The organism is Acinetobacter lactucae (assembly GCF_001605885.1).
GTDB lineage: Bacteria > Pseudomonadota > Gammaproteobacteria > Pseudomonadales > Moraxellaceae > Acinetobacter > Acinetobacter lactucae.
The window spans coordinates 57,672-173,014 of sequence record NZ_LRPE01000004.1; the positions used below are offsets into that span (position 1 = coordinate 57,672).

Annotated in this window: 116 protein-coding genes and 1 pseudogene (2 of these 117 cut by a window edge); 44 read left to right on the plus strand and 73 right to left on the minus strand. The window is 37.2% G+C overall.

Annotation, left to right across the window (positions count from 1 at the left end; all coding sequences use genetic code 11):
• The 5 genes from AWW73_RS01455 to AWW73_RS01475 all read right to left on the minus strand — a co-directional run.
• Positions 1 to 1,101, minus strand: partial view of a ribonuclease D gene (locus tag AWW73_RS01455; RefSeq protein WP_062848540.1) — the 5' portion only. It extends 24 nt beyond the left edge of the window; only the first 1,101 of its 1,125 coding nucleotides appear in the window; the start codon lies at positions 1,099 to 1,101; the stop codon falls past the left edge of the window.
• A 327-nt stretch (positions 1,102 to 1,428) separates the two neighbouring features.
• Positions 1,429 to 2,025: a recombination mediator RecR gene (gene recR / locus AWW73_RS01460; protein ID WP_016145172.1), complete on the minus strand. Its 597-nt coding sequence runs from the start codon at positions 2,023 to 2,025 to the stop codon at positions 1,429 to 1,431.
• Positions 2,026 to 2,034: 9 nt separating this feature from the next.
• Positions 2,035 to 2,364 carry a YbaB/EbfC family nucleoid-associated protein gene (locus AWW73_RS01465; RefSeq protein WP_016141121.1) on the minus strand — a complete coding sequence of 110 codons (330 nt, stop codon included), beginning with the start codon at positions 2,362 to 2,364 and terminating at the stop codon, positions 2,035 to 2,037.
• Positions 2,365 to 2,622: 258 nt separating this feature from the next.
• Positions 2,623 to 2,859: a hypothetical protein gene (locus tag AWW73_RS01470; RefSeq protein WP_062848541.1), complete on the minus strand. Its 237-nt coding sequence runs from the start codon at positions 2,857 to 2,859 to the stop codon at positions 2,623 to 2,625.
• Between the two features lie 170 nt (positions 2,860 to 3,029).
• Positions 3,030 to 4,217: an O-succinylhomoserine sulfhydrylase gene (locus AWW73_RS01475; protein ID WP_062848542.1), complete on the minus strand. Its 1,188-nt coding sequence runs from the start codon at positions 4,215 to 4,217 to the stop codon at positions 3,030 to 3,032.
• A 136-nt stretch (positions 4,218 to 4,353) separates the two neighbouring features.
• On the opposite strand from AWW73_RS01475, the gene AWW73_RS01480 reads away from it, so the two are divergent.
• From AWW73_RS01480 to AWW73_RS01495, 4 genes are all read left to right on the plus strand, one after another.
• Positions 4,354 to 5,439, plus strand: coding sequence for an alpha/beta fold hydrolase (locus AWW73_RS01480; protein WP_062848543.1), 1,086 nt, complete (start codon positions 4,354 to 4,356; stop codon positions 5,437 to 5,439).
• A gap of 674 nt (positions 5,440 to 6,113) precedes the next feature.
• Positions 6,114 to 6,383, plus strand: a complete 270-nt coding sequence (locus tag AWW73_RS01485; protein WP_016145167.1) for a YARHG domain-containing protein — start codon at positions 6,114 to 6,116, stop codon at positions 6,381 to 6,383.
• A gap of 17 nt (positions 6,384 to 6,400) precedes the next feature.
• Positions 6,401 to 6,814 (plus strand): HIT family protein, encoded by a 414-nt coding sequence (locus AWW73_RS01490; RefSeq protein WP_062848544.1) that lies wholly within the window; start codon positions 6,401 to 6,403, stop codon positions 6,812 to 6,814.
• A gap of 256 nt (positions 6,815 to 7,070) precedes the next feature.
• Positions 7,071 to 8,177 carry a porin gene (locus tag AWW73_RS01495; RefSeq protein WP_062848545.1) on the plus strand — a complete coding sequence of 369 codons (1,107 nt, stop codon included), beginning with the start codon at positions 7,071 to 7,073 and terminating at the stop codon, positions 8,175 to 8,177.
• Positions 8,178 to 8,287: 110 nt separating this feature from the next.
• Here the strand turns inward: AWW73_RS01495 and AWW73_RS01500 are convergent, their stop codons facing one another.
• Positions 8,288 to 8,881: a YidB family protein gene (locus tag AWW73_RS01500; protein WP_062848546.1), complete on the minus strand. Its 594-nt coding sequence runs from the start codon at positions 8,879 to 8,881 to the stop codon at positions 8,288 to 8,290.
• A 99-nt stretch (positions 8,882 to 8,980) separates the two neighbouring features.
• On the minus strand, positions 8,981 to 9,442 hold the full coding sequence (locus AWW73_RS01505; RefSeq protein WP_062848547.1) for a DUF6231 family protein: 462 nt from the start codon (positions 9,440 to 9,442) through the stop codon (positions 8,981 to 8,983).
• Between the two features lie 39 nt (positions 9,443 to 9,481).
• Between AWW73_RS01505 and AWW73_RS01510 the strand changes: the two genes are divergently transcribed.
• Positions 9,482 to 10,351 carry a DUF2797 domain-containing protein gene (locus tag AWW73_RS01510; RefSeq protein ID WP_004708933.1) on the plus strand — a complete coding sequence of 290 codons (870 nt, stop codon included), beginning with the start codon at positions 9,482 to 9,484 and terminating at the stop codon, positions 10,349 to 10,351.
• Positions 10,352 to 10,382: 31 nt separating this feature from the next.
• Here the strand turns inward: AWW73_RS01510 and lpxB are convergent, their stop codons facing one another.
• The gene (gene lpxB, locus AWW73_RS01515; RefSeq protein WP_062848548.1) at positions 10,383 to 11,558 is read right to left on the minus strand and encodes a lipid-A-disaccharide synthase; all 1,176 of its coding nucleotides are present in this window, start codon (positions 11,556 to 11,558) and stop codon (positions 10,383 to 10,385) included.
• A gap of 221 nt (positions 11,559 to 11,779) precedes the next feature.
• Between lpxB and AWW73_RS01520 the strand changes: the two genes are divergently transcribed.
• The 4 genes from AWW73_RS01520 to AWW73_RS01535 all read left to right on the plus strand — a co-directional run bounded on the left by AWW73_RS01520 (position 11,780) and on the right by AWW73_RS01535 (position 16,108).
• Positions 11,780 to 13,915 carry a TonB-dependent siderophore receptor gene (locus AWW73_RS01520; RefSeq protein WP_057104929.1) on the plus strand — a complete coding sequence of 712 codons (2,136 nt, stop codon included), beginning with the start codon at positions 11,780 to 11,782 and terminating at the stop codon, positions 13,913 to 13,915.
• Positions 13,916 to 13,981: 66 nt separating this feature from the next.
• A complete protein-coding gene (locus AWW73_RS01525) occupies positions 13,982 to 14,281 on the plus strand; it encodes a hypothetical protein (RefSeq protein WP_016145159.1) in 300 nt (99 codons plus the stop codon).
• The gene (locus AWW73_RS01530) at positions 14,274 to 15,830 is read left to right on the plus strand and encodes a PepSY-associated TM helix domain-containing protein (RefSeq protein WP_062848549.1); all 1,557 of its coding nucleotides are present in this window, start codon (positions 14,274 to 14,276) and stop codon (positions 15,828 to 15,830) included. Before AWW73_RS01525 ends, AWW73_RS01530 begins: the two co-directional genes overlap by 8 nt.
• Positions 15,827 to 16,108 carry a hypothetical protein gene (locus AWW73_RS01535; protein WP_062848550.1) on the plus strand — a complete coding sequence of 94 codons (282 nt, stop codon included), beginning with the start codon at positions 15,827 to 15,829 and terminating at the stop codon, positions 16,106 to 16,108. The genes AWW73_RS01530 and AWW73_RS01535 overlap by 4 nt, the downstream gene beginning before the upstream one ends.
• On the opposite strand, the gene AWW73_RS18320 is transcribed toward AWW73_RS01535, so the two are convergent.
• Entirely contained in the window at positions 16,083 to 16,199 is a 117-nt protein-coding gene (locus AWW73_RS18320) for a hypothetical protein (protein ID WP_081409442.1), read from the minus strand. The two genes, AWW73_RS01535 and AWW73_RS18320, sit on opposite strands and share 26 nt — an antisense overlap.
• Positions 16,200 to 16,260: 61 nt before the next feature.
• On the opposite strand from AWW73_RS18320, the gene AWW73_RS01540 reads away from it, so the two are divergent.
• Positions 16,261 to 17,145, plus strand: a complete 885-nt coding sequence (locus tag AWW73_RS01540) for a sulfite exporter TauE/SafE family protein (protein ID WP_062848551.1) — start codon at positions 16,261 to 16,263, stop codon at positions 17,143 to 17,145.
• Between the two features lie 96 nt (positions 17,146 to 17,241).
• Entirely contained in the window at positions 17,242 to 18,351 is a 1,110-nt protein-coding gene (locus tag AWW73_RS01545) for a 3-deoxy-7-phosphoheptulonate synthase (protein WP_079748383.1), read from the plus strand.
• A 71-nt stretch (positions 18,352 to 18,422) separates the two neighbouring features.
• Here the strand turns inward: AWW73_RS01545 and AWW73_RS01550 are convergent, their stop codons facing one another.
• The 8 genes from AWW73_RS01550 to ybaK form a co-directional block, all read right to left on the minus strand.
• The gene (locus AWW73_RS01550; RefSeq protein ID WP_062848552.1) at positions 18,423 to 19,166 is read right to left on the minus strand and encodes an adenosylcobinamide-GDP ribazoletransferase; all 744 of its coding nucleotides are present in this window, start codon (positions 19,164 to 19,166) and stop codon (positions 18,423 to 18,425) included.
• Between the two features lie 106 nt (positions 19,167 to 19,272).
• A complete protein-coding gene (locus tag AWW73_RS01555) occupies positions 19,273 to 20,841 on the minus strand; it encodes a histidine-type phosphatase (protein WP_062848553.1) in 1,569 nt (522 codons plus the stop codon).
• A gap of 124 nt (positions 20,842 to 20,965) precedes the next feature.
• Positions 20,966 to 21,565 (minus strand): histidine phosphatase family protein, encoded by a 600-nt coding sequence (locus AWW73_RS01560; RefSeq protein WP_062848554.1) that lies wholly within the window; start codon positions 21,563 to 21,565, stop codon positions 20,966 to 20,968.
• Positions 21,558 to 22,613 (minus strand): nicotinate-nucleotide--dimethylbenzimidazole phosphoribosyltransferase, encoded by a 1,056-nt coding sequence (gene cobT, locus AWW73_RS01565; RefSeq protein ID WP_062848555.1) that lies wholly within the window; start codon positions 22,611 to 22,613, stop codon positions 21,558 to 21,560. Before cobT ends, AWW73_RS01560 begins: the two co-directional genes overlap by 8 nt.
• Before the next feature lies 1 nt (position 22,614).
• On the minus strand, positions 22,615 to 23,133 hold the full coding sequence (cobU, locus tag AWW73_RS01570; RefSeq protein ID WP_062848556.1) for a bifunctional adenosylcobinamide kinase/adenosylcobinamide-phosphate guanylyltransferase: 519 nt from the start codon (positions 23,131 to 23,133) through the stop codon (positions 22,615 to 22,617).
• Positions 23,121 to 23,747, minus strand: a complete 627-nt coding sequence (locus AWW73_RS01575; RefSeq protein WP_062848557.1) for a 2'-5' RNA ligase family protein — start codon at positions 23,745 to 23,747, stop codon at positions 23,121 to 23,123. The genes cobU and AWW73_RS01575 overlap by 13 nt, the downstream gene beginning before the upstream one ends.
• Positions 23,748 to 23,847: 100 nt before the next feature.
• Positions 23,848 to 25,995, minus strand: coding sequence for a bifunctional mannitol-1-phosphate dehydrogenase/phosphatase (mtlD, locus tag AWW73_RS01580; RefSeq protein WP_062848613.1), 2,148 nt, complete (start codon positions 25,993 to 25,995; stop codon positions 23,848 to 23,850).
• A 584-nt stretch (positions 25,996 to 26,579) separates the two neighbouring features.
• Complete coding sequence (ybaK, locus tag AWW73_RS01585) at positions 26,580 to 27,047, minus strand: Cys-tRNA(Pro) deacylase (RefSeq protein WP_062848558.1); 468 nt, start codon at positions 27,045 to 27,047, stop codon at positions 26,580 to 26,582.
• Positions 27,048 to 27,237: 190 nt separating this feature from the next.
• On the opposite strand from ybaK, the gene AWW73_RS01590 reads away from it, so the two are divergent.
• From AWW73_RS01590 to AWW73_RS01605, 4 genes are all read left to right on the plus strand, one after another.
• The gene (locus AWW73_RS01590) at positions 27,238 to 27,540 is read left to right on the plus strand and encodes a hypothetical protein (protein WP_062848559.1); all 303 of its coding nucleotides are present in this window, start codon (positions 27,238 to 27,240) and stop codon (positions 27,538 to 27,540) included.
• Between the two features lie 232 nt (positions 27,541 to 27,772).
• Positions 27,773 to 29,146, plus strand: coding sequence for an ABC1 kinase family protein (locus AWW73_RS01595; protein WP_057106930.1), 1,374 nt, complete (start codon positions 27,773 to 27,775; stop codon positions 29,144 to 29,146).
• A 229-nt stretch (positions 29,147 to 29,375) separates the two neighbouring features.
• Positions 29,376 to 30,659 (plus strand): acyl-CoA dehydrogenase family protein, encoded by a 1,284-nt coding sequence (locus tag AWW73_RS01600; RefSeq protein ID WP_171254628.1) that lies wholly within the window; start codon positions 29,376 to 29,378, stop codon positions 30,657 to 30,659.
• A 23-nt stretch (positions 30,660 to 30,682) separates the two neighbouring features.
• A complete protein-coding gene (locus tag AWW73_RS01605; RefSeq protein WP_062848561.1) occupies positions 30,683 to 31,888 on the plus strand; it encodes an acyl-CoA dehydrogenase family protein in 1,206 nt (401 codons plus the stop codon).
• Positions 31,889 to 32,000: 112 nt separating this feature from the next.
• Here the strand turns inward: AWW73_RS01605 and AWW73_RS01610 are convergent, their stop codons facing one another.
• Entirely contained in the window at positions 32,001 to 33,224 is a 1,224-nt protein-coding gene (locus AWW73_RS01610; RefSeq protein WP_061874004.1) for an alkane 1-monooxygenase, read from the minus strand.
• 189 nt (positions 33,225 to 33,413) lie between these two features.
• Between AWW73_RS01610 and AWW73_RS01615 the strand changes: the two genes are divergently transcribed.
• Positions 33,414 to 34,358, plus strand: a complete 945-nt coding sequence (locus AWW73_RS01615) for an AraC family transcriptional regulator (RefSeq protein WP_025470602.1) — start codon at positions 33,414 to 33,416, stop codon at positions 34,356 to 34,358.
• A 50-nt stretch (positions 34,359 to 34,408) separates the two neighbouring features.
• Here AWW73_RS01615 and AWW73_RS01620 read toward each other — a convergent pair whose 3' ends face one another.
• The 3 genes from AWW73_RS01620 to AWW73_RS01630 form a co-directional block, all read right to left on the minus strand.
• Positions 34,409 to 36,274: a SurA N-terminal domain-containing protein gene (locus tag AWW73_RS01620; protein WP_061874003.1), complete on the minus strand. Its 1,866-nt coding sequence runs from the start codon at positions 36,272 to 36,274 to the stop codon at positions 34,409 to 34,411.
• Positions 36,275 to 36,405: 131 nt separating this feature from the next.
• A complete protein-coding gene (locus AWW73_RS01625) occupies positions 36,406 to 36,678 on the minus strand; it encodes an HU family DNA-binding protein (RefSeq protein ID WP_001043034.1) in 273 nt (90 codons plus the stop codon).
• 169 nt (positions 36,679 to 36,847) lie between these two features.
• Positions 36,848 to 37,303, minus strand: coding sequence for a phasin family protein (locus AWW73_RS01630; protein WP_062848563.1), 456 nt, complete (start codon positions 37,301 to 37,303; stop codon positions 36,848 to 36,850).
• Positions 37,304 to 37,511: 208 nt separating this feature from the next.
• Here AWW73_RS01630 and AWW73_RS01635 point away from each other — a divergent pair, with 208 nt between their 5' ends.
• The 8 genes from AWW73_RS01635 to fdx all read left to right on the plus strand — a co-directional run bounded on the left by AWW73_RS01635 (position 37,512) and on the right by fdx (position 43,626).
• The gene (locus tag AWW73_RS01635) at positions 37,512 to 38,159 is read left to right on the plus strand and encodes a hypothetical protein (protein WP_062848564.1); all 648 of its coding nucleotides are present in this window, start codon (positions 37,512 to 37,514) and stop codon (positions 38,157 to 38,159) included.
• A 109-nt stretch (positions 38,160 to 38,268) separates the two neighbouring features.
• Positions 38,269 to 38,742, plus strand: a complete 474-nt coding sequence (locus AWW73_RS01640) for an Rrf2 family transcriptional regulator (RefSeq protein WP_003651563.1) — start codon at positions 38,269 to 38,271, stop codon at positions 38,740 to 38,742.
• Between the two features lies 1 nt (position 38,743).
• Positions 38,744 to 39,961, plus strand: coding sequence for an IscS subfamily cysteine desulfurase (locus tag AWW73_RS01645; RefSeq protein WP_016141155.1), 1,218 nt, complete (start codon positions 38,744 to 38,746; stop codon positions 39,959 to 39,961).
• 67 nt (positions 39,962 to 40,028) lie between these two features.
• Positions 40,029 to 40,415 (plus strand): Fe-S cluster assembly scaffold IscU, encoded by a 387-nt coding sequence (gene iscU, locus AWW73_RS01650; protein WP_002117907.1) that lies wholly within the window; start codon positions 40,029 to 40,031, stop codon positions 40,413 to 40,415.
• A 30-nt stretch (positions 40,416 to 40,445) separates the two neighbouring features.
• On the plus strand, positions 40,446 to 40,766 hold the full coding sequence (gene iscA, locus AWW73_RS01655) for an iron-sulfur cluster assembly protein IscA (protein WP_016141156.1): 321 nt from the start codon (positions 40,446 to 40,448) through the stop codon (positions 40,764 to 40,766).
• 88 nt (positions 40,767 to 40,854) lie between these two features.
• Positions 40,855 to 41,373, plus strand: a complete 519-nt coding sequence (gene hscB / locus AWW73_RS01660; RefSeq protein ID WP_057106924.1) for a Fe-S protein assembly co-chaperone HscB — start codon at positions 40,855 to 40,857, stop codon at positions 41,371 to 41,373.
• A gap of 37 nt (positions 41,374 to 41,410) precedes the next feature.
• A complete protein-coding gene (hscA, locus tag AWW73_RS01665; protein WP_016145136.1) occupies positions 41,411 to 43,270 on the plus strand; it encodes a Fe-S protein assembly chaperone HscA in 1,860 nt (619 codons plus the stop codon).
• A 17-nt stretch (positions 43,271 to 43,287) separates the two neighbouring features.
• On the plus strand, positions 43,288 to 43,626 hold the full coding sequence (fdx, locus tag AWW73_RS01670; RefSeq protein WP_062848565.1) for an ISC system 2Fe-2S type ferredoxin: 339 nt from the start codon (positions 43,288 to 43,290) through the stop codon (positions 43,624 to 43,626).
• Positions 43,627 to 43,679: 53 nt separating this feature from the next.
• Here fdx and AWW73_RS01675 read toward each other — a convergent pair whose 3' ends face one another.
• The 8 genes from AWW73_RS01675 to AWW73_RS01710 all read right to left on the minus strand — a co-directional run bounded on the left by AWW73_RS01675 (position 43,680) and on the right by AWW73_RS01710 (position 52,937).
• A complete protein-coding gene (locus tag AWW73_RS01675) occupies positions 43,680 to 45,146 on the minus strand; it encodes an adenylate/guanylate cyclase domain-containing protein (RefSeq protein WP_062848566.1) in 1,467 nt (488 codons plus the stop codon).
• Positions 45,147 to 45,202: 56 nt separating this feature from the next.
• Entirely contained in the window at positions 45,203 to 45,637 is a 435-nt protein-coding gene (locus AWW73_RS01680; RefSeq protein ID WP_002117900.1) for an HIT domain-containing protein, read from the minus strand.
• 201 nt (positions 45,638 to 45,838) lie between these two features.
• The gene (mfd, locus tag AWW73_RS01685) at positions 45,839 to 49,300 is read right to left on the minus strand and encodes a transcription-repair coupling factor (RefSeq protein WP_062848567.1); all 3,462 of its coding nucleotides are present in this window, start codon (positions 49,298 to 49,300) and stop codon (positions 45,839 to 45,841) included.
• A 134-nt stretch (positions 49,301 to 49,434) separates the two neighbouring features.
• A complete protein-coding gene (locus tag AWW73_RS01690; RefSeq protein WP_057106921.1) occupies positions 49,435 to 49,791 on the minus strand; it encodes a hypothetical protein in 357 nt (118 codons plus the stop codon).
• A gap of 81 nt (positions 49,792 to 49,872) precedes the next feature.
• Positions 49,873 to 50,805: a Dyp-type peroxidase gene (locus tag AWW73_RS01695; protein WP_081409455.1), complete on the minus strand. Its 933-nt coding sequence runs from the start codon at positions 50,803 to 50,805 to the stop codon at positions 49,873 to 49,875.
• Between the two features lie 143 nt (positions 50,806 to 50,948).
• Entirely contained in the window at positions 50,949 to 51,731 is a 783-nt protein-coding gene (locus AWW73_RS01700) for a glutathione S-transferase N-terminal domain-containing protein (protein ID WP_081033883.1), read from the minus strand.
• 21 nt (positions 51,732 to 51,752) lie between these two features.
• Positions 51,753 to 52,259, minus strand: a complete 507-nt coding sequence (rraA, locus tag AWW73_RS01705; protein ID WP_016145130.1) for a ribonuclease E activity regulator RraA — start codon at positions 52,257 to 52,259, stop codon at positions 51,753 to 51,755.
• 12 nt (positions 52,260 to 52,271) lie between these two features.
• Positions 52,272 to 52,937: an NAD(P)H-binding protein gene (locus AWW73_RS01710; RefSeq protein ID WP_062848569.1), complete on the minus strand. Its 666-nt coding sequence runs from the start codon at positions 52,935 to 52,937 to the stop codon at positions 52,272 to 52,274.
• A gap of 212 nt (positions 52,938 to 53,149) precedes the next feature.
• On the opposite strand from AWW73_RS01710, the gene rpsT reads away from it, so the two are divergent.
• Positions 53,150 to 53,416 (plus strand): 30S ribosomal protein S20, encoded by a 267-nt coding sequence (gene rpsT / locus AWW73_RS01715; protein WP_002117906.1) that lies wholly within the window; start codon positions 53,150 to 53,152, stop codon positions 53,414 to 53,416.
• A 58-nt stretch (positions 53,417 to 53,474) separates the two neighbouring features.
• On the opposite strand, the gene AWW73_RS01720 is transcribed toward rpsT, so the two are convergent.
• Complete coding sequence (locus AWW73_RS01720) at positions 53,475 to 54,209, minus strand: histidine phosphatase family protein (RefSeq protein WP_016145128.1); 735 nt, start codon at positions 54,207 to 54,209, stop codon at positions 53,475 to 53,477.
• Positions 54,210 to 54,266: 57 nt separating this feature from the next.
• Positions 54,267 to 55,124: a 3'(2'),5'-bisphosphate nucleotidase CysQ family protein gene (locus tag AWW73_RS01725; protein WP_062848570.1), complete on the minus strand. Its 858-nt coding sequence runs from the start codon at positions 55,122 to 55,124 to the stop codon at positions 54,267 to 54,269.
• A 295-nt stretch (positions 55,125 to 55,419) separates the two neighbouring features.
• On the opposite strand from AWW73_RS01725, the gene AWW73_RS01730 reads away from it, so the two are divergent.
• Positions 55,420 to 55,788 carry a hypothetical protein gene (locus AWW73_RS01730; protein ID WP_061873993.1) on the plus strand — a complete coding sequence of 123 codons (369 nt, stop codon included), beginning with the start codon at positions 55,420 to 55,422 and terminating at the stop codon, positions 55,786 to 55,788.
• Between the two features lie 59 nt (positions 55,789 to 55,847).
• On the opposite strand, the gene AWW73_RS01735 is transcribed toward AWW73_RS01730, so the two are convergent.
• From AWW73_RS01735 to AWW73_RS01765, 7 genes are all read right to left on the minus strand, one after another.
• A complete protein-coding gene (locus tag AWW73_RS01735; RefSeq protein ID WP_062848571.1) occupies positions 55,848 to 56,507 on the minus strand; it encodes an SOS response-associated peptidase family protein in 660 nt (219 codons plus the stop codon).
• A 107-nt stretch (positions 56,508 to 56,614) separates the two neighbouring features.
• Complete coding sequence (locus AWW73_RS01740; RefSeq protein WP_062848572.1) at positions 56,615 to 58,348, minus strand: ABC transporter ATP-binding protein; 1,734 nt, start codon at positions 58,346 to 58,348, stop codon at positions 56,615 to 56,617.
• 13 nt (positions 58,349 to 58,361) lie between these two features.
• Positions 58,362 to 59,504 carry an ABC transporter permease gene (locus AWW73_RS01745; RefSeq protein ID WP_062848573.1) on the minus strand — a complete coding sequence of 381 codons (1,143 nt, stop codon included), beginning with the start codon at positions 59,502 to 59,504 and terminating at the stop codon, positions 58,362 to 58,364.
• 7 nt (positions 59,505 to 59,511) lie between these two features.
• Entirely contained in the window at positions 59,512 to 60,450 is a 939-nt protein-coding gene (locus AWW73_RS01750) for an ABC transporter permease (RefSeq protein ID WP_061873989.1), read from the minus strand.
• 12 nt (positions 60,451 to 60,462) lie between these two features.
• Complete coding sequence (locus tag AWW73_RS01755; protein WP_081409446.1) at positions 60,463 to 62,496, minus strand: M3 family metallopeptidase; 2,034 nt, start codon at positions 62,494 to 62,496, stop codon at positions 60,463 to 60,465.
• Complete coding sequence (locus AWW73_RS01760; RefSeq protein WP_081409447.1) at positions 62,497 to 64,320, minus strand: ABC transporter substrate-binding protein; 1,824 nt, start codon at positions 64,318 to 64,320, stop codon at positions 62,497 to 62,499.
• A 15-nt stretch (positions 64,321 to 64,335) separates the two neighbouring features.
• The gene (locus tag AWW73_RS01765; RefSeq protein ID WP_081409448.1) at positions 64,336 to 66,126 is read right to left on the minus strand and encodes an ABC transporter substrate-binding protein; all 1,791 of its coding nucleotides are present in this window, start codon (positions 66,124 to 66,126) and stop codon (positions 64,336 to 64,338) included.
• A gap of 131 nt (positions 66,127 to 66,257) precedes the next feature.
• On the opposite strand from AWW73_RS01765, the pseudogene AWW73_RS18885 reads away from it, so the two are divergent.
• The 6 genes and pseudogenes from AWW73_RS18885 to AWW73_RS01790 all read left to right on the plus strand — a co-directional run bounded on the left by AWW73_RS18885 (position 66,258) and on the right by AWW73_RS01790 (position 72,229).
• Positions 66,258 to 66,378, plus strand: a pseudogene (locus tag AWW73_RS18885) (hypothetical protein).
• A gap of 520 nt (positions 66,379 to 66,898) precedes the next feature.
• Positions 66,899 to 69,613 (plus strand): TonB-dependent receptor, encoded by a 2,715-nt coding sequence (locus AWW73_RS01770; protein WP_062848575.1) that lies wholly within the window; start codon positions 66,899 to 66,901, stop codon positions 69,611 to 69,613.
• A 109-nt stretch (positions 69,614 to 69,722) separates the two neighbouring features.
• The gene (locus AWW73_RS01775; protein ID WP_062848576.1) at positions 69,723 to 70,436 is read left to right on the plus strand and encodes an energy transducer TonB; all 714 of its coding nucleotides are present in this window, start codon (positions 69,723 to 69,725) and stop codon (positions 70,434 to 70,436) included.
• Positions 70,437 to 70,476: 40 nt separating this feature from the next.
• A complete protein-coding gene (locus tag AWW73_RS01780; RefSeq protein ID WP_081409449.1) occupies positions 70,477 to 71,358 on the plus strand; it encodes a MotA/TolQ/ExbB proton channel family protein in 882 nt (293 codons plus the stop codon).
• A gap of 15 nt (positions 71,359 to 71,373) precedes the next feature.
• A complete protein-coding gene (locus AWW73_RS01785) occupies positions 71,374 to 71,796 on the plus strand; it encodes an ExbD/TolR family protein (protein ID WP_031948194.1) in 423 nt (140 codons plus the stop codon).
• A 19-nt stretch (positions 71,797 to 71,815) separates the two neighbouring features.
• Positions 71,816 to 72,229: an ExbD/TolR family protein gene (locus AWW73_RS01790; RefSeq protein ID WP_061875526.1), complete on the plus strand. Its 414-nt coding sequence runs from the start codon at positions 71,816 to 71,818 to the stop codon at positions 72,227 to 72,229.
• A 56-nt stretch (positions 72,230 to 72,285) separates the two neighbouring features.
• On the opposite strand, the gene AWW73_RS01795 is transcribed toward AWW73_RS01790, so the two are convergent.
• From AWW73_RS01795 to AWW73_RS01810, 4 genes are all read right to left on the minus strand, one after another.
• On the minus strand, positions 72,286 to 72,747 hold the full coding sequence (locus AWW73_RS01795) for a GNAT family N-acetyltransferase (protein ID WP_061875525.1): 462 nt from the start codon (positions 72,745 to 72,747) through the stop codon (positions 72,286 to 72,288).
• Positions 72,748 to 72,845: 98 nt separating this feature from the next.
• The gene (locus AWW73_RS01800; RefSeq protein ID WP_062848578.1) at positions 72,846 to 75,011 is read right to left on the minus strand and encodes a malate synthase G; all 2,166 of its coding nucleotides are present in this window, start codon (positions 75,009 to 75,011) and stop codon (positions 72,846 to 72,848) included.
• Positions 75,012 to 75,380: 369 nt separating this feature from the next.
• Positions 75,381 to 76,523 carry a cell division protein ZapE gene (zapE, locus tag AWW73_RS01805; protein WP_002117902.1) on the minus strand — a complete coding sequence of 381 codons (1,143 nt, stop codon included), beginning with the start codon at positions 76,521 to 76,523 and terminating at the stop codon, positions 75,381 to 75,383.
• Between the two features lie 77 nt (positions 76,524 to 76,600).
• Entirely contained in the window at positions 76,601 to 77,623 is a 1,023-nt protein-coding gene (locus tag AWW73_RS01810) for a helix-turn-helix transcriptional regulator (RefSeq protein WP_057106329.1), read from the minus strand.
• 121 nt (positions 77,624 to 77,744) lie between these two features.
• On the opposite strand from AWW73_RS01810, the gene AWW73_RS01815 reads away from it, so the two are divergent.
• Both AWW73_RS01815 and AWW73_RS01820 read left to right on the plus strand, forming a co-directional pair.
• Positions 77,745 to 79,292: a flavin-containing monooxygenase gene (locus AWW73_RS01815; RefSeq protein WP_081409450.1), complete on the plus strand. Its 1,548-nt coding sequence runs from the start codon at positions 77,745 to 77,747 to the stop codon at positions 79,290 to 79,292.
• Between the two features lie 46 nt (positions 79,293 to 79,338).
• Entirely contained in the window at positions 79,339 to 80,250 is a 912-nt protein-coding gene (locus AWW73_RS01820; RefSeq protein ID WP_062848580.1) for a LysO family transporter, read from the plus strand.
• Here the strand turns inward: AWW73_RS01820 and pyrF are convergent.
• The 28 genes from pyrF to AWW73_RS01960 all read right to left on the minus strand — a co-directional run bounded on the left by pyrF (position 80,247) and on the right by AWW73_RS01960 (position 102,302).
• The gene (gene pyrF / locus AWW73_RS01825) at positions 80,247 to 80,945 is read right to left on the minus strand and encodes an orotidine-5'-phosphate decarboxylase (protein ID WP_062848581.1); all 699 of its coding nucleotides are present in this window, start codon (positions 80,943 to 80,945) and stop codon (positions 80,247 to 80,249) included. The genes AWW73_RS01820 and pyrF overlap by 4 nt on opposite strands.
• 178 nt (positions 80,946 to 81,123) lie before the next feature.
• Positions 81,124 to 81,489 (minus strand): lipopolysaccharide assembly protein LapA domain-containing protein, encoded by a 366-nt coding sequence (locus AWW73_RS01830; protein ID WP_016141186.1) that lies wholly within the window; start codon positions 81,487 to 81,489, stop codon positions 81,124 to 81,126.
• A gap of 25 nt (positions 81,490 to 81,514) precedes the next feature.
• Positions 81,515 to 81,817, minus strand: a complete 303-nt coding sequence (locus AWW73_RS01835; protein WP_002121337.1) for an integration host factor subunit beta — start codon at positions 81,815 to 81,817, stop codon at positions 81,515 to 81,517.
• A gap of 156 nt (positions 81,818 to 81,973) precedes the next feature.
• Complete coding sequence (gene rpsA, locus AWW73_RS01840) at positions 81,974 to 83,647, minus strand: 30S ribosomal protein S1 (protein WP_002121348.1); 1,674 nt, start codon at positions 83,645 to 83,647, stop codon at positions 81,974 to 81,976.
• Between the two features lie 111 nt (positions 83,648 to 83,758).
• Positions 83,759 to 84,439 carry a (d)CMP kinase gene (gene cmk, locus AWW73_RS01845; protein ID WP_062848582.1) on the minus strand — a complete coding sequence of 227 codons (681 nt, stop codon included), beginning with the start codon at positions 84,437 to 84,439 and terminating at the stop codon, positions 83,759 to 83,761.
• Positions 84,440 to 84,449: 10 nt separating this feature from the next.
• The gene (locus AWW73_RS01850) at positions 84,450 to 84,890 is read right to left on the minus strand and encodes an SRPBCC family protein (protein WP_062848583.1); all 441 of its coding nucleotides are present in this window, start codon (positions 84,888 to 84,890) and stop codon (positions 84,450 to 84,452) included.
• A 70-nt stretch (positions 84,891 to 84,960) separates the two neighbouring features.
• Positions 84,961 to 85,464 (minus strand): tRNA adenosine(34) deaminase TadA, encoded by a 504-nt coding sequence (gene tadA, locus AWW73_RS01855; protein ID WP_057106324.1) that lies wholly within the window; start codon positions 85,462 to 85,464, stop codon positions 84,961 to 84,963.
• Between the two features lie 6 nt (positions 85,465 to 85,470).
• Positions 85,471 to 86,595, minus strand: a complete 1,125-nt coding sequence (locus tag AWW73_RS01860) for an enoyl-CoA hydratase/isomerase family protein (RefSeq protein ID WP_079748353.1) — start codon at positions 86,593 to 86,595, stop codon at positions 85,471 to 85,473.
• On the minus strand, positions 86,592 to 87,305 hold the full coding sequence (gene ung, locus AWW73_RS01865) for a uracil-DNA glycosylase (protein WP_016145102.1): 714 nt from the start codon (positions 87,303 to 87,305) through the stop codon (positions 86,592 to 86,594). Before ung ends, AWW73_RS01860 begins: the two co-directional genes overlap by 4 nt.
• A gap of 53 nt (positions 87,306 to 87,358) precedes the next feature.
• A complete protein-coding gene (locus AWW73_RS01870; protein ID WP_016145101.1) occupies positions 87,359 to 87,955 on the minus strand; it encodes a 6-pyruvoyl trahydropterin synthase family protein in 597 nt (198 codons plus the stop codon).
• A 228-nt stretch (positions 87,956 to 88,183) separates the two neighbouring features.
• A complete protein-coding gene (gene gspK, locus AWW73_RS01875; RefSeq protein ID WP_062848584.1) occupies positions 88,184 to 89,143 on the minus strand; it encodes a type II secretion system minor pseudopilin GspK in 960 nt (319 codons plus the stop codon).
• A complete protein-coding gene (gene gspJ, locus AWW73_RS01880; RefSeq protein WP_062848585.1) occupies positions 89,143 to 89,841 on the minus strand; it encodes a type II secretion system minor pseudopilin GspJ in 699 nt (232 codons plus the stop codon). Before gspJ ends, gspK begins: the two co-directional genes overlap by 1 nt.
• Positions 89,841 to 90,221: a type II secretion system minor pseudopilin GspI gene (gspI, locus tag AWW73_RS01885; RefSeq protein WP_062848586.1), complete on the minus strand. Its 381-nt coding sequence runs from the start codon at positions 90,219 to 90,221 to the stop codon at positions 89,841 to 89,843. Before gspI ends, gspJ begins: the two co-directional genes overlap by 1 nt.
• Positions 90,211 to 90,765 (minus strand): type II secretion system protein, encoded by a 555-nt coding sequence (locus tag AWW73_RS01890; protein WP_016145097.1) that lies wholly within the window; start codon positions 90,763 to 90,765, stop codon positions 90,211 to 90,213. Before AWW73_RS01890 ends, gspI begins: the two co-directional genes overlap by 11 nt.
• Positions 90,766 to 90,771: 6 nt before the next feature.
• The gene (locus AWW73_RS01895; RefSeq protein WP_014206595.1) at positions 90,772 to 91,380 is read right to left on the minus strand and encodes a TetR/AcrR family transcriptional regulator; all 609 of its coding nucleotides are present in this window, start codon (positions 91,378 to 91,380) and stop codon (positions 90,772 to 90,774) included.
• 36 nt (positions 91,381 to 91,416) lie between these two features.
• Positions 91,417 to 92,190, minus strand: coding sequence for a TatD family hydrolase (locus AWW73_RS01900; RefSeq protein WP_016145096.1), 774 nt, complete (start codon positions 92,188 to 92,190; stop codon positions 91,417 to 91,419).
• A 17-nt stretch (positions 92,191 to 92,207) separates the two neighbouring features.
• A complete protein-coding gene (locus AWW73_RS01905) occupies positions 92,208 to 92,549 on the minus strand; it encodes a PilZ domain-containing protein (protein WP_002121335.1) in 342 nt (113 codons plus the stop codon).
• Between the two features lie 10 nt (positions 92,550 to 92,559).
• Positions 92,560 to 93,540, minus strand: a complete 981-nt coding sequence (locus AWW73_RS01910; protein ID WP_062848587.1) for a hypothetical protein — start codon at positions 93,538 to 93,540, stop codon at positions 92,560 to 92,562.
• A 13-nt stretch (positions 93,541 to 93,553) separates the two neighbouring features.
• Complete coding sequence (gene kdsB, locus AWW73_RS01915) at positions 93,554 to 94,315, minus strand: 3-deoxy-manno-octulosonate cytidylyltransferase (protein WP_062848588.1); 762 nt, start codon at positions 94,313 to 94,315, stop codon at positions 93,554 to 93,556.
• 9 nt (positions 94,316 to 94,324) lie between these two features.
• Positions 94,325 to 95,335 (minus strand): tetraacyldisaccharide 4'-kinase, encoded by a 1,011-nt coding sequence (lpxK, locus tag AWW73_RS01920; protein WP_062848589.1) that lies wholly within the window; start codon positions 95,333 to 95,335, stop codon positions 94,325 to 94,327.
• 2 nt (positions 95,336 to 95,337) lie between these two features.
• Entirely contained in the window at positions 95,338 to 97,065 is a 1,728-nt protein-coding gene (gene msbA / locus AWW73_RS01925) for a lipid A export permease/ATP-binding protein MsbA (protein WP_062848590.1), read from the minus strand.
• Complete coding sequence (locus tag AWW73_RS01930; RefSeq protein ID WP_016145091.1) at positions 97,062 to 97,490, minus strand: ExbD/TolR family protein; 429 nt, start codon at positions 97,488 to 97,490, stop codon at positions 97,062 to 97,064. The genes msbA and AWW73_RS01930 overlap by 4 nt, the downstream gene beginning before the upstream one ends.
• Positions 97,491 to 97,505: 15 nt before the next feature.
• Positions 97,506 to 98,141, minus strand: coding sequence for a MotA/TolQ/ExbB proton channel family protein (locus tag AWW73_RS01935; RefSeq protein ID WP_016145090.1), 636 nt, complete (start codon positions 98,139 to 98,141; stop codon positions 97,506 to 97,508).
• A gap of 50 nt (positions 98,142 to 98,191) precedes the next feature.
• Positions 98,192 to 99,079 (minus strand): ParB/RepB/Spo0J family partition protein, encoded by an 888-nt coding sequence (locus AWW73_RS01940; RefSeq protein WP_016145089.1) that lies wholly within the window; start codon positions 99,077 to 99,079, stop codon positions 98,192 to 98,194.
• The gene (locus AWW73_RS01945; protein ID WP_002121458.1) at positions 99,076 to 99,858 is read right to left on the minus strand and encodes a ParA family protein; all 783 of its coding nucleotides are present in this window, start codon (positions 99,856 to 99,858) and stop codon (positions 99,076 to 99,078) included. The genes AWW73_RS01940 and AWW73_RS01945 overlap by 4 nt, the downstream gene beginning before the upstream one ends.
• A 21-nt stretch (positions 99,859 to 99,879) precedes the next feature.
• The gene (gene rsmG, locus AWW73_RS01950; protein WP_062848591.1) at positions 99,880 to 100,512 is read right to left on the minus strand and encodes a 16S rRNA (guanine(527)-N(7))-methyltransferase RsmG; all 633 of its coding nucleotides are present in this window, start codon (positions 100,510 to 100,512) and stop codon (positions 99,880 to 99,882) included.
• 87 nt (positions 100,513 to 100,599) lie between these two features.
• On the minus strand, positions 100,600 to 101,289 hold the full coding sequence (gene murU, locus AWW73_RS01955; protein WP_016145087.1) for an N-acetylmuramate alpha-1-phosphate uridylyltransferase MurU: 690 nt from the start codon (positions 101,287 to 101,289) through the stop codon (positions 100,600 to 100,602).
• Complete coding sequence (locus AWW73_RS01960) at positions 101,289 to 102,302, minus strand: aminoglycoside phosphotransferase family protein (RefSeq protein WP_062848592.1); 1,014 nt, start codon at positions 102,300 to 102,302, stop codon at positions 101,289 to 101,291. The genes murU and AWW73_RS01960 overlap by 1 nt, the downstream gene beginning before the upstream one ends.
• A gap of 120 nt (positions 102,303 to 102,422) precedes the next feature.
• Here AWW73_RS01960 and AWW73_RS01965 point away from each other — a divergent pair, with 120 nt between their 5' ends.
• Together AWW73_RS01965 and AWW73_RS01970 are read left to right on the plus strand one after the other, a co-directional pair.
• Positions 102,423 to 104,861, plus strand: coding sequence for an LPS-assembly protein LptD (locus tag AWW73_RS01965; protein ID WP_016145085.1), 2,439 nt, complete (start codon positions 102,423 to 102,425; stop codon positions 104,859 to 104,861).
• Entirely contained in the window at positions 104,861 to 106,171 is a 1,311-nt protein-coding gene (locus AWW73_RS01970; protein ID WP_062848593.1) for a peptidylprolyl isomerase, read from the plus strand. Before AWW73_RS01965 ends, AWW73_RS01970 begins: the two co-directional genes overlap by 1 nt.
• A 117-nt stretch (positions 106,172 to 106,288) precedes the next feature.
• On the opposite strand, the gene fba is transcribed toward AWW73_RS01970, so the two are convergent.
• The 3 genes from fba to AWW73_RS01985 form a co-directional block, all read right to left on the minus strand.
• Positions 106,289 to 107,326, minus strand: a complete 1,038-nt coding sequence (fba, locus tag AWW73_RS01975; RefSeq protein ID WP_016145083.1) for a class II fructose-bisphosphate aldolase — start codon at positions 107,324 to 107,326, stop codon at positions 106,289 to 106,291.
• Between the two features lie 121 nt (positions 107,327 to 107,447).
• Positions 107,448 to 107,693: a hypothetical protein gene (locus AWW73_RS01980; protein WP_002121463.1), complete on the minus strand. Its 246-nt coding sequence runs from the start codon at positions 107,691 to 107,693 to the stop codon at positions 107,448 to 107,450.
• A gap of 123 nt (positions 107,694 to 107,816) precedes the next feature.
• Positions 107,817 to 109,004, minus strand: coding sequence for a phosphoglycerate kinase (locus AWW73_RS01985; RefSeq protein ID WP_062848594.1), 1,188 nt, complete (start codon positions 109,002 to 109,004; stop codon positions 107,817 to 107,819).
• A 138-nt stretch (positions 109,005 to 109,142) separates the two neighbouring features.
• On the opposite strand from AWW73_RS01985, the gene AWW73_RS01990 reads away from it, so the two are divergent.
• The 8 genes from AWW73_RS01990 to AWW73_RS02025 all read left to right on the plus strand — a co-directional run.
• Positions 109,143 to 109,526 (plus strand): DUF2237 family protein, encoded by a 384-nt coding sequence (locus AWW73_RS01990; protein ID WP_031948157.1) that lies wholly within the window; start codon positions 109,143 to 109,145, stop codon positions 109,524 to 109,526.
• Positions 109,526 to 110,119, plus strand: a complete 594-nt coding sequence (locus tag AWW73_RS01995; protein WP_016145081.1) for a Maf family protein — start codon at positions 109,526 to 109,528, stop codon at positions 110,117 to 110,119. Before AWW73_RS01990 ends, AWW73_RS01995 begins: the two co-directional genes overlap by 1 nt.
• A 30-nt stretch (positions 110,120 to 110,149) precedes the next feature.
• Positions 110,150 to 111,313 (plus strand): ribosomal protein uL16 3-hydroxylase, encoded by a 1,164-nt coding sequence (locus tag AWW73_RS02000; RefSeq protein ID WP_062848595.1) that lies wholly within the window; start codon positions 110,150 to 110,152, stop codon positions 111,311 to 111,313.
• Between the two features lie 367 nt (positions 111,314 to 111,680).
• Positions 111,681 to 112,244 carry a TetR/AcrR family transcriptional regulator gene (locus tag AWW73_RS02005; protein WP_016145079.1) on the plus strand — a complete coding sequence of 188 codons (564 nt, stop codon included), beginning with the start codon at positions 111,681 to 111,683 and terminating at the stop codon, positions 112,242 to 112,244.
• A 468-nt stretch (positions 112,245 to 112,712) separates the two neighbouring features.
• Positions 112,713 to 113,024, plus strand: coding sequence for an ArsR/SmtB family transcription factor (locus AWW73_RS02010; RefSeq protein WP_002121379.1), 312 nt, complete (start codon positions 112,713 to 112,715; stop codon positions 113,022 to 113,024).
• A gap of 407 nt (positions 113,025 to 113,431) precedes the next feature.
• Positions 113,432 to 114,634, plus strand: a complete 1,203-nt coding sequence (gene sstT / locus AWW73_RS02015; RefSeq protein ID WP_062848596.1) for a serine/threonine transporter SstT — start codon at positions 113,432 to 113,434, stop codon at positions 114,632 to 114,634.
• A gap of 5 nt (positions 114,635 to 114,639) precedes the next feature.
• A complete protein-coding gene (locus AWW73_RS02020; protein WP_062848597.1) occupies positions 114,640 to 115,320 on the plus strand; it encodes a YoaK family protein in 681 nt (226 codons plus the stop codon).
• A 3-nt stretch (positions 115,321 to 115,323) separates the two neighbouring features.
• Positions 115,324 to 115,343 carry the 5' end (the start) of a DUF2058 domain-containing protein gene (locus AWW73_RS02025; RefSeq protein WP_062848598.1) on the plus strand. 517 nt of this gene lie beyond the right edge of the window, so 20 of the gene's 537 nt are visible here — the first part of the coding sequence; the start codon lies at positions 115,324 to 115,326; the stop codon falls past the right edge of the window.

A 115,343-nucleotide genomic window follows, 5' to 3' on the forward strand; every position in this document is an offset into this window, starting at 1 on the left:
TTCTTGAAATAACTCGATTAATGGTTGTGTTAACAACTCATAACGCCAGCCTAATAGATAATCAGGTAGATCTTGCTCATCCCCTCGATAAAGAACATGTTGATGAATGGCATTTAACCATTTTTTTCTTAGCAACACTTCTTTAGGAATAGAAGTCTCATTTATTGCATGAGCAAGCACCATATCCATTTTATGTAAAGTCTCTTTAGAAGTGACCTTAAATGGTTTTGCAATCTTTGATGGCCATTTGCTTTCGACTGGTAAATCTTTAAGTAATTCTAAAATAGTTTTGCCATATTCACGAACTACATTTGGACGAATATCTTTCACTTGCGAAAGTTGAAAGCTATTACGTGGATTCTTTTCAACCATATCAATCATTGTTGAGTTTCTAAGAATGAAACTGCGTGGCTGATTTGTTGCTTTTACAATGTATTCACGCCATTCAGTTAAGTTTTGTAGTTGCATTAATTGACGACGTGAATGACGATAATTACCAACATCGGTATATAGTAATTCTGTCGGGGTTTCACTAATAATTTCTTTGGTTAGGCTGCTACAGTCTTCAAGAACATAGTCATAAAGCCCTTTCTGCTTAAGCTGTTCTTGAATATGACTCGCTAACTTCATTAGATATAAAACATCGTTGGCTGCATAACAAAGTTGTTGAGGCGATAGAGGCCTAGCTAACCAATCAGATCTGGTTTGATCTTTTTCGATATCAATATCGAGACAAAGTTTTAAAGCACCTTGGTAGCTGACTTGTAAACCGTGACCTAAGAAAGAAAGGCCCACCTGAGTATCAAAGACCTTAAGCAAATCTTCTTGTTCTGCATAATGGTAGATTAAATCGATGTCTTCTCCACAGGCATGGAAAATATTTTGCTGTGCGAGAAAGATCTTTTTCCAAAACTGACTTAGATCTAATGAAACACCATCCAACAGATAGACATTGCCATTTACATTGACTTGGCAAACTCCAAGTTTAGGCCAAAGTGTGTCAACCTTAATAAATTCTGTATCAAGTCCATATATTGAACATTGATCCATTTTTTGAAGAACATCAACCAATTCGGTTTGCTGTTGGATAAACTGAAACATGCTTTCTCAAGTAATGCAAAGAGTGCTTTAAACTCTGGTATATATAACATAGAAGCAGAAAAATGCCACTTAAACCTTTATGAATATTCTATTTTTGAACAATTTTTCGAAAATAGATAATTTTTTGATCTTTTATTTATATTTTTAAATTTATCTCCAAATAACCCTTATAAAATTTATAAGATCTTTTTCATGCTTATATTCATATTCTATTTAAACTTTCTACTATTATAAAACCAAAATAATATGTATGTTTAATAGTTGAATTCAATTCACAAGTTTTTCAATTAAATTGATATTGTATTAATGAAATAAGCATCGGAATGCTTATTTCATTCTCATGCGGTTATGCACTGCCTGGCTTAAGGTATGGCTATCTACGTACTCGAGTTCACCCCCCTGAGGTACACCTTGAGCGATACGTGTCATGTGTATTGGTAAATGCTTAGTCGCCTCTACCAAATAATGAGCTGTTGCCTGTCCTTCAACAGTCGCATTCGTTGCCAAAATCACTTCTTCGATCGTGCCTTGGCTTAAACGCTGTATCAGATAAGGAATACCAATTTCTTCAGGTCCAATACCATCTAAAGGAGAAAGATGACCACCTAAAACATGATATTTGCCTCGAAAACTACCACTTTGCTCAATCGCCATCACATCTGCTGGTGATTCAACTACACATAATAGCTGATCATCTCTGTCAGTTGAGGCACAAATATCACAAATTTCATGTTCAGTCAGAGAATGGCAGACACTACATTCATGTATATAACTTGAAGCTTCATGTAAGGCGTGAGCTAATGCAAACGCACCTTCTCGATTTTTCATTAATAGGTGTAAAGCCATACGTTGAGCCGACTTCGGACCAACGCTAGGCAATATACGTAAAGCTTGAACGAGTTGTTCAAATCTATCACTAAACACTGAATTTCCTTAGAACATGCCCGCTAAGCCAGGTGGCAAGCCCATACCAGAATTTGCTTTTTGCATTTTTTCTTCAGAAATCACTTCTGCTTGACGCACAGCATCATTAACCGCAGCAGCGATTAAATCTTCAATCATGTCTGGCTCATCTTGAAGTAATTCTGGATTAATTTCGATACGTTTTACGATGTAACGGCCAGTCATTGTGACTTTCACCAAACCACCGCCAGCTTCTGCTTGAACTTCAGTTTGAGCAAGCTCTTCTTTAGCCTTTTTTATATTTGTTTCCATATCTTTTTGCATGCGCTGCGCTTGCTGCATGAGCATATTGATATTCATAACCTTACTCCGTATCTCTATCAAATCTTTAAAGTATTATTCATTATCTGCCAATACTTTATAAAAACTTAATCTCGTTGAGCTAGCTGTATTGATTAAAATCCATGCAAGCTAGTACATTGAACTCAAATTAATCCGTAATTCTGACACAATAAAGTAATGTTTTCTATCAGTATCTCTAGCTCTATTTTAGGTACAACACGCATGCCTAAATTAAAATTAGCTGTCATTTCTTTAGGATCTAATTGCTTTAGATTATTATTGTGAGGCCTGTAAACTTGTATTGACTGTTTTATATTCGCTTAAAGGAACTTTTTTGAAAGAAGTATTGGCTTTTTCTATTGAAAGATCAGCATCTTGAACAGATTTGTTTGCATCATTAATTAATAATACAGTTTCACTCATTTGTGTTGGTTCATCTTTTTGGGCAAATACTTTGTAGCCCACCAGTCCAATTGCCCCTATCGCAACTAAAATAATTATAGGTTTAAGCATAATTAAAAACTCTCTTTGTTATTTTTATTAAATTTAGAACTTTTATACGTTGAAATTTTAAACTGATTTATAACAAAACGTAGACTTTTTATTTCTATTGTTGCTTATAAGTAACACAAAAAAGCCACATTCATTTTAATGTGGCTTTTTCCAGAACTACCATAATTTAATTAGATGAGGTCTAACCCACGTGAGATATCATCAATAATGTCATTAATATCTTCTAGGCCTACAGAAACACGAATTAAACCTTCTTGAATACCTGCGGCTTCTTTTGCTTCAACAGAAAGTTTGCCATGTGTCGTAGTTGCTGGATGTGTAATTGTCGATTTCACATCACCTAAGTTACCGGTAATCGAAATAAACTTGGTATTATCAATAACCTTCCAAGCACCTTCACGCTCGCCTTTAACGACAAAGGATACAATACCGCCAAAGCCACTTTGCTGCTTAGCAGCAAGTTCACGTCCTTCATGAGTTGGTAAACCAGCGTAGTAGACCTTCTCTACTTTTTCATGATTAGATAACCATTCTGCAAGAATTTGAGCACCCTCACAGTGTGCTTTCATACGCAAGCGTAAAGTTTCAAGACCTTTTAAGAACACCCATGCATTAAATGGACTCATTGATGGTCCAAGCGTACGAACAACACCAAAAACTTCTTCTAATAACTGATGATTACCGACAACAGCACCCCCTAAAGCGCGCCCTTGCCCATCTAAGTATTTAGTTGCCGAGTAAATTACAAGGTCTGCCCCAAATTTTAATGGTTGTTGCAAAACGGGCGTACAGAAACTGTTATCAACCGCAAGTATTGCACCATTCGCATGGGCAATATCTGCAAGCGCTTGAATATCTGCGATCTCCGCTAGAGGGTTAGACGGCGACTCAACAAAAAAAAGTTTAGTTTCGGGACGTACAGCATTTTTCCATGCGTCCAAATCACATAAATCAACAAATGTAATATCTACACCAAACTTGGCAATATATTTTTCAAATAAGGCAACAACTGAGCCAAAAACTGCTCTTGAGCAAATAACATGATCACCAGCTTTTAAATATGCCATAGCAACTGACAAAATCGCGCCCATTCCCGAGCTTGTTGCAACAGCTCGTTCAGCGCCGTCTAAAGCTGCTAAACGTTTTTCGAACATCGATACAGTCGGATTGGTAAAACGAGAATAGATATTTCCTTGAACCTGACCGGAAAATTTTGCTGCAGCTTCTGCTGCGTTTTCATATACAAATGATGAAGTCAAAAAAATCGGTTCACCATGCTCACCTTCAAAACTACGAGTATGTCCGGTACGAATGGCTAAGGTATCAAGTTGGTATTCTAAATCATCAGACTGGTTCATTAAATGTTCGCCTTTACTGGTCATGTACTAAAAAACTATCATCATTTTGAGTGTCTAGGGTATTTAAGGTCAAGGTAAACATTAAAATTATCGCTTAGACTTTATTCAATCTTTATTAAATAGTTGGTAACGCAAGATGAAACGCTTAAAGTCCCTTGTCTCTGAACAAAGTCAAATCAAGCACCTTTCTACCCGACTATTTCGCCCTCAAACATTAGTATTGTCACAAAGCACTCCGTTTGAAGTGATTGGTGAATTCAATCAAACCCGTATCCGCTATTACGCAGCTACTCAAAAACGATTCAAAGAACCTTTAGTATTTATTGCCCCACTAGCTATTAATATGGCGATATATGATTTGTATCCATATCGCTCTCTTATTAAATATTTTCAAAATGCAGGTTTTGACGTATATCTTGTCGATTGGGGCCGTTTAAATTTTAAAGATAGACATCTTAATTTTTTAACATTTATTGAAGATTTTATTCCTAAAGCAATACAACTTGTGCGTACACATTCAGGAAGTGAACAAATCTCGCTTCATGGCTGGAGTATGGCTGGTATATTTGTCACTTTATATACAGCTTTAAATCAACCCAACTATGTTAAAAACCTTATCGTGCTTGGAAGTCCAATAGACAGTTATGCCTCTGGCTATATTGGAAAACTCTACAGAACCATAAACAACGTGATTGCTCGTAATAAAAAAATTCAGGACCGTATTTATTCTGGATTGCCAAAACGTCTGATTCATAGCCCAGGAATTTTAAATTCTTTGGGTTTCAAAATTCTTGATCCTAAAGGATGGTTTGATGGACATGTTCAACTCCTAAAAAATCTTGATGACCTACAATTTGTACAAGAGCATGCCACTCTAAGTAGCTTTTTAAATAATATGATTGATTACCCAGGTGGAATTAATCAGGACATGTTGTTCAATGTTTGGTTGCAAAATCCATTGAAGCTCGGCTTTATTCAATTAAAAGATAAAAAAATTGAATTAAAAAATATCGACTGCTCTCTCTTAGTAGGCGCGGGTCGTAGCGATCAGTTAGTGACTGCCGATGCGGCTTATCCATTAAGTGAACTGACAAACAGCCAAGATGTCACATTTACACTAATTCCCGGTGGTCATTTAGGCCTAATGTCGAGTCAAGCAAGTTCTCTTGAGTTTTGGCCACAGTTGGCAACATGGCTAACCGAACGCTCAACACAATTATAAAGTACTAAATTTTCCTAATTCAAAATAACTTTAATAAAAAAAAGCCTATTTCATTTTAGAAATAGGCCATCAAAACAAAAACTATCAAACGCAGCAATTAATGGTCATATAATAAAAGCTATAATATGTAAAATCAATACATCTTTCAGTTGAATGATAAATTAAAATAGAGACTGGAATTAATTTTAACTTTTCATATTTTATTCAATAAAAGAAAGCCCATTTCCGTCTAAAATAAAAATGAGCCTAGTGAACTCCACTTAATCCTAAAATACAAAATGTGATAATTATCACGTTTGCTTTTTTGATAATGTCATCGATATTTTGCTTTTTCATTGACCAGATTCCAGACTAAGACTGTCTATTTAGCAAATAAAAAGTCATCAGCTTAATCTTTTTAGTTCACTAAAAACTTAGCACAAGCATTCTTTTTCGCTCATTACTAACCGCTATATGAGGTTTTAACAAAAATTAAATTATGGAAAAATATATAAATTTCAAGTTAAGTTTATGTTTTTACTTGATATTTTTAAGACATTGATATCTAATAACTTTATCTATTCTTTGAACAATTTATAAACCAAAATGACACTTGAGTAATTAATAGTCATTGAAATATTGGTAATAAACCTTATATTGAGTACAGGTTCATACCTTTAACTGAGGAAAAGCTCATGAATAAATTTATGGTTGCAGTCTTTACTGGCGTGGTAAGCATTGCTAGCGTAGGCATACAAGCTGCAACACCTGAGCAAGAATGTCAAAAATTGCAAGATGACTACAATTTGATTTATGCATCAAAAGGCTTTTGTTTTAAAGATCCTGATGCAAAAGAAAAATATGGTAATGAAAACTGTCATACGACAAAACCAAAGTTTTCTGACAAAGAACAGCAACGTCTTGACGCTATTAAAGAACGTCAGAAAGAATTGAAATGTAAATAATTTTAAAGGAATAATACATGGCATATGATGATCAAAATATCTTCGCAAAAATTTTACGTGGTGAACTTCCAGCGATAAAAGTCTATGAAGATGATCAAGTTCTAGCTTTCATGGATATTATGCCTCAAGCCGATGGTCATACATTAGTTATTCCAAAAACACCTGCTATAACACTGCTAGATCTACCACCTGAAGCAGCAGCATATACCATACAAATTGTTCAAAAGATTGCTAAGGCAATGGAAAAAGCGCTTAATTTGGAAGGTATTGTATTGATGCAGCTTTCTGGAGCAGCCGCAGGACAAACTGTTCCCCATGTTCATTTTCACCTAATTCCAACAAATGTGCATCATCTTGGACGCCATGCTGTTGAGTTAGGAGATCAAGAAAAAATTAAAGAATTAGCGGAAAAAATTAAAGCAGCTCTTTGATTTTTCAATTATTAAAGCGGAGTTTAGACTCCGCTTTTTTTCGTCTAAAAACTATCAAAAAATGAAAGCAACTAATTTATTTCTAAATTTTAAACGTCATAAAACTGTCATTTATTCTTCACTTCTCTGTCACAAAATTTGCCGATACTGCTTAGCAAGTTGGTGAGCTTTTGTAACTTTTTGTACATAAGTCAACTACAAAATAAATAGTTAGCTAGGCATACGCCATTTTTAAATACCTTTTGGAGAAATCTCAATGAAGAAATTGCTACTCGCTGCCGCAGTTGCAACTTTGAGCATAAACGCGGTGCAAGCAGCGCCAACTTTGTATGGCAAACTAAATGTTTCTATTAACCAAGTTGATAATAAAAATTTCGATGGTAAAAGTGACGTTACCGAAGTTAACTCAAACTCTTCACGTATTGGGGTAAAAGGCGAAGAGAAATTAACTGACAAGTTATCTGCTGTTTATTTAGCTGAATGGGCAATTGCAACTGATGGTTCAGGTTCTGATACTGACCTTAGCGCTCGTAACCGTTTTATCGGTTTAAAAACTGATGGTGTTGGTACATTAAAAGTTGGTAAGTATGATTCTTACTTCAAAACTGCTGCTGGTGGTAACCAAGACATCTTTAATGACGATACGCGTTTAGATATTACAAATATCATGTACGGTGAAAACCGTTTAGATAACGTGATTGGTTTTGAATTAGACCCTAAACTATTAGCTGGTTTAACCTTCAATATCATGGCTCAAACTGGTGAAAGCACCTCTGATAGTAAACCAGGTGAAACTGGTAAAGACAGCAAAAATGATAGCTTTGATTCTGTGTCAACTGCGCTTGGCTATGAAAACAAAGATATTGGTTTAGCAATTGCTGCTGCTGGTGACTTTGGTATTAAAGGTAAATACGCAGCTTACGGCCTAAAAGACGTATATACAGATGCTTACCGTGTAACTGGTTCTTATGACATTGCTAAATCTGGTTTTGTTGTAGGTGCTTTATGGCAACATGCTGAACCTACTGATGATCTAACTGCATATGGTCAAACATATAAATCAGATGGTTCAATCGATAAAGCTGGTAAAGCTTACCGTGGTTTAGAGGAAGAAGCATATGCAGTAACTGCTGCTTATAAAATTCCAAACACGAAACTTAAAGTGAAAGCAGAATACGCTTCTGCTGAAACACAAGTAAGTGGTCAATCAGATCGTAAAATCGACTTATATGGTTTAGGTCTTGATTACCAAATCAACAAACAAGCTCGCTTCTACGGTATCGTTGCTCAACAAAAACGTGACTGGTTAAATGACGACGATACACAAACAGTTGTAGGTACTGGTATCGAATATAACTTCTAATTAGCTATATTTAATTCAGATCTAAAATAAAAGGGCTTATGCCCTTTTATTTTTTTGCGCTGATTAAAAAAGCCGATATAAAAGTTATCGGCTTTTTTAGGATTAATATCTTATTTTAAGAAACCACTTACAAGATTCATCACGTTTTGAATGTCTTGGTTTGCTTCTTGAGGATTGGTACTTTCACCCTGAGGTGTTAATGAATCAATGACCTGAGGTAAGACAGAAGCAATTGCACCGTAAACTTGCTCTTTTGGCGCTTGGGCTTGCTCGGCAACTTGTTCAATGTCAGCAGGATTAAATAGACTCTGTAATTGCTGAGTCGGAACTTCGCTATTACTTTGATTTGGATCAACCCAACTTTGAACTTGACTTCCTAAACCAGCCCCTTTTAACTTTTCTAATGCAGCTTGTAAACCACCTTGTTGCTGCACCCAACCTAAAATTAAAGGCACAACGGCAATTAATAAACTTTGTACACCACCACCTGTTTGAGATGCATTATTATTGCCGGTCACTTGTCCTAATACAGAACCTAATACTCCACCAAGACCACCTTGGGCACCAGATGAAGTATTATTACCACCCATTTGTCCTAATACAGAACCTAAAATTCCACCTAAACCGCCTTGACTTGATGCTTGCTGGTTGCCACCTAAAGCCTGCTTAGCCAAAGCTTCTACAATGTTGCTTAAATTTGTCATGTGTAACTCTTATGTATGGTTTATACATGAGCATACGCGGATTCATGTTAAGACAGCAAAAGCCAAATTGTTAAATTTTGAAAGAGATTTAAGGCCTTTTTACCAACGGAATTTATTCCAGTTTTCCGGGTTCGCCCAGAACTTTGAGTTAAACCAGTCTGGCACATGTTTATAAGTCAATATATTAAATTGCCATAAAGCAAAATCACTATCATGTGAAGTTTTATCAATAAGTTGAGTAAACCCTAAAGAACGTAATAACTGCTCATCACTGCGCTTGCTCACTACAACAATGCGTTTTGCTAATAAATCTCTTAGCTTCACTAATAGTTGTGATTTTTGCGCATCGCTGATGTTTTGCATTTCTTCAGTATCGAACAATACAAAACCCAAGTCATAACGCTGAGTAAAAGGCAGACTTAAAAGCTCAGTTACGGTAAAATAGTGCCATTGAATTGCGTTATTCTGGTCAATTTTCTGGCCAATACAAAGTGCAGTATGAATGGGCTGTTCGTTTGATAAATCGTCTAGCATAGAAGTGATGACATTTTGTTCAGCCATAACTGCAACCCTTAATTGAAAGATGTGAGTTTAAACTTTATGGAACTACAAGGCATTTGCCATAAAATGCATGCAGGCCTAAAAGATGCTAGTGTAACTGATCAACAGACAACCAAGGCAAATGTTGAATACAAATTTGTATTAGACCGTTCAGAAATTGATCTTCCTTTTAATTTAGGACAAGAACTAGAAATCGAATGGACAGGTAATATTTATTGCACGTCATGTGGCACTAAAACACCAAAATCTTATTCTCAAGGCCACTGCTTTAAATGTTTTAAAACCAAAGCAGAATGTGACCTTTGCATTATGAAACCTGAAACATGTCACTATCATTTAGGTACATGTCGTGAAGATGATTTTGCCCATAGCGTTTGTTTCCAACCTCATATTGTATATTTGGCAAACTCTAGTGCTTTAAAAGTGGGTATTACCCGTGTTAGCCATATGCCAGGTCGTTGGTTAGATCAAGGTGCAACTCAAGCCTTACCTATTTTAAAGGTTGGATCACGCCGTTTATCTGGTCAGCTTGAAACCATGTTTGGTTCTTTAATTGCTGATAAGACAGATTGGCGTAAACTTCTTAAAGGTGAAGCTGAACCCTTAAATATGGTTGAACAACGTGATCAATTAATTGAAGAGTTCGCCCCTAAAATTCAAACTATTCGTGAAGAATTTAGTCAAAACCTTGAATTTAACGAAACGGTTGAACTACTAGAAAATGAATTGCCACGTGAGTTTGTTTACCCAGTTGAACAATATCCTGAAAAAATTAAGTCTTTAAACCTAGATAAAACACCAAAAATTCGTGGTGTCTTACAAGGGATTAAAGGCCAATATTTAATTTTTGATATCGGTGTTATCAACATTCGTAAATATACAGGGTACGAGCTGATTGTACGTGCATAAATAGAAAAGGCATTCATAAGAATGCCTTTTTTTACTTCTCTAGTACATTTAGGATGACTTGAACCGGATCTTCTGTATTTCCAGAAATAAGCTGTTTATGCATGGTTAAGTGCTGCATCACCTGAATTTGAGCGGTTTCAACATTCATTAGTTTTTCTATTTCAGCTGCTAAATTTTCAGGTGTTGCATCGGCTTGAATCAGCTCTTCAATGACTTTCTTACCCGCAATGATATTAGGCAACGAGTAATAAGGTATTTTCACCAAGAATTTAGCAATTAGATAAGTCAACCAATGTAATTTATAGAAAGTGACCATTGGTCTATGCATTAACATGGCTTCTAATGTCGCCGTTCCAGATGCTAAAGCAATAATGTCACTTGCATTCATGACCATACGACCGATTTTCGATTCGCTATCCGTATTTTCTAAAATATGAATTTTTGCTTTTAATTGAGGTGCTAATTGTTCAACACCCTGCTCAATCTGTTGTTTACGAGCATCATTAATCGCCGGAATTAAAAATTGAATGTCAGGATGTTTGGTATGCAAAATATTGGCAGCACCTAATAGCATAGGTAGTAATCGTTCTACCTCACCTTTTCGACTTCCTGGTAACAAAGCAATATGCTTCTGATTTTCATCAATACCCAATTGTTGTTTAGCAATTTGAATTGGGTTCTCAAGTGGTAATTGTTTTGCTAGCGGATGTCCTACAAATGCTGCTGGAACTTCATATCGTTCATAGAAGACTTTTTCAAAAGGAAATAAGCAAAGTACTAAATCTATACTCTGTTTAATGCCATGAACACGTCCTTGGCGCCATGCCCAAACTGATGGGCTCACATATTGAACTGTTTTTATGAGAAGATTTTTTTCTTTAATACTTTTTGAAAGCCTGAGGTTAAAGTCTGGTGCATCAATTCCAATAAAAATATCAACTGGATTTTGAGTCCATTGATTGATTAACCCATCTCTCACGGCAAATAATTTTTTTAAGTCTTTTAATACCTCAACAATCCCCATTACAGACAGGGTTTCCATCGGGTAATAACTATTAAAACCTTCAGCAATCATTTGAGGACCGCCGATTCCTTCAAATTCAGCATCGATTCCCTGTTCACGGAAACTACGCATAAGTTTAACGCCAAGCGTATCTCCTGAAACTTCCCCAACTACAATGCCTATTTTAAGTTTTCGGTTTGCCAAGGTGATTTACCCAAGAATTTGAAATAATGCATTCTAGCATAGAGGTTTATCAATCTTGAACTCGATAAAAACGTCCTCGATAAAACTAAGCATGGTCTATCACTATCTAAAATTACATTCACCCAAGATATTTTAATCTAAATTAACAATGTCATTTGAATTGTAGCTTACATTTACAAACAATAAAATAAATGAGAATTATTTACATTATCTCTAATCTTATGAATATCCCACCCCGACCATTTAAGCTTACCGTAATTGCTTGCGCGATTTGTTATGCGAACCTCTCTTATGCTCAAGACTCAGAGGTACAAGCTTTACAAACGATCCAAGTTAAAGCATCAAATACTGAGCAGTCTTCTGAACAAACCAAAGCATATAATGTTAAAAATTCGAGTAGCGCAACCAAGCTGAATATCGAAGCTAAAGAAACTCCTCAAACCATTAATGTCGTTACTCGACAGCAAATTGAAGATTTCGGGCTTACTAGTACCCGAGATGTTTTAAGAAACACGCCTGGGGTAACCGTATCTAATCAAGAGACGGAACGAACCACTTATATGGCTCGTGGCTTTGAAATTTCAAATATTTTAACTGATGGCGTAGGTTTCCCCCTATCTGGTTATAACTATAGCAATACGAATCCTGATACTTACTTTTATGATCGTGTAGAGGTAGTTAAAGGTGCTGATTCTTTAACCAATGCCTTTGGTGATCCAAGCGCAACAATTAACAATATTAGAAAACGCCCGACTCAAGAATTCCAAGCAAGTGGCGGCATAAGTTATGGTTCTTGGGATACGCAGCGTTATGAAGCTGATGTATCTGGCTCAATTCTACCGAGTGGAAAAGTACGTGGCCGTATTATGGGCTATGAGCAAACTGGTGATTCTTATCTTGACCGATATTCTTCAGAGAAAAATGGTTTCGCAGGTATTATTGAAGCTGATTTGACAGATAGCACTTTACTTACCGCAGGTTATAGCCAAGAACAAAATAAGCCCAATGCAAACAACTGGGGTTCTCTGCCTTTGTTAGATGCCAATGGTAAACAAATTTCATATGATCGCTCATATAACCCAAACCCTGACTGGGCGCACTGGGATAATGAGACACAAAATGCTTTTGTTGAATTAAAACAAAAAATTAATGACCTATGGACTGCTAAGCTGACTTATAACTATCTTGATACCAAGCATAATAGCCGTCTTCTTTATTATTATGGTTATCCAAAAGCTGATGGATCAGGTGTTTCTCTGATTCCTTGGGGTGGTCAAGAGCACCAAGAAAAACATGCTGTCGATTTTAATCTCGAAGGGTCCTATAAACTTTTTAACCGAGAACATGAGGCCACCCTCGGCTATAGCTATGTACGTAATCATCAGCAGGATAAACAATCTACAGGAACAATTAACGATAGTAATGTTATAAATTCAACAACTACAGATTGGGCAAGCTGGACACCGCAATCTGTAACGTGGTCAGATTTTACGGAAGCGGCGAACTATAAACAGAATATTAATTCAATCTATGCGGCGACACGTTTACATCTCAATGAAGATTTAAAACTTTTACTTGGCGCAAACTATGTTCAAGCTGAAAGTAAAGGCGAAAGTTATAGTTCTCCAATGTCATATCGTGAAAGTAAAGTCTCGCCATATGTTGGACTAACCTATAATTTTACACCTGAATATACAGGTTATATGAGTTACACCTCAATTTTCCGTCCTCAAACTGGTATTGATAAAGATACCAATCAAGCTTTAAAACCTATTGAGGGTAAAAGCTATGAAATGGGCGTAAAAAGTTCTTGGCTAGATGACCGTTTAACAGGAACACTTTCAGTATTTAAAACGGAACAAAATAATTACCCTCTACGCAGCTCGGATGGAAATCCACTTAACCGCAAAGTACCTACGAGTGATTTAGAGTCACAAGGTGTGGAGGTTGGCCTATCAGGTCAAATTACTGATAACGTAAATCTTTCTTTCGGCTATGCTCAATTTAGTATTAAAGATACTAAAAATGGTGGCGAGGCAAGAACCTACAATCCAAACCAGACACTTAACTTGCTAACCACCTACACTCCGCCAGTTTTACCGAAGCTGAAAGTTGGTGCAGGTTTACAATGGCAAGATGGGATAAAGTTATATGATTCAAATGTAAACAGTACGATCAAACAAGATGCATATGCTTTAGTCAATTTAATGGCGAGCTATGAAGTCAATGATCATATTACGCTTCAAGCAAATGGTAATAATATTTTTGACAAGAAATATTTAAATAGTTTTCCAGATGGGCAAGCTTTTTATGGCGCTCCAGCCAACTATACAGTTGCTGTAAAGTTTAAATATTAATACCGTAGCCAATCCCAATTTAGGGATTGGCTTTACTTATTACTCTTTGTTTATGTGTCAGTAACAATGTCCAAAACTGTAAATCTTCCCGTGTCATATCGTATAAAAGTTTTATATCGATTCTTGCTCATTTTCGGTATGGGCTTTGCTTGTATGACATATTTAAGTCTTGGACTCACTGGAATTTTTCTTTTGAACCTCGACAAAGCAGAGGCTATATTTCTTGCAGCATTTATAGCAATTCTATTTTATGTAGTCTTTGTAATTGTTGGTTTCTGCATCCAATCACTTTTGAAACTCACTGGGCTATCAATCATTTTGTGTGCCCTTTTCTTTTTTGCAACGCGTATGGTGGGTTATGCATAAAGGTATACGTCAATCTATGGCATGGCTACATTCATGGACTGGCTTAATTTTTGGATGGCTCGTGTTTGCCATATTCTTAATGGGTAGCCTATCTTATTACCGCCATGAAATTAATTTATGGATGCAACCTGCACTTGCGCAATATGAAGTAAAACAAGATGCTGCTATTAAAACAGCATATCAATATTTACAAGAAAACGCTCCAGACGCCAAATCTTGGTATTTAACTGTTGCAACACCAGAAAGTCCCGTCAACACGATGTACTGGGAAAAAGCTGACGGCGGTTATGGCAATGCCACACTTGATGCTAACACGGGAAAAGAACTTCAACTTTCGGCAACTCTAGGCGGCGACTTTTTTTACCGTTTCCATTACCAACTTTTTGGTATTCCAATAATCGTTGGACGATTAGTCGTGTGTCTTGCAGCATTTATTATGCTGATTGCTTTGGTTTCAGGCATTATTACCCATAAAAAAATATTCACCGACTTTTTTACTTTACGTACATTTAAGTCTCAGCGTTCATGGCTAGACTTTCATAATATTTCATCAGTCGTTGCTCTACCCTTCTTTTTAACTATTACATTTACAGGCTTAGCTATTTTCTTTTATTTATATCTGCCTTGGGGAATGCAAAAGATTTATCCCGAAAATCCTTATCAATATTTTAATGAAATTCGCACAAAAACTGTCATTGAGAATCAATCGATTCAACCTGCTCAAAACTTAGCTATTGATAAGTTATTAAGCCAAGTTCAACAAAGTTGGGGCAATCAACCTTTATCAACAATGAGTGTAAAGAATCCGAATACCAATCAAGCTCAAATTACTTTTGTTCAAAAAGAAGATCACTCTATCACTCGTAATCAGGCTCAAATTACCTTAAATGCTTCAACGGGCAAAGTCTTGGCGGATACACGCAATAATAGTGCTATTGCAACGTTAAATGCGGGCGTCTATGGCCTACATATGGCGACATTTGCTCAACCTTTACTTCGCTTAGGATTCTTTTTCTCAGGCATTTTAGGTTGTGTAATGATTGCCTCTGGTTTGTTACTTTGGAGTCTTAAACGCCAAATTCAAAATAAGAATAGTAAATTTCATTTCGGGCACTATTTAGTTGACCGTTTAAATGTTGCAGCGTTTGTTGGATTGCCTTGTGCCACTGTTGCCTATTTAAGCGCAAATCGATTGTTTACAGTTACTTCAACCACAATCAATTATGAAGTTTATAGCTTTTTCTTGGTCTGGCTAATTAGCTTCCTCACTGCTTTAATTACTCAAAAACAGCATTTGTGGAGAACTCAACTTAGTGTTTTTATTATGCTATGTATTGCACTTCCAATCTTAAATCTAAGTTATTTGCTCAAACATGATTATGTACAAAACTTCAGTGATTATTGGACCTTTGCACGTGTAGATGTGTTTTTGTGGATATTTGCAGCGTTAGCTATTTTTATATTCTGCAAAATTCAGCCTATCCAACATAAAGCTGTCGCAAAAATTCAAAAAAAACTGAATAAATTAAATACTGAGGTGAACTCATGATTGTTATAGCTTTCATCTTGATTTTATTAGGTATGTATTTGTTATTTATGGCGAGCGAAAAATATCGATCACCGAAATCCGCAGGTCATTTCAAATCGATAGCTCAAAAATATTACCGATACTTTAAAATAGCCGCATTCATTTTATTTGGATTATGCGCAGTTATTCTTATTCAACACTATAAATTTTCAATTGGTTTTGTCAGTTGGTGGATCTTTGCAACACCTTTAACTTTTACTCTTATACTTTTACTTAATCCTCTAAGATCATCAAAATAATCGTTTTCTTCAAGAAATGATGAAAAATAGTACAAGCTAAGCAAAATTTTCGTTGCTTAGCTTTTTTTTGCATAAGTAAATCATTATTCATGACAACTGTTTATCTCTAAAAGGAATAAGATATCTGCGTTTCGTGATAAGTGGCGATAAAGATGTTTGGTCCTTTTGAATTTATCTTAGCGGGTATGTTAGTTGGTTTCTGTGTCGGGATTACAGGAGTTGGGGGTGGGTCATTAATGACACCAATCTTAATTAGTCTTTTTAGAATTGAACCTCATATCGCGATTGGTACCGATTTACTTTATGCTGCAATCTCAAAATTTTGTGGGTCAATGGTTCACGCTAGAAAGCTCAATATTGTCTGGCCAATTGTTTTATGGTTAGGAGTAGGCAGTATTCCTGCATCTTTCATTACTTCATGGGTACTTGAGCATTATTTAAGTCAGTCAACACACTATAAAGCTGTGTTAACAATGGTATTAGGCTTTATGCTGACTTTAACTGGTGTGTCTATCATTTTCCGTTCTCGTATTGAGAAGTTTTTTAATAAATTCCGTAATAAAGAAACCATTCAAACTGAAAATGAGCAATTAGCAATCCATAAAAAACGTAGCTTTATCGTCATTATGGGCATCATTTTAGGTGTATTCGTCACACTTTCATCAGTTGGCGCTGGCGCATTTGGAATCATGGCACTGGTGATTATGTTTCCGAACTTACCAATGATTCGAATTATTGGGTCAGATGTTGTACATGCGGTATTGCTTACCTTAGTGGCTGGCCTTGGACATATGAGTGCTGGTAACGTCGACTTTACCCTTCTGATGTGGTTATTGGTGGGTTCAATTCCTGCAATTATTATTGGGACTTTAATCAGCTCTCGTATGCCGGAACGTTTAATCCGAAAAATTTTAGGGATTACTCTATTTGCTCTTGGTGTGAATTTTATGGTTCATCCAGTCAAAGCAAAACCAAAAGCACCTGTGGTACAACAAGCAGTAGTTGCTGAAAAAACAAGCAACTCGACTGAAAGATAGTAAAATCAATAGGATTTTTCCAAACTGAAATACCATGAGATGTAAGATTTTCATAATTATTTCATGGTATATTCAGTACACAAAACAACCTTTAGTATGATCGAACCAGTGACAGCAATGACTACACATTCAAATTCCGTTTCAAAGCCAGATATCGACGACGTTAATATTAAAAGCATTCAAACTCTTGTAACACCAAATGAGCTTAAGTCAGAACTTCCTTTATCTGATGTTGCTTCACAAACTGTTCTAAAAGGCCGCGAAACTATTCGTAATATTTTAGATGGTTCAGATAAGCGTCTGTTTGTCGTTATTGGTCCTTGCTCTATTCATGATCCAAAAGCTGCTCACGAATATGCTGATCGCTTAAAAGCGCTTAGCGAAAAGGTTAAAGATACTCTATATCTAGTTATGCGTGTTTATTTTGAAAAACCACGTACAACAATTGGTTGGAAAGGTCTAATCAATGACCCGGATATGAATGACTCATTTAACATCGAAAAAGGTTTACGTATTGGTCGTAAGCTCTTGCTTGAATTAAATGAAAAAGGTTTACCATGTGCAACTGAAGCACTTGACCCGAACTCTCCGCAATACTACCAAGACTTAATTTCGTGGTCTGCAATTGGTGCACGTACAACCGAAAGTCAAACTCACCGTGAAATGTCTTCTGGTCTATCATCACCAGTAGGTTTTAAAAATGGTACAGATGGTGGTTTAACTGTTGCGACCAATGCAATGCAGTCTGTTAAATATGGCCATAGTTTCTTAGGCTTGAACGAAGATGGCCAAGTTTCAATTATCAATACCAGTGGTAACCCTTATGCACACGTTGTATTACGTGGTGGAAATGGCAAACCTAACTATGACGCTGGCTCTGTTGCAGAAGCAGAAAATGCTTTAGCAAAAGCTAAAGTTAGCAACAAAATCATGATTGATGCGAGTCACGCCAACTCAAATAAAGACCCGTACTTACAGCCGCTTGTTCTTAAAAATATTACTGAACAAATTTTAGATGGTAATAAGTCAATCGTCGGTATCATGGTTGAAAGTCACTTAAAAGGCGGCCGCCAAGATATTCCTGAAAATCTTTGTGATTTAGAATATGGCAAATCAGTAACTGATGGCTGTATCGATTGGGAAACTACTGAAAAGACATTACTTGAAATGCATGAAGCTTTAAAAGATGTTTTACCAAATCGCTAATTCATCTTTTTAAGATTGAAAATTAAGCCCTCATTCTTGAGGGCTTTTTTATTTTTGGATGAAATTCAAAATCAAACTAAATAAAAATAACTCACGACAAAAGCAAAAAGCAGTACCGTTTCACTTAGCTCAATCGCCGCCCCTACTGTATCACCCGTAATACCGCCAATTCTTTTAATAAACAGATGTCTTAAATAAACAAGACCAATTAAAAAACTAATTATGGCAATAAGTCCTTGCCATTTCCAATATAAAGGTAGCAGCAAAACAAATACAGTTATTATCCATGAAGCAGTTTTGGGTAAATGGTCTGTCAAAGAACGGCCTAAACCTTTTTCACGAACATATGGCGTAGTTAAAAACAAAATAGATGGCACCACACGCCCAAGGATGGGAACAAAGACTAAAAATAACGTTTGATGCTGTTCAATCAACGCATAAATCAGTGCAAATTTGAGTAAACAAATAATGACTAAACTGAGTACTCCAATTGGGCCACAACTTGGATCCTTCATGATTTGTAAAGTACGCAGTTTGTCACCAAAACCACCTACCCACGCATCTGCAGTATCCGCTAGCCCATCTAAATGCAATCCACCTGTCAGCCAAATCCATAAAGTGAGAATGATTGCAGCAACTAAAAGAATAGGTAATTTGGCAAAAAGACAGGCCGCAATAAAAAGTATGCCACCAATAATCAGCCCAACCAGCGGATAGAATAAAATAGCCCGACCATTTTGTTGCGCCGTCGGTATTGTCTTTAGCTCAATAGGCAGAACAGTTAAAAATTGCAATGCAATCCAAAAAGGTGTCATATCCAACTCTCTAACTGATCTATATTTAAAAACAAATTTAATTATGAAGAAATAAAAATGGGAATAGCAATCCCTATTCCCATTAAAGACTTCAAAAACTGAAAATCTATTGCATCTGATAGCACTGTTTCAATTTGATGTAGTCATAGTAAAAACTGGTTGGTGTGTAACGTGCATAGTTACAAGCAGATTTAAATAAAGTCTCTTTTTCGTTATAAAGCATTTTGACCAAAGTATTGCCTTGGCTATTTTGATAAATATCCCACTGTACATTTGCCGCCATAGGCGAAACTACTTCACCACGCCATGTGCTTGTTGAATAATTATAAGTCTGGCGAAGAGGTAAAGGTTGCATCATATTATGCAAATCTAAGTTGGTCGCCAAAGGAATAATAATTTCAGCATGGGCAAAACGTAAAACTGCTTTATAAGGTTGGGCTTTATTTACAACCGCATCAACTTGTTGGAATAAATCTTGTTTTAAACCTTGTGCGATTTCACTTGTCACCTGATTTGATTCAGTGAAACTTGGTCCTTTTTCATAAAAATCATTGGTATCATTAAATTCAGCATAAAATTTTGCAGCATCTAACGGCATATATTTATCAAAATCAATACCTTTCAACTCATCTTTCATACCGCCAGAAATTGAATAAAGTTCATAAATATAAGCTGCTGCATCAACTGCGCTAGCAATTGTATTTTTCCCCTTACCTTTTTCTGTAACTTGCTCACCTTTAGGCGAAGTGACTGTAAAAGATCCGGTGTTGCTAAAACTATAACCTGTAGTACCAAGTTTTTTAATAAAGTCTGCTTTAAATAGAGGCTTGAGCACTGTTTGAGCTGTTTTTTCAGCCTCAATATTTTTTGATAACTCATCTAACTTTTGTGCTAAATCTTTATTATTTTCTTCAAAATCTTGATAAGCCTGACTAGCATCATAAATTTTTTGTTGGCTAACACTCAGTGGTTGAACTAAGTCTTCGTCTGCATTCAAACTATGAAAATAAAGTTTAAAACGATCAACGCCACCATCTTCAACACTTGGCACGCTTTCACTTGATAAATTGGTATAAGAAGCTGGAACAATTTTATCTTTAAGTTGCGGTTGTTGTTTAATCAGCTCAGCTGTAAAAAATTTAGCACTATCTACCGCACGGTCTACCCCAGAACTTTGTACCAATATAGAGGCTTGTGAATTTAAAAGAGTTGGTAAACGTTGCAATAATCGGTCTGCAATACCCCGATGTTCTAAAATACCAGTCATGGTTTCATTTCCATAACCGTACTGGCGGATTCCTTCTACACCATAACCTAACAAAATATTCGCTTTCATCATGGCTTCTAAATCAGCACCTAATTGCTCACCTAGTGGCGTTAAGGCATTTTCTGCTTTTGCCTGTTTCCATAAATTATAAAGTGCCAAATCATATTTCAGACTTGAGAGACCTCTTGAACCGTGACGTGCCACTAACTCTGTAAAAACTGGCTGGAATCCATTCGGTGCTTGTTCATAATTTTTTATTTCTTGTTGCGGTTGGTAAGGTGTTTTTGTTTGATAGTATTTTGATTGGTTCGTAAGTGGTTCAGTTTGAGCTTCTTGATCATCATTATCGTTACACGCTGCGAGCAATAATGATGCTGCAAGCACAGTTGTTTTAAATAAAATATTCATAAGTCAGATGAGTGTTTAATAATAAATGCCAATAGCTTAGTTTTGAGCAATGACAGTTCTATTACACAGACCAAAATATCTATATAAAAATAATAACTTACATGTGTATAAAAATATAAAACTATTATCTTAACTTAAAAGTTAATTGACCACCTGTTTCAGAAAAATCGAGTGAATATAACTTTCCAAGATCTGCCGACATTTTCAGTAAATCATCTAAAGGTTGTTGTCTGGCTAAACATGCCAATAGTTTAATCACACCGCCATGAGTAACAACCAATGCATGTTGCATGTTTTGGCTTTGCATATATACAAGTAGATCCTTAAAGCCTTTAACAACTCTTGTTTGAAATTGCATTAAAGTTTCAGCACGAGGTGGACAATATTGACTCGGTTTTTGCCAAAAATTTGATAGCAATTCGGGTGAGGTTTCATAAATTTGCTGAGTTGAGACGCCTTCCCAATCACCAAAATACATTTCCTTTAAGTCATGATTTAGAAGTAAAGGGAGTTCATTCGTCTTCGCAAGTTGCTCAGCAAAACAAGCACAACGTTTTAATGATGAACTTACAATGACCTCCCATGGATGATTTTCCACTTGCTCAATGGTTGACTGCATTTGCTGCCAACCTTTGGCTGTTAACTCATCATCTAAATGACCACGTAAAGTATGGCTATATTGGCTTTCGCCATGTCTCAGCAAATCAATGCTAAATTTACTCAATTTTATTCCCGCTTACAGCAGCTTGCTCAAAGGTAGCCATTTGGTTGTGTAATACACATGCCATTTTAACTAATGACAAGGCAGTGCCAGCACCACTACCCTCACCTAACCGTAAATTCATTTTTAAAATCGGTTCAGCATTAAGTTCTTGTAAAATACGTTGGTGGCCATATTCTGCCGATTGATGACCAAAAAGCATCCAGTCACGCACTTTAGGATTCATTCGTACTGCGCATAAAGCAGCGACCGAACTAATAAAACCATCGACAATGATAGGTAGACCGACCTGAGCACAGCGAATATAAGCTCCCACAATTGCTGCAATTTCTAAACCGCCTACGGCGCATAATGTTTTGAAGACATCACCAACAACATATTTATGATGAAGTTCGATTGCCTTTTCAATTACTTCAATTTTATGTCTTAACTGATCGGCACCAATACCAGTGCCAACACCAGTGAGTTGCTCGGCAGTATCATTTAATAAAAGACATGCTAAGGCAGAAGCGGAACAGGTATTTCCAATTCCCATTTCACCCGCAATATAAATATCTGCGTCTTCAGCTTTGGCTGTATCTACACTCTTTTTACCTAACTCTAGAGCAGCACGGCATTCGTCAGCATTCATCGCAGCTTGTTTAGCAAAATTTGCTGTGCCAGCACGGATAAAATGACGCTCAACCCCTGCATATTCGTATGCTTCGCCTACTGTACCGCAATCAATCACTTGCAAATGAGCTTGATGATATTTGGCAATGACACTAATTGCTGCACCGCCAGTCGTGAAGTTTTGTAGCATTTGACGGGTAACGGCTTGAGGATATGCAGAGATATTTTCTTCAACCACGCCATGATCACCAGCAAAAACTGTAATCCATGGATGGCTAACTTGTGGATAGGCAGTTGACTGCAAACTAGCAAGTTTAACTGCTATCAGCTCTAGATCACCTAAAGCTCCTGTAGGTTTAGTGAGTTGGAGCTGGTGTTGCTCAGCTTGTTGTTTTGCGTCCAAATCAGGTTGCTGTACAGATTCTAACCACCAGTTCATTCTATTTCTCACCTTTTAAAATCATTGGAAAACCAGCCACACAAAACATAACCTTATCTGCAATTTGCCCTAAACGCTGATGTAGTCTGCCTGCTTCATCGACAAAGCGACGGCTAATCTCACCGAGTGGCACAACGCCTAAACCCGTTTCATTACTTACTAAAATAATTTCTGACTGAAGCGTGGGTAAAACTTTTAATAGTTGCTCACACTCAAGTTGTTGAACATTTTGATCTTCTAAAAGTAATAAATTGGTTAGCCAAAGTGTTAAACAATCCACAAGAATAATTTGATTAGGTCGATCAATTTTTTGCAGAATCTTTGCTAAATATAAAGGTTCTTCAACCAAAGACCAGTGAGAAGGACGCTGATTTTGATGATGTGTTATTCTGCTTTGCATTTCAAAATCTAGCGCTTGTGCCGTTGCAACATAGGTTACAGGCAATTGCATTGATATTGCCGTTTGTTCAGCCAGTCGGCTTTTGCCGGAACGGGCTCCACCCAAAATCAGTTGCAACATGGATCACCTAAAAACAAATGCTGATATGGATATAACTTACCTTGTAAAGTTTGAGCTTGATAATAACCAAATGTTAAATGCTCAACTTTAAGATCAAATTCAGCCTGTTTATATTGTACAGGTAATTGAGAAATTTTTTGTAAAATCAAATCACTATTATAGTCTGTTTTATACAATCCCAAGGTGATGTGTGGGCAATAATCTAAAGCCGCAATTTCATTAGAAACTAAACCTAACTTTTGGCGTATCTGAAATAAGATATTTTCGGTGTCTCGTATTTCTATAAATAAAGCACTACTAAAGCTATCGATTGAACCAATTTTTAGTTGGAATGAGGAAAAATTCTCTTTACTAAAAATTTGCCTATGTTGCTCAAATTCATTAAAACTAAAGTCATCACTGTAAATTTTAGTTTTGTGAGTTAAGAATCCACATATAAATAATGTGACATGATATTGACGATTATTAGGTTCTACTAAAAATTCTGAAAAATGTGCACGCAAGGAATCTAAATAATCAACTATTTTTTGATCATTAATTTCTAAATACCATAACGCATAATTTTGGCGCCCAAGATGCCACTCAGGATAATCCCGTATAGATGTTGGCATCATGAACGTCGAGGGTTTTAGCAACACAGCTTTAATTCAAAATCATTCAATTTTTGTATTAAAGCATGTTTGCCTTTCAGTTGTAGAGCATAATTAAAAGGATTTAGGCATATTGAGTACGCGCTTTTTCTGAGTTGACAATATGCATGTTTAAAGGCTGTTTGCCTTGTTCAGAAAATAAATATTGAACTGATTGCGTTAACTCAACTTCAAGTTGTGCTTTTTGAGCAGCACTCATATCCAGTTTTTGAACTTGGTCATGTAAATGTTTAATTGCATCAATCTCTTCAATTTCTAAAAATTGAATCGCATAGGCATAACCTAAAGCAGCGCCTTTTAATAGGTTTTTATAAGGTAAATCATGTGCGATATTCACCTCAATTGATGCAATTACTCTTTCATTATGAGTTAATTTTCGTAGTGGATCTCTCGCCACTCGTTGACAAGGATCTTTAAATGCATATTCGCATGAGTCTAAAAAGCTTTGTGCTATTCGATCTAGATCTTTTGCATAATTAGGTAAGACAATTGCAAGACCCTGTTTTACTTCTCTAATTAGGTTCTCTGCAAATGCTTTAACCGAATGATTCCCCATAGCAACACCAATAGACTCATAACCTAGTAAAGATGCGTACCAAGCAAGCATGGCATGCACGCCATTCCATAGTCGGTTTTTGATTAATTGAATGTCTGTAATCTGACTAACCAAGACAACTTGACGCAGCTTTTCGAGTAAAGGACTGTCTTTCTCTACATAAATTGGCATATCCGTTTCACTATGAAATAGAATTAGGTCCATACTTTGTAAGATATGCCCCGGCTGGAAATTACGGCGCATGTTATCAACATATAAAGAGGCCTGATTTTGTTGATCTTGGGTCAGTTTATTACACTCTTCAATTTCAACTTGTTCTTCATGCTCTACATCAGATAAATGCTGTTCAAGAAAATGGTGCTTAATACGAAGTTGACGATATAAATTCTGATTAGATAGTTTTGAAACCATACGGTTTACAACGGTGTCGCAAAAATAATGTTCTTTTAAAATATGCTCAGTTACATCTTCATCATTTGTTAACTCTAGCAGAGCTTCTTTAAGATGCTTTATAACCAAATATTTCGCACCGACTTTATTTAAAATAATTAGAAAAGTTAGCGGTTCAATACATGTTTCAAGTGATGAGTTAAAACGTGCATATAGTCCTTTTGCAATTATTTTTGATTCAGCTTCAATAGCTTGCTCAGGTAAACAAAGTGCAATCAAACTGGAATGAGTATACATCTCTAACATTTGTTGTTCATTGTGAGAATCAACAATGGTCATATTCTCAATACGTTCATCATAAGAAAATTGCCCATAGCGAATACTATAGTTTCTAAATGCATTTACAGCTTCGCGAAAAAGACTATTTCGTGTAGAAGCAATAATTCTCTTCGGTTTTGTATATCCATCCCAATGTGACAAGACTTGCGCTATATAACCACCGCCAATAGCACCGAAACCATGTATCCCAACAGTAAGCTGATTTAGGCTTTGCGGAAAAGGTTCCTGTATTTCTGGCATGTCCATAACGGGGATAAATTGGTCGAGATCAGTTAAGAAGTCATACATCTGGTCATAATAAAAATGTGCTTTTTCTAGCATTTCATCATTTGGTTCTTTAATATCTTTTAATAAAATCGTTAAACCTTTTGAAGTGTGAGCTGAAGTTAAACCATTTTCAGAATCTTCAAACATAAGACACTGGTTAGCTTCCAAGTGAAGTTGACTAGCAGCTTTTAAAAAGATTTCTGGATGCGGCTTTCCTTGTTCTACTTCGTCACCACAAGTAATCACATCAAAAAATTTATAAACATTGGCGTTAATTAAATATTCTTCGGCAATTGCTCTACGGCTTGACGTGGCAACAGCCATTCTTAAACCAGATTTTCTTAAACGTTCTAAAACTTGAACTAAACCCTTTTTGATAGGCACGCCGTGTTTTCGAATATGTTCGAGTTCCATCTCATCAGCTTTTTTTCGAATTTCTTTATATGGAACATTAACGCCATATAGACGTTGAGCCAATTGCTCGGCGGTAGTTGCACTTAAACCTAAACATTGCATTAAATATTCGTGAGAAAACTCCTGCCCAATGAGTTCTTGAGATGCCTGTTGCAATGTTTGAAACCGTAATCGCTCAGTGTCAAACATTGTCCCATCCATATCGAAGATAGCTCCGTGAACAGGTTTTCCATGAAAAATAAGCACGTTTTTACCTCTTTTTTTGATCATGTTTTATTCAGGGTATACAAAAAAATGGCTAAAAAGATAGGATGTTAATAAATGAAACATTAGTGATTATTTTTTCATCAAAAATATAATCAATCTGTTAATGCGGAGACTTAAAAGTCTAAAACAGTTGAAATATATGAATAACTATGAAATTAACTTTAAATACAAAAGCAGCAGGCCTTCCTCGCCTACTGCTTTTGATTAGTTCTTTTTATTGCGCTGATAATGTTTATTTTTCTTTGTTCCATTTACCGCTAGTTGAACCTGCCTATTTTTATAATGTCTTGCAGGTGCCCAAATACCAGAAATGAACTCATCTTTCACCGTTATCATTATTGGAGTCTCTGGTATAACTTTAAAATTACCTAAAAACTTAACATTACAGTAGCACGCACTATAACTAATTTTTTAGAACACTCCTTAACTTTCAATATAGATAATGATAATCATTATCAAATAATAATTCAAGCTTTTTCACACCTATTTTTTGAAGAAAATTTGCAACAAGCAATACCTTTCTCAATAAAATTTTTTCTTAATGTACATCTCTAGACCTTTACTTACTCATCAATTACATCAACAAATTGAGCATTTAAGAGTTGTGCTAAATCTTTAGGGTTTAAGCCAATATCTAGTCCCCGTTTCCCTCCACTTACATAAATTTTGCTGAACTCTTGTGCAGATGCATCAATAACGGTTTTTAAACGTTTCTTTTGGCCTAAAGGGCTAATCCCTCCAACTAAATATCCAGTTAAACGTTCAGCATCTTTAGGATTAGCCATTTGTAATTTTTTACAGCCAAACGCCGTAGCCACTTTTTTCAAATTTAATTGATGATTAACTGGCAATACAGCGACAAAATAATTTTTATCATCGCTTACCATCAAGGTTTTGAATACTTCCCTTACATCTAAATTTAGTTTTTCTGCAGCTTCTAATCCAAAACTTTTAGCATTTGAATCATGTTCATATTCATGGACTGAAAATTCAATTTTATTACTTTTTAACAATTTACATGCAGGAGTCATAGTAAGTGATGTTATAGATGAAATTGTTTCGATTATAGATTTTTTAAAAAAATTTTTAAATTTGCTTAGGCTATTTACAAGAATTACATAAAAAATCAAACAGCAACTGAATAAAAAATAATCTCGACTTGATATTCAAGGCTCGACTCCATATATTTTATTTAAAGTTGAAGTCTGAGCTGACAATTTTATGAGTTATAAACACAACAATCTGATGGCTATGCGTCACCGTTTTTGGGATGAATCTTCAGATTATGTACGAAATGAAAAGCAGTTTTTGCAGCAGACGTTAGTTGAACAAGGCATCTTTAACGATGCCACACTCGACGATGTTAAGTATTTTTTCTATACCCTACCTAGCATCATTATTGTAAAAGCTTATGCACTTGGTTTTATGCATGATTCAGTCAAACAAATGTTATTACAGCATATTCAGACTAATCGTCTTCACTTGATGCAAAAGTCTGAATTTAAGATTCAATTTAAAATGTAATCTAAGTTGTTATAAAAGATCCGTTTACCCTATTTTTACTCATCTGAACGCTGTAAGTTTCTTCAATTTTAAATTTGCTTAGGCTATTTTAAAATTATTGAAATAAAGATAGCCATTTCGACTGATCATTCAGTCTGAGAGAACTATTTTAATACGCTCAAAACATGTAATATTCGTTACAATTTTAGATCACCAGCGTTTGGCTGCATGATGCGCATAGGATTCTATTTTCATGTCAAATCAGAAAGATAAGCTCAAGAGTTTAAAAACTTCTTCCATGGATCGACGCTTATCAATCGCGAAAGCTTCTTTACTTGCAGGAACACGTTGGGCAACTGCAAGTGCCTCTTCTATATTTTCTAATGAGGAAGAAAAAGAAAAGAAACGTAAAAAAGCGATGAGCGAACAAGCTAATTATCTGGTTTCTGAAATAGGTAAACTTAAGGGTTCTATTGTTAAAATTGGCCAAATGATGGCCCTTTATGGTGAGCATTTCTTACCTGAAGAAATTACACAAGCATTAAATACCTTAAATAACCAGACAGTTGCTTTAGATTGGCCTGCAATTAAGCCACACCTTCAAGAGCAACTAGGCGCTAAATTAAATGATTTAACGATTGATCATGAACCAATCGGTACCGCCTCTCTCGCGCAAGTACATCGTGCAACCCGTAAATCAGATGGCTTAGAGTTAGTTTTAAAAATTCAATATCCTGGCGTTGCAAATGCAATTGATTCAGATATGAGTCTATTTAAAAACATGCTTAAATTGACACGTATGGTGCCACAAACCCGTGAATTTGATCAGTGGTTTGATGAAGTACGTGAAATGATGCATCGTGAAGTTGACTATGGTGTTGAAGCTGCCACTACTCGTCGCTTTGGTGAACGTTTAAAAGATGATGAGCGATATATTGTTCCAACAATTGTAGATGAATATTGTACCAATCAAGTACTCTGCATGACTTTTGAACGTGGTGTGCCAATTAACAGCCCGGTTATGCTGTCTTTACCTCAAGAACGTCGCAATCAACTTGGTGAAGCTTCGCTAGAAATTGCGGTTCGTGAAATTTTTGAATGGGGTGAAATGCAAACTGACCCTAACTTTGGTAATTACCTAGTACGTTTAGGTAATGGACAAGATGTTCAGGACAAAATTGTATTATTAGATTTTGGTGCTATTCGTCAGTTTGATGAACACTTGCTAACAGTTGCACGTCAACTCATTCAAGCAGGTTATCAGCATAATAAAGACGCAATGGTGAAAGCCATGACTGGTTACGAGTTTTTTGATGCAATGCCTGAAAGTATTAAACCAGGTATGGCTGATGTATTCTTACTCGCCACAGAGGCATTTAGTACTCCTGCAAATAATCCAGATATGCCTGTTGGTCTTATGGATGAACACGAACGTTATGACTGGAAGAAAAGCCAGCTCCATAGCCGTGTTATGCAACAAGCTAGTAAATCAATGGCTTCACGTTATTTTTCAGTGCCGCCAAAAGAGTTTATGTTCATTAGCCGTAAATTCATTGGAGCCTATACATTTATGACGGTTATTGATGCAAAAACCAATGTGCGACGTATGATTCGTAACTTTGCTTGATTTAGTGAAAGACTAGAATGATTCTATGTCATTCTAGTCAATACATCTCACCTCATCCGATATTAAAGTTAATTTAAACAAATAAAATCAATATATTACAACTTAATTAATTTTTATTTACCTTTTATCTACTCATTTTTCGAATGTCACTAACGACATAGTTTTTTAATATAAGGCGTGTCAGCATAAAACAATAACAATGTGTTAGGACACCATAATCATGACAAGTATGATCAATAAAGCTCAAGGTTTGGGTTTATCGCTGATCACTAGATTGGCTGGAAGCGATGTACTTGATCAACTCAAGTTGCGTAAATTTGTTGAAAAATCTCTTTATCAAGGTTCAAAAGCTGGCTTTAGAACATTAAGCCAGACACAAAAAGCATTTAAACCCAAGCAAATATCTCAACAACGTCTACCTCAACAGAACAAAAATCTATTTGATTTAAGTCTAACCGAAGAACAGCAAATGACTTCAGAGGCAATGTCTCAATTTGCTCAAGAGGTTTTATTGGGCTTGGCTCATGATGCTGATCAGGCAGCTCAGTTTCCTGAGAGTCTTTGGCAATATGTTGAAGATTTAGGACTCAATTACTATGCACTTCCAGAAGCATTAGGAGGAGTAGCGGCCGAACAAAATATTGTTAGTAACTTATTAATTGCTGAAAAACTAGCTGAGGGTGATTTTAGCCTTACAGCAGGATTACTCACTACCTTTAGCGTTATTAATGCAATCACACGTTGGGGTTCTGCCGAAGTTCAATCGATGTATTTGCCATGTTTCGCAGAAGATGCAGATATAACCGCAACCTTTGCAGTACAAGAGGCTACTCCAGCATTTAATCCTTATGCTTTAAAAACAAAAGCTTCTCTTGAAAATGATCAATATTTTATAGATGGTGAAAAAACATTAGTGATTTTAGGTGATTTAGCTGATGTGTTTTTAGTAAGTGCAGACTTTAACGGTAAACCCGATATGTTTGTCGTACAGAGCAACGAAACTATTTCTATTAAAAACACTCCGGCTATGGGTCTTAAAGCGACAGAAACAGCAACTCTTCGCTTTAATCACACACCAGCTCTTAGACTAGGAGCAACAGACTTTGATTACACAGCCTTTTTAGATTTGGGCAACTTAATGTGGTGTGCAATGGCTGTAGGTACATGTGAAGCTGTTAAAGCTTACTGTATTAAATATGCCAATGAACGAACAGCATTCGGCGAGCCAATTTCTCATCGACAAAGTGTCGCTTTCATGATTGCTGATATGGCTATTGAAATTGATGCAATGCGTATGTTGATTCTAAATGCTGCAAGCCTTGCAGAGTCTGGCAAACCATTTCACCGCGAAGCTTACTTAGCTCATCTACTTTGTGCTGAGAAATCCATGAAAATAGGTACAGATGGAGTGCAAATTCTTGGTGGACATGGTTTCACAAAAGAACATCCAGTTGAACGTTGGTATCGTGATTTACGAGCTACTGCAATTTTACAATCTGGCTTACATGCTTAAATGATCAATCAGAGGATACTTTAATGAATTTACAAAATCCTAAAAAATTCAAAATGATGATTGATCAAGCACATGATGTTGCGATCAATGTTTTACGTCCCATATCTCGTAAATATGACAAAGCTGAGCATGCATACCCAAAAGAACTTGATATGCTCGCTTCTCTCATTGATGGTATGAATGAAGGTGGCGAAGGGATTAATGCTGGAGCTGCCGGTGCAGGAAAGCGCGGTGATACAGATAATGAAGGTATTCGTAATGGTACCAACATGTCGACCGCTCTTGGCATTATTGAGATGTGTTATGGCGATACGGGTTTATTGCTCAGCATGCCACGCCAAGGTCTTGGAAACTCAGCAATTGCCGCTGTCGCCAATGATGAACAATTAGAACGATTCAAAGGAACATGGGCAGCAATGGCCATAACCGAACCTGGTTGCGGGTCCGACTCTGCGGCTATCCGTACCACGGCAACTAAAGATGGCGATGACTACATTCTAAATGGTGAAAAGATTTTTGTAACTTCAGGCGAACGTGCAGATTCTGTCGTTGTTTGGGCTACGCTCGATCGTAAACTTGGCCGTGCAGCAATTAAATCATTTGTGGTACCTAAAGGTACGCCCGGAATGAAGGTTGAGCGTCTCGAACATAAATTGGGAATTAAAGCTTCAGATACAGCCGTGATTAGCTTTATTGACTGCCGCGTACCAGCCGAAAATCTTTTGGGCAATGCCGAAGTTGACGTTGCTAAAGGTTTTGCTGGAGTAATGGAAACTTTTGACAATACTCGCCCTTTAGTTGCAGCAATGGCAATTGGGTGCGCAAAAGCATCTTTAGAACGTATTAAAGAGATTTTTAAAGATCAACTCGATCCTGACTATTCTACCCCTTACCTACATGCTTCTAATCTGGCAGCACAGATCTACCGCATGGAAGCTGAATGGGAGGCTGCTCGTCTGCTCATGTTAAAAGCCACATGGATGGCAGACAACAAAAAACCAAACTCAAAAGAAGCTTCTATTGCAAAAGCAAAAGCGGGTCGTGTTGGTAATGAAATCACTTTAAAATGTGTCGAACTGGCTGCAAGCGTTGGCTATAACGAAGATGAATTACTTGAAAAATGGGCACGTGACTCAAAAATTCTCGATATCTTTGAAGGTACTCAGCAAATCCAGCAATTAATCATTGCTCGCCGAGAACTGGGTAAATCCTCTAGCGAACTAAAATAATAGAGTGAAGGGAATTTCAATATTCCCTTACCCATTTACAAAGTTCGGAAACTAAAAACCCTCTTATTAAAAATAATAAGAGGGTTTCGTATTTCAGGTCTTAAGTTTTTAATTATTTAGCAGTTGTTGATTCTAATGATTGGTCTACTACTCCAAATTTTTTGAAGATTTTTGCACGTCTTTTTGGCGAAATATTGGCTTTATTTAAATCACCTTTATAGTGATTAAAAACTCGTTTATCCATTATTTTAAACCACAAAGAAGGAATTAAAGCTGGTAATAACATACTTGCATAACCGCTTGGTAATTCTGGCGCCTCATCAAAATGACGTAATGCTTGGAATGGACGAGTCGGATAAGCATGGTGATCTGAATGACGCTGCAACTGGTACAAGAATAAGTTTGTTACGACGTTATTGTTGTTCCAACTATGCTCTGGCATTGTACGCTCATACTGACCATTTCCTTTTTTCTGGCGCAATAAGCCATAATGCTCAATATAGTTAATAATTTCAAAAAGACTAATGCCATAAAATGCTTGTGTCGCTAAATATGGAATTGTGCTTTTACCAAAAATTCCAACCATAGAAGCATGGAAAGCAGCACTCATACCCCAGCCTTGTAATAATTCATTATCAGCTGACCAGAATTCTTTTCCTTTACGTTTTAAGCGATTTTTCTCAATTTCAATTGCAGATTTAAAAGAACCTACAACTGTACGTGGCCAGAATTCATAAAATGTTTCACCCATACGTGAAGAAGCTGGATCTTCAGGTGTTGCTGCACGTTTATGGTGGCCATAAGGATGTTCAATACGGAAATGGTTATAACCTGTAGGAACCAAAGCAAGATGAGATAAAATATGATCAATACGATCATGCTTATGACTTAATTCATGGGCTGTATTAATTGCAATACCATTAATGGCACCCATCGAAATACCAAGCAAAATTTTATCAATAAATGAAGTTGTTTTACGGCTTGTCAAATAACATGCATAAACATTTGCAGCATATTGCAGCGGAATAAAACTTTTCACAAGACGTGAGTAATATGGATCTTTTTCAAGTAGTTTAATCTCTTCATCTGTTGGATTTCGTGCATCCTTACCGATAATCGTATCAATTGCAGGAATTACAACATGTAATAAAAGTGGGCCACCTAATGCGAAAACTTTTTTTAATGGGCGTGGACCAAAATGGTAACCAGCTAAAATACCTAAACCAATTACAGGTAGAGCTGGGCTAATCATCCATAAATAGCGTTTGCGATCTATTTCACGCATAGACGCAGGCACTGGCATAAGTTCTTGCTGAACATTAACTGGTGCATTCATAGTCATATTTCCTTTTTCTATATATCTATATAGTTAAAGAAATAGTGCTTACTTAACAGTAGTAACCGTCCAAAAAACCTATGTTAAAGTCTTTGGCATTTTCTTCCACTTTTTTGTCCTAAAAACACATGTTGATCTATTCTTATAGCTCACTATAATTTTATTAAAATAATGATTGATCATTTAACGATGGATGCACTAAGTAAATTTTTTGATGATATTCACCTTAATAAGTCTGAATACATCTATTTAAAAGCGCAAGGAGAATGGGCTTTTAAAACACAAGATCAATCTGCCTTGCTTGCCTATATTGTGTTAACTGGTTCAGTATATATTCAACTTAATTCTTCAGAAAAAATAACTGCAACCGCTGGTGATATTATTCTAATTCCTTCAGGAAAAGCACATAGTGCCACTGACTCAAAATCAACAGCGAGTAAATTAGTAGATTCTCTAGATATTACTTCATTTTTTAACGGTCATAGACAAGACGCAATTGAATTTGGTACCTCCTCTCCGGATAAAACCTTATTGCTGTGTCTGCGCTGTCAGATTGATACTCATATGGCAGGCCCTTTGATTAATGCATTACCTTCGATCATGCATATTCGGCACGAAAATCAAACCAACCCACCCGAATGGCTACAAATTGGGCTTTATTTTTTAGCAATTGAAACTCAAAAAATCAGGCCGGGTCATGACAAAATTATTGATCATTTAGTCAGTATTCTTCTCATTGAGTGCATTCGTGATCATGTTCAACAAATGACAGATCAACAAAACTGGCTAAGTGCGTTAACCCATCCTGAATTGAGTAATGCCCTCTCTGCTATCCACAGCCAGCCAGAAGCCGCTTGGACCGTTGAATCTTTAGCAGAACAATGTTGTATGTCACGTTCAAAATTCGCAAATCTGTTTAATAGTATTATTGGGGAACCACCTCTAACATATTTGCAACATTACCGTTTTCGTTTAGCAAGTCAGTACTTACGCACAAGTAATTTTTCAATTCAACAAATATCAAATAAAGTCGGCTACTCATCCGAGACTGCTTTTAGTCAGGCCTTTAAACGTATTTTTGATTTATCACCTAAACAATATCGCCAACAATATATCGAGCATCATTTAGATTAATAGAAAATAAAAAAAAGCGCCGAAGCGCTTTTTTTTATTTGATCAAATCATCATTTTATTTTTGCATGTGATTTTAAATATTGACTGTAATCTTCCAATATTTGTTGACCACGAGATTGACGATAAAGTTGTTTTAGCTGTTGTAATTGATCAGCAGGAATAGCATTTACAGCTGATGAATTTACATTTGAAACTGCAACGACTACAAGCTCATTTGGTAAGTTCGCTGTTGTAACAGACCACATACCTGGTTTAGGTGTAGCTAAGCTAAATGCAGCACGTTCAATTTCGCGTTTTAAACCTTGTGATCGAGTAAATACACCGGCTGACTCAAATACGACTTTATTTTTAGCAACCACTTGATCTGCAGGTTGAGTTTTAAACTCAGTCAACATAGTAGCAATTTTTGCTTGAGCAGTTTTACGTGCTTTTTCATCGATAACTTTTGCTTTCGCTTGGTTCATCGCTTGTGCTAATGGTTTTACACCAGCTGCATGATAATCACGCACTTTAACCCATACCGTATCACCATTCGCTAACTGAATATTAGATGATGTATTACGGTCACCATTTTTCACATCATCATTAAATAATTTAATTTTGACGCTTGGATCACTTAAATATGGATTTTGAGTAGCTAAAGTTACACCATTTAATGATTCAACTTTTGTACCTTTTACTTCTTGTACAACAGCTTCTAAAGAATCATTGCCAACAATCGTTTCATTCAAACTATTTACGGTATCTGAATAAACAGTCGCAACTTTATTCTTTTCAACCTCAGCAGTTAAACGTGCCTTCTCAGCTTCAAATGAAGGGATTTGGTTCGCTTGCGTTTCTGCTTCAATAATATGGTAACCATATTGTGTTTTTACTGGTTGTGAAACTTGCCCATTTTTCAAACTTAAGACAGTTTTATCAAATGCGTCTGAGAAAACTCCTGGTGCATATGCTTCTACTAAACCACCTTTTGCTTTAGAACTAGGATCTTCAGAAAACTGAGATGCAGCCTGAGCAAATGAAAGTCCGCCCTGAATTTTTGCATATACTTCTTTTGCGAGCTTTTGAGCTGCTGCATCATCGCGAGCATCAGTAGTAATTAAAATATGCTTCACCGTTCGCTTAGCATCTTTTTTCTGAGTTTCAACAAACTTTGCATAAGCCTGCTGAAGTTCAGCTTCAGTTGCAGGAGCTGGTTTAGCCACCATCGAAGGCGATAACACAACATAATCCACATCAACCGAAGCTTGTTGCTTAAATTCATTTTGATGCTTGTTGTAATAATCTGTAGCTTCTTGATTAGAGGCAGTTAAACCTATTCTGTAACTATCTAATTTAATACTGGCTAAATGTAAGGTACGTTGTTCAGTTTGCAAATTCGCAATCTGCATGAGGTCAACTTTGCTTACTAAAGAATAATCGGTAAACGTCGAGGTCAACATTTTCAAAGCATGATCTTGACGTAGGCTTGAAATTAAACCTTGGCTTGTCATGCCAATAGAACGTAAATAATTTTCATAGAGTTTTTGTGAGAATTGACCATTCTCTTGCAAACTAGGCTGTTGAGCTAACATTTGCTCAATTTGAGTATCACTCAAAGAAATACCTAATTTTTCCGCTTGCTGAATTAATAAATTACGTGACACTAAAATATCAAGTGCCTTAGCTTGAATGACAGGCAAATTAAGTAAACTTTCATCCCCTTTAACAGCAGCTAAATATTGTTCTTTGTAAGACTGAGTTAAAGTTTCAAGGTCTTTTTTAGATATTTCTTGGCCGTTTACTGTCTTTGCAACATCAGCCTTGTTTCCCCTATTAAAATATCCTTCAATACCTACAAGTGCTAAAGGGGTCAAAAACAAAATTAGAAGGACTTTGCCGAGCCAACCCTTAATGACTGTACGAAACGATTCCATAAGTATTCCAATATTTTATTTCGAGGAGAATTTTAACTGAAAAACCACAATCAATGAATGAGCAATATTGGTCAATTCAGATTTTTAATAAAAAACGCGCCTATATTGGCGCGTTTATTCATCTTAAAAGATTAAGCTACTGAATCTTTAAGACCTTTACCAGCTTTGAAACTAGGTACTTTTGTTGCTTTAATTTGAAGCTCTTCACCAGTTTTAGGATTACGACCAGTACGTGCAGCACGCTCTTTAACACTGAAAGTACCAAAACCAACTAAAGTTACTGTGTCACCTTTTTTAAGTGCTTCAGTAATTGACGCAATTGTCGCATCGAGTGCCTTGCCTGCATCAGTCTTAGATACTCCCCCTTTTTCAGCAATTGCATCGATTAATTCTGATTTATTCATGAATAAAACATCCTCTTAATATCGTTTGTTTAAGGTCCAAGGCTATAGTTTAAAAGGCCATGACGCCTTTATAGCAATGCTTTAGGGGAAAACGCAATACTAGAGCAGGGCTTTTAGCAAAAATAAATGCTAAAAAACTGTTATATATTTGCTAAATCCCAACATTTTTTTACTTTTTATTCAATTTTGCTTTCAACTGCTGGTTTTCTTCTATTAAAGCATCCACCTTAATATGCAGTTGTACAAGTAGCTGTTCGATGTGTTGTAAATCCTTCGGAGTGACTAGTCCTATTCGATTTAAAGAATGATTAACACTCGTATCAAGAATCTTCTCTACTTTATCTTTTGTTTCAGATACAGATTCTTTAGCTTTTTCTGTGACTTTGCCTACAGTGTTATCTGCTAAGTCCCCAGTTTTTGATTCTAACTCTTCACCGACCTTGACTAGGGAATCAAAGAGTTTATTACCCTCTTCTTCCGCACGTGAAAATGCCCCTAGTCCTGCTAACCAAATTTGCTTCGTATACTTTCTAAAATCTAAAGCCGATTTTCTTGAACTTCTTGATTTTAATTTATTTTTTTCTTCTGACTCTTCTGTCTGGTTATCTATATTTGCATTATCCATTTATCTAAACTCCTAATCAGATGAGAGAAATGATGACTGATTTGACCACAAAATATTTCTATAATATCAAAGTAAAGACTTGATCCATTTACAAAACTGTTCTACAAAGCAATTAAGTCATGTAAATATATTTAACACGACATTGTGTTCAGTTTGGGATAGGATGTCCCATTCTTCGGTTAATTGCTATTTCTAAGGATAAACTTTTATGAGTGAAACGCAACAAAGACAAAAACATCCGCGTCTGTTGCTGAACATTGTTCTAATTATTTTAGAAACTTTTTTTTCATTTATTCTCACCCATGATGGTGCTCTTCGCTTGCAAGCGAAAAAGTTTATCTTAAACAAAACTACAATTCGCATTAACAGCTATCTGCCTTTTTTTGACTTCTATGTACAATTTACAGAGAAAGGTTTGTTATTCGACATTCACTCTTTTGACAGACGTATTGATCTTGAAATCAATAGTACTCTCGTTGACCTCATTAAAATTTTCGGTTTTTCCAATCAGCGTAGCCTTAACAATATGCGTATTGATGGAGATGAGGAAACCAAAAACGAACTTCTAGATTTAATTTCTCACCTAACGCTACCTAAATTACTAGCGGACTGGAAAGAATGGTTTAACTCACCTGATGATGAAGCTGAAACGCTTGCTTCACGTAAAAAAATTGCGCCATTACTTGAAAAAATTGATCATCAACGATCAGAAATAAATTCACTTCATGTACAAATTAAACAATATCAAAATCGAATTTCCCGCTTGCAGCGACGCCAGCGAAACATTAACTTCTCCTTTGGTATAATTAGCCTAATATTTATTGCTTATTTCATATATAATTTATGGGTAGCTTAATTTATTTTCCTATTTTGTTCCTGCACTTGAATTAAAAATAAAAAAACTTGACTATTTTAGTCGGGATTCATAAAATCCTATTATCTAGTCTTAACATGTGTATCGAATCATGCGCCTTACAACTCGCGGTCGCTACGCAGTGACTGCTCTACTTGATTTAGCTTTGCAGCCAACTGAACAAACGATCACGCTCGCCGAAATTGCCGCACGCCAATCCATTTCAGTTGCTTATTTAGAACAGTTATTCGCAAAACTTAAGCGTCATGGGTTAGTTTCTAGTGTTCGTGGTGCAAATGGTGGTTATCATTTGGCTCGAAATGCTGATGAAATTACTGTGTTAGAAATTATTGAAGCCGTAAATGAAACCGTTGATGCAACACGTTGTGACCATAAAGCTAATTGTCAAAATGGTGCAATGTGTCTCACCCACGATTTATGGCAAGAACTCTCTCATCATATTGCCGACTATTTAGCAAAAATCTCTCTTGCCGACCTCATTAGCCGAGACAACGTTCAAACTGTTGCATTACGCCAAAATGTGACTGGCACAGATTCAGCTCTTTTATCGGGTACAGGTATTTGATATGAAACGTCCAATTTATCTTGATTACGCAGCAACCACTCCAGTAGATCCGCAAGTTGCAGAACGTATGATGGAGTGTTTAACTTTCGACGGTACCTTTGGTAATGCTGCGTCTCGTTCCCACGCTTATGGCTGGCAGGCAGAAGAAAAAGTTGAATATGCACGTGAGCAAGTAGCAAATTTAATTAAAGCTGATCCACGTGAAATCGTTTGGACTTCTGGTGCAACTGAATCAGATAACCTTGCTCTTAAAGGTGTAGCTCAGTTCTATGCGTCTAAAGGCAAACATATCATTACAAGTAAAATTGAACATAAAGCTGTTCTAGATCCTTGTCGTGAATTAGAAGAACAAGGTTTTGAAATTACTTATTTAGAGCCAGAGCCACAAACAGGTTTAATTACTCCTGAAATGGTTAAAGCTGCCCTTCGTCCAGATACTATTCTTGTTTCACTTATGATGGTAAACAATGAAATTGGTACAGTTACAGACGTAGCAGCGATTGGTGAATTAACACGTGCCAATAAAACATTTTTCCATGTAGATGCAGCACAAGCGGCTGGTAAAGTCGAAATTGATTTATCTACTATGAAAATTGACCTTATGAGTTTCTCTGCTCATAAAATTTATGGTCCAAAAGGTATCGGTGCATTATATGTACGTCGTAGTCCACGTGTGCGCTTAAAAGCACAAATTCATGGCGGTGGTCATGAGCGTGGTATGCGTTCTGGTACTTTAGCGACTCACCAAATTGTAGGTATGGGTGAAGCTTTTGAAATTGCTGGCAAAACAATGCAAGCAGAACAAGAACGTATCCGTAAGCTTCGCGACAAGCTTTGGAATGGTTTACAAGATCTTGAACAAGTTTTCTTGAATGGCCATCCAACTCAAAACGTTGCTAACTATTTAAATGTCAGCTTTAACTTTGTTGAAGGTGAATCTTTAATGATGTCTCTTAAAGATGCGGCGGTATCAAGTGGTTCTGCTTGTACTTCTGCAACCTTAGAGCCTTCATATGTTCTTCGCGCATTAGGTTTATCTGATGAGCTAGCACACAGTTCAATCCGCTTTAGTTTTGGTAAATACACAACTGAAGAAGATATTGATCACGTGCTTACAATTACCAAAGCCGCTGTTGAGAAATTACGTGAACTTTCTCCGCTTTGGGATATGTATAAAGAAGGTATCGATCTTTCTACAGTTGAATGGGCTGAACACTAATTCATTGAAATTAGTATTTTTACCCTCATATTAATATTAGGCTGACCCCGAGGTTTGGAGAAGCGAAATGGCTTATAGCGAAAAGGTAATTGATCATTACGAAAACCCTCGTAATGTTGGTGTTTTAGATAAAAACTCTGAAAATGTTGGTACAGGCATGGTGGGTGCACCTGCATGTGGCGACGTGATGCGTTTACAAATTCAAGTAAACGATAGCGGCGTGATTGAAGAAGCACGCTTTAAAACTTATGGCTGTGGTTCTGCAATTGCATCAAGTTCCCTTGTAACTGAGTGGTTAAAAGGTAAAACTCTTGATGAAGCTCAGGCAATCAAAAATATTGATATCGCAACTGAGCTTGCACTTCCACCAGTAAAAGTTCACTGCTCTGTACTAGCTGAAGATGCAATTAAAGCTGCGATTGATGATTACCGCAGTAAAAAATCTAAAGCTTAATTTGTTACCATTGTAAACGTTGGAGTTTTCATGATTCATTTAACTGAAAATGCTGCGACTCATATTAGCAATTACCTTAAAAACCGAGGTAAGGGTGAAGGCATTCGCGTGGGTGTGAAAACTTCTGGTTGTTCTGGATTGGCTTATGTTCTCGAATTTGTTGATTCTATCGATGAACATGACCAAGTTTTCGAACAATTTGGCGTTAAGGTTGTTGTAGATCCAAAAAGCTTAGTCTATTTAGAAGGCTTAGAAATGGACTACGTTAAGAACGGCCTTAATGAAGGGTTCGAATTTAACAATCCTAATAAGAAAGGTGAATGTGGTTGCGGTGAGTCTTTCACTGTATAACCCACTTCTCCTTCCATCCTTTTCATTAAAACAGTGTCTTTTTATAGCACTGTTTTAATGTATTTAATTAACGTGGACCTCCTTTCTAATGAATCATTTTGAGTTGTTCAATTTACCCGTAGAACTCGATATCGATTTGGCGAGCTTAAAATCCAATTTCTTAAGTTTGCAGCAGCAATATCATCCAGATAAAGCAGAAGATAAAGATCAGGCGTTGATCAAATCAAGTGAAATCAATCAAGCTTTTAAAGTTCTGTCGCAAGTAGATAGCCGCGCTGCTTATCTCCTAGCACTAAAAAAGCAAGATCATCACCTCGATCAATCTATTAGTGATTTTGAGTTCCTACAATCAGCTCTAGAACTTCGTGAACAACTTGATGAAGCCACTTCACAAGAGCATTTAAGCACTCTTAAACAAGAAGTGTTTCAGTGGATTGATGGTTTAGTTCGCGAGTTTAAAATTGATTACTCAGATGAAGACTGGGGTGAAGCTCGAGATACTGTACGTAAGTTACGTTTCTTTCAGCGCGTTCTTAACGATATTGAAAAAGCAGAAGATCAATTGTTGGATGATGAAGACAACTTTGATTTAGATGACGATTTTTAATTTGCTTTTTTCAATTTATATTCAAAGGATTTAACTCATGGCACTTTTGCAAATTGCTGAACCGGGTCAATCCAGTGCCCCACATCAACACCGCATTGCGATTGGTATCGACCTAGGAACAACACATTCTCTAGTTGCGACAGTGTTATCAGGCAAACCAAAAGTCCTCAACGACGAAAAAGAAAGAAGACTTCTTCCCTCTATTGTGCACTATGGAAGTGATATCACTCACTATGGTGAAGAAGCAAAGCCTTTCATTATTACTGATCCAAAAAATACAATTGTTTCTGTAAAGCGTTTTATGGGACGCTCAAAAGCAGATATCAAGTTTCAACACCCTTATGAGTTAGTGGGTTCTGAAAATGAGATGCCAGCTTTCGAGACACGTTCTGGGCGCAAAACCCCTGTTGAAATTTCAGCTGAAATTTTAAAACAACTAAAAGAACGTGCTGAATCTAGCTTACAAAACCCAGTCAATGGGGCCGTAATTACTGTTCCAGCTTACTTTGATGAAGCTCAGCGCCAAGCAACACGCGATGCGGCACAGCTTGCTGGTTTGAATGTATTACGTTTATTAAATGAGCCTACTGCAGCTGCTGTCGCTTATGGTTTAGATCAAGAAACTAATTTAGCTACCGATCATAACTATGTGATTTATGACCTAGGTGGTGGTACTTTCGACGTATCTATCCTACGTTTCTCACAAGGTGTCTTTGAAGTATTAGCTACAGGTGGTCATACCGCTTTAGGTGGTGATGACTTAGATCGACTCATTGTTAAATGGGCTAAAAAACAGCTAAATATTGATACGCTGAGTGATGAAAGCTATGCAGTATTTATTGTTGCTGCTCGTCAAGCAAAGGAACAACTCTCTACACAAGAATCTGTTCAGTTAAAACTACTTGAAAATGAACTAACACTTGATCGCTCAACTTTTGAAAGCATTATTCAAGTAGCTTTAGATAAGACAATTAGTGTGTGCAAACGCGTTTTACGTGATGCAAAACTTGAATTATCAGATATTCAAAATGTTGTTTTAGTAGGTGGCTCTACCCGTTCATATGCTGTTCAGCAAGCGGTTCGTAATGTTTTTAATCAAGAACCACTTTGCACGATTAATCCTGATGAAGTAGTTGCAATTGGGGCTTCTATTACAGCTAATCAATTAATTGGAAATAGCCAGGACGGCTCGTTACTTTTAGACGTTACTCCTCTTTCTCTTGGCTTAGAAACCATGGGTGGATTAGTAGAGCGCCTTATTTCACGTAATACAGCTATTCCAGTTGCCCGCCGCCAAGAATTCACCACTTATCAAGATGGCCAAACTGCTATGCTGATTCATGTGGTTCAAGGTGAACGAGATTTAGTAGAACATTGTCGCTCACTAGGCAGATTCGTTCTTCATGGCATCCCTCCAATGACTGCTGGTCAAGCACGTATTGAAGTTACCTTTCAGGTAGATGCAGATGGCTTACTCACGGTTTCGGCTCGTGAAACAACTTCTGGTGTACAAGCCCAAATTGATATTAAACCATCTTATGGTTTATCAGAGTCTGACACTGAACGCTTATTAATTGAAGGTTTCCAGCACGCGGAAGAAGATAAAAATCTGCGTCATTTAAAAGAAACCAAAGTTGAGGCCCAACGTGAGCTTGAAGCATTAGAACAAGCTTTGAAAGTGGATGCTGATTTACTCAATAATGAGCAACTCGAAGCACTTAAAGCCGCTGAAAATTCGCTTAAAGTACAACTTGAAGGCAATGATATCCAAGCAATTGAAAAAGCTGTAGAACAACTTAAAGTACATAGTGATGCTTTTGCTGCACTACGTATGAATCGACATATTGACCACGCCTTAAAAGGTACAAAACTTGAAGATTGGTCAAATTCAAACTAAAGGTATAGGTGATCAATATGCCCCGCATTAAAGTACTTCCTCACGCTCAATTTTGTCCTGAAGGTGCAGAATTTGAAGTTGAACAAAATGCAAATCTTTGCCAAAGTTTGCTTGATCGAGGAATTAAAATCGAACATGCATGTGACATGTCATGCGCTTGTACAACATGTCACGTAGTAGTTCGTAAAGGTTTTGATAGCCTAGAAGAAATGGATGATATTGAAGCAGATCTTTTAGATCGCGCTTGGGGTCTTGAACCAGATTCTCGCCTTTCATGTCAGGTAAAAATTGTTGATGAAGATTTAGAAATTGAGATTCCTAAATATACAATCAACCACGCTTCAGAAAATCATTAATTGCCATAATAAAAAAGCTGCTTTAAAAGCAGCTTTTTTATGTTTTATAAACTCTAAACTTGATCTTGCTGGTCTATTTCTAAAGGTTTAACTTCATCTTCGAGTCTTAACTGCGCAATGCCTTGAGTATTTACTAAAGTCTGTTGGACTTTAATTCGTTGAATCATCTTCTCAAGCACTTCTACTAATTCAGGATATTCATAGTTTTGTACTTCTTCTAAATTAAGTATTAAATGAAACCCTTTATACTCATAGTCAAACCATTGCTGATGATCTGACTTATTTCCCGTATATTTCTCCATTACTTGCCATGTTTTGACTGCACCTTGAATACCTTTTAGATAAATCGGCGTCTTAGGAGCACACAGGAAATCACTTTTGATTAATTGATAAGTATCATCTGAAATTAAAATCTCATCTATTTCCGCAGCATATTGCAAACGAGCCGCTAAATTTACATCACGGCCCACAATCGTATAAGCCATACGATGCGTTGCTCCATAATTTCCTACGTGGCAATAACCAGTACTAATCCCCATACGGATATGCAATGCTGAATAACCCATTTTTTTCCAACGCTCGCGCAGTAATTTCATTTGCTGACGCATAGCGATTGCCATTTCTACACAGGCTTTGGCATCTTGCTCTACACCTTGTGAATTTGGATCACCAAAAAATATGAGGATGGCATCCCCCATAAATTTATCGACAGTAGCCTCATACTGTTTAGCAATTTCAGTCATATGGCTTAAATAATCATTAAGCAAAAATGCTAAATCATCTGGGATTAAAGTTTCTGATAACTCTGTAAAACCTTGAATATCAGAAAAAAACACCGTCATTTTTTTACGCTTATATTCAATTTTTGCTTCAGCCTCGCCGCGCATAATAGACTGCCACAATTGTAGTGGCGCATAACGGCTTAGCTGATTAGCAAAAGCAATATAGCGGGTCATTTGGTCATAGTAATGTTGACGCTGTTGACTGATTTTTTTAACCCAGCGATGCTGGTAATAATTTCCAATGGTAATAAACATAACCAACCCAAGAAGAGTTATTACTGTCAACTCTTGGCTAGTAGGCTCAAAATATGTATAAAAACCAAATAGGAAAAAAGTACTTAAATAAAAAATAATCGCGCCTAACAGACTCGTTAAACAAATGACTGCGAAAGAAATTCGACTATTAATTGCTGAATAAAACAACGCAAAAAGTGCAATAAATGTAGGTACTAAATTAAGATGCAGACCTGCCAAAGTAACTGCTACCACAACTGCATCGATTGCAAAAAAGACACTTTTTTGAGTTTTTTTATCGAATTGGTACTGAAGCCAGTGTTCTAACTTCGAGCTAATAAAAAGCAGAAATAGGAAAAAAGGTGGAATATAGATCTGATAATTTGTATTAGGTGAGGTAAAAGCATAGATCACTAAAATTAATGACAGAATTGAATATCCCATCAAACGATGAAAATATGCAAACTGTTTAGGCTCTCTATCGATAAACCTCTCTAATTGCACCCTATCCTCCATACCTCAATGTAGCCACATTTCTATAAATGTGGCATTGCATTGATTTAGTCCATGCGCCAATCAAAAGGCATATCGCCTTGACCACGTAAAGCAAGCATAAGAGTTTGACGCATATGAGCCAGCACATCATTTGTATAAGGAACAGCAGGTGTACCCCAGACTGGTTTAGGCCATGCAACATCATTCTGGTAACGCACAACATGATGAAAATGCAATTGAGGCACCATATTCCCTAAGGCTGCAACATTCATTTTATCAGCACGGAATACACGAGATAGCTGGCTAGATAACCAACTTGATTCGCGCAAAAACTGTTCTTGGTCGGCTTGGCTCAACTCATATAATTCTGTGATTCCCGGCACACGAGGGATTAAAATCAGCCAAGGGAATTGCATATCATTCATTAAACGACATGTTGAAAGCGGAAAATCGCCTACAAAAAAAGTATCTTGAGCAAGTTGTGGATGCAAACTAAACATATCTTTTATAAATGACAATAAACAATAATGGCTAATACTATCACATCAGTTTTAATGTGAGTATTGCTAGTGTCTGGTTTGATTACAAATAACAATGATTTTATGCACTTATTCCCCGAATAGACCGAGAAATCGTGCATAAAATTCTGTTATCAATCTACAAAAGATTCTTGTTGAGTTGAAATCACTTTAAAACACGATTTAAGCATGTAATTCATTCAATAATTTCGCTAATAAATCATTAATAAATTGGATTCGTTTTTCCTGCTCTTCAAGCTGAACCATAACCTTTAAACGTTGACCACCTTCCATACGATAATAGGTTGGATGCTTTTGCATGAGTTGAATAATACTAATGGCTTGAACAGGCGTATCAGGCGAGAATTCAATATTGCCACCTTGAGTATTAATATCAATCTTAGTAATACCTAGCTGTTCAGCTTTCAGTCGAATTTGGTGAACACTAAATAAGTGTTTAACTGATTGCGGTGGAACTCCAAAACGGTCAATCAGTTCCATACGGATATTGTCGAGCTTTTCTTGGGTATCTGTATTACTAATACGCTTATAAAATAATAAACGCTGATGCACATCACCTAAATAATCATCTGGAATCAGTGCAGGAATGTGTAAATTAATTTCTGCAGTTAATGATAACGGTGCATCGAAATTCGGCGTTTTTCCTTGTTGAATTGCCTTGGTGGCTTTTTCAAGCATTTCCATATACAAGCTATATCCAATTGCCTGCATTGAACCACTTTGCTGCTCACCTAACAGCTCGCCTGCACCTCGAATTTCTAAATCTTCTGTAGCCAGCATAAAACCAGCACCGAGAGTTGAAGCACGTTGGATTGCATCTAGACGTTTTTCTGCATCACCTTTTAAATGCTTTATCGAAGGAACTAGTAAATAAGCATAGGCTTGGTGATGTGAGCGCCCTACACGGCCACGCAGTTGGTGTAATTGAGCTAGACCAAGTTTGTCAGCTCTTTCGATCAAAATGGTGTTGGCATTTGGAACATCAATTCCGGTTTCGATAATGGTTGAGCATACCAATACATTGTATTCTTTGTGATAGAACTGTTGCATGACTTGCTCAAGTTCTCTTTCCCTCATTTGTCCGTGAGCCACTGCTACACGAGCTTCAGGTACAAGCACACGAATATTTTCAGCAGCTCTTTCAATCGTATCAACTTCATTGTGCAAGAAATATACTTGTCCACCACGTAATAATTCACGCAAAATGGCTTCTTTAATAGACGCTTCGGTATGTTCTTGTACAAAGGTCTTAACAGCTAAACGACGGGCTGGCGGTGTAGCAATGATAGATAAATCACGCATTCCCGAAAAAGCCATATTAAGCGTACGAGGAATTGGTGTTGCTGTAAGTGTCAACATATCAACATCTGCACGTAATGCTTTAATACGCTCTTTATCACGCACGCCAAAACGGTGCTCTTCGTCGACCACCATTAATCCTAGATCTTTAAACTGTACATTTTCTTGTAAAAGTTTATGGGTACCCACCACAATATCGACTTTACCTTCAGCAAGGTCTTCAATATTTTTCGTATGCGTTTTATTTGAACCAAAGCGTGATAATACTTCGATACGCACAGGCCAATCGGCAAAGCGGTCTTTAAAAGACTCATAATGCTGTTGAGCAAGTAATGTTGTCGGTACTAAAACAGCAACCTGTTTACCATTTTGCACTGCAACAAATGCTGCACGCATCGCAACTTCAGTTTTACCAAAACCAACATCACCACAAACAAGTCGGTCCATCGGTTTAGCTTGTTGCATATCATAAAGCGTCGCTTCAATAGCATTGGCTTGATCAAGTGTTTCTTCATACGCAAATCCACTCGCAAATTGCATATAAAGCGACTGATCTATTTCAAAGCCAAATCCTGGTTTTGACTGACGACGTGCTTGTATATGTAACAACTCTGCTGCAACATCATGAATTTGTTCTAAAGCTTTACGTTTCGCCTTACTCCACGCATCAGTTCCAATTTTATGTAATGGTGCTAAGTCTGGATCTCCACCACTGTAACGACTAATAAGATGTAAATTCGTTACAGGAACATAAACTTTTGCCTCTTCAGCATAGTCTAGTTGCAAGAATTCATAATCTTGACCTTCAATTGCTAAAGTAATTAACCCAGCATAACGCCCTACACCATGGTCAATATGAACAACTGGAGCGCCAATACTTAATTCGGTCAAACTACGAATTAAGAACTCTTCTGAAACTTCTTGCTGACGTTTACGACGACGTTGGACTACCCGATGCTCATATAACTGATTTTCTGAAATAACAGACAATTGATCGGTTAAAAGTAACCCACGGTCTAATGGCGCATTAGTAATCGCAATCGCGAACTGACTTTTCTGGAACTGCCCAAAACTATCTACGCTAGGAATATCTCCCAGACTGGCACGCAAACCATCTCTTAAACTTTCACGACGACCAGCACTTTCTGCAACCAATAAAACAGGATGGTTCGCTTCATCAATATATTTTTTAACTACCGCAAATGGTTTTTCTTTTTTCGGGTCAACTGCCAACTTAGGAGGTTGCTCAACTTTGAGATTTAAAGCTCCAGCTTTTTCTTCAATTGTCTCAGCACTCACAAGCATACGTGGGAACTGATTTAAGGCACTAAGTAAGTGGTTTGGTGCAATAAATAACTCATCAGGAGGTAGAATTGGCTGATCGGCGTTATGACGTCTATCTTCATATCTACGGAAAACTTCTTTCCAAAAACTGGTTAAATCAGTATCTATATCATTGGTTGTAATTACAATGCAATTCTTTGGTAAATACGTTGTCAGTGTACTTTGAGCTTGCATTTGAGCTTTATCAAAAAATAAAGGTAAATAAAACTCAATTCCCGGAGATGCAATTCCATCAAGAACATCTTGATAAATGGGATTTTTCTTAGGATTTGCGGTCGGAAAAAGTTCAGAGTAACGGTCTCTAAAAATTGAACGAGCTTCTTTTAGTGGAAACTCTTTTGCTGGTAAGACTGTAAAACTTTTTAAAGCAGTTGTTGTTCTTTGCGTTTCTGGATCAAAGAATTTTAAAGTATCAATTTCATCATCAAACAGGTCAATACGGATAGGTGCTTCCTGTCCTGATGCAAAAATGTCCATAATACTGCCACGTACGGCAAACTCACCATGGTCATAAACCGTATCTACTAAATGATAGCCAGCTTGTACCAAACGTAGCTTCTGTTGTTCTAAATCAAATTTTTGCCCTACACGAATATCAAAATGCTCACCTAAAACCCAAGAATATGGTGCAACTCTTTGAGCTAAAGTGCTTGCTGAAATAAGCAATACACCTTTTTGCGGCATATTGGATAAAATCGCGAGTCGTTCTGAAACAATATCTTGATGAGGTGACAAGCGGTCATACGGTAAAATCTCCCAATCTGGGAAAATTGTCGGTTTGATGCCATAAAATTCAAGTTCACTTTCTAACTGAGCAACATGTTGGTTATTTCGAGCTACGACAACGAGCAAAGATGAATGCTGAATCGCAATTTCTTTGAACAATAATGCAGCAGATGAACCTAATAACGACCCTACCCAACGCTTTTCACCGGCTTTGAGCTGTTGTAAATTCAATTGAGAGATTTCTTGTTGAAACATGTATATGGCTTTTATCAGCTAAGAAGATATGAGCTCAATAGTAGCATGATGTATTTAGTGAAATGAGTTATTTTTTTGAAAATCAAACTACTAGTTAGCCCTACTTTTTATATTTTTTAATCAATCAACTATGATTATTTATCACGCAAAAACAAAACGTAATATTGATTTAAAATTTGTATAATCGCTTTGAGTTGAAGTAGCTTTTCTTGAGTATTTTCCAATCTTGCAACATAGCGCTGTGTTGCGATTTCTAGATCAATCTTTTCATTAATTTGTGGCGTAATTAAAAATAACTTTTGAAGATTATCAAAATTCTGTAATTTACGGTTTGAGAAATACTCAAGATGCTCTGACCACTTCTGATTAATCACTACATCATTAATGATAGGTCCACGTTCAGAATCAAATTTTAACTGATTCTCTTCCAAGTAAATTTTTTCAGGTGTCTCTTTCGAGCCTTGAAAAAGCTGCGTTATCTTTTTAAACATTTCATCACATCATATTTATTTCAATTTAAATAATGGAGGTAATCTAGTCACTCCCATTATTTAAGTCTTCTAAATTAACGATTATTCATCGCCTAAATCATCAAGAAAATCTACAGTCGGTACAAAAAATAAAGTACCTGTTTGAGCAGTACTAAAGTCAAGTAACCGATCTAGGTTACCATGCTCATTGCCTAAAAACATGTTCTCAAGCATTTGTCGGGTTGTACTAAATTTACGAGAGTAGCCAATAAAGAATGTGCCATATTCATTTCTAGAAGGATTTGAAAAAGGCATATTAGCTCTCATAATTTTAAGTTCATTACCTTCTGCATCATGAGCTTTACTAACGACATTATGAGCAGTTAAAGGTTTTTCATCATCGCCGAGCTCAACATCATTGAACTTTTTACGGCCAATCACTTTTTCTTGTTCTTCATCAGTTAATGAACGCCATTTATCCATATCATGTGTATATTTTTGGATAAAAGCATAACTTCCCCCGATAAAATCAGGGTCTTCATCACCGACCAATGCCCACTGCGCTGCAATAATGGGTTCAGGGTTCTCAGTCCCATCCACAAAGCCAATAATTGCTCGTCCGTCAAAATAGCGGAAGCCATGAACTTCATCAATTGGATAAGTTACTTTACCAAGCTGTTGATTAATTATATTACCCAGCTCATAACATAAAGTCTGGCGATCAGCACGAATATGAAAAAATAAATCCCCTGGAGTTGAAACAGCCGTATATTTCGGACCTCTAATTTCTTGAAATGGTTGTAACTCTTGGGGCTTTGTTTTCTCTGGAAATAAAATATCCCATGCATTTGAGCTAAAACCTAAAGTAGCATTAAATTTACTATCTGGATAACGATTAAAGAGACTTCGAGTTAATGCTGAAAAATTAGCAGCAAAATCTTTTACTTTTTCTATTACAGAATCACCTTGAGCCAGCCCCAACACAATAAATAATGCATTTTCACCAGGAGCACTCGTTACAGGTTGAATTCTCATACATTCCATGAAATATGCCTTTTTAGGTATTTAACCTCGTTAATTTAGCATATTCACTTTCTTTTCATACATACCTTCATAAAATCTTATGTTCATAAGAGTTTAAGTAAAACCCCTTAAACTCTTACTCAGATTAAACTTAATTAATGTCCGTACTGCTTTTTTAAATATTTTACGATTTGAGCCGACTCAAACATCTTCACTCCCGTATTTGGGTCTACCAAATATGGCACTTGCATTTTACCTTGCATAATAGGCAACAACCTCTCTCTTTTCCCACCTTCTAAAGGTATGTATTTACCTGGTTTTAAGCGAAGAATAGCAGGTCCCATATCTTGCCATCTCTCTTTTGCCACATTATGCAAAATATATGGAAGCTCAAGTTCAGAGAGTAGACTTCTTACAATTCGTGAATACGGACTTGCTTCAAAACTCCATAACTCAAGTTTTTGCTCAGGCGCAGCTCTATCAACAATTTTTTTATTTATCCAAACACCGCGGGCACCATTTAAGATAGTCCCTGCAACTGCAACATAAGGCATGTTTGGGTAACTCGAAAATTTCTGCGGTGTTTTCCCTGTCTTACCATAATGCTTAAATAAATGATGAATAATATCCTGTGATTCATATAGCTGATCGCCAGTATTTTCATCAATTAAAAATGGAAACTGTAATTTGCCGCCTTTCTCTTTTACAACTGAACGATACTTTGTTCCACCTTTAGGACATGGATAAATTTCTACGTCCAGATTCAAAAGTGTAATCACTTCACGAACGCGACGGCAAAATGGTGAACCTTCAAATTCATATAGTTTCAAAGCTTTTAAAGGTTGTTGTGGAAATGCTGTTCCTGAAACACCTCTACCACCTTCAGCAATTGCAGAAACAACTGCTTGAAGTACTTTAATTTGATGAATCACCATCATGCCTTCCTTTATATTAGAGAATTAGACTAATTTTTCTTTTGCTATCACAATCCCATTATTATCAGCATAGATAAAATCACCAGATTGAATTGTGACTCCACCAAAATACAAATTAATATCTACCTCACCAATGCCCTTACGATTACTTTTTTGCGGAATTGCAGCCAATGCATGTACGCCTAAATCTAAGGTTGCAAGCGCATCTACATCTCGTACACAACCGTAAATCACGACACCATTCCAGTTGTTTTTAACTGCTGACTCAGCAATCAAATCACCCATGAGTGCACAGCGCATAGATGCACCACCATCCACAACTAAGACTTTATCTGTACCATCTGTTGCCAATAACTCTTTTACACGTGAGTTATCTTCAAAGCACTTTACTGTTACAACCTGCCCCCCAAAAGTTTTACGTGCTCCATAACTTTGAAAGAACTTGCCATCCATTGATGGAATTACAACCTGTAAGTCTTTATCAGGGTTATCATCTAATAAATCACATGTTACAAATGGTACTGTCGACACTTTAATACTCCCTTATCGAGTTTGTTGTATGTTCAGATTATCATATCGTTTAAAGGCTTCAATTTGCGTTAGCGCCGCTACGACCATCGTATGAGCCAATTGCTCCGCAGTTACGGGCTTATATTTGAATGGTTTTTGCAATTTATTCTCAATAAATTTAAAAATACTTTGTCCTAAGTCTTCAAGAAACCGTACATCGCTGCGTTTACCAATCAGTAAAGACGGTCTAAAAATAGATAGTTTTTCGAGTTCTAAACTCTCAATATAATCTTCTAACTGTCCTTTCACTTTATTATAGAAAATTGGAGAATTTGCATTTGCGCCAAGGGCACTCACTAGCAATAGATGAATATGTTTATCTTGTACTAAATCTGCTAAATGAGCATTGATTTCATAATCCACCGCATAAAAAGCCTGTTTTGAACCAGCCACTTTTAATGTTGTTCCCAGACAGCTAAATGCATGGGTATGGCCACTCACATCTTCGTCATTGAGCAGTAAAAAATCTTCTATAATGAGTTGAGTAACTTTTTTATATGTATTAAGTAGTTGTGATTCTTTTCTTACCACAACAGTAATCGCTTCAAATTCTGGTGTTTGCTCAAGCTGTTCGACAAGAGCCAAACCCACCAGTCCTGTAGCACCTATCACAATTGCTTTTTTAGTACTTATAGTCATTTTTTATCCAACCCTCTGTAAGTTTGTATCAAATTTAACCTTTTCTTACCTTTTTAGCAGCCCCTAAAACCGCTTAAAATGCTCGCAAGGCTTGACTTCACGGTGTTGATTCATCACAATATGGCACTTGTTTACGGGCTGGTGATGGTTACATCAGTTTACTGAATTGACCACAGCCCGCCCAGACCAACTTATTTTCAAGGAGTGCAAGAGTGGCAAACTCTGCTCAAGCTAAAAAACGTGCGCGTCAAAACGTTACAGCGCGTAAACACAACGCAAGCTTGCGTTCTATGGTTCGTACCTACATCAAACGTACTTTAAGTGCAATCGCTGGTGGTGATTATGCTGTTGCTACAGAAGCTTACAAAAAAGCTGTTCCTGTAATCGACCGCATGGCTGATAAAGGCATCATCCACAAAAATAAAGCTGCTCGTCATAAGAGCCGTTTAAATGCTCAAGTTAAAGCGTTAGCTAACTAATTTGAACATGTAAAAAAAGCCCAATAGGGCTTTTTTTATTATCTATCGTTTTTTGAGCTTATAGCACTTTATGAAATTTAGCCACATTCAGCTCATAGGCCTTTCCTCTCCAAATCCATTTTAATTTACAATTTGGAAACTCTTCACCTTCAAACCATACAAATAATCCTTCCATCATTTCCGGCCAGTCTTCTTTGTTAATTTTATTCTCACCAGAAATTACAGCAACAATGGCTGCAATAATCGTGTCATGACTAACGGCTAAACTAAGGCCACCTTTAGTTTTAGGATGCGTCCGGTAAATAAGCTCTAATACATCTAAAACACCAGTAATAGGATGTTTCATGCCTGGTAATGCATTATTTACAAAACTATTAATAAAACCTAAAGCACCCTGCTTTTTAAAATAAGGAGCAGCTTGTTGTATATCCAAGACAAAGCTACCCGGTTCAACAAGTAGCCCTTGCTCGATAATTTCAATTGTATGCGTATTAGGTTGAGGGCTTACATCATCAGCCCCTTCAATCATGAGCGCAGCCGTATCAACACAGCGTTGTATGGGACTTGAAATACAATGCTGAATAACACGATCTGTATTTTTGATTAAATAATTACCCCATGCCTGCGCAAGCTCACGCCCCTGAGGAGTAAGTTGGAGATCATATCCAGCTAAGCCCTGCCCATCTACAAGTTCTCTTAAAGAATGGCGTGTAAATAAGGTTACAGGAGTTGAAGCATCGGGCAATAAATCAATTGCTTCAAACATACTTTTAGGCAATAAATCGAGTGCCATTTTTATCTTGTCATCTTTTTTCAATACTTTGCCACTATAACATGTCTGGCATAACTCTCAATCTATAACACCTGATTGGGCTAAAGCTTCAAATGCTATTTTTTTACTTTCCTCATCACGAAAAGCGATAAAGCCCTTATTTAAAACCGTATTTCTTTGGTTATATTCAAAAGGCTTCCCATCCAGAGTAAGTAAGCCGCCGCCTATACTTTCTAATAGCCCTTGACCTGAACTTGTGTCCCATTCAGAAGTAGGATGAAAGCGTGGGTAAATATCTATTTCACCTTCTAGCATCATACAGAACTTGTAGGCGCTCCCAGCTTCTCGTCGAATAATGCGATGTTCTTTTTCAATAGGTTGTATAAATTTTTGGTATTTTGGATTTTTACTGCCGTGACTAAGTCCTATTTGTATAGGTACATCTAGCGAAGTTGAACTAACCTGATATTGATACCACTGTTGTTGGCTAAAGCTATATTTAAAAGGTAAATCTTGCAGATATCCTAAGTACACAACTTGTTCACATGGCACAGCAATAACTGAGAAAACCGTTTCTTTGCCCTTGATTAAACTTAAGTTGATCGTAAATTCATCACGCTCATGTATAAATTCTTTAGTTCCATCGAGTGGATCTAACATCCAACAAGTAGACCATTCATGTCGAGCACTATAATCACTTTCTTCAGACAATACTGGCAACTCTGGAGTAATTTCCGCAAGATGTTTTAATAAGAATTTATTTACCTTTAGATCTGCTTGGGTTACAGGAGAATCATCTTGCTTTTCATGAATAGTAAACTCATAACCCGCAGAATAGTTTTGATATTCTTCTAGTAAAATCTGGCTCGCCTTTTCCAAAATAGGCAGAAGTTGATTAATTAAATTATCTTGTGGGTGTGTAGTTGTTATAAACATAAATGTGCTCTACATAGTTTCACTTCTATTATAGGTGAATTATGAACAATTCAATATTCGCCAACAGTTTGATTTACTAAAATAGTAATTTATCTTAATCATAAGGATCGTTGCTTTCCGCATAGGCTGTAAAGTTAATATGAATAATTATAATGTTTATAAAAGCTTTTATTCCGTACAAAAAGCAATCTATAAGTTATGAAAAATAAACAACTTAAATCAGATTTATCCATTTCCTTTTCATATATTTCTTGGTATGTTCAAAGACACAATAACAAGATGGAAGAAAGTGCACATGATGCTATATGGATATCATTTCTCGACAATAGAACATAACTGGGAAGACCTTAAGCCCTTAACTGAGTTTCTACAAACCTTTGCAGATGATGATGGTGACGTTTCGACAAGCGATAAAGAATCTCTTAAAGAAATCATAGCAAAATCTGATACTGCTTTGGCTCTAGCAAGAGAAATGGGTTGGGATGGCAGTTATACAGGTTGTCCTTATCTATTCTGGTTACCAAATAAAAATAGCCAATCTTTTGAATATGGCTTTGTATTTAAACAGACCTCAGATAATACAACTTTTGTGATTTCACCGATTGAATTGAACTATTTAGCCGAAGATTCTGAGGTACAAACATTAAGTAAAAATATTGAATAAGTGATATAGGTTATTGATTCAAGTTTGAGATCAATAACCTCATCTTAATGGTAAGTAAGTTAGTCAAACATACTTAACTGTGGTGTAGGTTTTATAATTTTCTCTTTGGGGACATGAGAGCACTCAAACTCTGCAACTGGAAAACCTTCAATAAAACTGGAAATATCAGGCGTTTCTAAGCTTAACCATTCATCTAAACGATCATGTGGAATCACAATCACCGATCGTTTAACATCGCCTGGCTCGTGAAAATCTTTCATCATAGGATGGTCGATGGCATCCATGGTCAACATGCTTGCAGAACGAATAACGGTTTCATTTATTTTACAAATTTCATAGATTGCTGCGATGAAAAAAGCCTGCCCATCTTTACGGCGAACACCCCACCGCTCGGGTTTATCATTTATATACTTACTTTCATAAAATTCGGTCACTGGAATCACACCAAATTTACATTTAAGAGCAGCTTCTTGAAAACTCGGTTTTTGGAAAATAGTCTCATGACGGGCATTGTAGGTATGTTTTGCTATATTTGTATCTTCGGCCCATTTTGGAACCAATCCAAACATCACCTCACGCCATTCAAGCCCTTGTGGTGATTTGAATAATAGTGGCATTGTTCCCGCAGGATAAACCTCTTCGGCATAGCTAAAGCCAACCACAGGCAACTGAAGTTGCTGTAATTGAGCAAGCGTTAAAGGTTTAAAGTTGGCACACATAGCAAGAATAAAATACCCTATCTTTACTTCTGTTATTTTATAAGCATTTAGACAATAAACCAAATAAAAAGGCACTCGAAAGTGCCTTTAACGACATAACTTTACGCTCAAGAAATATGCTGAATTCCTTGAGGAATTGCCTGTAATAGACGTTTAGTATAATCATGTTGAGGATGTGCATAGAGCTCATCTGAGTTAGCAATTTCAACAACCTCGCCATGATTCATGACCATAACTTGGTCAGAGATGTACTTCACCACCGATAAGTCATGTGAAATAAAGATATAACTCAGTCCAAACTCATCTTGTAAGTCCTGCAATAAATTAAGTACTTGTGCCTGTACAGATACATCAAGTGCAGAAACAGATTCATCACAAATTAAAATTTCAGGCTTTAGCGTTAAACAGCGTGCAATGGCAATACGTTGACGTTGACCACCCGAGAACTCATGGGGATATCGGTAGTAAGCCTGCTCATGCAAATTGACTCGCTCAAGCAGTCCAAGCGCAATTTGTTTACGCTCTGCATCATCTTTACCAATGTTATGAATTTGCATAGGCTCTAATAAAATCTGTCCAATGGTAAAACGTGGATTAAGTGAAGCATATGGGTTTTGAAAGATGATCTGGATTTTCCGTTGATATTTAGCAAACTCTTTTTCAGTTAATGAAAGAATATCTTTACCTTCGATGAAAGCCTGCCCACCAGATGCTTGATGTAAGCGCATGAGTAATAGTCCAACAGTCGTTTTACCTGAACCTGACTCACCGACTAAACCCAAAGTTTTTCCCTTAGCCAGCTTAAAAGAAACTCCTTTTACGGCCTGAAACTCTTCTTTGCCGAATAGACCTTTACGGCTATAAAAGCTTTTTTTCAGGTCTTTTACTTCTAAGATGATTTTCTCATCACCAATTAAACCACGTTTGCGCTCGGGAATTTCTGAGACATCAAAACTTTGTTCGACCAATACATCGTCTTCTTGACGCATAAAATCGCTCGTCACAGGCAAACGATAAGGTCGTTGTGACATTTGCGGGCGACAGTAAAGTAACGCTCTCGTATATACATCTTTAGGCTGTTCTAAAACCTGTTCAGCAGCACCTTGCTCTCTAATCTCACCATGACGCATTACAATGACTTTATCTGCAATTTCACCGACCAATGCTAAATCGTGGGTAATAAAAAGCATCGACATTTGACGACGTTTACGCAATGACTCGAGTAAATCAATAATTTGCTTTTGGATCGTGACATCAAGTGCAGTAGTCGGCTCATCGGCAATAAGTAGTTTAGGCTCACACGCAATCGCCATAGCAATCATGACACGTTGCTGCTGACCACCAGAAAGTTGGTTTGGATAGGCATCAATTTTAGTTTCAGCTGACGGAATACCTACTTCTTTAAGTAACTCTAAAACACGTTGACGAGCCTGTTTACGACTCAGCCCCATATGCAAACACAACACTTCCGCAATTTGATTACCAACCGTAAAAACTGGATTTAATGATGACATCGGCTCCTGAAAAATCATGGCAATATCTTTGCCACAAATTTTACGCATCTCTGTACGAGATAAGCTGAGCAAATCTTTGCCTTCAAATATAATTTTACTTTGCTCATCAATTTTACTCTGACCTACAGGCAGTAATCCCATAGTTGCCAAAGACGTAACCGATTTGCCGCTACCCGACTCACCTACTAAAGCAACCGTTGTGTTTTCTGGAATATCAAAGCTAATTCCCTTTACAGTTTCAATATATTGTTTATTTTCACCTTTAAAACTTACTCGTAAATTTTTAACATGCAGCAATGGTGCATTCTGATTTTCTTGTTCGATCATTTTGGTCTTCCTCTTATTTTAGTTTTGGATCTAATGCATCACGAAGTGCATCAGTAAACATTGAAAATGCCGTAACCAAAACAGCCATTGCGACAGAAGCTGCGACAAGCTGCCACCACTTACCTAAAAGAAGTTCACTTTGTGCTTCATTTAACATACTCCCCCAAGACACTACGCCTACTGGCACACCAAAACCTAAGAAACTTAAGATGACCTCAGATTTAATGAAAGACACCACCAAAATTGACATCTGGACTAAAGCAATATGGCTGACATTAGGAAAAATATGAATGAACATACGGCGGAAGTGTCCAACGCCAATTGCTTTGGCAGCAAGAACGTACTCGCGTGCAGTATGTTTCATATATTCGGCACGAACTAAACGATAAACACCCGTCCAACCCGTTAAACCTAAAATCAGAACAATAGATAAAATACCTTTTTGTTGAAGTACGGCAGCAATAGCAAGGACTAATAATAAATATGGAATTGAGGTAAAAATGTTATAAAACCAGTTGAGAATATCATCGACCCAACCACCGAAATATCCAGAAATTGCACCTAAAAGTGTACCGATACCTACCGCAAGTAAAGCAGATATCACCCCAACAATGATTGAGGTTTCAGCACCTTTAATGGTCTTTTTAAGGACGTCTTGTCCCCATTTGTCAGCTCCAAATACAAGTGTGCTCTTAAGTTCACTTTGCTGATCAAGTAAATGTCCTCCCAGTTGTTGATCAATTGCTTTCATATCATCAGCTAAAGGGTCCACTACCCCATAATAATCAATCGCGCTTCCAGAACTCTTTTCTTGTTTAATTTCAGCCTTAAGTTGGTGAATTACATCTTTTAAAGGATCGACAGGATTTTCCGGTAATTCCTCATCTACAGCAGCCGTATTTTTCAAAGCTTCAGTTGTCTTGTCTGCCCCTATAAATGTCGGTGGAGCGTAACTTACAGCAACTTCTTTATTCCAGTCAGATGCAATCACACCAGTCATTGATAGAAGCAAGATAATAAAATAAAGCAATACAATCACTAGCGATGACATTGCGATCTTGTCGGCCCGAAGACGTCGCATGGCAAGTTTCCACAGACCAGATGAATGAGCTTCGGCTTTTGTTTGTTGTTTTCTTTTTGATAAAACGCTCAGCATAGCCCACCTACTTCAACTGTACACGTGGATCGACCACTTTGTAGACCAAATCGGCAATCAGGTTAAAAATCATGGTTGCAGCGGCGATATAAACTGTAATTGCTTTAATAACAGGAAAATCACTTCGTTCAACTGCAATAATGACCTCTCGGCCAATCCCGGGAATACCAAAAAAACGTTCAATTAAAAATGCGCCTATGAGCAATGCAGGTAAAGTTGACATCACATCGGTAATAATAGGAATTGAAGCGTTTCGTAGTACATGTACACCTAAGATTCGGCTTTCACCTACACCTTTAGCACGTGCTGTTCGAACATAATCCTGATTAATTTCATCAAGCACAAAGCTACGATATAAACGTAACGTTGGTGCAATACTTACCACCAGCATGATGAGAATTGGTAGCAAGGCAAACTTAAATAAATTGTCAGTAAAGCTATCGCTCCAGCCTTGTACAGGGAACCAACTTAGCTGATACGCCAGAACATATTGAAAAACGATAATGTAAACTAAGATGCTGATCGACATGCCGATAGTGCATAGCATCATGACCATGCGGTCAGTTAGAGATCCACGTACCGCAGCAACAGCCAATGCCAAAATAATTGAAATAACCGTCTGTAAAATAGTTAGTGGAATTAGAAGCGTGAGTGAGGGTCCTAATCGGGTTAAAATAATTTGAGAGACAGGTTCTCCCGTACTCCAACTCGCCCCATAATCAAAAGTCAGTATTTGTTTAATGAAAATCCAGAGCTGAATGTAATAAGGCTGATCGACACCTAACTGCTTGCGAATGTTTTCGATCTGCTCAGGATTAGACATCTTGCCTGCTAAAATATAAGCAGGGTCTCCACCTACCCAGTTAAAAAGAATAAAAATAAGTAAGACTACCCCCAACATGGTTGGAATCATCTGCCATAAACGCCGAATAACATATGCCAGCATAGTGATAATTCCTTATTTAACCCGTTGTCCGGTAATTTCGTTAAAGAATGCTTTATTGTCAGGATCACGGCCAAGGAAATCTTTAACTAATTCAGCTGCTGGTTTTTGGCTACCTTGCGATAAGATCGTTTGACGGTAACGTTGCCCTACTTGTGGGTTATTAAGGTTGTCCCCATAGGCAGAAAGCATGTCTAAAGCTAAAACCTCAGACCACATATAGCCGTAATAACCGGCTTGATAACCGCCCATCAAATGTCCAAACTGCCCCGGAAACTCTGTTGTTGGTACATAACCTAAGGCTGTAGCAGCTTCCATTTTTTGCCAATTTTCTAAAGGTTTCACTTTTAAAGCATCAGCAGTGTGCAATGACATATCGTACTGTGCATAAAGAGTTTGACGCGCATAACGCAAGCCACGACCATAGTTATGTACTGCTTTTAATCGGGCAATTAGCTCATCGTCAACACGTGGGCAGGCTGGATCACAATAATCAGCCACTTTAGATAAAGTCTCTTTACGGCGTGCCCACTCTTCATACATTTGAGATGGTGCTTCTACAAAATCACGCTCTACGGATGTTCCAGACTGACTGGCATAACGTGTATTTGACAAAATACCATGTAAAGCATGACCAAACTCATGAACAAAAGTTTCAAGCTCATCGCTATTTAGCCCTTTACGATTAAAGTTCGTGACCAATGCAGAAATAGGTAAACGGTTGGTTAAAGTGCTACCACCATATACGCCCCAAACGGCGGCATGGCCATACTTCCCTTCACGAGGGAATTTATCCATATATAAGCCACCAAGAAGCTTTCCTGTCTTTTTGTCAACTACGTCGTAATATTCAACTTCGTTTTGCCATGCTTTCACTTTGACAGGTTTAAAATCAATACCATAAAGGTCAGATGAAATGGCAAATAACCATTTTTGAGCAGCTAAAGTCGGAAAATAGTCACGAAGTTTTTCCTGATCAATCTGATATTTACTCTTACGAAGTTTTTCACTCCAGTAAGCTTCATTCCAACGTGTAATCTCGGTTTTTTCTAATGGCATTTTTAAAGTTTGCGCTTTAAATGCACGGAGTTCTTCTACTTCTTTACGTTCAAGTGGTGCTACTGTTTTTTGGACTTCTTCTAAAAATTGATTTACAGCCTCAGGCGTTTTAGCCATACGGTCTTTTAGAACCCAATCTGCATAACTTGCTTTTCCAAATAACTGCGCAAGCTCATAACGCAAATCAATTGCCTGTTTGAGTAGTTTTAAATTTTGCTCAGTACCACGTCGAGTAAAGGCAATTTGGTATCTTTTCCGGGCATCATCATTATCTGCCAACTCCATAAATGGCCTATATTCTGGATATTCAAAACCAACCAAATAATTTCCTTTCGCATTCTTTTTCAAACCTGAAATATAACTTTGAGGCAATCCTTTCATCTCTTCAGGAGTAAACTCAAGTTTTTCCGGATTATCTCGTACATTACGTGCATATTCTTGTTCGAGTTTGGTCAACTCATCCAGAATAGCTTTCATTCGTGCACGCTTTACTGGCTCAAGTTGAACACCTGTGTCTTCAAACTGATCTAGAATATCTTGACGATATTTTTGGTCTATCGGATCAGTAGCTTTCGTATTGTTAATGACGTTATATAATTTTGAATTTTGAAATATATCAGTGTGAAATTGATTAATTTTGATTTCACAATCTTCGGCTGCCTTACGCAACTTTGCATCTGGGTCTACGTTACTATATAAGCTTATCGGACCTGAAAAATCTTCAAAATGAGCAAAAATTTTATCCCATTTTGCCAATATAGGTGCCGCTGCTACATTATCTTTAACAGGCGTTTTTTCAAAATTTGAAATCTCTTTCTGAATCTTTTTTAAATTCGCATCACACCATGCTGGAAGTTGTTGTGCTTTAAGTAATGGCAAAATAGGACGTGTTGTCTCTGCCGTTGCAAACTGACTTACACCCATGGTCAACATACATAAAGTTGTCATTTTCAGTGCATTATTTTTCATCATATCTCCAATTTTTTTCATTTAATGATTAGATTTAGTATTTGTATCAATATCGAAATACATCCACTCTGCATGTAAAATTGGATGCTTCTTATATCCAATGATTTTTGGTTGAGCCAGCATATTCCGGTAGCGTGCATAAGAGATTTGAACAGGCATATAAACTTCTAACAACCGTGTCATTTTTCGATAAAGTGCATCTCTCTCAGCACCTGCTTGCATTTGTTGCGTCTGACGATACAACTGATCAAACTCTGGTATCGAACCACAAGACCAGTTTGTCATATGTGTATTAGGTCCATAAAAATTCTGCATAAAATTATCCCCATCTGGATAATCAGCTATCCATGCAGAAGACCCGAACATCCCGTCGCATTGTTTTTGCGCACGAATAAGATCTGCAAAGAGCATGGGTTTAAAGACCATACGGGTATTCAAACTATCAAAATTTTTCTTCCAGAGCTCAGCGCTTTGCTGCCCAATACTGTCACTACGCGCCATATATTCAATGACAAGAGGTTTTCCGTCTGGTTGAGTACGCCAACCTGAGGCATCTTTTTTATAGTGATATCGATCTAATAGTAAATTTGCTGCTTTCACAGAATATGGGGTACTGCTTCTGTATTGAGGGTCATTACCCACTACACCTGGTGGAATTGGAAAATGTAGACGCTGTGCATCATCATTTCTTACTAATTTAATTTCTTGATCTATTGAACGAGACATCGCAATCGCACGGCGTAAAGCAATTTTTTCTTTACTCATTCCGCCAACGACTGGATTTTTAAGATTCCAATAAATATAGCTAATTTCGGGGTCAACAATGCGAGATAACTGCACACCTTCTTTAGCAAGCTCAGGTTTTAATTTGCCATCTTTAACCGCTTTTGCGACCAGTTGGCCTTCAAGCTGAAATATATCAACCTCACCACGCTGAAATGCTAGCCATCGTGATTGGTTTTCTTCCATCACCTGAATATCAATTGTGCCTATTTGAGGCATTTTTTTACCTCTAAGGCGCTTCACAATTGCCTGATCTTCAGGGCTGCTAGCAGTAAAGTTCCAAGTAAAGCCGCGATAATCAGGATTCGCTTTTAAAACAATACGCGATGCGGGTACCCACTTGCTCAGCATATAAGGCCCAGTTCCTACCGGATGCCCCATAACAAAACCGGCTTTATCTTTATATTTCTCGATAACTTCGCGTGCCACCGCACCTGTCGGATCATGGGCCAGTAATAAAGGAAAGTTATAATCGGGTTTAACTAAACGAATCACTAAAGTGTACTTATCAGGTGTTTGTAAACCACTTACCTTTTGGTCATAGTTAAATTTCCCAGATTTATTGGCTGCTTTGACTAAAGCATCCATACCTTCAATTTTGTTTTCTAATAACCAGCTATTTGGAGAGCGCAGATTCGGGTCCAATAAACGCTTAAAAGAGTACGCATAATCATTGGCTGTTAATTCTCTAGGTTTGCCTTTAAAAACAGGGTCTGGCGTAAAATAAATTCCCTTTTTAATACGAATGGTATAGGTCAAACCATCAGCACTGACTTCTGGCATAGCGGTTGCTATGTGAGGAATAAGCTTTGCCGGCCTTGCTAAATAATCATAGGTATATAGAGTTTCAAATATCGATGTGGTTACATGCGCAGAATATAAATCATGGATATATGCTGGGTCGAAACCTGTTTCAGCTGTTGGAAATACATAACGTAAAACTTTATTCGGATCGGCTGGGCTTTTCGCTAAAATACTTGTAGATCCCGTTAAGGCCATACTAGCGAATAGCAAGCTGATACTACCTTGCTTGAACTTTTGTTTTAAATTTTCAGTCATCATGATCTTTATCTAAAATTATTTTTTAATAGGAGTAATATCAAGATATTGCCAGTTTGTATTCATCATCGGGTGAGGTTTAAACCCCTGAACTTGTGGCCGTATCAACCAATTACGAATTCGAGTTACATGAATAATCCAAGGATTGTCAGCTTCAATCTGGCGGTTAAGCTTTTCGTAATACGGTAGACGTTGTTGTGGTGGCAAGTGGATAGCCTGAGTATAAAGAGCATCATATGTTTTAGACTGATAACAAGCATGATTTCCCTGACCTGCATTTGGCCCATAAAGCAACTGTGCAAAATTATCTCCTTCAGGATAGTCAGCAATCCAAGCCCCACTCCAGATCATATATTTACATTGAGTTGCGGCTTTTAAGTTATCTGCAAAATTACTCACCTTAAAGTCAGCTCGAATGCCAATCGCATCTAAATTCTTTTTCCAGAGTTCTGAGTGAATAACTGAGGCTGAGCTATTTTCTGTATTGATTTTTAAAATTAAAGGTTTCCCGTTTGGCTGGGTTCTATAACCATCAGCACCTTTTTTATAACCATAATAATCAAGTAATTTATTTGCTAGCAGCGGGTTATATCCTACGCTACTTTTATATTTCGGATTATAGCCATTCACACCTTCTGGTATAAACATTTCAGCCCGAACAGCTTGTCCTTTATAGGCCTGTTTTATACTTTCTTTTTGGTTATAAGACAAAGTAATTGCTCTACGAAGAGCGATCTTTTCTGGGCTAAAACCACCAATGACCGGATCACGCATGTTCATCATGGTATAGGTAATTTCAGGTTCCTTATATGGGAAGTGTTTAATTCCTCTCTTCTTAAAAGAAGCTTTAAGCTGATTTCCATCTAAAGCTTGAGGAACAGCATTTGCTGTAAGTTTGTCAAAGTCTAGTTGACCCGACTGGAAAGCTAACCATCGTGACTGCTCTTCTTCAATAATACTTACGACCACCTTTCCAATTTGTGGCATTTTCTTTCCAGACATTTCCTTAACAAGTTGGTTATCCCACGATGTTCCTGTCGACTTAAAATTCCAGACAAAACCGCGATAATCAGGATTGGCAACCAACTCGACCTTACTTCTTGGAACATATTTACTTAACATGTAAGGGCCAGTACCTACGGGATGCATGCCAATACGATCACCGTAATAATCAATAACCTCTTTAGCAACTCCGCCAAAAGTTATATAGGCAAGAATATAAGGAAAATTATAGTCTTGGCGAGTTAAGGTAAATTGTAGCGTATATCGATCAAGCGCTTTAACTCCTGCAATTGGGGCAGCATAATCAAATTTTCCAGTTTTCTTTGCTTGAGCTATAACCGCATCGGCACCTAGTAACTTACCATCAATGAATGAAACAGAAGGTGCTCTATTTTTAGGATCTAGAATACGTTTAATTGTATAAACATAGTCTTCAGCTACTAGCTCACGGCGTTTACCTTTAAAGGCGGGATCATTGGTAAAATAGATACCTGGCTTAATTTTAAAAGTATAAACTTTACCGTCTTGTTCCACTTTGGGCAGGCTCTCTACTGTATAGGGAGCTAACTGTAATGGACGTGCTAGATAGTCATATTTGAGTAAAGGCTCAAAAATTGCCTCAGCAATATTAGCACTGTAGAAATTGGTAGTTTTGACCATATCGAAGCCATCATCTGGAGCTTCATAGGCAACATGCAAAATTTTGTTTGGTTGCGCTGGCGTAATTGCGTAAGCACAAGGAACTGATGTAATAGCCAGACTTAAAATGGCGAGCTTAAAAAATTTTAATTTCAAGTTCATACCCACGTAATTAGTTTTTTAAAAGATATTATCCTTTTGAGTAACATCTAAATCTGCATAAGAAAAGTTCTTTTTCAACAGATAAGCCTATTTGGGTTTAATTCTTTACTTTTCTATGAGTGTTTTTATTTGAACAGATGGAAAAACAAAGTTAAAACCCAATCTTTTGTAACTACTTAAAATAAAGCGAATTTCATGCCATCTATTAATATTCATCACAAAATATTTAAAAATATTAGAAATTCATATTTTTATTAGGTACTTAAAATGATTTGAACTATATAAATAAAAGTAACTTTTTGCCAAATATTATATTTGCATATGTTAATCATCTAATACTTTAAATGCACAAATAAAATACATTAATGATGCATTGTGATCCATATTGTGACAAACCTAATCCATTTATAATTACTACTTAATTATTTGATTATAAATATAAAATCCAATTAATTTAACTATAAAAAATAGTATAACATTACATATAAAAAGGTTCTAAAACGATACATTTTTATTTATTAAGCATGTGAAGAGTCCAGCAATGTATACTTTTTATACAAAAAAATTTGAAAGTTTTGGCCAGCGTTAAAAAATTTTCCAAACGGAAAATTTATTTTTGTTTAATAAAGAATGAATCTTTGTGCTGAACCATAATAAAATCAATATATATCAATATTTTGCATAAACTAAAAAAAGAAAAATATATAGTTGGCACTTGCTTTGCTTAAAAACTTTCCAGCAATATCGCTAACGACAACAAAAAGGGATCAAATCCACGATGAAAAAAAAATACAATGTTCGATCTCAGGCAACCCCAAAGATCAGCAAAACAATTCTTAAATTAAGCACCCTTAGTTTAAGTATGATGTGTCTTACCCTGACACAGGCAGCAGAAACTGAACAATCAAGTACTGATGAAAAACCAACAAAAGTCGTAAAAGTTGCCGTTACAGGTTCTTCAATCAAAGGGGTTGCTGCACAAAGTGCCTCGCCAATTACCATAGTGAAAGTTGATGAAATATTAAAACAAGGGGTGACTACAACTGAAGAAGCCTTAGCCAAGATTAGTGCAAACCAATCGAGTTTTGTTACTGCTCAAAATGTAGGTGCTAGTGGAACGGTAGGCTCAGCAGCTGACCTCCGAGGAATTGGTGCCAATAAAACCTTAATCTTACTTAATGGTCGTCGTTTAGCTGCAAATGCTTATGATAGTGGTGTCACTAATTTAAATATTATTCCGTTAGCTATGTTAGACCGTATTGAGGTCTTACGAGATGGCGCATCAGCAATTTATGGTACAGATGCAATTGGTGGTGTAATCAACTTCATTACTAAAAAACAATTTACTGGTTTAAACATCAGTGGTGGTTTGACACAACCAGAGCACAATGGAGGTGATACACAAGATCTAAGCGTATTTGGTGGTTATGGTGATCTTGATGAAAATGGATTTAATATTTTTGGTGTCATCGATTACCGACATGGTAACGACGTTATGGCAAAAGATCGTAAAGTTAGTAAACGTGGAGGATTAATACCAGAACTAGGTATTACAAAAGGGAGTAGCGGTAGCTTTCCCGCTAATTTTTATGACAAGGAAACTGGTACCGAAGGAAACCCATATGCAGCTACAGGCTGTGGAAGTAATCCGCTCGTTTACGCACAAGGTGAATTCTGCCGTTATAACAGTCAGGCAGTGATTGGAATTGTTCCAAAAACTGAAGATATCTCAGCACTAGGGCGTGCTACTTTTAAACTCAATGATAATTTTAATGCTGTAGCAGAATACGTCTACGCGCGTAATGAAATTACTACCTCAGTGGCTCCAGACGTTTTCTTCGATTTAACATTGAATCCTGATAGTAAATATTATCCAGGTAATGGTATTACACCTGCTATGAATAAAGTCAGTGGCCCACTTGAACTTTATATTCGTTCTCAAGCTGGTAATCGTGTTAGTTCTAGTATTAATGAGTCACATCGTGTATTCGGTGGTCTAGAGGGTGAAGCATTCGGTTGGGATATTAATACTGGTGTTACTTATGCTCATAGCGAAGCGGAAGACCGACTAAACAGTGGGTATCTTAACTACAACAGAACTCAAGAGGCTTTAAATAATGGTATTTTAAACCCATTCGGTCCACAAGCACCAGAAGATGCAGGCTTATGGGGTACACTAGGAGTTACTGGTGCTTATTTAAAAGCAGACGTTGACTCAACAACTGTTGATTTCACCGCCAGTCGACCTATATTTAAATTACCTGCAGGTGACGTTGGTTTTGCAATTGGAACTAGCTACCGCCATGATGAATGGACCTCAAACGTAGTATCTGAAGTGGCTAGTCAAGCACCAAGTACAGGAGTTGATCCGAATGAACCTACGAATAAAGGAAAAAGAGATATCAAAGCAGTCTTTACTGAACTGCATATTCCCTTACATAAAACTTTAGAAGCTCAACTTGCGGCTCGTTACGATGATTATAGTGACTTCGGCGATACGTTTAACCCTAAATTTGCACTCCGTTGGGAACCAATTAAACAATTAATGTTCCGTACTTCTTATAGCACAGGATTCCGAGCACCAACTTTATGGGAAGTAAATGCTCCTAACTCTATAACAAATACTTCAGCTTACTATAATGACCCTGTACTTTGTCCAAATGGCCCTCCTAAAAAACCAGGAGATACTCTTCCACCGGGTGGTGTTGCCAGTCGTGATTGCGAAACCCAATTTGATCGCAAAAATGGAGGAAATAAAGATCTTGACCCTGAAGAATCAAAATCATTTACTGCTGGCCTAGTTCTTGAACCAATTAAAAATTTAGTTCTAACTTTAGACTATTTTAATATTGAAGTTGAAAATCAAATTGCTGCATTACCTGAGAGTGATATTTTTAACAATCCAACAAAATATGCCGACAAGTTCATACGCAACCCCGATGGAACGCTTAACCATATCATTACTACTCAAGACAATATGGGTGATTTAAAAACTTCTGGTGTCGATGTAAGTCTAAATTATATAACCCCAATGACAGCAACAGGTCGATTTGGCTTTGGAATCGATGGGACTTATGTCATTAAATATAAATATCAAAATGAAAAAGATGGAGAATGGATTAGTAGTTTAGGCACATATGTTGGCGATGCTCCAATTATTCGTTGGAAACATACTGCTAATTTATACTGGAATTATCAAAACTGGGGTGTAAATTTCCAACAACAATTCACTCGGGGTTATGATGACCAAAATTCAAGCTCCACAGTCAAGCCAGGTTATGAAAACCATAAAGTGAGCGACTATACAATTTATAATATTTCAGGTACTTACAAAGGCTTTAAAAATCTAGAAGTTACAGCGGGCATTAAGAATATCTTTGATGAAGACCCTCCTGCTTCAAATGTTGGTGACAACTTCCAAATGGGATATGACCCACGTTACGCAGATCCTTTAGGACGTACTTACTTTGTACGAGGTACATATAAGTTCTAAATGGTTGTTCTGCAAATATAACTCTCAATGGTTAGTTTGCAGAACAAATACTCATTCTTAGCCAAACAGTCATTTTAAAAATTGTTTGTCTACAGTTTCAGGAGTAACTATGGGCATGACTTTTACAGACATAGAAAATAAATCTGCCAAACGCCTAATTGGTATTGCTGCAGTTATTTTTCTGCATCTTCTTGTTGCCTATATTCTGATGTCAGGTTTAGCAAACAATATTCAAAAACCAGCAGAAAAACCTGTGGAATTACAAATTATTCAGGATATTAAGCCGCCTCCTCCACCAAAGCCGGAAGAGCCCAAACCAAAGGAAAAACCACCTGAACCACCAAAAATGGTAGAAAAAGTTGCCAAGGTTCCTGAGCCACCAAAAGAAGTAGAGAAAGTAGCAACACCGGTACAAAAAACGACACCAGTGGCTCAACCGACTAAAGTGGCTACCCCAGCTCCTGCTGCACCTAGTACCCCATCACCAAGCCCTGTTGCCGCACCTGCTCCAGTGGCTGCTGCGCCGGCACCAAAACCAGCTGGTGTAAGTCGTGGTGTTTCAGAGGGTTCTGCTGGCTGTGAAAAACCTGAGTATCCACGTGAAGCACTGATGAATGAAGAACAAGGGACAGTGCGAATACGTGTTCTGGTTGATACATCCGGCAAAGTCATTGATGCCAAAGTAAAAAAATCGAGTGGCAGCAAAATTTTAGATAAAGCAGCAACTAAAGCCTACAGCTTATGTACGTTCAAACCAGCAATGAAAGATGGTGTACCTCAGCAAGACTGGTATGAAATTGAATATCCATTCGTAATTGAATAAACAATTGAATTAGCAAGAAATTAAAAAATATTGGAGATATATGATGAAAAAATCAACTCAACCACTAGTACATTTCGCTTCTGCAAGTTTAATCGCAGCTTGCTCGTTACTTCCATTAAGCTCAGTTTTCGCAGAAGAAACAAGCAATACTCCTGTGGCCACAGCCACTACTGAAGCTACTTCAAATACAAGTACTCCAACTCCACCACCAAAGCCTGCAACAAGTGAAACTGTTAAAAATCCATATGGTCTAGAAGCCCTTTGGCGTGAAGGTGACTTAGTCGCTAAATCTACCTTATTTATTTTAGTACTCATGTCGATTGGAACTTGGTACATCATCATCTCTAAACTATTGCAGCAAGGTAAAGTCAAACGCCAAGGTAAAGAAGCTGAAAGACATTTCTGGGAAGCTACCTCCCTTGATAATGCTGCAGAAGGTTTAGAACAAAGTAGCGCTTATCGCTTTATTGCAGAAAAAGGCATTAATTCAACTAAATCACACGGCGGTTCTTTACTTGAGCGCATTGATTTTAATACTTGGGTGAGCATTTCGATTCAACGTGCTATTGAAAAAATACAAAATCATTTAGGTGGTGGTTTAGCCTTTTTAGCAACGGTAGGTTCTACTGCACCATTTGTAGGCCTATTTGGTACCGTATGGGGAATTTACCACGCTTTGACAGCCATCGGCATCTCTGGTCAAGCATCTATCGATAAAGTTGCAGGCCCCGTTGGTGAAGCTCTCATTATGACGGCTATTGGTCTTGCAGTCGCAGTACCTGCCGTACTTGGTTACAACTGGCTGACTCGCCGCAATAAAGCCGTTATGGAAAATGTCCGTTCATTTGGTTCAGATTTACACGCGGTTTTATTAAGTGGAGAAATTAATACCAATAATTCAGTTAACCGCCGTATTAAATAATCAGGAGCAAACATTATGGGTATGAGTGTTGGTTCTGAAGATGATGACGAAATGATTGGCACAATTAACACGACACCTCTGGTGGATGTCATGTTGGTTTTACTTATTATTTTTCTTATTACTATTCCAGTAGTTACACATACAGTTCCAGTGAAACTACCGGAAGAAAAAAATACTCCGTACGCAACCACCCCTGAAAATATTCAACTCTCAGTCAATAAAACAGGAGATATTTTCTGGAACGAAAGTTATGTACCGAATAAAGAAATATTGTTAACAAAATTACAAGCCGTGGCACAAAAAAGACCGCAGCCTGAGGTGCATATTCGAGGAGATCAGCTTACCCATTTTGAAGCAATAGATCAGGTCATTAGTACCACCAAACAAGCTGGTATTGGCAAAATTGCCTTTGTTACTACCCCTCCAGCCTCCCCGTAATGATTTTAAGGAGAATTTTATGGGTATGAATGTCGGTTCAAATAATGATGACGATGTGATGTTGGAAGTCAACATGACACCTCTTATTGATGTCATGCTGGTACTCATTATTATGTTTATTATTACCATACCTGCACCAAACAACGCGATTAATATTAATTTGCCAAATGGCACACCGCCACCAACGAATGAAAAGCCGCCGGAAGTGATTGATGTAAGAATTGATGCAGCGGGCAAAGTATTTTGGAATAACCAAAAGGTTTCTGACCGAAAGGCACTAGAGACTTTATTTCAAGGTGTGATTGCTAAAAAAGATCAAGACCAGATCAAACTCAAACCAGACCAGATGGCTGAATATAAGAATGTAGCAATGGTCATGGCTACAGCACAGCGTTTAGGTGTCACTAAAATTGGAATTGTGAGCAGTAATTAATATTGCTTTTCAGATTATTTAACTCTATTAACTCCTGCGCTAACTGGAATCTTCAGTTAGCATTTTTTTTGGAGCGAAATATTTAACTCTAAAATAATATCTCCACACTCATCATATTCTCCAGTTTCTATAAAACCCATTTTTTTATAAAGTTTCCCAGCAATGTTATTAGAAGATTTATACATCGTTCGAATTCGTTTAGCTCCTTTTGCAGCCATTTCATCAATTGCAATTTGCAACGCTACAGCACCATAACCTTTAGCCTGACTATTTTTATCAATCATAAAACGAAACAACCAAAATAATGTCTCATCAGGTGGATCAATTTCGACGCAATACATTAGGAACCCAACGACTTCATCATTAAAACAGATGACTCTTGGATAGTAATGTTCTTCCACCTTAGACTCAGCAATAGAATATACATTTGGTGCAACATAATCTTTTTGAGATTCATCCAATGATAATCTTGCACATAAAATCCAATTCTCACGATCGAGATCTTTTAATCTAATCAAATTCAAAACCTTTTAGCTATAAATCTATATTTTATAAGCACAAAATATACCGAAAATAAAAAAGCCTCCGAAGAGGCTTTTTTCAAAACAGGATAAAATTAATCACCTGTATAACCTTTTAACTTCAAACGAGCAGCATGAAGTAAAGGCTCAGTATAACCAGAAGGCTGTTCACAACCTTTGAAGATAAGATCAGAAGCTGCTTGGAAAGCAATATTTGTTTCAAAGTTAGCTGCCATTGGTTTATACAATGGGTCATTCGCATTTTGCTCATCAACAATTTTTGCCATGCGTTTAAGCACTTCTTCAACTTGTTCACGAGTCACGATACCGTGACGTAACCAGTTTGCAACGTGTTGAGAAGAAATACGTAATGTTGCACGGTCTTCCATTAAGCCTACGTTATTAATATCAGGAACTTTCGAACAACCCACGCCTAAGTCAACCCAACGAACAACGTAACCTAAAATACCTTGGCAGTTATTTTCAAGCTCATTATTAATCTCTTCTGCTGACCAGTTAGTTTCTGGTGCAAATGGAGGAGTTAACAAGTCATCTAATGACAACATTTCTTCAGCTTTTAACTGATCTTGACGTGCTTTTACATTCACTTGATGGTAATGCATCGCATGAAGTACAGCACCAGTTGGAGATGGAACCCAAGCACATGAAGCACCCGCATTTGGATGTGCAGCTTTGGTTGCTAACATATCTTTCATGCTATCTGGTTTTGGCCACATGCCTTTACCAATCTGTGCTTTACCTTGTAAACCACATTTCAAACCAATTGCAACGTTACGGTTTTCGTAAGCAGCAATCCATTTTTGTGTTTTAACAGCTTCTTTACGAACAACTGGCGCAGCTTCCATAGAAGTATGGATTTCATCACCTGTACGGTCCATGAAACCAGTATTAATAAAGATCGTACGGTCTTTAGCAGCAGCAATACAGTTTTTCAAGTTTACAGATGTACGGCGCTCTTCATCCATAATACCGATTTTTAACGATTTAGGTGGCAACCCAATTGCCTGTTCAGCACGTTCAAATAGCTCTACAGCAAACGCAACTTCTTCTGGTCCATGCATTTTTGGCTTAACAATATACATAGAACCTTTGCGTGAGTTCTTATTTTCATTTGTACTACGGATATCAGCAATTGATAACAATGGTGTTACCAATGCATCCATAATACCTTCAAAAATTTCTTCACCGTCTACCAAAATAGCTGGGTTAGTCATTAAGTGACCTACGTTACGAAGTAACATAAGTGAACGACCATGAAGTTTTGTTGTACCACCAATTAAGTTTTTAATTTCGCGGTCTTTATTCAAATCACGAACAATTATTTTACCATTCTTTTCAATAGACTCTTGAAGCGTACCCTTCATTAAACCTAACCAGTTACGGTAACCTTCAACTTTTTCTTCTGCATCCACAGCCGCAACAGAGTCTTCCAAATCTTGAATTGTGGTTACTGCCGCTTCAAATGTTAAATCTTTAACACCTGCAGAATCTGTTTGTCCAATTGGGCTAGATGGGTCGATTTCAATAATGACATGAAGACCATTACTTAATAATACGACTTCTGAAGGATTTGCTTCTTCACCGTTGAAACCAACGAACTGAGCCTCATGAGCTAAACCTGTTTTTGAACCATCTTTCAAAGTTACAACAAGTTTGTTTTGCTCAATCGCATATTTTGTTGCGTCTGCATGTGAACCTTGCGCAAGTGGGAAAACTTCATTTAAGAAATTTTTAGCAAACTCAATCACTTTTGCACCGCGTACAGGGTTATATCCTTTGCCTTTTTCAGCTCCACCTTCTTCAGAAATTACATCGAAGCCGTAAAGTGCATCATATAAAGAACCCCAACGAGCATTTGCTGCATTCAAGCAATAACGTGCATTACGTACAGGTACAACTAACTGTGGTCCTGCCAACAACGCAATTTCTTCATCTACATTTTCAGTAGTAATTTGAAAATCTTCAACTTCTGGTAATAAATAACCAATTTCAGTTAAGAACGCTTTATAAGCACCTAATTCAAATTTGTTGTTACGGTGCCATTCATCAATTTTTGCTTGTAATTCATCACGCTTAGCCAATAATGCTTTATTTTTTGGGCTAAGATCGACAACAACTTGCTCAAAGTTCTTCCAGTAAGTTTCACTATCTAAACCAGAACCTGGTAAAGCTTCATTTTCGATAAAATCGTAAAGTTCTTTAGCAATCGCTAACTTGCCTTTTTGAATACGTGCAGTCATTGTCTTTCCTGAAGTTGCTACTTTTTATACCAAGAGAATCCTAGTATACCGATTTAAATTAAGCTGAATACTAATATCACACTCCTAAATAGTAAGCATTTTCCCTTGCAAAACTATTGACAAAGATAAATTTTTCTATATAGGAAATATTAAAATTCTAACTGGGATTCCCAACAATTTATTCAATATTTAAAGATACTGAAACTAGACTTTTTGTTAACAGACAAAAAATTTCACTATCTTGTTTTTCTAAAGCGTATTTAGTTATATCAAACTTTAAAGCGTGAAAAAGCACTATTTAACTAAATTTATCAATTTTTGTTGTAAAAAAAGCGCCCCATTTAGAGCGCTTTTCATATCTACTTTTCTTTAAGAAGTTTTAGTCGCATCGATATGACGATGTTCAGAATGTAAATATTCATCAGATTGCATTTCAAGTAAACGCGAACGAGTACGCTCAATTTCAAATGCTAATTTTTCACCCTGATAAATATCAATAATACTATCTTGAGAAGTTAAAAGTAGTTTCACTCCTCGATCATAGAATTCATCGACTAGGTAAATAAAACGACGAGTGCCCTCTGACAAGAAATCTGTCAAATGAGGAACATTACTGACTAGAACCGTATTATAAATATTTGCAATTTCAATAAAATCGGCTGGGCTACGTGGTTTAAAGCAGAGTTCAGAGAATTCACACCACAACACGTCTTCTGTATGTCCTAGTGTCTCGACAACACGATTATTAATCACAATCGGCTCTTGAGAATGAGCTTGTGTATGAGTTAATGCACTAAAACGTTCAGCCATCCAACTTTGTGCTTCATTCGTTAATGGCGATTTGAATAATTGAGCTTGTTTTAGTACACGTAAACGATAGTCGACACCAGCATCTACATTTAGAACGGCACAGTTCTTTTTAACCATTTCAATGGTTGGCAAGAAACGATCACGATGAATACCGTTTTTATATAAGCCATCTGGTGCAATGTTTGATGTTGCAATTAATGTCACACCGCGAACAAATAATTTTTGGAATAAATCGCTCAAAATCATTGCATCTGTCACGTTTGACACAAAGAACTCATCAAAACAAATAACGACAGCATCTTTATAGATTTGGTCAGCTACGATTTCAAGTGGATTACGTTGGCCTGAAAGCTTATTTAGCTCTTTATGAACATGTTGCATGAAATGATGAAAATGCATACGCGTTTTACGGCGAAATGGCACAGACTCGTAAAATTGATCCATCAGCCAAGTTTTTCCACGGCCTACTCCGCCCCACATATATACACCTTTAGGCGAGGTTTGGCGGCGAAAACGACGGAAAGCTTTTTTAGAGGCTTTATAACGGTTTAAAAGTTCCTTCCATACGCGATCTAATTCTTGCACTGCCTGTGCTTGCGCTTCATCTGCCATAAATTGACCTGAAGCTAAAGCCTCAGCATAGCGTTCTGCTGGGGAAGAAGGTGTGAATGCAGTACTATGAGAAGATTTTAAATTTAACATATCGTTTTATTTCAATTTTAACTGATGAGAGTATAGCGAACATTTTGTTCAACCACATTAGCTTTTAGCATCAAGAGTTAAGACGATGACTCTTTTGCATATTGTCGAGGACTCTGCCCAAACCATCGTTTAAATGCATGATTAAATGCCGCTGGTTCAGAATAGCCGAGTAATTCAGCAACAACCTCTATTGAGTATTCCCTATATTCCATAAGCTTCAATGCCTTATTCTTGATAATTTGTTCACGAATTTGCTTATAACTCGTATTTAGCTGTTGCAATTGATGCCTTAATGTCCTTTCAGGCATTTTCAATGCAAAAGCTGTTTCCGCCATGCTCGGGATAATTCCTTGTTGCAACTCAAGATAATCTTGTACACATTGTATGATATGTGGAATTTGATGATCTTGTTGATTCAATCTTGTTATTTCTGCAATACATTTTGATTCATAAATACGATGTGTAATGATATCGGCAGAGGGAATCTTGATTTCAAGTACATCCTTACTTAGGCTAAATGCCGCATATTTACCATTAAAATGCACATCTTCGCCATAATACGCAAAATAGCGTGACAAAATATCTAAATCAGTAGGCTTTTCAAATGGAAGTTCTATACGCATCGTGGGCATTTGTAATCCCATCATCGTATAAATATCTTGTATAAACTTATAAGTACCTGAAATTTCACATTGTGCCCGTAATTGGCCAATTTCCGTTTTTAAATCAACAGGTAAATAATTTAAAATGGCCCGCTCATCATTTTCGTATAAAGCTAAGCTACCAAATAAATGGGTAAGTTTTTGATATTTTATACCTTTGTTTAGAGCAGTTTGAATATCATGACTTGTGACAAGCAGCATAAGCAACGGGCCGTAACCAGCTAGAGCATAATGTTGCCCAATAAATAAACCCTTTTCAGGCTCTACATTTTTACTAATAATTTGTTGAATGTCCCATTCTAGACGATCATGAATTGTAGAACTCGGGTCTAAAGCATCGACTTTAATACCTATATGGGCCAAACGTGAGTCGACATCAATGCCAGCATTGCGCATTCCTTGAATTAAATAGATTAAACCAAGTATCGACCGTTTCATTCTTCTAACAATTTCCCTAGACTGAAATGTTTTACTATAAAGAAGCAATAAAATTAATTGCCGAATCTATCAATTTTCACGTCGATACAATCATGTTTAAACTGGTTAAAAAACGTTAGTCTTGCGTGCAATCCTCTTTTCAGCTTATGCAGGGTTTCCAATGCTAAACGCAAAGCAAGATGCTATTCAAAAAACTAAAATCGCTATTATTGGGGCTGGATTTGGTGGCCTAGCAATGGCAATCCGTTTACTGCAAAATCAACAGCACGACTTTGTTATTTTAGAAAAATCAAACGATGTCGGCGGAACTTGGCGAGAAAATCGCTATCCAGGTGCAGCATGTGATGTTCAATCTCATATGTATTCCTTGTCTTTTGCACCAAAGACCGATTGGACCAAACGCTATGCAGAAGGACCAGAGATCTTTGAATATATTCAAGATATTACAAAGAAATATCAGATTAAAGATTACTGCAAGTTTAACCATGACGTAACTCATGTTCAATATGATGAAACACGTCATGTGTGGACTCTAGATTTTAATAATCAACCTTCTATAGAAGCGCAATTTGTAGTTTTTGCCTCAGGACCCTTACACATTCCGCAAATCCCTCCTATCAAAGGGATCGAAAAATTCAAAGGAAAAGTATTTCATTCCTCACAATGGGAACATGACTATAAGTTAAATGGCAAGTCAGTCGCATCTATTGGTACGGGCGGCAGTGCAATCCAATATATTCCTGAAATAGCTAAAGATGTTAAACAACTTTATGTATTTCAAAGAACGGCTGCGTGGGTCATACCGCGAGATGAGCGCAAATATTCAAGCTTAAGTAAAGCATTATTCAAATCTTCAAATATTTATCGCCAAATTCATCGTAGTCGTCTTTACTGGAGTAATGAATCTCGCGTTGTACCCATTGTTCAACCTCAAATCATGAAATATGGCCAAAAATTGGCAGAAGCATTCATACGTTTTCAAGTCAAAGATAAAGAGCTAGCAAAAAAACTCACACCTGACTTCGTCATGGGATGTAAACGTATCCTTATCTCAAATAAATACTTTCCTACCTTTAACCGAAAAAATGTTGAGTTAGTCACTGATAGCATTCAAGAGATTAAAGAAAACAGTATTATCACTAAAGATGGTAAAGAACGACCTATTGATTGTTTAATTTACGGTACAGGTTTTATTACTGACCCACGTATTTATTTAAAACATTTCACCTGTATTGGACGCAATCAAATCGAGCTAAAACAAGCTTGGAAAGATGGTGCAGAAAGTTATTATGGAATAATGACCAAGAATTTTCCTAACCTATTCCAACTCGTCGGGCCAAATACTGTTTTAGGTCATAATTCGATTATTTTTATGATTGAATCTCAAGTAAATTACATTTTACAGCTTATTCAACTTGTAGAAAAATCTAGTCAACAAGCAATTGAGATTAAACCGGAAGTTCAAGACGCTTTTAATGAACGTGTTCAAAAGCAGCTTCAAGGAACTGTATGGCAAGCTGGTGGCTGTAGTAGCTGGTATCAATCTGCCGATGGAAAGAACTTTTCTCTATGGCCAACTTACACATGGAAGTATTGGTTAGAAACACGTAAAGTTAAGTCCAAAGATTACTTACTTTTAAATAAAAGCTCACAGAGCTATGCAGCTTAAAATGTTCAAGACATAATAGATAGGTTGATAACAATCTATCTATTATATGCAATCCTTTTATCTCATCATTCAAATATTTTTAGCACTTGCTTCCGGTTATTTTTTAGCTCCAAAACTAAGTCTAAATATCCGACAGTTTATATTTAAAATACTTCCCTATTTTTCTTATATTCTCTTAGCGAGTGTAGCTTTAGAATTAACATTGGCCCTTGACCAAATTGAGAATCCTTCTGCCATACTCCCACCAGCGATTATTATTGCTCTTACAACATCTTTCGGTTCTTTCTTTACCTGTTTATTGGCTTATACAATTTTTGATAAACAAAGTGTTAAAGGGAAAATCTCACTTCAGCTTTTTGTAAATGCTTTAAAAAATATTGCAAAAGCTTTTTTTGCATTAGGGATAGGTGTTTTATTGGGAGCTATTGCCACTCAATTCAACTCACATATGGCATTTAATAGTTGGTATTTATTATTACTATTTATTTTCTTAATTGGTATTGAACTTGCCTTCACTCATTTTAACCGTACATGGTTAAGCTGGAAAATTTTAATTGTACCTTTAGCTGCTTTTCTAGGGTCATGTATAGCGGGCTTTTTGAATTACTATTTACTTCACAAGCATTTTACACTTAATGAAACTTTAGCTTTAGCACAAGGTTATGGCTGGTATTCAATGTCAGGGATCTTATTTACGCAATTACATTCGGCAGAGTTGGGTGGAATCGCCTTATTAACTGACTTATTTAGAGAAATTGTTGCTATTTTCCTAATGTATACCATGGGTTGGCGTTTTCCACGCCCTGCTATCTCAAGCGCTGGCGCAACGTCAATGGATGTTACCTTAGCAATGGTAAAACAGTCATGCGGTACACATTATGTACCACATGCCATGATGAGTGGCTTATTATTAAGCCTACTCGCCCCGTTATTAATTAGCTTATTCCTAAATCTTTAGGCAATTGAAGCCAAAATAGATTTCAACATTTCTGTTGGGTTTTCTGCTTTAGTAATCGGTCGACCAATAACCAGATGTGTAGAACCATCAAGCATAGCTTGCTTTGGAGTCACAATACGTTTTTGGTCGTCTGCATTAGATCCCTCTGGGCGAATTCCTGGTGTTACCAAAGAGAAGTCTTGCCCGATCAATTCACGAAGAATCTTAGCTTCTTGAGCAGAACAAACTACACCATCCAAACCACTTTCTTTGGTTAATTTAGCTAAACGCTTCACATGCTCTACAGGTTCAATATCTAAACCAATATCTTTTAAATCTTCACGGCCCATTGATGTGAGTACTGTCACAGCAATAAGTTGAGTTTGATAGTTACCTGCTTTTAAACGTTCAACACAGGTTTCCATCATTTTACGACCACCTGAAGCATGAACATTTACCATCCATACTCCTAAATCAGCTGCTGCACATACTGCTTGAGCGGTAGTGTTTGGAATATCATGAAATTTAAGATCAAGAAAAACTTCAAAATTTTGTTCTTGCAGTTTTTTTACAACAGATGGGCCTTCATGAGTAAAAAGCTCTTTACCCACTTTTACACGACATAAAGCTGGGTCAAGCTGTTCAACAATTTTTAAAGCGTCATATTGGCTTTTTGCATCTAACGCAACAATGATACTCAAGAGACTTTCTTCCATCATATAAAATCAGCGTTATTATAATAGACAAATCATGAAGGAATAAAGGAATGTAGAGAGCTGCTTTCCAAATTTAAAAGCGATACGACTAAAAGAGTTTATATTTGGAAGAATAAAAGAAGAGATAAAATTTAGAGAGATACTACTCTTTACTCATCAATAAAGAGTAGTACGGGGATTATAGCGGAGTAGAATTTTTATCTTGCGGATAAATATCTACAACGGTTTTTTCATGTCTTACATTTGCAGCTGCTTCTGCTGCTGCTAATTGAGCACTTTGGATTTGTTCTTTTCTTAAATGTTCAATATCTTTACGCAGGCGTTTAATTTCCCAACCTTTTTGGAATACTCTGAAAACCTGTACACCTAGTAAAAGACCGACCACTGTTCCTAGTACTAATGTGAGTAGCAATAATAAGCCTAAACGCATAGCAGGAACTTGAGTAAATAACAAATCAACAGAAAGCTCTGTTGGATTTTGCAAAACAAGTGCTAAAGAATAGCCAAATACAACAATAAGCAATGCAATTAAAATATAACGCATAGGCACCCCGACTTATAAATTTTATTTATTTCCCAGATTCGTTTACAGCATCACGAAGGGCTTTTCCGGGTTTGAAATGTGGAACAGCTTTAGCTGCAACTTCAACTGATTTTCCTGTTTTAGGATTACGACCAACTCTTGGATCACGGTGGTGTAAAGCAAAGCTACCAAAACCACGGATTTCAATTCGATTATCAGTTGATAGTGCTTCTATCATTTGATCAATCATAATTTTAACCGCCTCTTCCACCAAAGGTTCAGCTAAGTGTGGGTTTTTTAGCGCAATGCGTTCAATCAAATCAGACTTATTAAGAGCTTCAGTAGTCATCTACGACCTCGTTATTTATTGCTACTCTATGTCGTTCGATAATAACCTGTTTAAATACAAAACGGTAGCGCAGTATGTTGAATACTAGGCTACCGTTTACAGTAATTTGTATAAAAAGTACAATTCCGTTACATGAAACCGTACTTTGTTAACTTATTACTTCATTTGTGCTTTGATCAAGTCACCAATAGTCTTAGGACCATTGTCTTGACTTGTTGTTGCTGTACGCAAGCTAGCAACTGCTTCTTTCTCTTCTGCTTCGTCTTTCGCTTTGATAGACAAGTTGATAGAACGAGATTTACGATCAACGTTGATGATCTTCGCTTCAACTTCTTGACCAACTTCTAAGAATTTAGTCGCATCTTCTACGCGGTCACGGTTGATTTCAGAAGCTTTAAGAGTTGCTTCAACTTCGTCAGCTAACTTAACAGTTGCGCCACGAGCATCAACTGCAGTTACAGTACCTTTAACTAAAGCACCACGTTCGTTAGCAGCTAAGAAGTCATTGAACGGATCGCTGTTCAATTGTTTGATACCAAGGCTGATACGGTTACCTTCAGCGTCTACAGACAAGATAACAGCTTCAACAGTGTCACCTTTCTTGTAACGACGAATAGCTTCTTCACCTTGCTCGTTCCAAGAGATATCAGACAAGTGTACTAAACCGTCGATACCGCCGTTCAAGCCAATGAAGATACCAAAGTCAGTGATAGACTTGATAGTACCAGATACTTTTTCGCCTTTCTCATGAGCTTTAGCAAACTCTTCCCATGGGTTAGCACGAGTTTGTTTGATACCAAGGCTGATACGACGACGTTCTTCATCAACTTCAAGAACCATAACGTCAACTTCATCACCAATCTGAACAACTTTAGATGGGTGGATGTTTTTGTTAGTGTGGTCCATTTCAGAAACGTGAACTAAACCTTCAACGCCTTCAGCGATTTCAGCGAAACAGCCGTAGTCAGTTAAGTTAGTTACGCGAGCTTTAACGATAGAACCTTTAGGGTAACGGCTCATGATCGCTAACCATGGATCTTCGCCTAATTGTTTAAGGCCTAAAGATACGCGGTTACGTTCACGGTCAAATTTAAGTACTTTAACAGTAACTTCTTGACCAACTTCAACAACTTCTGAAGGGTGCTTGATACGCTTCCAAGCCATATCTGTGATATGTAGAAGACCATCAATACCGCCAAGATCAACGAATGCACCGTAATCAGTAAGGTTTTTGATAGTACCTGTAACTGTTTGACCTTCTTCAAGTTGAGCAAGTAATGCTTCACGGTCAGCAGAAGATTCAGCTTCCATAACAGCACGACGAGATACAACAACGTTATTACGTTTAGCATCAAGTTTGATTACTTTGAACTCTAACTCTTTACCTTCAAGGTGAGTAGTGTCACGGATAGGACGAGTGTCAACTAATGAACCTGGTAAGAATGCACGAACAGGACCGATGTCAACAGTGAAACCGCCCTTAACTTTACCAGAGATAACACCAGTAACGATTTCGCCATCTTCAAAGATTTTTTCAAGTTTAGTCCAAGTTTCAGCACGCTTAGCTTTTTCACGTGATAAAACTGTTTGACCCATACCGTTGTCAAGAGCTTCAACAACTACGTCAACAGTATCACCAACCTGAACTTCAAGTTCACGTTGTTCATTTAAAAATTCAGCACGGTCAACAATGCCTTCAGACTTTAGGCCAGTGTCAACAGTTACCCAGTCGCTATCGATGTTTACAACAACACCTTGGATGACTGCACCCTTTTCAACATTGAGGTTTAATTCACTTTCTTCAAAGAGGGCTGCAAAAGATTCGGTCATGATATACCTGATAAATTCAGCGGTCTTGGATCAGACAAGGCCGGTTTAGTTAAGTATCAACATAGTCTTTATAGACTGATCAAGCTATGCTTCAACTGATAATTCTATTTACTAAATAGTACGGCTATCAACATAATCAACCATTAACTTAAATACCTGATCGATCGTTAATTCCGAACTATCAATAATATAAGCATCTTTGGCTGGCTTGAGCGGAGCAACTTCTCGCTCCATATCTCTTTTGTCACGCGCCTGTATATTAGCTAAAATGTCGTTTATTTTAGCATCTAGCCCCATACCCTGCAACTGTTTTACTCTTCGCTCAGCACGCGACTCAGCCGAAGCTGTCAGATAAATTTTAGCATTTGCTTCAGGAAAGATAGATGTTGCCATATCACGGCCATCGGCAACTAAACCAGGATCTTGCGCGAAAGCTCTTTGTCTCTCGAATAATGCCTGTCTAAGTTCTGGAATCACTGCAACTTTTGAAGCGTATTCACCAACTCGTTCTGTACGAATTGTTTGGGATACATCTTCATCATCCAAGAAAACTAAAATTCCTGAGGTAGACGTTTCAAATTTAATGTCCAGTTGACGTGCATATTGAATACATTCATCAAGCTGACTATCTAATTTCTCCAATAAATCGTGTTTATGTAATGACAACCCTAACAACCGATATAAGGCACCCGAATCGAGTAAATGATATTGATAATGTGCTGCAAGTTTTGCGGCCAATGTTCCTTTACCCGAACCACTCGGACCATCAATAGTAATAATTTGAACTGTCATTTAACTCTCACTAAGAAGCAATTGCTTTAGCTAATCTCGAAAAGCCTAGTGTAATGGCTAGTTTTAGCTGTGCAAGTATTAATTTACTTACCACTGGTGCTTTTGCCGTTAACTCGATGTGGTATGTAACTAAAGTAATATATGGGGTAATTTCAGAAAACTCGATTCTACCTAAATGGTGTTTAATCAAAGGATTATCTATCAATTTATATTCAATACTTTTATTTTCTTCAAGCAATGTAATTTCTTCTTTAAGGGGTTTGATTGGACCAAAGCCCATGCGTCGAACTGATCCTAAACCATCAGGTCTTTTAGAATCAGCTGAGTCTTTTACACGCACAACTTGTAAAGGCGCAAAAGCAGTATTATAAGTTGAATGCTTAGAGAGCAAGTTAAATACATCACTAAGAGGGGCATTAAATTCTTTTTTTACGGTAATTACATTACGCATTGAATCGTCCTTATTAAATAGAATCATGGCATTAAAACCGCGTTAGTTTGCCATAAGCGTATGTTAATTTTTAATCATTTAAGGACGTTTTTTGTTGTTTCTCTTGTCTCTTTTGCTCACGTCTTTGTTTAAAAAAATGACTAAGTTGCTGAGCACATTTTTCTTGCAGACAACCATTCTGAAATGTAAACCTATGATTATAATAACCTTGCTGCAATAACTGGCGTGCACTCACCAAGGAACCTGCTTTAGGTTCGGGTGTGCCAAAAACTACATGTTTGATTCTTGCATGTACGAGCGCACCTACACACATAGTACATGGCTCAAGAGTGACATATAAAGTTGTATCCTCGGGTAATCGATAATTTTCTAAAGAGGAACACGCTGCACGGATAGCTTGAATTTCTGCATGTGCAGTTGGATCTAATAAAGTAATTGGAGCATTATAACCAGACCCAATTACTCGATTTTGACTCACCAGAACCGCTCCAACCGGGATCTCACCCTGCTGGGCAGCTAATTCAGCTTGCTCGTAAGCAAGCTGCATCCAGTATTCATCACTATATTCAGTCATTTATTTTTAGGTAATCACACCATGTTGTCTAAGTAAGGCATTCCAACTATCTATTGAAGTGACTGGTGGACAATCAGCCAATATACCTCTTAAGCTTAGATCATCACATTGCTTCCATTCTGGTGATAAGTCTTTATCCACCAAGCGTGCACGAACACCTTCCACAAAGTCAGGATGACGTATTTTCCACTCAGAAATCTGAGCCTCTAGATCAAAGACTTCATCCCATGAGTGTACTTGTTTTCCCCACTGCCATAGTAACCAAGTAATTGCCGCAGTACTAGGAGATCCTTTTTGCAAGTTTTCACTCGCTTGACGCAACCAATCACTGCTCGCATCACGCAAACTAACAATCGCTTGATAATCCTGCTCAAAATTGAAACCGCGGCAAACGCTACGAATCACATCAAGTGAGTTTTGCAATGGGCCTGCTGCAACAGGACGGTGCAAGCTATTTAAAGTATCATCAATTGCTCGAAAATCACCTGCTGGATAATGAGCCCAATTAATATTTAAAACTTTTTGCAAAACATTATCACGTTGCGCTTCACAAATATGTGTTGCCCAACCAATACTATATGCTCCGGCAGCAGTCATGATTGAACCAGTTAAACCAGTAAACAAACCTATCGGACCACGATCCGCCAAGAAACGGCTTGCCCCAACATCTGGATATAAACCAATATTAATTTCAGGCATTGCTAAACGAGAATATGGTGTGACTAAACGGAATGGTGCAGCCATAAACAAGCCCAAACCACCACCCATAACATAGCCTTCACCCCAAACAACAACTGGTTTAGCATAATTATGTAAGAGTAGATCTAAAGCATATTCCTGTTGGAAGAACTTATTTGCGGTATCTACTTCTTGATTAATAACAAGTTGACGTAATTTCCTAACGTCACCACCTGCACAAAAAGCTTTTGGTGTCGTTGAGTCTAACCAAATTGCTTTAACCTGTTCATCGTCACGGAAATCTTCAAATACACGCAATAATGCCGTTACGATTGATTCGTCTAAAGCATGTAACGATTTAGGACGATTCAAACGTACTATACGCCAGCCGTTTTTTGCTTCTTCAACCACCAAGTCCGGGTGATAGTTATTTACATTGGGAGAGTTCATCATGCGTCCAATTGCCAGTCTATGGGCTCAATGCCATGTTGTTTCAAATATTGATTTGTTTTTGAAAACACTTTGCATCCAAAAAATCCTCCTCTATTTGCAGCAAGAGGTGATGGATGTGCGGCCGTTAAAACCAAGTGTTTATCTCTATTTATACGTTGTCCTTTGCGCTGTGCATAAGCACCCCACAAAATAAATACTATATGCTGTCTTTGTTCATTTAGAACATCAATGACTTCATCAGTAAAGGCTTCCCAACCCTGCTTTTGATGTGAAGTCGGCTGACCAGCTTCAACTGTAAGCACACTGTTAAGTAAAAGCACACCTTGTTTCGCCCATTTTGTTAAATCACCATGGCGAGGAGCAGGAATACCCAAATCTGTATGTAACTCATGAAAAATATTGCGCAAAGATGGTGGTAATGCAATACCTTTTTGAACAGAGAAACTTAAACCATTGGCCTGGTTTGGCCCGTGATACGGATCTTGTCCTAAAATCACAACTTTCACATCAGCCAATGGTGTAGTATTTAAAGCATTAAAAATCTGCTTACTCGGCGGATATATTATTTTTTGAGCTTGTTTCTGCTGAAATAAGAAATCGCGCAAGCTATCCATTTGAGGACTTAATAGAAAAGGTACTAAAGATCTTTTCCAACTTTCTTCTAATTGAACTTTACTGAGTTTATCTTGCTGTTGCTCAGTTAATTGCATTAATGTCATCCTAGATCAATTTTCAATTCTACAAATACTGTAAGTAATTCGATTTATACTTCGACTTGTAAATCAACTTGAGGATTATTAAATTTAACCCCTTTTTTCAAGTCTTCATACATTTGTGGATTTGCCCACTCTATCTGAATTTGTTCTGAAAAAACAATTCCATCAAGACTTAAAATGCCCATTTGTTCGTTTTGAATATCTTCAATAAAGCTTTGAGCATATCCAGTATCAGTCTCATGAACAATGACCGAATAAACCTCAACATCACCTTCCCCATTTTGAGTGACTGTTGATTGCAAAACTTGCTGAGCTAGATAAAAGAAGATACGTGAAAACTGTTCAGCTGACGGTGAAACGGGCAAAGAAATCCAACGAGCACTAAAAGTCTGACAAGCATCAATATATTGAGAATCATCTTTTTCCCAAAAGCAGATTGCATGATCAAAACTGTCGAAAAGATCTTTTATTACTCCCTTTAGGAGTCCAAAATCATAAACCATTTGCCCATGATCTAATTTCGAAGCTTTAAGCAATAACTCAACTTTATAGCTATGTCCATGAATTGATCGCTTACAACGATCCGATGTACAGTTACGTACAACATGTGCATTTTCAAACTTAAATAACTTACGAATTAACATGTGCCAAATCGATCATTCCTTCTAAGAACATTATTATAAAGCAAAAGACGAAAATTTCGCACCACTTTTCAATTAGAAACAATTAGCAAAAAGTATGATAAGACTTGTGAAGAAACATTGAATATAAACATATAGAAAGTTTGTACTTACTTTAACGCTTAACTTGAGAAAAATTTATAATTACAAACTTCAAAAAACATCCAAAGAAAATAAATCATAAATTTTCAATTAGTTAAACGGTGCTATATTTCTAGAATATACATAAACCTGCTTATCACTGCGCATTAAGGCACTTGTAAACTGTCTTTTTCTATTATTCAACACAACCTCGATTTGTGCCTGAAAAAAGTTCGACTTCACATCTAAAAGGCTATTAACTTCAGTTTTATTCTGCACATCAACTGCCGAAAAAGCAGCCAATTGCCATAATTCATCAATATTTTGAAAGAATTTTAAATTTTGTTGGCGTAATTGAAGTTCTTTTTCTATAGCTCCTAAATCTAATTTTTGATCTATACTCGCTAATACCAATGGTGATGCGGTATTAATATTCACTTTTGTATTTTCAGGCAATGCAGAAATGTACGGTGCGATTAAATCATATTTCTTGCCTTCAAAACCCCTGACCAGTTTCAGCTCTTCAATACGATGGAATTTTGCATTTGAAGCTAAATAACCAGGATCAAGCCCTTCATAATAATTACCTTCTGCCCCCATAGGACCGCTTGGTTCTTCATCTGGATCTTGCCAATCAATAACTGCTTGACTTAACTCTGCTGGCAATCCTACACGCACAAGCAATCGCTCAAACCAATTTTTAGCAGCTTCGTTTACCTTGCCTTCATTGGTCGTTAAATTGTTTAGATTAAATTTTCCTGACTCATCTAGTAAGCGCCCCGATACAGCTCCATTTTCTATTGGAAAAGGTGGCATCGGCTGAGCCCAGCTTTCTTTTAAATGATCAATACCACCAGCATTATTAGTATCTTGAATTAATAATTCAGAAAAAAAAGCTTCTGCACTTTTTGCATAGAGTAATGACTGATTTTGACGTATCAAATAACCCGTATTTTCCATCGTATTTGTTTGATGCTTTGCGATAGAGGCAGCCAAAATTGTAGCCAATGCAACCATAATCAAAATTGTGAGTAACGCTACGCCTCGCTGACTCTTTTTATAGCGTACCATTATGCCCCTCCTTCTTTGGAGAGAGATAAATTCCCTTGATTTAAGCTATAAATCCACTCATAACTTACTCCTGCAACGGTGAGTTGTATTTTTATTCCTTTCGGTAACTTTCTAAACTCTTCAGGTTTTGTGGGATCAAGATTAATCTCTGGCCATCTTGTCACTTCCTGCGGTGTCAACACTATAACTTCAAATTGTTCTACTTGGCTCAACAGCGTACTTGATAAAGGTTGCTCTTTGTTTGAAGTATTTAAATTACTATATTTAAGACGATAAAGCTTTTTTTGATCAGGATCATATCGATATTCAATACGCTCAAAAGGTGATAATCCTTGCTTTAAGGGATCAGTAACACCAGCTTTACTAAAGCGAAGAACTTGGTTGTCAAGCTCTAGAGCTGGATGTAACTGTCCGCCTTGATTAGCCGATAACGGTATAATTTGCAATGAATCCCGTAAAACTTGCTGATAAGCATCTTGTAATTCAAATAACTTTACTTCATGTTGAGCATTACGATCTCGGACCTTTAATAAATAATCAAAAACCTTCCACCCCAACAAAGATAAAATGGCAAAAATTGCAATTGCAACTAAAAGCTCAACTAAAGTAAATCCTGAGGCACGAATTAATCGAGCACTGCTCGATCGTGCCGCAAGACTTGAAGTTTCTCTTCGGAAGCTATATTTATTGTTTATCATTATTTTGCTTTCATTGGATAATTAAAAAATACTAAGTGAGTAATACCATTTTGAATTTTCCCTTTATCAGAATCATATAAGCTAATTTGCAAATTTACTTTCTGAACATTCGGGCTAATTGTGGATTGTGCAGATTTATCAATCTGCCAAGTTTCACCTTGGGAAGTAACCTGCTTACTTTGCGTACCTTCAAGCCATTCCTGATTTATCTCCATTAAAGCAACTTCATTCATTGCTACAAATTGAGCTTTTGTTCTAAGAATTGCATTTGAGGTAGATTGAGTGTACTGCATGGCTACTTTAGTTAGCGCGACAGCCGCCACTGCAAAAATTGCTAAAGCAACCATTACTTCTAATAGAGTAAAACCTTTAAATTTCATTTATTTTACCCAAATGATCAATTTGTATTTCTGAACCAATTGGTTTTTGTTCAAAGTAAAACTGTATTTTCACCGTTTTAGCTTCGCCATTGCCAAACCAGATTAGCTGAGGAGTTTGTCCTCCAATTAAATCCGTATTTGTAGCTTTTGAATAGTTCTGCTCATCTAAAGGTTGTACCGTAAACGATACATGTTTAGGTAATCGCCGCGTAGTAAATTCTGAATATTTTTGCCAGCGATTTTTTAAATCTTGAACCTGCAATTTACTCTGGTCGTGATACTCATACAATTCATAAGAAAAAGGTGAAACATCGGTTTCACTCAGAGTAGATAGAGCTAGAACACGAGACTGATCAAGCGATTCTTTACCAATTTTATGCATATCAAGCAAAAATAATTCTCTTGCTTGCATTGCTTTCTTTTGGTCAACTCCACCTATGTTGAGTACAACTAGAGAGGTCATAATCGTCATAATAACAATCACCACCATTACTTCTATGAGAGTAAAACCTTTTTGGGATTTAAGTGGTGATTGAGACTTCATATCGACCTAAGCATATTGCTCAACAGCTTGTTTAGGTAAGGCTAATGCCTGATCAATATAAGCCACTCTTAAAGTGTCTCTTGAACCTAAATATCGTTGATAAAAACTTGAATTGAGAATAGCTGCCGCGCCATGAGTTAATGACCAAATAGAAGCAAGATAATCTCGTGTAGGCATATTGCTTTGAATAGATTCTAAATAGTGGTCTGTCATGCGAATGATAATTCGCAATCTCTGTTTACGCACCTGATAAAGTTCGTGGAAAAGATGATGTACACCTTGAGCAGTAATCGACAATTTTTCTTCAATTTGATGAAATAAAACTGTTCGTTCAGGATGATGTAAATGATGCAACATAAAAAAGGCCAAATGTTCTGGAAAGGCCTTTTCAGTATCTTGAACCATTTCAAGTAACATACGCTCATTACGAATAATCAACAGCATGTACAACTCATCTTTACTTTGAAAGTGTTTGTACAGAGTTCCTTTTGCTAAATCAAGCTCAGCAGCCAGGACATCAAGTGTCATGCCAGCTTCGCCATTTTCTAGCAATAATTGTTCCGCAACCTGAAATATTAATACTTCTCTTGCTCGGAACTGAGCCTGACGATCCATCTTCACGCAATTACTCTCTTATATAGTTTCTATAATCTAAATCGCTTTTAGCAAGTTCTCAAAATTTTGTGAGGTGATCATTGCAATTTCCTCAACCGATTTATCATATACATCACTGAGCGCTTTGGCTACATAAGGCACATATTTTGGTTCATTTGTTTTACCGCGATATGGAACTGGTGCTAAATATGGACTATCTGTTTCAATTAAAAGACGATCTAGTGGCACTTGCTTAGCTACATCCCGCAAATCTTGTGCATTTTTAAATGACACAATACCTGAAAAAGAAATGTAATAGCCACAATCAAGCACAGCTTTAGCAGTTTCCCAATCTTCAGTAAAACAATGCAGAATCCCATGTGTTGAGTGTTCAGCACGAATAATATCTACCGTATCATGCTTTGCTGATCGGGTATGAACGACAACTGGTTTTTTTACAATTTTTGAAGCCTGGATATGTCTTGCAAAACATGCCTTTTGCTCCTCAATAAAATCTGTACTGTGATAATAATCCAGTCCAGTTTCACCTAAAGCCCACACTTTTTCTGATTGAGCCAATTCAACCAAATATTCAGTTGTTGCACGAGCCATTGTGTCCACATCCTCACAAGGATGTACGCCTACCGTATAACCTACATCAGCATGTTTCTTTGCAATTTCAGCTAGTGCAATATGGTCATCCAGATCAACGGAAATTGCCATAAACTTAGACACTCCTTCTGCTCGCGCTGCTGCAAGCGCAAGGTCCAGATCACCGTTATAAGGCGTTAAATCTAACATCGTTAAATGGCAATGCGTATCAACAAACACTTTTCTTTCCTATTTAATTACATGGTATAACTTGGACGATCTAGAGACATACTACCAGCCAAAACTCGTTCTGCCTCAGTTTTATAATAAATTCCCTTATCTCCACTTAACTGAATAGCAAAACCTTGAGGTTTAAATCCACTTTGTTTATGGGAGATCCAGATTACTTTGCCTGTTAGAGGAATTTTTTGAGACTGCTCAGGCAAAGTTGCCAAAATGAAAATTTCTTGCCCCATCTTTACCTTTTGTTTTGATGGTACGAATAGGCCCCCACCTTGCACATAACCCATATAGCTTGCTTGCAAAGTAGCTTTATCAGGAATATTTACCTGAATAATCCCCCCCATTTGCGGCTGCATTATCTTCCCCTTAAATGTTCATTAACGTTATAAACAACTGATCTATAATTAATTGACTTTGTACATTTTGCTCAACAAGCTTTTTTGCTTGTTGTAGTTCATTATAAATATTAAATAAGCTTTCTAAATCATAATATGGACTTAACTGATCAAAATCTAAATCCGTATTTTTCTGTGGTTGATTTAGCTTGACACAAATTAAATCTCCCAACAAGTATTCAAAAAGCATCATAAAATCACTAAAACTTAACTCTTTTTGCCATTTGCCTGAGAAAAATAAAGGCATATTTTTTTGCGCTACAATTTTAAGCCAATCATTTAAGAAAGTTTGTCGTTTAGTAAACCAATCACTTTTTGCAATTTCTATGGCTTGTAAAGGCATATCATTGGATAAGCCAAGGAGTAAATCAGGTTGCACTTCGGCAATTTCAGATAAATGCTCATTTAAATATGAAGTAGCTTGCTCATATGAAATACGATCTAATGCAAAATGTTGTAGTCGGCTGCGAATAGTAGCTGGTAATTTAAGGTAGTGATCAGCCAGCAAGATTAAAACAACTCGTTCACCAGGCTCTTCTAAAGTCTTTAGTAAAGCATTTGAAGATGCTAAATTAAGTGCCTCAGCAGGTTCAATCACGATAACACGCCAACCTTCTCCCGTTTGTTGTACGAAAGGTAGTAAGTCACGTATCTTTTCTATTTTAATTTTTGCATTCTGCTTTTTATTTTCTTCATCCGTTGTGATATGAACATAATTGGGATGAGTGTCTGATTTTAACCATTGACAACTGCTACATTCCCCGCAAGGGCCTTGCAACTGCTTATTTAAACAAAGTACCCATGCTAAAAAATGTTTAGCAAAAGCATGTTTTCCGCAACCTTGCTTGCCGTAAAATAAAAGACCATGACCAATATTGGGAAACCTTGTTGTCAAGGTTTCCCATGTTGTTTGCTGCCAAGGATAAACCTTTGAAGTTACATTCGGATTCATTAAAAATTAACGCTTATTCAAAAGATTCAACAGGCATATTATTTAACCGATCAAGATCAGCTTGTGTGTCCACACCGGGTGGTAAATTTGCTTCGGCTACAGCAATTGCAATTCGATGACCATTTTCTAAAACACGTAATTGTTCAAGACTCTCAAGCCTTTCAAGCTTACCCATATCCCATGTTACATATTCTTGTAATAAGTTGACTCGATAAGCATATAAACCTAAATGGCGAAATGCTTGTGAATGTAAATTCTGTTCATCATGCTTAGCCCCATCTCGATCATAAGGAATGGTAGCCCGACTAAAATATAAAGCTTCATTTTGTTTTGACATGACTACTTTTACAATACTGTCACGCTGGAACTCATCTAAGGTATGAATCGGCTCACACAACGTAGACATTGAACAATTCGGTTTATCAACCAAAAGTTTTGCAACTTGCTGAACAAGTTGAGCTGGTAATAAAGGCTCATCTCCTTGAACATTTACAATAATATCATCTGCATCCCAGCCCTTAATACGAGCCACCTCACTTAAACGGTCTGTACCTGAAGGATGATCAGCGCTAGTAAGAACCACATCTATTCCATCTGCACGACAAATCTCAGCAATACGTTCATCATCTGTTGCCACACACAGATCATCAAAACCTTCGACTTTTTTTGCCTGATCCACTACACGCAAAATCATAGGACGGTTATGAATAAGCAACAATGGTTTACCTGGCAAACGCGAGCTTGAGAAGCGCGCTGGAATGACGATGTGTTTCATTTTTTCTACCTAAGATAATTGAATATCAAGTTCTTGCAATTGCTGTTTTAAAACCTCATAACACTGTGTAGACAGGACGGCTTTAACAGGAACTACCCAAATAGACTGTTTAAATTCAGGATGTTTTTCAAGTAATGGTAATAGTTTAACTGCATCTTTCTCAGTTGTAATAAGTGGCAGCTCGTCATTAAAAATTAAATCATTAATTGTGTAATCATGATGATCGCGAAATGCGTGTTCTTGAAATTGTTTCAGGCCCAAATCTTTAAGTGTTTGATAAAAGCGTTGAGGAAAGCCAATACCGACTACAGCGTGATAACTATTCTCAGGATTGAAATTCGGTTTAGAACTAGACAAAGGATTGAGTAAATATGGCTGTCCTACCTCGAGGTGCATATTTAATTCTGTAGCAGGTTTATAAGTATGCTCAATCACCGTTCCTGTTTCTAAACGCTCAACAGGTTCGCGTAAATAGCCTTCAGGTAATAATTTTTTATTACCTAGACCACGATTTTGATCGAGTACAATCCACTCTATTTGCCGTCCTAATGCCCAATGCTGTAGCCCATCGTCACTAATAATCAAATCTATTTCTGATGACTTAAGCAATAGTTCTATTGCAGCCTGTCTATTTGGACCTACCGCCATTGGTACACTTGTAGCCTGAACAATTAATGCAGGCTCATCGCCAACCTGAGCGGCCTGTGCACCTGAGGTAACTAACATGGGAAAAGGACCACTACCCCCATACCCCCGACTAATCACCCCAACTTTTACATTATGCTGCTGTAGATAATTCACCAGTTCTATTAATAATGGAGTTTTCCCACTTCCACCAACCGTAATATTACCAATAATCATCACAGGCACAGGTGCTTTATAAACTTGCTTAAAACCTGAATAATAAAGATGACGATTGAGTAGAAACCCAGCACGATACAAACAAGACAATGGACGTAAAGCAACTAACCAACTCGATTGCTTATTCCATGCATTCTGGATCAGCTGGGCTAATGACATGCTTAGTTATCCTCGAAATTACGTTGGTGTAATTGATAATAAGCACCATGTTTTGCGAGGAGTTCTTGGTGAGTACCTTGTTCAACAATTTGCCCTTGATCCATCACTACAATACGATCAGCATTTTCAATTGTTGATAAACGGTGAGCAATAACGATCGTTGTACGGTCTTGCATCGCTTCATCAAATGCTTGCTGAATAAAATGTTCAGATTCATTATCAAGAGCACTTGTAGCTTCATCTAAAATTAATATTGGAGCATTCTTTAAAATTGCTCGAGCAATAGCAATGCGCTGACGTTGACCACCTGATAAATTTAGGCCTTGAGCCCCTAAAACAGCATCATAACCATTTGGTAAATTCATAATGAAGTCATGTGCATATGCAGCTTTTGCAGCAGCATGGATTTCCTCATCTGAGGCACCCTGCAACTGACCATAAGCAATATTTTCACGAACAGTACGGTTAAATAATACAACTTGCTGATTTACCATTGCGATTTGTGTACGCAGAGAAGAAAGATCAATGTCATTGATTGGTAAATCATCTAAATAAATTTGCCCACTTGATACCTCTTGAAAACGTACCAACATGTTAACCAATGAGCTTTTACCAGCGCCTGAACGTCCAACCAATGCTACAGTTTGACCCGGAAGGATATCTAAAGAGAAGTCTTTAATCGCTTGTACACCATCGGCATAATTTAATGCCACATGATCAAAACGAATTGCACCATTTAGTTTAGGTTTTAATTGTCCGTTATTTTGCTCTTCAGGCAAATCCAACAACTCAAAAACAGAGTAAGCTGCAGCTAAACCACGCTGTAACTTTTCATTAACATCAGTCAGGTTTTTAACAGGTTTTGCTAATAAACCAGCAGCTGTAATGTAAGCCACAAATTCACCAGCACTTGTATTACCTAAAATCTGTGGTCGTAAAGCTAACCATACAATAAGGGCCATAGCACAAGCCATCACCACCTGAACCACTGGGCTATTCAGGTTTTGTACAATCACCATTTTTAAACCGCGTTTTAAGTTTTCTTCCGATGACTTATAGAATCGTGCTTGTTCAGACTCTTCACCGGCAAAACTTTTTACTACCGCATTACCATTAATACTTTCTTGGACAACGTGATTCACATCACCCATCGTATCTTGAACCTGTAACGAAAGCTTTCGCATACGTTTTGAAGCTTTACGCACCAATATACCAATTACTGGTAAGAATACAAAAATACATAGCGTAAGGCGCCAATTGGTATAAAAGAGATAACCCAACAGCCCTAGAGTAATCATCCCATCCCTAACAATGGTTCTTAATGACTCCGAAGAAGCTGCTGTTAGCTGCTCAACGTTATACATAATCTTGGCAGTAATATGACCAGATGAATTATCTAAGTAATATTGTGCAGGTAATCTTAAAAGTTTGGCATAAACTTCTTGTCGAATACTAAAAACCAGACTACGTGAAATCACCGCAGTATAGTAGCCGCCCATAAATAGGCCTAATCCACGAAAAAAAACCAATAAAATGATTAGTATTGGGAACCAATCCAAATCTGCTCTACTGCTATTTTGGATTGCATCAATAATAAACTTAATCAATTTAGCAACGGAAACTTCTGTTGCTGAGTTAATACCGAACCCGATAAGAACTAATAAGGCCACGCCCCAATAAGGTTTTAAATAGGCTATGAGACGCAAATAAACCTTAAAATCTTGATTCACTCAGAAAAACCTCTAGAAGGAACTTTGGTACTAATATTGATGTTAACAAAACCGAGTTGTCCTGCAACATCCATAACGCGGATTACATCCTGATGAGACGCTTTGGCATCCGCAGCAATGATGAACATAAAATCACGGCGCTCTTGAGCAACTTGCTTAATTGCAGTACTCAGATCAGCAACCTCTTTAGACGAAAGTGCCTGACCATTTACAGCATAATGACCACCAGAGTCTACCACGACTTCAATTTTGTGATCGTACTGTTTTGGTGGAACACCTTGTGCATCTGGTAACGTTAAATTGATACGACTTGGCTGATTAAAAGTAGTCGACAATAATAAAAAAACTAAAATGAACAGCAAACAATCAATCATGGGCGTTAAATTGATATGAATGTCTTCGACCTGAGAACGTTTAAATTTCATGTGGTTCTTTACCCATTACCCAACACGACGGTGTTCTGCTATAGACGATGAACGTTTATAGAACAATGAGGCATGAAATAAAGTCGATTGCTGTTCTAACTCAGCAATATAATCCTGCACTACTCTTTGGAAATAGCGATACGCGATTAAAGCTGGAATCGCAATTAACATTCCCACGGCTGTGGTAATAAGCGCTTTAGAAATACCCGGAATCATTAAACTTGGACTACCAGCCGATCCAAAATCAATCACAAGGAATGATTCAATAATCCCAACCACCGTACCCAGCAACCCGAGTAAAGGTGCCACTGCACTCAAAGTTCCTAAGAAGTTAATGTTTTTTTCTAAATAAGAAATTTCTTGAGAAGCTGCTACTTCCATTTGCGCACGAGCAAATTGCTCACCATGCTCTCGATGATCAAAACCGGCTTTTAAAATGTGAGCTAATGCGCTGTTTTGCACTTCTACATTTTGCTCCAAATTTTCCATAATATCGTCAGTTCTTAAAGAACTATCATCAATTAATGCTTTGGGTAGAACTTGTGAACGTCTTAACCGAACAAAACGCTCAATACTGATCGCAACAGTTAAAATCGAGCATAGAATTAAAGGCAGCATCAACCAACCACCCGCTTTCACAAGTTCCCACATATCTTCTTCCCCAAGAATATAAAATTAGAAATATATGACCCAAATGCAAATTAATCAGGCAAACAAATATTTAAAATGCCATCTAACTCGTCTAAGGTATGGTAATGAATAACCAGCTTACCCTTACCTTTTTGATTATGATCAATTTTTACATTAGCGCCAAAACGCTCTGATAGTTTTTGTGTCAATTGTTCAATATCTGGTGCAACAGGCGCTTTCTCCCTCTCCTGTTTAGGTTCACTTCTATCACGCACCAATTGCTCTGTTTGACGAACAGATAATCCTTTTTCAATTACAATTTTAGCAATATCTAATTGATCTTTACCTTTTAACGTCAAGATAGCTCGAGCATGCCCCATATCAAGTAGACCTTGCTGCATAAAATCTTTAATTTCATCAGCCAGACTCAATAAACGCAGTAAATTACTGACTGTAGTACGGGCTTTTCCTACCGTTTCAGCAATTTCTTGATGACTTAGACCGAATTCATCATGAAAACGCTGTAAGGCTATTGCTTGATCAATCGGGTTTAAATCTTGGCGTTGAATGTTTTCAATGAGCGCTAAAGCAATCGCGACTTGGTCATTTAAATCGCGAACAATTGCAGGAATTTCAGTTAAGCCTGCAAGTTGTGCAGCACGCCAACGACGCTCACCAGCAATGATTTCATACGGATATGCTTCATCATCAACTGGACGAATGACAATAGGTTGCATCACTCCATGTTTTTCAATAGAAGATGCTAACTCTTGCAAATCATGTTCATGAATAAAGCGACGTGGTTGATATTCACCACGTTTTAATAAATTTACATCAATTTGTTTCAACTGTCCGTGATCAAGTGCCTGAGCTTCAAGTTGTAATTTTTCTTTTTGAATTGAACCAAGTAATGCATCTAAACCACGACCTTTAGCCAATCCGCGTTTTTTGATGCTCATACTTTACTTCCTTTCTTCACTTTACTTTTCTTTAACATCTCAGCTGCAAGATTTAAGTATGCAACTGCACCTTTAGAACTTTTCTCAAAATAGATAACTGGTAAACCATGTGCTGGCGCTTCTGCTAAGCGGACATTACGCGGAACAACAGTATCATAAAGTTTTTTTCCGAAATACTGTTCTAACTCAGCAGATACATCACGTGTTAAAGCATTTCGTGCATCGTACATTGTACGTAATACACCAATAATTTCTAAATCAGGATTTAATGCCTTTTGAATACGGTCTATAGTCTGCGTTAAATCAGCTAAACCTTCTAGCGCATAATATTCGCATTGCATTGGAATGATTACACTATCTACAGCTGCCAAAGCATTAACAGTAATCAAGCTCAAGCTTGGCGCACAATCCACAATGATAAAATCAAATGAGTTTCGGATTTCATTCAGAGCATTTTTTAGAATAAATTCGCGCCCTTCTTGCTCTGCAATAGCAAGCTCAACACCGGAAAGTTCACGATTAGAACCTAAAACTTTATATCCGACTTCTGCTTTTTGAATAGCTGTTTCAATTGGTACTTCGCCAAGTAGAACATCCGTAATGGAATACAAAAGATCGTTCTTTTGAATTCCGGACCCCATCGTAGCATTACCTTGTGAATCCATATCTACAAGTAATACACGTTTCTTTAATACAGCTAGAGACGCTGCAAGATTTACTGCAGTCGTTGTTTTACCAACACCACCCTTTTGGTTTGCAATCGCAATAATTTGAGCCATGGTAACCCTAATACTTTTTATTTAAATACGTTGAAGTAAAAGTAAATGACGTTGTTCATCAAGTCTTGGTACATTCAGCTCAATCACTTTACATGAAAAGTCCCGTTTAAGTTGCTCAATTTCCTCAACTGGCACAACTCCTTTCATTGCTGCAATGATACTGCTCTGATGCAAGTATGGCTGAGCTGCATCTACAAAATCCGTTAAAGAAGCAAAAGCACGACTTGTTATGACATCAAACTGACCAAGCTCATCAATTGTATCTTGATTTTCAACGCGTGTTTGCACTGCTACTACGTTTTTAAGCTTAAGGTCAGCAATAAACTGTTTCAAAAAACGAATTTTCTTACCATTTGAATCAAGCAATACACAAGAACGTTCCGGCTGACACAAAGCAATGATCATGCCCGGCATACCGCCACCTGTACCTACATCGAGCAAACGGCCTGTTGGCAAATCTTTCAAAATACTTAGGCTATCTAACAAATGCTTCACTAACATTTCTTTCGGATCACGAATCGCTGTTAGATTATAAGCTTTGTTCCAAAGTACCAAAGCATCTTGATACTTCAACAATAATGTCAAAGCTTCATCGCTAAGCGATAAACCTAATTTTTGACTACCCTGTTGTAACTCTTGAAAAAACGGATGCATAAACAGATAACATCTAAGTAAAATTTAAAACAAAGTATACCCATTTATGCATCGTGGAACACTAGTTAACGATTAGGGATTACACACTTAATCGTAGAAGCCTTCACGAATTTGCAAATCTAGCTCCATTAAACGCTCAGGCGTTCCCACATCTACCCATGCACCTTTAAGCTTTTCACCAGATATTTTTTGACTGTGCATCGCTTGCTTCAATAGTGGAGCTAAAGGACGCTTACCCGCTTCCAATCCATCAAAAAGCTTAGGATGAATAACCGACACACCACTGAAAGTGAGGTTCTCGCCCGTCACATCTTGATCGAATGTAAAAGCGCGCCCATCCAATAATGTAAAGTCGCCTTCAGGATGCTGTTTAGGATTATCAACCAACACAAGATGTGCCAAATCATCGTTTAACTTAATATGGCGTAGAGCTTCAAAATCCATTGTGGTCCATACATCTCCATTCACCAGAATAAAAGGATCTGTTCCAAGCAGTGGCAAAGCATTAATAATTCCACCCGCTGTTTCCAGACCTTCTTCCTCTCGTGTCCAACGGATATCAACACCAAATTGAGAGCCATCACCTAAACTACTGATGAGTTTATCTGCCAACCATGCAGAATTGATGACGATTTCAGTCACACCAATTTTCTTAAGTTTTTCAATATGCCACACAATAAGGGGCTTACCGCCCACCTCGAGCAAAGGCTTTGGTGTATATAGCGTAAGTGGACGCATGCGATTGCCCAAGCCAGCAGCAAGAATCATTGCTTTCATTATGCTGCTACCTCATAGCTACCATATTTCTCGATAAACTTAGGCATCACGATGTTATTCATAAATACCATAAACTCTTCAAGTTCAGCATAACCACGGCTTTCTTCGAGTAAATACCACATGACACGTGGTAAATCCTTCAAATAACCTGACTTACCATCACGCTCAAACAAACGAACAAAAATGCCTAGAATTTTAATATGACGTTGAATAGCCATTAAATCCGCATCACGTTTAAATTGATCAAAGCTACGGTTTTGTTTAGTCGACGCTGGCAACAGGTCATAAAACACTTTAAACCATTGATAAACACGATCAGCGTTCCATTGAACATAGGCATCACGCGTAATCGAAATTAAGTCATATGTATCCGCACCAACAACAGCATCTTGAAAGTCGATTACCCCCAACTCTTGCTCATTGGTAATTTTCATCAAATTTCGACTATGAAAATCTCGATGTACAATAACTTGCGGTTGGGCTAATGCAGCACGAGCCAAGAAGTCAAATGCATTATCAATCGTTTTTTTCTGTTCAGCAGTCGGCTGAATAGAAAGTGACGGCAACATCCAGTCTGTAAGTAGCTGCATCTCCGACATTAATTTTTCGTAAGAATAAACTGGGAACTGTTTAGTCCCGTCAATAGACTGCAATTGAATAAGTTGTTTAAAACTTTGTTCGTAGTATTTATCAACAGTTTCATTAGTTAATAATGTCGATAAAAGCACATCACCAAAGTCTTCTAATAATAGAAAACCTTGAGCCAGATCTTTCGCGACGATCTGAGGCACACGTACGCCATGGCTCGCAAAAAACTCGTCAATGGTCACAAACGGAACACAGTCTTCTTTTTCTGGAGGGGCATCCATGAGCATATACGTTTTATTTTGTAACTCGATACGCGCATAACGGCGGAAGCTTGCATCACCTGCTAAAAAAGCGATCTTAAATTGATCATTTTCAAGAACAGATGTAAGCCATGTATATATCAATTGTTCACGTTGTGTATTCATTTGCAATAAAATCTAAAACAAGCTGAGATTTTTGAAGGGTTAAGTGTAGCCACTTATAAACTTTTTCTCTATGATGCGACAATAATTAATTGTGAATTAGCATACTTGGTTAATGAGACAATGAAGCATCAGTTTAAATTTAATCCTTTAGCGACAGCTATTTTTACGCTCTTATGTGGCTCCATACAATCAAGTTATGCTGAGTCAACTGATGTTGTCTCCAATATAGACAATAATCAACTTAAAGCGAGCATCAAGGAAGCTTACCCAGGTCAAGAATTCTTTCAGCAATACTATGTTGATAAATCTGCGCCTGAAGCTCAGCTTCGTGACAATAAATATTTAAGCTCAGCATTTTGCCAAGGCACATGGGTTACACCAATCAACCCTGAGACCAAAGCTTTAGATGCAGATAAAGCGACTTCTGTCGTTACGGCTAACTACGGACACTACAATCCAGCGGGTGATTCTGTTTTAGAAGGTGATGTCGTTATTGATCAGGAAGGACGCACAGTTCGCGCTGATAAAGTAACGATTGATAAGACCCAAACCTTTGCGCATGCACAAGGTCGAGTACAGTTAGCTCAAGGCGGGTTACTTTCACAGAGTGATGAAATTAATTACAACCTAAAAACCCAAACTGGGAATTTAGACAATAGTTTTTATATTTCTGAACAGCAACATGCCCATGGTCATGCAGGAAAAATCGAAAGAACCTCACCAAATGTTATGGTTCTTAATGATGCAACCTATACGACTTGCCCACCAGGCCAAAAACCTGGTTGGAAAATCCAAGCAAATAAAATCGAGTTAAATCAGGAAACTGGACGCGGCGTAACTCGTGGAACAAAATTATATGTTAAGGACGTTCCTGTTCTAGCTGTTCCCTATTTTAACTTCCCGATTGATGACCGCCGTACTACAGGTATTCTCAACCCACAATTTGGTTTCTCTAACGATGGTGGTGTTGAGCTTTCTGTTCCGGTTTATTTAAACCTTGCGCCTAACTATGATCTGACACTTACTCCGCGATATTTAGCAGACCGCGGTGCAATGCTAAAAGGTGAGTTTAGATATTTAACCGATGGCTTTGGTGCTGGTGAAATGTGGGGTGGTATCTTGCCATCCGATAAAAGTTATGATGATAAAGACCGTAAAGATTTCCATTTTTTACATAATTGGGATATCAATGATCAGTGGTCTACTAACCTAGAATATAACTATGCATCAGATAAAGATTATTTTTCTGATTTAGATAGTAGTCCGAACTCTAAAACAGATCTTAACTTACGTAGAGCTTGGGAACTTAACTATCAACATGGCATTCCGGGTTTAAAAGCACAGCTTAAGGTTGAAGATTTCCAGACACTTGATCCTGAAGTTGCAGATGCAGATAAACCTTATGCTCGTTTACCACAATTCTTATTAAATTACGTCACTGGTAATCCACTAGGCTTACAATACGAATTTAATAACGATACTGCTTACTTTAAGAAATCGATTAATGATGGCTCTGCTCAAGAAAGTAGTGGTACACGTATTTATAACCAGTTTGCAACACGTTATAACTACCGTACACCAGCAGCTTTTGTGATCCCTGAAGTTTCAGTACGTTCTATTCAAACGTTTTATGATAAGGACAGTATCGCATCTCAAGGTTTAGATGGCGGTTCTGAAAATAAATCAGTCGTTGTGCCTCAATTTACCTTAGACACTGGACTAAACTTTGAACGCGAAGGTAAGTATTTACAAACACTTACTCCACGTGCTTTCTATGCATATGCTCCGTATAAAAATCAAGACGGCTACCCTAACTTTGACTCAACCACTGCGTCAGTAAGTTATGATCAATTATTTAACCCATACCGTTTTTATGGTCATGATCGCCTAGAAGACAACAACTTCCTATCATTAGGGGTAAGTTATAGTCTCTTTGACACAGTAGGTTTAGAGCGTTTACGTGCAAGTGTAGGCCAAAGTTACTATTTCGAAGATCGTCGCGTCACACTAAAACAGCAGGATGAATTTGACACCGAGCGTAACACCGGTCCTGTTGTGAGCCTATCAAGCCAGCTTAATCAAAACTTCACCATTGCTGCTAATTCAGCGTGGATGTCGAATGGTGACAATGCTCAACGTGACTTCCAACTTTACTATACTGGTGATAAAGGAAATCTATATAACTTAGGCTATTTCTATCGTAAAGAAATTACTGGTCGTCAAGATACTTATGACCAAGTTGTTGCATCGTTTATACAACCAATTAAAGACAATTGGCGTATTATGGGCCACGTACAATATGACATGGACAATGATGTTGCCCGTGAACTCTTGCTAGGAGTTAACTATGAGTCATGTTGCTGGGGTATTTCTGTCTACGGCCGTTCATACTATAACGATCTAGACGATCCAAAATCTCCAGATGTTAGTGAAAAGCGCGCGATCATGGCCGAAATTACACTAAAAGGTTTAGGTGGTTTAAACAATAAACTCGCGTCTTTACTTGAAAATCGCGTTTTAGGTTTTAACAAAATTAATCAATCTTGGACACAACGTTAATGAAGACAAAGCATCTTAAACAGTTTTTTAAAGCAACTACACTTGCTGCCCTAATCTCTTCATCAATGCATAGTTTTGCCCAACCCGCTGATGAAGTTGTGGCAATTGTGGACAATAGCGTAATTTTAAAAAGCGATCTTCAACAAGGTATGGCTGAAGCAGCTCATGAACTGCAAGCTCAAAAGAAAGAAGTGCCACCTCAGCAATACTTACAGTTTCAGGTATTAGATCAATTAATCTTGCGTCAAGCTCAACTTGAACAAGTTAAAAAATATGGCATTAAACCTGATGAAAAGAGCTTAAATGAAGCTGTACTTAAAGTAGCAAGTCAATCTGGTTCTAAAAGTTTAGAGGCTTTCCAGCAAAAATTAGATGCTATGGCTCCGGGAACTTATGAAAGTTTGCGTAATCGAATCGCTGAAGATTTAGCGATTAGCCGTTTGCGACAACAACAAGTGATGTCTCGTATTAAAATTAGTGATCAAGATGTAGAAAACTTCTTAAAATCACCTCAGGGACAAGCTGCATTAGGTAACCAAGCACATGTAATTCATATGCGCATTTCTGGTGATAACCCACAGGAAGTTCAATCTGTAGCTCAGGAAGTACGTTCAAAGCTTACGCAAAGTAACGATATAAATGCCTTGAAAAAACTTTCAACTGCAAATGTAAAAGTTGAAGGTGCTGACATGGGTTTCCGCCCACTATCTGATATTCCTGCTGAACTTGCGGCTCGTATTACTCCCCTACAAGACGGTCAAACGACTGACTTAGTATCGGTACGTGATGGTGTACATGTTTTAAAGCTTCTTGAACGTAAACAAAATGAGCAAAAAGCTTTGGTACCTCAATTTCAAACCCGCCATATTCTCATTCAACCATCTGAAGTGGTGACACTTGAGAATGCCAAGCAAATTATTGATAACATTTATAAACGCTTAAAAGCTGGTGAAGATTTTGCAACACTTGCAGCAACCTATTCAAATGATACGGGTTCAGCACGTGATGGTGGAAGCCTAGGTTGGGTAACACCTGGAATGATGGTGCCTGAATTTGACAAAAAAATGCAGGACATTCCTGTAGGTGAAATTAGTAAACCTTTCCAAACTCAATTCGGTTGGCATATCTTACAAGTGACAGACAAACGTGAAAAAGATATGACTCATGAATATCAAGAGCGTATGGCACGTCAAATTTTAGGTGAACGTCAATTTAATACTGAAATTGATAGCTGGTTACGTGAAGTACGTGCAAATGCATATGTCGAAATCAAAGATCCAAGTCTAGACAAAAAGAACTTACAAAAGTAAGTCTTTTTCTCTTCATCAAAACCTGTGTTTATCACAGGTTTTTTTATGAATAAAATTTACCCATAAAAAACCGGTTATATAAATAACCGGTTTCTATAAATTACACCCTGACGGGAATTATTTATAACGATCAACCATTTTCTCTAAAGAAATTGGGCGAATCTTGTCAGCATTTCCAGCTGTACCAAACGCCTCATAACGATCAATACAAATTTGCTTCATTGAATCTACAGTTTTAGCAAAGTATTTACGTGGATCGAACTCAGATGGGTTTTCGGCCATGAACTGACGAATTGCACCAGTAGAAGCTAAACGTAAGTCTGTATCGATATTGATCTTACGAACACCATGTTTAATTGCTTCTACAAGCTGTTCAACAGGTACACCATAAGTCTCTTTAATATCACCGCCAAACTCATTGATTACTTTCAACCACTCTTGCGGCACAGAACTTGAACCATGCATTACAAGATGAGTATTTGGTAACGCTGCATGAATTTCTTTAATGCGGTCAATTGCCAAGATATCGCCTGTAGGTGGACGAGTAAACTTGTAAGCACCATGTGAAGTACCTACAGCAATCGCCAATGCATCTACATTAGTATCGGCAACAAACTGAGTCGCTTCTTCAACAGAAGTAAGAAGTTGTGAATGATCAAGTACACCTTCTGCACCGACACCGTCTTCTTCACCAGCCATACCAGTTTCAAGGCTACCTAAACAGCCAATCTCACCTTCGACAGAAACACCACATGCATGTGCTAAAGCAACAACATTACGAGTTACATCAACATTGTATTCGTAAGAAGTAGGTGTTTTACCATCTGTACCTAATGAACCGTCCATCATCACTGAGCTAAAGCCAAGCTGAATTGAACGCTGACAGATATCAGGGCTGGTTCCATGGTCTTGATGCATTACCACTGGAATATGTGGCCATTCTTCAATTGCAGCCAAAATAAGATGGCGTAAGAATGGAGCGCCTGCATATTTGCGAGCTCCAGCTGATGCTTGAACAATTACAGGTGAATTGGTTGCATCCGCGGCAAGCATAATTGCACGCATTTGTTCTAAGTTATTTACGTTAAATGCTGGTACGCCGTAGTTATGTTCAGCAGCGTGATCCAAGAGCTGGCGCATTGAAATGAGTGCCATAATATCCTCCCAGGTAGTGCGGCTTATTCTACCCTGTCATTTATTTCAATTCAGCAACAAATCACAGTATTTCAAAAAAAATCCCCGCATTTGCAGGGATTTTTTAACAAAAAACAACAAATTAATGTGTTTCTGAAGCAGCAGCCTCACTTGGCGCACTACCTTCAACCACATCTGTATTCTTTTCATCTAGAACTGGCTTATCAATCGCATCAATTGCTGCTTGTTGCTCAGGTGTTACTTTTTCAGAAACAGCAGTAGAAGCTGCCGATTCTTGTCCAGCTTGAGATGCTTCATCTTTCTTAGCACAAGCAGTCAACATCATCGGTACAATTAACATAGCAGCAAATGTAAGCTTCAAATTCATCACTATTGTCCACAGTTGGTGATTTAATGCTCATTATTATATTGCAGATATATGACAGTTTCATGACTTATCAATGAAAAAGGGATTGGTCACCCAATCCCTTCTTATTTCTATATAACAGTATTAAGCACGTTCAAGTAAAACAGCCACTGCTGGCAAAGTTTTTCCTTCAACAAACTCAAGGAATGCACCACCACCTGTAGAAATATAACCAATTTGATCAGCTACGTTATATTTATCAATCGCAGCTAATGTATCACCACCACCAGCAATCGAAAATCCTTCAGATTGTGCAACCGCAAGGGAAAGCGCTTTTGTACCTTCACCAAATTGATCTACTTCAAATACGCCTACTGGACCATTCCAGAGAATCGTTTTGGATGTCGTTAAAATATCAGCAAAAGCTTTAGCAGTTTCTGGACCCACGTCTAAAATCATGTCATTCGCAGTCACATCTTCTACTTTCTTCACAACAGCTTGAGCTGCTGCTAAAGAACCTAAGAAATCTTCAAAATTAATTTGTGATGCATCAGCAACCACAACATCTGTAGGAAGTGGAACATTTACTTTTGCAGCAATTTGCTTAGCAGTTTCAATCAAGTCAGCTTCATATAATGATTTACCAACATTAAAACCAGCAGCTGCCAAGAATGTATTAGCAATACCGCCACCAACAATCAGTTGATCACAAATAGTAGAAAGTGAGTTTAAAACATCGAGTTTAGTTGAAACTTTAGAACCCGCAACAATTGCAACCATTGGTTTTTCAGGAGTTTGCATTGCGCGGCCTAGTGCGTCTAACTCAGCAGCCAATAAAGGACCAGCTGCCGCAACTGGAGCGAAACGAGCTACACCTTCAGTAGATGCTTCTGCACGATGAGCAGTACCAAATGCATCCATAACAAATACATCACATAAAGCCGCATATTTTTGTGCAAGCTCTGGATTATTTTTCTTTTCGCCATGGTTAAAGCGCACATTCTCAAGCAATACCACTTGACCAGCTTCAACTTCAACACCATCAAGATAATCTGTTAACAATTTAACTTCTTGGCCCAATACTTCTGTTAAATAAGAAGCTACTGGTGCAAGTGATTGTTCTGGCTTTGGTTCACCTTCAACAGGACGACCTAGATGTGAAAATACCATCACTGCTGCGCCTTTATCTAAAGCAGCTTTAATCGTTGGTAATGCTGCACGTAAGCGAGCATCGCTAGTAATCACACCATTTTTGACAGGAACGTTTAAATCTTCACGAATAAGGACACGTTTGCCTGTTAAGTTAAGGTCAGTCATACGCTGAAAATTCATGTAAAGCTCTCTTTATGATTTTAAAAACGCGCCAATTTTAAATGATTACATCAAAAAAGGTTAGTTTTTTTGCATAAAAGCTGTAGAAAGCCCCAGTTTTGATTATGATAGAGGTAGTTATTTGATATTTCACCCATTATGTCTATTCATCCAGATCCACAAATCAATCGCTTAAATGTTTTAGGGGAACCTTTAGCAAGTTGTTGTTTTGACCCTATTACAGGCTATTTTAGAAATGGTTTCTGCCATACGGCAGTAACAGACCTTGGTCAGCACACCGTATGTGCACAAATGACCTCCGATTTCTTAAATTTTTCTCAGAAAATTGGTAATGATCTTATTACCCCTTTACCAGAAGTAGGCTTCCCTGGCTTAAAACCGGGAGATTTCTGGTGTATCTGTGTAACTCGCTGGGTAGAGGCTTATCAAGCTGGTGAAGCCCCTCCTGTTAAAATACATGCATGTCATCAAGCTGTATTAAGCTATGTACCTTTAGATGTATTAATGGAATTTGCAGTGTAATGGTTCAGCCACAAATTATTTTGGCATCCAGTAGTCAAACTCGCAAAGACTTAATGAATCGTCTTGGAATTAATTATATCTGTGTAAGTCCGGATATTGATGAAAGTCCTCGTGGTGAAACCCATGCCGATGAACTTGCGAAAAGACTCGCTTTCACAAAAGCCCAAGTGATTGCTGCACAAAATCCTAATGCGATTGTTATCGGTTCAGATCAAGTTGCTTGGCGAGAACATGCTCCGCATGACTTTATTGGCAAACCGATGACTATTGAAAATGCTAAAGCACAATTAGCCGAGAATTCTGGTCGAACTGTCTTTTTTAGCACTGCCCTCAGCGTGCAATGGCTCGATAGAAATTTTGAACAAACGCTCGTTGAACATTATCAAGTAAAATTTCGAACACTGAATCAAGCTGAAATTGAACGATACGTTTTATTAGATCAACCACTCCATTGCGCTGGTAGCTTTAAGTGTGAAAGTTTAGGAATTAGCTTGTTTGAAAAAATGATAGGCCTAGACCAGACAACACTTATGGGTCTTCCTATGATTCAACTTTGCCATATTTTAAGGCAGCTTGATCTACAAATTCCTTAATTCTAGATATTTTATAAATAGGTTATTTCCATGACAGAACCTTTAACAGTTTTAGGCGGTATTACTGCCGAGCAATTTTTAGCAGAGTATTGGCAAAAAAAACCTTTGTTGGTACGTAACGGATTGCCAGAGATTGTAGGTCTTTTAGAACCCCAAGATGTGCAAGAACTTGCTTTAGAAGAACATGCAAGTGCCCGACTCATTCGCCAAAAAGATAGAAACCCAAATGAATGGCACGTAAAGTCTTCACCTCTAACCAAAGGTGACTTTCAAAAGCTACCGAAATTATGGACTCTTTTAGTACAAGCAGTAGACCACTACTCTTTTGATCTTTCTGAACTCTGGAAAAAATTTCCTTTTATTCCTCAATGGCGCCGCGATGATATTATGGTGTCATATGCACCTAAAGGTGGCTCGGTTGGAAAACATTTTGATTTTTATGATGTATTTCTAGTTCAAGGTCATGGTCATCGTCGCTGGCAGTTAGGACAAATGTGTGATGTAAATACTGCATTTGTACCAAATCAACCTTTAAAACTTCTACCAGAAATAGATGTGCAATTTGATGAGGTTTTAGCACCAGGCGATTTACTCTATGTTCCACCTGGAATAGCACATTATGGGGTTGCCGAAGATGACTGCCTAACTTTCTCATTTGGCTTTCGCATGCCAAACGTTGCAGGAATGATGGAACGTATTAGCGATCAATTTTCAGCTAATATTTTACTTCAAAATCCTGTTGTAGATATCGCACGCAAACAAATGAGTCAAATTGGTGAAATTAACTCAACTGAACTAAGTTATCTAAAAGACTTAGTTTTAGCTCAGTTGCAAGACTCTACAGCACTTGATGCAGCAATCATGTCATATATGAGCGAACCTAAATATCCAGATAATATTCCAGAACCTGATGAGATCGAAGCCGATGATCTTCAAGAGATCTTACATGAAGGTTATGAAGTTTTATTAGAACCTGCCTCTCGCCTACTTTATACAGAAAATAACGGAATTCTAAACTTCTGGGGCAATGGCGAAGCACTATGTATAGCTGAAAATTTCGCACCAAAATTAAAAGCCATTGCTGATGGAGAAAGCTTAGCTTTTGATAGCCAATTCAATGATATTGAAATATTAGAAAATGTTGCTTACTTACTTAATGAATCTATTTTGATGCTCTTGCCACCTTCAGAGTAAGAAACTTTAATAAAAGTGGACTTTCAAACCAATGGGAAGTCCACTTTTTAATGAGCAAACAAACTCAGAAAATAAACTTGTTTATTACTCACTAATTTTTTGTCTGAAATTTTACAGTGGCTTATGATAAAAATTTTAAATTAAAAGATTTTGAAAAACGACTGCGTAAAAGAAAGTCTTAATTATTTTAAAATATAGTCGAGAATTTATGCCCCTGTTCCTTATAAGTAAGACTTAAGGGTTTAAAAAAATAATATCTTTTTTCTATCAATAACAAACAATACCTTGTAAAATTAAATAATCTAGATTCTCATTGATAAAGATCACCATTCAAGCTAATAGCAATTCATTTGTGAGAGGCTAAAATATGTCGAAAAAAGATGACATTATTAACACCGCATTAAGACTTTTTAACTCGTATAGCTATAATTCTATAGGTGTAGATCGCATCATTAATGAATCTGGCGTTGCAAAAATGACTTTTTACAAGCATTTCCCATCAAAAGAAAAATTAATTGAAGAGTGTCTACTTTTACGCAATACGCTTTTACAAAACTCTCTTACTTCAGCCTTATCAAAACACGATGAGTCAGACCCGCTTGCGAGAATTAAAGCAGTATTTTTATGGTATTCCGACTGGTTTAATAGTGAAGATTTTAATGGCTGTATGTTTCAAAAAGCATTGGAAGAAGTGTTAAAACAATACCCTTCAACCCATCAACCTGCCACTTTATATAAAGCTTGGTTGACTCAACTCATTCAAAACCTTCTTAATCAGTATGATGTAAAAGAACCAGTTCCATTATCTTTGTTATTAGTTAATATCTTAGAAGGTATGACCATTCAAGCCCAAGTCGAACATGGTTCAATAAAGATTAATGATTACTGGACTCGAGTAGAAAAATTAATCGATTTCGAAAGAGCTGCATAAAAATAAAGCGTGATATTCTTCTTCTTATATTTAATGATTCTTCTTATGTATCACGCTGCGTCTGAAAGTCATTTTGGTTCAAATTTAGACGTTTTTTTCGACCTTACTAAACCAAAATATACAGACCTGTCTGTACAAAACAGATTATATATTTAAAAAATAAAAACTCAATCATTTTTTATGATTTACTTGAAGATAAATTAGATTTAACTATTTATCGGAAGTAAATTTGAATGATTTTAGGTTGACTTCGATTCACTTATACTTAACAATTACACTCATAACACAATGCAACATTTTAAACACAAAAGAAATACAAATAGTTGTTTTTAATTAAAAAGACTGCTTATTTATCAATTCTCCTTATATTGCTTTTCAACAAAAACAATTGGATTGATTAGTTTTGCTACATTCATTTTCATAAGATCAATCTATACTATGCCCGCTATATTGATATAGGTATAAAGTATGAAAGATGGACTCCAAATTGAAGAAATGAAAAATGCGGCTGATTCAGTCGTTGGAATTCTTAAATCTTTGGCTAATACAGATCGTTTATTAATTTTATGTCACTTAGCTTATGAGGAGTTAAATGTTTCTCAAATTGAAGAGAAGACCCAAATTACCCAGCCTACTCTTTCACAACAACTTATGATGCTACGCAAAAGTGATGTTGTATCAACTCGTCGTGATGGCAAGCAAATTTTTTACTCTATTAAGGATGACAATATGCATTCAATTTTAAATACGCTTCATCAGCTGTACTGTGCAAGTAAATAATATTTTTTAAATTATAAATTTATAATAATAGTAGTAACTTCCTGAAATATGCGATTTTTCAGCTTGAAAGCTTAGAGTCCAATCCAAGCACAAAGTTTTGAAAATTCGCGTAGCTTTTCCAAAAGCTCAACCATATCTAACTTTTTGCCACTCTATTTTCTTTAGTTTATTCCAAACTTTCACAGCTTTTTGATATATCTAGTTTTTTAATGAGCAATTAACAAGCAAAATCACCAACTATAAAATTCAAAATATTAAATTAAATATATTAAAAACAATTATTTAATATTACCATTCATTATAAAAACTTATAGGTGCTATAAAAAAGCTTAAGATTCACATCACTTAAGTATAAAATACTCCGCTTGTTCAACCTTTAGCCATGATTAGGTTAATAAGGCCTTTATATGCTTGCATTCTTTTCTCGATTAAGCTTAGTCACTAAGATTATTATCGCCATTATTCTAGGGATAGGCGTTGCATTACTATTTCCGAACGTTACGCCTTACTTAAGTTTATTTGGTGAGCTTTTCATTAAAGCCTTAAAATCGGTTGCTCCTATTTTAGTTTTTGTATTAGTGCTTTCTTCTATTGCCAACTTTCAAGTAGGTCATAGCGCGAATTTACGTCCTATCATGATTTTATATGTGGTAGGTATGTTGCTTGCTGCTTTCACAGCTGTGGTTGTCAGTCTTTCATTCCCAAGCACATTATTCCTCAATACAATTTCACATAATGATTTACAAGCGCCTGGTAGTCTCGCAGATATATTAAAAAATTTGCTTTTAAGCTTTATTGCAAACCCTGTTCAAGCAATTAGTGAAGCTAACTTTATTGGTATCTTAGCTTGGGCAGTTGGCCTAGGTTTAGCTATGCGCCACAGTTCAGATACTACCAAACAAGTGATGCAGGATGTATCTCATGCTGTAAGTGCTATTATCCATAAAGTAATTGCTTTTGCTCCTGTTGGTATTTTCGGGTTAGTTGCCGTGACTTTTGCTGATGCTGGTCTTGCAACACTTGAGAGCTATGCACACTTATTAGTGGTGCTGTTAGGCACCATGTTCTTTGTTGCTTTAGTTATCAACCCTATTCTTGTTGCCCTTACTATACGTGGAAATCCATATCCTCTCGTATTTAAGTGTCTAAAAGAAAGTGGGATTACAGCTTTCTTTACGCGAAGCTCAGCAGCCAATATTCCGGTTAACTTAGATTTAGCAGAGCGTTTAGGTGTTAACCCATCTACAGCTAGTGTATCTATTCCTCTAGGCGCAACAGTAAATATGGCAGGTGCAGCAGTTACGATTACCGTACTTACACTCGCAACTGTAAATACGCTTGGTATTCATGTTGATTTTGCAACAATGGTTATTTTATCAGTTGTTGCTACAGTTTCAGCTTGTGGCGCTTCTGGTGTTGCTGGTGGTTCGTTACTTCTAATTCCTGTAGCTTGTAGCCTATTTGGTATTTCAACAGAAATTGCTATGCAAGTTGTGGCTATTGGTATGATTATCAGTGTATTGCAAGACTCGACAGAAACAGCCCTTAACTCTTCTACAGATGTTTTATTCACCGCAGCTGTAGATATTCGCTCTAAACAAGCGTCTTAAGCAAAATGCCCTTTCAACGCCTACCAAACTGGTTCCAATTTGGAGCTTTTTTGCTGGCATTTAATGCCGGAATGATTAATGTATTAGGGTTAATTACCCTTTTACATCAATCTATTTCACATATGACTGGCAACGTTAGTATGCTAGCGATGAGTTTGGTAGGGTGGCAACCAGAACATATTATTTTTTTGCTTCTGGTGATTATTTGTTATATTTGCGGTTCATTTTATAGTGGTTTTATTTTAGGTAGCAGTCATTTTCGACTGGGTCGTCGTTATGGCTTACCTTTGAGCCTTGTTGCCTTATTCATTTTCCTTTGCTGGCTATTGCTTCCTTATTTTCCGCGCTATGGATTATTATGGGCTTGTACAGCAATGGGTTTACAAAATGCGATGGTAAGTCACTATAAAGGAACAATCATCCGCACTACCCATCTATCCGGAGTGCTAACAGATATTGGTCTAGCGCTTGGATACAAAGCCAGAGGCTTAATTGTAGAAAATCGACGTATTATTTTACATTTACTTATTTTTGCTGGCTTCCTACTAGGTGGAATTCTTGCCGCTGTAGTACATCCATATTTGAAGCTACAATCATTTTTATTGCCAGCAATTTTAAGCTTAGCCTTAAGTATCTGTTACTGGGTAGTTTATCTTTATAGCACTTCAACTTCACATAAGGATTAAGACATGGTTAAAAATGCCTTACA

Bases quoted from the DNA above. Each gene is read 5' to 3' on its own strand.
- AWW73_RS01700 (WP_081033883.1), bottom strand. From the start codon at position 51,731: ATGATGGTGATTCATCAAATTAAAGTACTTCAAGCAGTTGTTTCTGCA.
- AWW73_RS01470 (WP_062848541.1), bottom strand. From the start codon at position 2,859: ATGCTTAAACCTATAATTATTTTAGTTGCGATAGGGGCAATTGGACTG.
- AWW73_RS01480 (WP_062848543.1), top strand. From the start codon at position 4,354: ATGAAACGCTTAAAGTCCCTTGTCTCTGAACAAAGTCAAATCAAGCAC.
- AWW73_RS01605 (WP_062848561.1), top strand. From the start codon at position 30,683: ATGAATTTACAAAATCCTAAAAAATTCAAAATGATGATTGATCAAGCA.
- AWW73_RS01575 (WP_062848557.1), bottom strand. From the start codon at position 23,747: ATGATGCCAACATCTATACGGGATTATCCTGAGTGGCATCTTGGGCGC.
- AWW73_RS01695 (WP_081409455.1), bottom strand. From the start codon at position 50,805: ATGAGAATTCAACCTGTAACGAGTGCTCCTGGTGAAAATGCATTATTT.
- hscA (WP_016145136.1), top strand. From the start codon at position 41,411: ATGGCACTTTTGCAAATTGCTGAACCGGGTCAATCCAGTGCCCCACAT.
- AWW73_RS01615 (WP_025470602.1), top strand. From the start codon at position 33,414: ATGGATGCACTAAGTAAATTTTTTGATGATATTCACCTTAATAAGTCT.
- AWW73_RS01810 (WP_057106329.1), bottom strand. From the start codon at position 77,623: ATGAAACGGTCGATACTTGGTTTAATCTATTTAATTCAAGGAATGCGC.
- AWW73_RS01645 (WP_016141155.1), top strand. From the start codon at position 38,744: ATGAAACGTCCAATTTATCTTGATTACGCAGCAACCACTCCAGTAGAT.
- AWW73_RS01720 (WP_016145128.1), bottom strand. From the start codon at position 54,209: ATGGCACTCGATTTATTGCCTAAAAGTATGTTTGAAGCAATTGATTTA.
- AWW73_RS01895 (WP_014206595.1), bottom strand. From the start codon at position 91,380: ATGGATCGTCAGGCTCAGTTCCGAGCAAGAGAAGTATTAATATTTCAG.
- AWW73_RS18320 (WP_081409442.1), bottom strand. From the start codon at position 16,199: ATGAATAATGATTTACTTATGCAAAAAAAAGCTAAGCAACGAAAATTT.
- lpxK (WP_062848589.1), bottom strand. From the start codon at position 95,335: ATGTCATTAGCCCAGCTGATCCAGAATGCATGGAATAAGCAATCGAGT.
- AWW73_RS01790 (WP_061875526.1), top strand. From the start codon at position 71,816: ATGGGTATGAATGTCGGTTCAAATAATGATGACGATGTGATGTTGGAA.
- AWW73_RS01510 (WP_004708933.1), top strand. From the start codon at position 9,482: ATGGAACTACAAGGCATTTGCCATAAAATGCATGCAGGCCTAAAAGAT.
- gspK (WP_062848584.1), bottom strand. From the start codon at position 89,143: ATGGTACGCTATAAAAAGAGTCAGCGAGGCGTAGCGTTACTCACAATT.
- AWW73_RS01590 (WP_062848559.1), top strand. From the start codon at position 27,238: ATGAGTTATAAACACAACAATCTGATGGCTATGCGTCACCGTTTTTGG.
- AWW73_RS01485 (WP_016145167.1), top strand. From the start codon at position 6,114: ATGAATAAATTTATGGTTGCAGTCTTTACTGGCGTGGTAAGCATTGCT.
- cobU (WP_062848556.1), bottom strand. From the start codon at position 23,133: ATGTTGCAACTGATTTTGGGTGGAGCCCGTTCCGGCAAAAGCCGACTG.
- AWW73_RS01550 (WP_062848552.1), bottom strand. From the start codon at position 19,166: ATGACACCTTTTTGGATTGCATTGCAATTTTTAACTGTTCTGCCTATT.
- AWW73_RS01970 (WP_062848593.1), top strand. From the start codon at position 104,861: ATGAAGACAAAGCATCTTAAACAGTTTTTTAAAGCAACTACACTTGCT.
- AWW73_RS01680 (WP_002117900.1), bottom strand. From the start codon at position 45,637: ATGTTTAGTTTGCATCCACAACTTGCTCAAGATACTTTTTTTGTAGGC.
- AWW73_RS01535 (WP_062848550.1), top strand. From the start codon at position 15,827: ATGATTGTTATAGCTTTCATCTTGATTTTATTAGGTATGTATTTGTTA.
- AWW73_RS01770 (WP_062848575.1), top strand. From the start codon at position 66,899: ATGAAAAAAAAATACAATGTTCGATCTCAGGCAACCCCAAAGATCAGC.
- ung (WP_016145102.1), bottom strand. From the start codon at position 87,305: ATGCAATTAACTGAGCAACAGCAAGATAAACTCAGTAAAGTTCAATTA.
- sstT (WP_062848596.1), top strand. From the start codon at position 113,432: ATGCTTGCATTCTTTTCTCGATTAAGCTTAGTCACTAAGATTATTATC.
- AWW73_RS01985 (WP_062848594.1), bottom strand. From the start codon at position 109,004: ATGAATTTTCAGCGTATGACTGACCTTAACTTAACAGGCAAACGTGTC.
- AWW73_RS01935 (WP_016145090.1), bottom strand. From the start codon at position 98,141: ATGTGGGAACTTGTGAAAGCGGGTGGTTGGTTGATGCTGCCTTTAATT.
- AWW73_RS01490 (WP_062848544.1), top strand. From the start codon at position 6,401: ATGGCATATGATGATCAAAATATCTTCGCAAAAATTTTACGTGGTGAA.
- AWW73_RS01870 (WP_016145101.1), bottom strand. From the start codon at position 87,955: ATGTTAATTCGTAAGTTATTTAAGTTTGAAAATGCACATGTTGTACGT.
- AWW73_RS02020 (WP_062848597.1), top strand. From the start codon at position 114,640: ATGCCCTTTCAACGCCTACCAAACTGGTTCCAATTTGGAGCTTTTTTG.
- AWW73_RS01995 (WP_016145081.1), top strand. From the start codon at position 109,526: ATGGTTCAGCCACAAATTATTTTGGCATCCAGTAGTCAAACTCGCAAA.
- AWW73_RS01850 (WP_062848583.1), bottom strand. From the start codon at position 84,890: ATGCGTAATGTAATTACCGTAAAAAAAGAATTTAATGCCCCTCTTAGT.
- cmk (WP_062848582.1), bottom strand. From the start codon at position 84,439: ATGACAGTTCAAATTATTACTATTGATGGTCCGAGTGGTTCGGGTAAA.
- AWW73_RS01830 (WP_016141186.1), bottom strand. From the start codon at position 81,489: ATGCGTTATATTTTAATTGCATTGCTTATTGTTGTATTTGGCTATTCT.
- AWW73_RS01530 (WP_062848549.1), top strand. From the start codon at position 14,274: ATGCATAAAGGTATACGTCAATCTATGGCATGGCTACATTCATGGACT.
- AWW73_RS01525 (WP_016145159.1), top strand. From the start codon at position 13,982: ATGTCCAAAACTGTAAATCTTCCCGTGTCATATCGTATAAAAGTTTTA.
- AWW73_RS01735 (WP_062848571.1), bottom strand. From the start codon at position 56,507: ATGTGTGCCAACTTTAAACCTTTAACGCTTGCTCAATTACAGCAACTT.
- AWW73_RS01555 (WP_062848553.1), bottom strand. From the start codon at position 20,841: ATGAATATTTTATTTAAAACAACTGTGCTTGCAGCATCATTATTGCTC.
- AWW73_RS01545 (WP_079748383.1), top strand. From the start codon at position 17,242: ATGATCGAACCAGTGACAGCAATGACTACACATTCAAATTCCGTTTCA.
- AWW73_RS02010 (WP_002121379.1), top strand. From the start codon at position 112,713: ATGAAAGATGGACTCCAAATTGAAGAAATGAAAAATGCGGCTGATTCA.
- rpsA (WP_002121348.1), bottom strand. From the start codon at position 83,647: ATGACCGAATCTTTTGCAGCCCTCTTTGAAGAAAGTGAATTAAACCTC.
- AWW73_RS01960 (WP_062848592.1), bottom strand. From the start codon at position 102,302: ATGAATACACAACGTGAACAATTGATATATACATGGCTTACATCTGTT.
- gspI (WP_062848586.1), bottom strand. From the start codon at position 90,221: ATGAAATTTAAAGGTTTTACTCTATTAGAAGTAATGGTTGCTTTAGCA.
- AWW73_RS01910 (WP_062848587.1), bottom strand. From the start codon at position 93,540: ATGAATCCGAATGTAACTTCAAAGGTTTATCCTTGGCAGCAAACAACA.
- AWW73_RS01630 (WP_062848563.1), bottom strand. From the start codon at position 37,303: ATGGATAATGCAAATATAGATAACCAGACAGAAGAGTCAGAAGAAAAA.
- kdsB (WP_062848588.1), bottom strand. From the start codon at position 94,315: ATGAAACACATCGTCATTCCAGCGCGCTTCTCAAGCTCGCGTTTGCCA.
- AWW73_RS01465 (WP_016141121.1), bottom strand. From the start codon at position 2,364: ATGAATATCAATATGCTCATGCAGCAAGCGCAGCGCATGCAAAAAGAT.
- AWW73_RS01905 (WP_002121335.1), bottom strand. From the start codon at position 92,549: ATGCAGCCGCAAATGGGGGGGATTATTCAGGTAAATATTCCTGATAAA.
- AWW73_RS01965 (WP_016145085.1), top strand. From the start codon at position 102,423: ATGAAGCATCAGTTTAAATTTAATCCTTTAGCGACAGCTATTTTTACG.
- AWW73_RS01775 (WP_062848576.1), top strand. From the start codon at position 69,723: ATGGGCATGACTTTTACAGACATAGAAAATAAATCTGCCAAACGCCTA.
- AWW73_RS01520 (WP_057104929.1), top strand. From the start codon at position 11,780: ATGAATATCCCACCCCGACCATTTAAGCTTACCGTAATTGCTTGCGCG.
- AWW73_RS01730 (WP_061873993.1), top strand. From the start codon at position 55,420: ATGATGCTATATGGATATCATTTCTCGACAATAGAACATAACTGGGAA.
- AWW73_RS01500 (WP_062848546.1), bottom strand. From the start codon at position 8,881: ATGACAAATTTAAGCAACATTGTAGAAGCTTTGGCTAAGCAGGCTTTA.
- zapE (WP_002117902.1), bottom strand. From the start codon at position 76,523: ATGTTAAATTTAAAATCTTCTCATAGTACTGCATTCACACCTTCTTCC.
- AWW73_RS01760 (WP_081409447.1), bottom strand. From the start codon at position 64,320: ATGATGACTGAAAATTTAAAACAAAAGTTCAAGCAAGGTAGTATCAGC.
- rsmG (WP_062848591.1), bottom strand. From the start codon at position 100,512: ATGCATCCGTTTTTTCAAGAGTTACAACAGGGTAGTCAAAAATTAGGT.
- AWW73_RS01610 (WP_061874004.1), bottom strand. From the start codon at position 33,224: ATGAATGCACCAGTTAATGTTCAGCAAGAACTTATGCCAGTGCCTGCG.
- AWW73_RS01755 (WP_081409446.1), bottom strand. From the start codon at position 62,496: ATGAAAAAAATTGGAGATATGATGAAAAATAATGCACTGAAAATGACA.
- murU (WP_016145087.1), bottom strand. From the start codon at position 101,289: ATGAAAGCAATGATTCTTGCTGCTGGCTTGGGCAATCGCATGCGTCCA.
- AWW73_RS01690 (WP_057106921.1), bottom strand. From the start codon at position 49,791: ATGTTTAAAAAGATAACGCAGCTTTTTCAAGGCTCGAAAGAGACACCT.
- iscU (WP_002117907.1), top strand. From the start codon at position 40,029: ATGGCTTATAGCGAAAAGGTAATTGATCATTACGAAAACCCTCGTAAT.
- AWW73_RS01640 (WP_003651563.1), top strand. From the start codon at position 38,269: ATGCGCCTTACAACTCGCGGTCGCTACGCAGTGACTGCTCTACTTGAT.
- AWW73_RS02000 (WP_062848595.1), top strand. From the start codon at position 110,150: ATGACAGAACCTTTAACAGTTTTAGGCGGTATTACTGCCGAGCAATTT.
- AWW73_RS01495 (WP_062848545.1), top strand. From the start codon at position 7,071: ATGAAGAAATTGCTACTCGCTGCCGCAGTTGCAACTTTGAGCATAAAC.
- AWW73_RS01475 (WP_062848542.1), bottom strand. From the start codon at position 4,217: ATGAACCAGTCTGATGATTTAGAATACCAACTTGATACCTTAGCCATT.
- hscB (WP_057106924.1), top strand. From the start codon at position 40,855: ATGAATCATTTTGAGTTGTTCAATTTACCCGTAGAACTCGATATCGAT.
- fdx (WP_062848565.1), top strand. From the start codon at position 43,288: ATGCCCCGCATTAAAGTACTTCCTCACGCTCAATTTTGTCCTGAAGGT.
- gspJ (WP_062848585.1), bottom strand. From the start codon at position 89,841: ATGATAAACAATAAATATAGCTTCCGAAGAGAAACTTCAAGTCTTGCG.
- AWW73_RS01635 (WP_062848564.1), top strand. From the start codon at position 37,512: ATGAGTGAAACGCAACAAAGACAAAAACATCCGCGTCTGTTGCTGAAC.
- cobT (WP_062848555.1), bottom strand. From the start codon at position 22,613: ATGAACTGGTGGTTAGAATCTGTACAGCAACCTGATTTGGACGCAAAA.
- fba (WP_016145083.1), bottom strand. From the start codon at position 107,326: ATGGCACTCATTTCAATGCGCCAGCTCTTGGATCACGCTGCTGAACAT.
- AWW73_RS02005 (WP_016145079.1), top strand. From the start codon at position 111,681: ATGTCGAAAAAAGATGACATTATTAACACCGCATTAAGACTTTTTAAC.
- AWW73_RS01930 (WP_016145091.1), bottom strand. From the start codon at position 97,490: ATGAAATTTAAACGTTCTCAGGTCGAAGACATTCATATCAATTTAACG.
- ybaK (WP_062848558.1), bottom strand. From the start codon at position 27,047: ATGACTCCTGCATGTAAATTGTTAAAAAGTAATAAAATTGAATTTTCA.
- AWW73_RS01595 (WP_057106930.1), top strand. From the start codon at position 27,773: ATGTCAAATCAGAAAGATAAGCTCAAGAGTTTAAAAACTTCTTCCATG.
- tadA (WP_057106324.1), bottom strand. From the start codon at position 85,464: ATGACTGAATATAGTGATGAATACTGGATGCAGCTTGCTTACGAGCAA.
- AWW73_RS01890 (WP_016145097.1), bottom strand. From the start codon at position 90,765: ATGAAGTCTCAATCACCACTTAAATCCCAAAAAGGTTTTACTCTCATA.
- AWW73_RS01600 (WP_171254628.1), top strand. From the start codon at position 29,376: ATGATCAATAAAGCTCAAGGTTTGGGTTTATCGCTGATCACTAGATTG.
- AWW73_RS01860 (WP_079748353.1), bottom strand. From the start codon at position 86,595: ATGATGAACTCTCCCAATGTAAATAACTATCACCCGGACTTGGTGGTT.
- AWW73_RS01785 (WP_031948194.1), top strand. From the start codon at position 71,374: ATGGGTATGAGTGTTGGTTCTGAAGATGATGACGAAATGATTGGCACA.
- AWW73_RS01945 (WP_002121458.1), bottom strand. From the start codon at position 99,858: ATGGCTCAAATTATTGCGATTGCAAACCAAAAGGGTGGTGTTGGTAAA.
- AWW73_RS01800 (WP_062848578.1), bottom strand. From the start codon at position 75,011: ATGACTGCACGTATTCAAAAAGGCAAGTTAGCGATTGCTAAAGAACTT.
- AWW73_RS01740 (WP_062848572.1), bottom strand. From the start codon at position 58,348: ATGATCGAACAAGAAAATCAGAATGCACCATTGCTGCATGTTAAAAAT.
- mfd (WP_062848567.1), bottom strand. From the start codon at position 49,300: ATGTTTCAACAAGAAATCTCTCAATTGAATTTACAACAGCTCAAAGCC.
- AWW73_RS01980 (WP_002121463.1), bottom strand. From the start codon at position 107,693: ATGAATTTGAAGCTTACATTTGCTGCTATGTTAATTGTACCGATGATG.
- AWW73_RS01505 (WP_062848547.1), bottom strand. From the start codon at position 9,442: ATGGCTGAACAAAATGTCATCACTTCTATGCTAGACGATTTATCAAAC.
- AWW73_RS01750 (WP_061873989.1), bottom strand. From the start codon at position 60,450: ATGCTGGCATATGTTATTCGGCGTTTATGGCAGATGATTCCAACCATG.
- AWW73_RS01745 (WP_062848573.1), bottom strand. From the start codon at position 59,504: ATGCTGAGCGTTTTATCAAAAAGAAAACAACAAACAAAAGCCGAAGCT.
- AWW73_RS01725 (WP_062848570.1), bottom strand. From the start codon at position 55,124: ATGTTTATAACAACTACACACCCACAAGATAATTTAATTAATCAACTT.
- AWW73_RS01625 (WP_001043034.1), bottom strand. From the start codon at position 36,678: ATGAATAAATCAGAATTAATCGATGCAATTGCTGAAAAAGGGGGAGTA.
- AWW73_RS01540 (WP_062848551.1), top strand. From the start codon at position 16,261: ATGTTTGGTCCTTTTGAATTTATCTTAGCGGGTATGTTAGTTGGTTTC.
- AWW73_RS01710 (WP_062848569.1), bottom strand. From the start codon at position 52,937: ATGACTATAAGTACTAAAAAAGCAATTGTGATAGGTGCTACAGGACTG.
- AWW73_RS01820 (WP_062848580.1), top strand. From the start codon at position 79,339: ATGCAATCCTTTTATCTCATCATTCAAATATTTTTAGCACTTGCTTCC.
- iscA (WP_016141156.1), top strand. From the start codon at position 40,446: ATGATTCATTTAACTGAAAATGCTGCGACTCATATTAGCAATTACCTT.
- AWW73_RS01620 (WP_061874003.1), bottom strand. From the start codon at position 36,274: ATGGAATCGTTTCGTACAGTCATTAAGGGTTGGCTCGGCAAAGTCCTT.
- AWW73_RS01835 (WP_002121337.1), bottom strand. From the start codon at position 81,817: ATGACTACTGAAGCTCTTAATAAGTCTGATTTGATTGAACGCATTGCG.
- AWW73_RS01990 (WP_031948157.1), top strand. From the start codon at position 109,143: ATGTCTATTCATCCAGATCCACAAATCAATCGCTTAAATGTTTTAGGG.
- pyrF (WP_062848581.1), bottom strand. From the start codon at position 80,945: ATGGAAGAAAGTCTCTTGAGTATCATTGTTGCGTTAGATGCAAAAAGC.
- AWW73_RS01940 (WP_016145089.1), bottom strand. From the start codon at position 99,079: ATGAGCATCAAAAAACGCGGATTGGCTAAAGGTCGTGGTTTAGATGCA.
- AWW73_RS01780 (WP_081409449.1), top strand. From the start codon at position 70,477: ATGATGAAAAAATCAACTCAACCACTAGTACATTTCGCTTCTGCAAGT.